This window comes from Enterococcus sp. DIV1537a (genome assembly GCF_051712085.1).
GTDB lineage: Bacteria > Bacillota > Bacilli > Lactobacillales > Enterococcaceae > Enterococcus > Enterococcus faecalis.
Window position 1 is genome coordinate 2,683,357 of record NZ_JBIOOE010000001.1, and the last position, 104,860, is coordinate 2,788,216.

Consider the following 104,860-nt stretch of genomic DNA (forward strand, 5'->3'; position numbering starts at 1 on the left):
TCTTGTTTCTTTTATTATTCCTAACAAAAAAAGATTTGTCTAGTCAAACGAAAAAGTTTAAAAAAAGCGTAGTTTATTTTTAAGGAGGTAACCTATGTTTTTCTTGAGTCTCTTTTTGATTGGTGCCTGTTTCGGTTCTTTTTTATGCTTAGTGGCGGAGCGCTTACCAGTAGGGCGTTCTTTGTGGTGGCCCCCTTCCCACTGTCAAGGTTGCTACCAGCCTCTACAACTCTATGAATTAATTCCAGTTGTTTCGATTTTGCTGCAGCGCTTTCGTTGTCGAAAGTGTCAACAGCCAGTAGCTAAGAGTTATCTTTTAGCAGAACTTGTCATGGGCGGCTTAACCGCAAGCTGTTTTTCAGCTGGCCTGACGATTGATGCTTTGATTCTCTGGTGGTGGCTGACGAGCGCTTTCACATTATCCTTGATTGATTACTGGTATTTAGTGGTTGAACCGAAGATTCTTTATCCGAGTTTTTTTGTGCTTTGCTTGCTGAAAATGGCGGGTCAGCATTCGTTTTACTTACTGACTGGTCTTTTTTGTTTTTGTTTTTTCCGAGCCGTCTTATATTATTTTCCGGAAGCCATGGGGCGAGGGGATCTTTTGTTACTGGGTTTGTGGGGCTGTTTTTTACAGGTACCTCAGTTGCTGATGCTGCTATTTTTTGCCAGTAGTTATGGCCTAATCTATGGCTACAGTTGTAAATTTTTGAGGTATCCAGTTGAACAGAAACTTCCCTTTGTCCCCTTTTTAAGTTTGGGCTTACTCACAATCAGTTGGTTATAGCAAATAAAAAAAGCCGCAAGGAGCATGCTCCTTGCGGCTTTTTAGGGTTTATTTATTGATGTTTTTCAACGCATCTTCAGCAGCCATTTGTGCTTCAATGTCTGAAATACTATAAACGTTTTCGCTAGCTACGCCAACTTCTTTTGGTTCCATGTTACGGTAACGAGCCATACCAGTACCAGCTGGGATGATTTTACCAATGATAACATTTTCTTTCAATCCAAGTAATGGATCTTTTTTGCCACGGATAGCAGCATCTGTTAACACGCGTGTTGTTTCTTGGAAGGATGCAGCAGATAAGAAGCTGTTTGTTTCCAATGACGCTTTGGTAATACCAAGTAAGACTGGACGACTAGTAGCAGGGACGCCACCAGCAACTAATGTGTCGTAGTTACGGTCTTTAAATTCTGCGATGTCCATTAATGTTCCTGGAAGGATTTCAGTGTCACCTGGATCCATTACGCGGATTTTACGTAACATTTGACGAACCATTACTTCGATATGTTTGTCGCCGATTTCTACCCCTTGCATACGGTAAACACGTTGTACTTCACGTAATAGGTAGTTTTCAACAGATAAAACATCACGAACTTGTAATAATTGTTTTGGATCAATTGAACCTTCTGTCAACGGTGCACCACGGTGGATAATGTCGCCTTCAGCAACTTTCATACGTGCAGTGTAAGGGACAGTATAGGTACGTGTATCTGTTTTTCCTTTGATGGTTACTTCTTTTTGACGTGTGGCAGGATCTTCAGAAATATCGATAACTTCACCGGTTACTTCTGTAATCACTGCTTGCCCTTTCGGATTACGTGCTTCAAAGATTTCTTGGATACGAGGTAAACCTTGAGTGATATCGTCACCGGCAACCCCACCGGTATGGAACGTACGCATGGTTAACTGTGTACCAGGTTCCCCGATTGATTGAGCGGCGATTGTACCAACTGCTTCTCCGACTTCAACGTCAGAACCAGTTGCCAAGTTACGTCCGTAACAGTGCTTACATACACCATGTTTTGTGTTACATGTAAAGACAGAACGGATGGTTACTTTTTCAATACCAGCGTCCACGATTTCTCTTGCAAGATCTTCAGTGATTAATTGATCCGCACCAATGATGATTGCACCAGTTTCTGGATGAACAACTGATTTACGTGTATAACGACCTAATAGACGTTCGTCTAATGGTTCGATAATTTCGTTACCTTCACGAATGGCTTCGATTTCAAGACCACGGTCAGTGCCACAGTCGTCTTCACGAATGATTACGTCTTGGGCAACGTCAACTAAACGACGTGTTAAGTAACCTGAATCGGCTGTCTTCAAGGCCGTATCGGTCATCCCTTTACGAGCCCCGTGAGTTGAGATAAACATTTCTAAGACAGAAAGTCCTTCACGGAAGTTTGAGATGATTGGTAATTCCATGATTCGTCCATTCGGAGCGGCCATCAAACCACGCATACCAGCTAACTGTGTAAAGTTGGAGATGTTACCACGGGCTCCAGAGTCAGACATCATGAAGATTGGGTTACGAGCTTCCATACTTTCGATCAGTTTTTGTTGGATTTCGTCTTTGGCACCGTTCCAAACGCCGATTACACGTTCATAACGTTCGTCATCAGTAATTAAACCACGACGGAATTGTTTAGTAATTGTTTCAACTTGTTTGTGGGCAGCGTCAATGATTGCTTGTTTTTCATGAAGAACCATGATATCGGCAATCCCTACCGTCATCCCAGCATAAGTTGAGTGTTTGTAACCTAAGTCTTTCATGCGGTCAAGCATTTTAGAGGTTTCCGTAATGTGGAATCTCTTGAAGACTTCAGCAATGATATTTCCAAGATTTTTCTTCTTGAATGGTAAAACTAATTCTTGCTCTTTAATATGTGCAGGAATGTCTGTACCAGCTTCTACGAAGTATTTATCTGGTGTTTGAACAGTTAAGTTATAGTCTGTTGGTTCGTTCAAGTAAGGGAACTCAACAGGCATGATTTCGTTAAAGATGATCTTACCAACTGTGGTGATTAAGATTCGTTCTTTTTGCCAATCAGTAAATGGTTTGTCACCTAAAAGTGTTGTTTGAACCCCAATCCGTGAGTGTAAATGCACGTAGCCATTTTGCCATGCTAAAACAGCTTCGTTCATGTCGCGGAAGATCATACCTTCCCCTTCACGGCCTTCTTCTTCCATTGTTAGATAGTAGTTACCTAAGACCATATCTTGAGATGGTGTAACAACTGGTTTACCATCTTTCGGGTTCAAGATATTTTGGGCAGCAAGCATTAACATACGAGCTTCTGCTTGTGCTTCTTCGTTTAGAGGCACGTGAACCGCCATTTGGTCTCCATCGAAATCGGCATTGTAGGCTTCACAAACTAATGGGTGAAGACGAATCGCACGACCTTCAACAAGAACAGGTTCGAAAGCTTGGATCCCTAATCTATGCAACGTAGGTGCCCGGTTAAGTAAAACTGGGTGTTCTTGGATAACTTCTTCTAAGATATCCCAAACTTCATCTTCGCCACGTTCGATTTTACGTTTCGCATTTTTAATGTTTGTCGCAATTTCACGTTGTACTAATTCACGCATTACAAATGGTTTGAATAATTCAATCGCCATTTCTTTTGGTAAACCACATTGGTACATTTTTAAGAACGGACCAACGACGATTACGGAACGACCAGAATAGTCAACACGTTTACCTAGTAAGTTTTGACGGAAACGACCTTGTTTCCCTTTCAACATGTGAGAAAGAGATTTCAATGGACGGTTACCTGGTCCAGTAACTGGACGGCCACGACGACCATTATCGATTAAAGCATCGACCGCTTCTTGTAACATCCGTTTTTCGTTTTGAACAATGATGCTTGGTGCATTTAAGTCTAATAAACGTTTTAGACGGTTGTTACGGTTGATAACACGGCGGTATAAGTCGTTTAAGTCACTTGTTGCAAAACGACCACCTTCCAATTGAACCATCGGACGTAAATCTGGTGGAATAACTGGGATAACATCCATTACCATCCAGCTTGGTTGGTTACCTGAAGCACGGAAGGCTTCTAAGATGTCTAAACGACGGATGGCACGTGTCCGTTTTTGACCAGAAGCTGTTTTCAATTCTTCTTTTAATTGCGCAACTTCGCCATCTAAATCGACGTTATCTAATAATTGTTTCACGGCTTCGGCACCCATAGCAGCTTTGAAGGCTTGGCCATATTGTTCACGTTTTTCACGATATTCGCGTTCCGTTAACAATTGTTTTTTCTCTAATGTTGTGTCACCTGGTTCGATGACAACGTATGAAGCAAAATAAATGACTTCTTCCAATGCACGAGGGCTCATGTCTAAAACAAGACCCATCCGAGATGGAATTCCTTTAAAGTACCAGATATGTGAAACTGGTGCGGCTAATTCAATATGTCCCATACGTTCACGACGTACTTTTGAACGAGTGACTTCAACGCCACAACGGTCACAGACAATACCTTTATAACGGATACGTTTATATTTACCACAAGCACATTCCCAGTCTTTGGTTGGACCAAAAATGCGTTCACAGAATAACCCTTCACGTTCGGGTTTTAATGTACGGTAGTTAATTGTTTCGGGTTTTTTAACTTCCCCATAAGACCAACTTCTGATCTTTTCTGGTGAAGCAAGCCCTATTTGCATACTTTCGAATTTATTTACATCGATCAAAAGGAATTCCCTCCATTTCCTTATTTAGAGAAGCTGAGTCAGCAACTTGTTAGCAAATGGCAAGCATCACTTGAAAGAAGGTCTGACGACACTTGGAACAAGTAATGGCTTGCGCAGTTGCAACAAAGTCGCAGTTGAATCAACTCATCAGAGTGGTAGCGACAAATTAGTCTCTGTCTTCGGCTGTTTCAATTTCTTGAACAACGTCTTGTGCTTCTTCTTTCACGACTGATTCTGCTTCTTTTTCCAGCTGTTTCGCTGATTGTTGTTCCGCAAATTTGGTTAGTGCGTCAACGGTGATTAAATCATCATCGTCATCGTCCATATCGCGTAACTCAATCTCAGCTTCCTCAATGTCCAAGACACGCATGTCTAAACCAAGTGATTGTAATTCTTTCACTAATACTCGGAATGATTCAGGCACACCTGGTTTTGGAATTGGTTCACCTTTAACGATGGCTTCGTATGTTTTCACACGTCCGACAACGTCATCAGATTTGTAAGTTAAGATTTCTTGTAATGTGTAAGCAGCACCGTAAGCTTCCAGTGCCCAAACTTCCATTTCCCCGAAACGTTGTCCACCGAATTGAGCTTTACCACCCAACGGTTGTTGCGTAACAAGAGAGTAAGGTCCGATTGAACGAGCATGCAATTTGTCATCAACCATGTGGGCTAATTTAATCATATACATGACACCAACGGAAATACGGTTATCAAATGGTTCACCTGTACGTCCATCGTAAAGAACTGTTTTAGCATCGCTAGCCATACCAGCTTCACGAACAGTTTCCCAAACGTCTTCATCGGTTGCCCCATCGAAAACAGGTGTTGCGACGTGAATACCTAATTGGCGAGCAGCCATACCTAAGTGTAATTCAAGTACTTGTCCGATATTCATACGAGAAGGTACCCCTAATGGGTTCAACATGATATCAACAGGTGTTCCGTCAGGTAAGAATGGCATATCTTCTTCCGGCATAATACGGGAAACAACCCCTTTATTTCCGTGACGTCCCGCCATTTTATCTCCTTCGTGAATTTTACGTTTTTGAACGATATAGACACGAACTAACATGTTGACACCTGGTGATAATTCATCGCCAGCTTCACGAGTAAAGATTTTCACATCATGAACGATACCGCCGCCACCGTGAGGTACACGGAGAGACGTATCACGAACTTCGCGGGCTTTTTCCCCGAAGATTGCGTGTAATAAACGTTCTTCTGCAGATAATTCTGTAACCCCTTTAGGTGTGACTTTCCCAACTAGTAAGTCGCCATCTTGAACTTCAGCACCAATGCGGATAATCCCCATTTCGTCTAAGTCTTTCAATGCGTCTTCCCCAACGTTTGGAATTTCACGGGTAATTTCTTCAGGTCCTAATTTTGTATCACGTGCTTCTGATTCATATTCTTCAATATGCACAGAAGTGTAAACATCGTCTTTAACTAAACGACGGCTCATGATAATGGCATCCTCGTAGTTGTAACCTTCCCATGTCATGAAGGCAACTAAGACGTTTTGCCCTAAAGCCATTTCGCCTTCTTCCATAGAAGGCCCATCCGCTAAAGTATCGCCTTTTTCAACTTTTTCACCTAAGTGAACAATTGGGCGTTGGTTGTAGCTTGTTCCTGAGTTAGAACGACGGAATTTAGTAACCATATATTTGTCTAATGCGCCATTGTCGCGACGAACGCGAATTTCTTTTGCATCGACGAATTCTACGACACCGTCATGTTTACATAGTAAAGCAGCACCTGAGTCATGGGCTGATTTATATTCCATACCTGTACCTACCCACGGAGAGCGTGGTTGAATTAACGGCACCGCTTGACGCTGCATGTTGGCACCCATCAAGGCACGGTTGGAGTCATCGTTTTCTAAGAAAGGAATACATGCTGTTGCGACTGCGACTACTTGTTTTGGTGAAACGTCCATGTAGTCAACTTTGTCTACGGCAACTTCTAAGTTTTCACTTTGTAGACGCGCCATAACAACATCATTGGCAAATGTGCCATCTTCATTTAAAAGTGAGTTCGCTTGCGCTACGATATAATGGTCTTCGATGTCTGCTGTTAAGTAATCTACTTGATCAGTAACACGGCCTGTCGCACGATCAACACGGCGATAAGGCGTTTCGATGAAACCAAATTTATTCACTTTCGCATAACTAGATAAGCTATTGATCAACCCGATATTTGGTCCCTCAGGCGTTTCAATTGGACACATACGACCATAGTGAGAGTAGTGAACGTCACGAACTTCATAACCGGCACGGTCACGAGTCAAACCACCAGGCCCTAAGGCTGATAGACGACGTTTATGGGTTAACTCACCTAATGGGTTTGTTTGGTCCATGAACTGTGATAACTGTGAAGAACCAAAGAATTCTTTGATACTTGCTACCACTGGACGGATGTTAATTAATTGTTGTGGTGTCAATGTTTCTGTGTCTTGAATAGACATTCTTTCACGAACCACACGTTCCATACGGGCTAAGCCAATACGGAATTGGTTTTGTAATAATTCGCCTACTGAACGGATACGACGATTACCTAAGTGGTCGATGTCATCGACATTGCCGATATCTTCCATTAAGTTGAAGAAGTAGCTCATTGAAGCAACGATATCTGCTGGACGAACTGTTTTTACGCTATCGTCTGGATAGCCGTTACCAATCACATTCACGATACGTTCAGGATCTTTTGGTGAAAGAACTTGAATCACTTGAATCGTCATTGGTTCAGTTACTACCGCATCTTCACTTGGATAGTAAGTTACACTGTTTAAGCCGTTGTCAATGTATTCGCCTAATGTTTCCATGATTTGGTGTGTTAAAACCGTGCCTTTTTCGACAATGATTTCACCAGTTTCTGGATCAACTAGCGTTTCAGCTAAGGTTAAGTTTAATAGACGTGTTTTTAAGTCTAATTTTTTGTTAACTTTGTAGCGACCAACGTTTGCCAAATCATAACGTTTTGGATCAAAGAAACGTGCAGTTAACAAGCTACGTGAGCTATCTGCTGTTTTTGGTTCGCCTGGGCGAAGACGTTCATAAATGTCTTTCAAGCCTTCTTCTGTACGAGAATCACTTGCGTTTTTGTGTAAATCTTTTTCAATTGTGTTGCGTAAGCTTTCGCTGTCGCCGAAAATTTCGAAGATGGTATCATCTGAACCGAAACCTAAAGCACGAACTAACACAGTTAAAGGAATTTTACGTGTGCGGTCAATCCGAACATAAGAAATGTCTTTCGCATCTGTTTCCATTTCTAACCATGCACCACGGTTAGGAATGACTGTTGAGCCAAAACCTTCTTTGCCGTTTTTGTCCACTTTTCCATGGAAATAAACACCTGGAGAACGAACTAATTGGGAAACGATAACACGTTCTGCCCCGTTGATGATGAAGGTACCCATTTCTGTCATTAATGGGAAATCGCCGAAGAAGACTTCTTGGGATTTAATTTCACCTGTTTCACGGTTGGTTAAACGTAATGTTACATGTAATGGCGCAGAATAGTTGGCATCATGTGCGCGGGCTTCTTCTACTGTGTACTTTGGTTCTTTTAATTCATAGTCAACAAATTCTAAGGATAAGTTTCCTTGGAAATCATCAATTGGTAAAATGTCTTCAAACATTTCACGAAGTCCCTCATCTAAAAACCATTGATAAGAGTCTGTTTGGATTTCAATTAAATTTGGTAATTCCAATACTTCACTGATACGTGCGAAACTTCTACGTTCGCGATGCTTTCCGTATTTTACTACGTGTCCAGCCAAGCTCTTCACCCCTCTAGTTATAAGTCTATCAAAACACCGATCCGAAAAATTACATTTACGTTACATATATTAAATATATGTAACAAAAAGCATTTTTTGCAGTTTTTAAGCAAAAAAAAACCAAAAATAGAACATGCTTCCGAAAAATTTTCTGGCGTTTCTACTTTTGTTTTCCTATAAAAAACCGGAACGGACAATATTTCGCTCCTGCTTCGTCACTTTCAGATAGTTTTTGCTCTATAGATTTTACTACCTTTGTCTAGAAAAGTCAAGGGTTTCTTTAAGGTTTTCTTTTTCATAAAAAGGAGTTTTTTTGTAAAGGGTTTTAATGAAAAAATGCGTAATAAATAATTACGCATTTTCCCCTATCTTCTATTCACACAAAAAAACGAATGCAAAGATGCATTCGTTTTTGACTAACCGCCACCTAATAAAAAGTCTAGGACATTCATGCCGCCGCTTGTTTGGCTGCGGTAAAGTTCGGTGTAGCCGCATTGGGTACAGCTAATTGTAATAAATTTTTTATTTTGAACATCAAAAATTTTCGCAAAGTTCCCACCTGTTGCTTGAAATTGGTCCGACACATAGTGCATGTTGCCACATTTCTCACAAACATATTGTTGCTTTTCCATTCCCCTCACTCCTTCTCAATAAAACAAGTATAGCAAACGCCTGCTTCATTTTCCTCCATCCTAAGATGGATTTTTTCACTAGTTGACCAAGCCTTTTCCTTTCCGCTACAATAAGCATAACGAATCGGAGGAAAAAATATGTCGACAAAAAGCCAAGTCCTAACTTTATTGATGAAACAAACGCCCGCATTCCTTTCAGGCGAAGAGATGGCACAACGTCTGTCCTTATCTCGCACAGCTATTTGGAAAGCGATTAATGAATTGAAAAAAGATGGCTATCAAATTACTAGCGTGCAAAATAAGGGGTATCGCCTTGAGAAATCAGATGTCCTTTCTGCAGAAGGCATTCAGTTGGCATTATGGCCCCAAACGCCGCCTTTAACAATTACCGTCCTAGAAACATCTGAATCTACCATGACCGATGCTAAGCGGGCGATTTTAGACCAGACGCCCGACAATACATTGATTGTTGCTGACATGCAAGAAATGCCGCGGGGCAGGTTCGGCCGACCATTTTTCGCTACGCCAGGTAAAGGGATTTACATGAGCATGGTGCTTCAACCGAACCAAAATTTTGAAGAAATCGCCCAATATACTGTGATTATGGCCGTAGCGGTCGCTCGAGCAATGGATGCTCTGGCAGGCGTTCACACAGAAATTAAATGGGTCAATGATCTTTATTTAAATGGCAAAAAAGTTTGCGGGATTTTGTCGGAAGCCATGAGCAATGTGGAAACAGGGCAGATTTCCAATGTTATCATCGGCATGGGGATTAATTTTTCAATTACAGAAACCGAATTTCCTGAGGACATTCGGCAGAAAGTGACTTCCCTTTTCCCAGATGGTGAACCGACGGCGACGCGAAATGAATTAGTCGCCAACATTTGGAATCATTTTTATCAAATTTTAGACGAACGTTCAACGAAAGACTTTTTAGAAGAATACCGACAACGCTCCTTTGTGATTGGCAAAGACGTCGCTTTTACCCAAAATGGGCAAGACTTCCGCGGCGTTGCGACAACCATTAATGGAAATGGAGAATTGATTGTCCAGTTGCCTGATGGCACGGCCAAAACGTTGTCTTCTGGGGAAATTAGTTTGGACCAGATTGGTGAATGGCGTCGAGGATAAGTAGGGAAATTTAGAAAAAAGAAAGCGGGACATCAGTCGTTTTGACTGATGTCCCACTTTCTACTTCTGAAAATAATCAGCTGAACAAAAGCAGCCCCTTCGAAAATAAGCCAAAATTGACTTTCTCACACAAGTGTTCGGCGTATCTTAATCCTTCCAAATGTTGAGAATCACGAAGAACGTAGTGATTTGATGATGAACAGGACCTACTTGGTTCTTGGCGCTTAACACTTTTGTCTCAGCCGCATTATCTTGATACCTGATTATTGAACATTAACATCTATCGCTTGATAAAATAAATTAATCGTGTCATTGATATCCCAAACGGCATAAATAACATGGTATCCTTTCCTATCAGCGGGAATATTTATTCTGTGTGTTTCTGTATCATTGACCATAAATTCTTGACCAGGAGGTAAATCTTGACCGATTGGTTGCCCTACTATGCCAATCAGTTCCATTTCGTCCATCGTTAATGGTGCATTAGGATTCCATCCAGGTTTCGTCATATAGTATCTAAAACGATTGGTCTTATGTTTTGCCGTCATCACCCATTTAAAATTATTCTCTCCTGTTGTTATATTACTTTTTACCCAACGAGTGGCTGTTTGTTCATCTAGTTTGGAATAGCTTGCTAATCCAGCTGAAGGCAACCTTCCATTTAATTGACCCGTGTCTAATAATTTAGTTGGCGCTTCAATTCCTTGGGGTGTCGTGATAATTTCTGGCTGTGAGCTGTCTTGACCAGGCCCCCATCCAAATCCGTTTGCTTCCGCATTTTTGACTCGACTGACTGGGCTATCAACATAGCCGTGTGCATAACTCTGCTGTGCATCTCCTAAAGCAAAAACACTGATCATCGTTGCGCCTACTGCAATTATGAATAACATCATTTTTTTCATGTATATCGCTCCCTTATAAGCAAAACCCTTCAAAAAACATGTAATCTTAATCAACTGAAACGTAAAATCTCCACAACATCATTTTTACTTTTTCGATAGCGACCATCAACTTTGTGCACAATTATTGTCGACATATTTATTTTAAATGAACTAGCAATTCAATAGCAACTGTCCGCCTTTTTTACTGAGAAAAACTTATAGCACTCTTATAAAAAATGTTTGTTTTTTAATTTATCATTATTGAACACCTACTATTTATAGCGATTAACCGAGAACAGCCTTGCCCACTCTTTTTTTAGAATGCTCAAGTACTGTTTTTTTTAACTGCTTCACTTCCCCACACCTTTAAATTTATTTAAAAAACAATAAATTTTCTTAAACTTCATTGTGAGAACCGCTGCATAAATTCTATACTTCTAGCGTTAGATAAAATAACCTTGTTAGGTGAGGCTCCTATCCAAACATAGGCTATTGCGCAGAAATGTCGAAAGACACCAATGTGTAAAACAGGAATGGTCGAATTAAGGCTCTTCTAAAAATAGCTAAGAGAAATCTTTACGTTGGATAGTGCTAAAGCTCAGACGATGAGAACCGATTGGCTTGCTGTGTCCTGTTTAGTCGCAAGCGCTTATTTACGATCGATGCTGGCTTAGTCTACTCTTTCAAGGGAAAAAGAAAGGGATTCTCATGCAAACATCGAATAAAAAATTTCCACTTTATGCCCTAACAACGCTTTGTTTTTCTTTCCTCACTTTGTTAGTGGCGGCTAGTCCAAATTGGTTTCAACAAATGGACGAAGCTATCTATCACATCAAATGGCAATTAAATGCCCCACTTTTAACAGCGGTCAATCTGTTAGCAAAAACAGCCACAATTGGACCAATGCTGCTATTCTTCTTATTATTGATGGTGTACCTTTTACGCAAAAAAGAAAAAATTCTAGCCTTTTGGGCTGTCAGTAACCTATTAGCTGTCGGCTTTTTAGGGAGCGTTTTTAAACATGTGGTGGGTCGGGCTCGACCAAACCTAGGCGCTTTAGCTGATCGAAGCTCTGCTAGCTTTCCCAGCGGACATTCATTATTAGCAATGGCGCTAGTCTGTACGATTTTGATCATTTTGGCCTATCTTCATGTCGAAAAAACCAAAGGAATCAAAATTTTCTTACTCACTTATTTAGTTTTGATTGTGTTAGGTCGCTTAATCTTACGCGTTCATTATCCTAGTGATGTCATCGCTGGGATGCTCCTAAGTTATAGCTGGATCAACTTTTCATTTCAAATTGTTCAACGTTATTTGCCGGCACCTGAACCAGAGGAAGCAGAAGTACCGACACAACGCCGGCGCCGCCATTCTCGTAAAAGAAAAAGTTTATTCGTGGTCTTTAGTTTAACCCTTTTATTTTTAGGCACACTTTCTGTTTCCGCTTACGGCGTCAGCATGTATCGTAATTTGCAAAAAACGGCGAACACCATGTATAAACCAAGAAAATCTTCCACGAAGAGTCCCGATTTAGCCAAAGGTGAGCCGGTTAGTTTCTTAATTATGGGAATTGCGAATGACTCAAAACGCAAAACCGATTACCGCTCCAACGCCTTAATGGTGGTTACAGTGAATAATCAATTACAAAAAACTACCATCACCAGCATCCCGCGTGACTACTATGTGGAAATGGCTGGCACCAATGGCGAATACAATAAAATCAATGCGGCCCACGTTTTCGGTGGTGCCGATATGCAAATTAAAACGGTTGAAAATGTCTTGCACATCCCAATCAATCATTACTTTTCAATTGATATGGATGCTATGAAGGACCTTGGCGATGCGGTGGGCGGCGTCACTGTCGACAATGCCTTTGCTTTTGACGCTGAAGGGATTCATTATCCGAAAGGCAAACAACATTTAGGTGGCTGGGAAGCTTTACAATACGCGCGCATGCGTTACGAAGACCCCGAAGGCGACTATGGTCGTCAACGCCGCCAACGAGAAGTTTTAATCGAATTAACCAACAAACTACTTTCTTTTAACAGCTTACTAAAATATCAAGAAATTCTGGACGTAATCGGCGAACATGGCGAAACCGACTTGTCCTTTGACCAAATGATGGCAATGCTAAAAAAATACACCCCCGCACTAAAAACGATTGAAACCGATCAATTAAAAGGCTACGATTACACTGGCGATGGCGTGACAGGGATTGAAGGTATTTCTTATCAACTTGTGGAAGAGAGTGAACGCCAACGTGTCGAAAATGCCATCAAAGAACAAATGAACCTCTCTACAAAAGACACTGAACAATCGCAATAACGACTATAAAGCAGTGCCCCTTAATGAAAGGGGCGCTGCTTAACTTTGCCTAGTTAGACGGTCATTTCAAAAATATTAATTTTTATCATCGTTAGTAACGGCTCTACATTAGAGAGGTATGTTACAGCATATCTCTCTTTTCATTACCGTTATAGCACAACGACCTTAAAAAGACCATCAATAAAAGATGCCCGAGCCTCCTATTTCAAGGCTCGGGCATCTTTTATTTTTACGGTCCAGTCACTAAATTCCAAGTGACGGCGGCTTGGTATTGTTGACCAGCCGTTCCTTGATTGGCTGGTACTTCTAGTTTGATATTATCAAACGTAAAGTCCAATTGATAGACATCACTACCAGTGAATTGTTGGTTGGCAATAATGCTGGTCGCCGCATTATTTGCCGTTAAGTGAATGGCATTCGTGGTACCAATGGCATTTTTCAACTCCGTTGGTTGATTGTAATTGGAGAAACTTGAAACAGGAGCCGCACCTAATAATAAGCGAGTTGCTGTTGGCAAGCTGTCTGTAACTGATTTTGGTTGGGACAGTTGTGCCGTTAAACTCCAATTCGGTTGCGTTTTCTTAATTCGTACATAGGGATTACGAGTACCGTTGCCATAGTAATCAGCGGCTTTCTTCAAACCATGTTGCTTCGTAGCGCTAGCAACGCCAACTTGACCAAAATCGAAAGTTGGTACACTGATAAATCCTTCCCCAGTTGGTTCCTTTGTTTCTTGATCTAAATCTTTGATCCGAACAGTATCTGAGGCCGTCAGTTTGTTAAAGTTTCCTGATACTTCCACAGCGGCTTTTAGCACCTGGTTTGGTTGTCCAGTAACTTTTGTTCCTATGAGATTAATTGTTAGTTGCCCACCAACAGGAAGACTTTTGTCTAAAGGAATCTCAAAACCTGCTTCCCACTGTTCCTTTGTAATTTTAGGCGATTTCGCATTTTGACCAGTACCTAAAATGAACAAGTTGGTTGGGGCACTGATGCCAGCTACCCATTCAGTAGTCGGCTTGATTTTGATTGAAGTTAATGGTGCTTCTCCAGTATTTTTTAAAAGCACTTCCCAATATTCCATCGTTGCGCCATTGTCAATGACATCGACTGCACCACGCATCGTTAAGTTAGCGCTGATGCTTGCTTCTTTGTAGACTGCTGTCATATCGTCATTGTCGTCAAAGGTTGTGTCATACGTTGGCGTAGTGCTGGTGGTCAACGTGTTCGGTTTCGTTTTGCCTTTGTACCAACCTTGGAACAGATACGTCTTACCATCTGCTGTGTAGCTAGTTGGTAAAGCTTTTGCACTCGTATACGTGAAGTTGTCACTATCAATCACGATTTGTTTGCCTTGCGTGAAGCCGGTTGGTGGCGTGATTTTGGCACCAGTGGCATCGACAAAACTTTCCGTTATTCGACGATTTTTTAACATATAAAAGACAGGACTCATAACTTCCATATAGGTTGTATTAACAGGAACTGTTCCACCAGCCCATTTCGTGTAGCGTCTAAAGGGAATGGGATATGGCGTATTCGGTACAAGACTATTAGTATATAGAGTTTTCATTCCGAAGGTTTGATCTGTCAATTTTTTTAAAGCAAAAGTATCTTTAGTGGCTACAACTGCCGACTCACGACCTGACGAATTTTGAATCATCTGAGGCAGGGGATAGTTAGTATCGCTACCTTCACTAGCTACAATCGTTTCGTAATATTTTGGCAAAGTAAACTGAATATTTATAGGACTATAAATAGTATCCTCACCTAGCGTTTCAACCGTTGGTTCTTTCACCACTTTATCAGCAATTTTCATTTCTTTTAAATCACCTGAATTAGTTGCTTTGACTGACTTTTCTAAAATCTTTTCTATCTTGTCTTCAAAAAACCACATATCATACGTCATGTTCACAAGTTCAGGATTAATTAGTTGACCTGCTTCGTCTACAAAGCCAAATTGATAGGTATAGCCTGGCAAAGTAACTTTCGCTTCGTCATAAACAACAGTTAAATCATCATTATCGTCGTAAGTAACTTTATAAGTTGGTGTGCCTGTACTTAACGTTGCCGGCTTGTCTTTTCCTTTGTACCAGCCTTTTAGTTGATAGGTTTTACCATCTGCTGTATAGCTAGCGGGTAAGGCTTTCGCACTAGTATACGTGAAGTCGTTATTCGTGATCAGCACTTGATTTCCTTGAGTAAAGCCGGTTGGCGGTGTAATTTTTTCACCAGTAGTATCAACAAAGCTTTCGGTAATCCGGCGTTGATTTAACGTATAATATACTGGGCCGCTAAAGGTTGAGTAGTTAGTATAAGGATCGACCCCTATTGGCGGAACTGCATACCGACGATAAAGGATTGGGAACTTAATATTAGGTGCTGACGAATTACTATTCGTATATGCTGTGGTATACGCTTGGTCTGCTACCTTTTGTAAAGCAAAACTAGCATCTGTTGTTGGGAATTCTTTTGGCGCTTCATTACTTCGATGTTCAGTAACCACAGGAATCAGATAACTGCTATTCAAGCCATTATTGATAGTCATACTTGAATAGTATTTTGGCAAGGAGAACGTCATGTTGATAGGACTAAACAGACTATTTCCGTCTTCAAAAACAGGCGATGGAATTTCTTTATCAGGAATACTCATTGACTTAACATTGCCAATATTGACTCCACTTAGATTTTTATTAGTAACGGTACTTACTTTTTTATCTAGCAGCCATAAATCATAGGTTAAACCAACTTTTGATGGGTCAACTATCTTACCAGAATCATCAATAAAACCAAATTGATAGGTTGCACCTGGCAAAGTAATTGATGTTTGTTCATCATAGACAACTGTTAAATCATCATTATCGTCATAAGTTACTTCATAAGTTGGTGTATCTGTTCTCAAGGTTGTCGGTTTGTCTTTTCCTTTATACCAGCCTTTTAGTTTGTATGTTTTGCCATCTGCTGTGTAAGTAGCTGGTAAGGTGCCACTTTGGGTAAAGGTATATGGATCACTATCAATCACCGTTTGTTTGCCTTGGGTAAAGCCCGTTGGTGGCGTGATTTTGGCGCCAGTGGCATCGACGAAATTTTCAGTGACGCGACGATTTTCCACATAATAGTTGACTAAACTAGTTGGATATACTTCAAACAATTTTATCGTATTCGTTGAAGCACTATCATAATTCATTTTATACAAGGATGAGAAAGTTGTTTTCGATTCATCATCTGTCCAGGATACTTCCATTATTTTATAGTCAGTTTGCGAACCAGTAACAGGTGTCAGATCTAAACGACTTGGCTCATAAGCAAAGGCTAAATCATCTGAGTAGGTTTTATAAACACCAGTGGCGACTGGATAAGGAGTACCAGTGTACGTATTTGGTGGCGTTACAGTTGGTGTTTTGTAATATCTAGGTGCAGTTACAATACTATTTTTCGATCCATATGAACCAGAACCAATCTCGATGCCATCTGCTGGTGCGTAAGAAGGGATGATTAATTGTAAATAATTACCATTAACGATACTGCTAACCGTTTGTTCTTTGACATAGGGAGTCTGATTAATCATTTTGCCTACATCAGTCTTGATTTGGAAATTGTTGGGCGCAATATAGTTGCCTTGTTCATTTACAAAGCCAAATTGAATGGTATTACCGCCTAGTTTTAGCTCATCGTAAACAACGGTGACATCATCTTGGTCATCATAGCTGACTGGATAAGAAATAGTACGTTTATCTTTGGTAATTTGATTCAGTTTTTCTGGTTTATTTTTTCCCTTGTACCAGCCTTTTAAGATATAAGGTTTATTGTTGATTTTGTAAATGTATGGTAAGGTTCCCTCTTGGGTATAGGTAAAGTTATCACTATCAATTACCGTTTGTTTGCCTTGGGTAAAGTCAGTTGGTGGTGTGATTTTCGTACCATTAGAATCAACAAAATTTTCAGTGACACGCCGATTTTCTAAGAAATAAAACATCGTATCATCTGTCGTATAGTAGGCAGGAGATGCTTGCGTTGTAAACCTCGTTAAAGCATCTGAAAAAATAGTGCCGGTTGTGTCATCACTCCAACTACGTCTATATATCGAATAAGAGTTCGCTGTATTCGTGGTATATAAACGATACGCTTGACCATCTGTTTGCACACGATCTTCTGTTGTTGAAGACACATACTTTAATTTTGTAGTCGCAATCGGATAGGCAGTCGTTGATCCACTATAGTGTGTTCCTGGCGTTACAGTTGGCGTCTGATAGTATTTCGGAATTGCTAAACGAAAATCAGTTGCTCCATAAAAGCTTGGATTTGTGTCTTTCGTATACGTAAGCTGTCTCCCAGGAATGGTTAATTGTTTTAAATTGCCAACATTTGTTCCTGTAGCAGTACCCACGTTCATTGCTGTTGCATTACTTACTTCTGTTAAATTAGTTGTCATTGCAAAATTAGTAGGAGCTACATATTCACCTTTTTCATTAATAAAGCCAAATTTATAAGTAATCGTAGGAACTGTTGTTATTTGTGCTTTTTCTTCATAGACCACAGTCAAATCATCATTATCATCATACGTTACTTTATACGTTGGCTTTCCGGTGTCCAAGGTAGTAGATGGGGTTTTCCCTTTGTACCAACCTTTCAATTGGTAAGTTTTGCCACCACTTGTGTAAGTGTCTGGTAATGTCCCACTTTGGGTAAAGGTATATGAATCATTATCAATCACCGTTTTTTTGCCTTGGGTAAAGCCGGTTGGTGGTGTGATTTTCGTGCCATTAGAATCAACAAAATTTTCAGTGACACGCCGGTTTTCTAAGAAATAAAACATTTTATCCTCTGTTGTAAAGAAGGATGGTGCATTTACGGTTGTAGTCATGCTTAAGGCTTTTGAAAAGGCTGTCTTAGTTGTATCATTTGCCCATGAATTGCTTACCAACAAATAATTGTTAGGCTTAGCTGACTCATTGGGGACAACATCAAAGCGTGAACCGTCTACAGAAGCGCTACTTTTTTGACCGTTGGCAATGTTTTGCAGAGCGATGATAGCCATCGGATAGCCGCCAAGAGGTCCAGTAAAATAACTGCCTGGCTTAACGGTTGGTTGTTTATAGTATTTTGGTACTTGCACATTCGCTTTAGTAACGCCATAATATGCGGGTGACGTTTCCGTATAGGTTAATGTTTTACTAGGAATTGTTAATTTTTGGAAAACACCTTCGGGTACACTAGTGATTGCACTACCGTTTTTGACTGTTCCACCACTGACCTCTGTGATAGTTGCAGTTAGTTTCGCATTATAGTCGTATACACCTTTCTCGTTGATAAAACCAAATAAATAATCAACTGCTGGTACCGTAACTGTTTTAGGTACGACTTCCTCATAGACCGCTGTCATGTCGTCATTGTCATCGTAAGTTACAGCGTAACTTGGTGTCTTCGTTGTTTTTAAAGTCGCTGGTTTGGTCTTGCCTTTGTACCAGCCTTTGAATTTGTAGGTTTTACCTCCTGCTGTGTACGTATCTGGCAAGGTTTTGGCACTTGTATAAGTAAATTTGTTACTTGTCATCGGTGTTTTCTTATTTTGCGTAAAACCAGTCGGTGGTGTAATTGCCACACCTGTTCCATCAACAAATTTTTCTGTGACTTGTTTTCGAGTAACTTTGTAAATCATTTTTGATTTAATTGTATTTGTACCATCAAAGCCAACTAATCTAATATTACTATATCCAGGAATCGTCCAACCAGCAAAGGCACCACTTGTCATCAAAAAAGCACTTGGGCTAATGATTTCAAAATAACCCAGCGTATTTTTTTCAAACTTTGCATCCGAGCCTAACGAGTCTAAAGGGTATATTAGTGGTTCCTCGATACTAGTGTCAAAAATGCCCGTGGTAGAATTCGCCCCTGCATACACGTACATGTTCCAAAAACTGTTCTCCTCATACTCAATACTATCCACAAATTTCAAGGGTGTCGTAATTTGCAATTTATCTAATCGAAATGCTGCCCTATACTTCGTGACAGGGGCTGTTCCACCACCCCCATACTTTTCTATCATTTGCGGAGTAAGCGGAAACCCCGCACCATTATTGATACTTAAAATATAGGAACCTACACCATTCGCCTGCGCAGACAGTTTATCGTAGGGTGCGGGTAAAGTAACTATTGGACTAGTACCAGTGAAACCTATATCTGCTTGATAATTCCCAAAAAAAGATAATGGTTCTACAAACGGTGCCCCCGTTTCATCTACAAAATCATATCGAATATCTGGATAAACAATCGTTTTTAAAGGAAGCCCTCTCGACTCAATTTTGAGTGGATTCCCCTCCAAGGATGTCGTTGTCGCCTCGGTTGGCGGAAAGTCTTTTGATTGATTATTTTCTGCGGAGGCATCTTGTGATGTATCAACAGTTCCTTGATTCTGCACCTCTACTGATTGCTCTGTCTTCTCTGCGACTTCCCGACTGGTGTCAGTCGTTGTTTCACTGGTTGTTTGCGTTTCACTACTTGCTTGTGTTTCTTCTTTCACGCTACTTTCGGCAGTGGGACTACTTTCAATCGTCACGGTTTCCGCAACTGCCGTCACGCCAGAAAAGGCATTTACTAGCAAAGAACCACATAAGCCAATAGCTGCAAGCCGTTGCCATTTATTTCGCTTCATGTCGTCCCCTCTTTCTATGTACCATTCCGACAAGTCCAATTAAGACCAAGCCGAGAATGCTAAGATTTGCCTGACTCTTGCTCCCTGTACGAGGGAGCGTTGAGCCAGTTGTGGTGGTCTGTGTCGAACCACCACTTCGTTGATCTCCTTGCGGAGGACCAGCTGGTTCCTTGGGATCAGTAGCTGGCGCATCTGTTTTCGGCGGGGCATCTTTAGGAGCGGGTGTTCTCGGATTTTGGTAAAATTCAATCCCCACCGAACTAGAACCACCATCAGACGCTTCAACATTTATAAAGAAACTAGGAGAAGATAGTAGACACACAATCATTAAATAACGCTTTTTTTTCATTTTAAAACCTCCTTTTAAATCAACAACAGATTTGAGCTTGTGTTTATCGAATGCTCAAACAACCTTTTTTCATACCTCTATGATAACAAAGAAACCCCCTGTAGAAGTTGACGATTTTTACGCACCCTATGCGAAATTTTTGAAATACATTGATAGAACAGCGTTTACAAGCTTGTTATTTAATTATCGACCAACAAAAACGTTGTTTTACGCCTACTTTTCCTCGAAACTACACGTTCAAAGTTTAAGTTTTTACTCTTTTTAACGAGAAAAGCTCAAAATGTTAGCATTAAAGACTAACATTTTGAGCTTTTCTTAATTATTCCGACGCCTTCTTTTTTAAAAAAACAAGATTTTTTTCGCATTCCTCTCACTTTTTTTGGTTCTAACCAAGCAACGCACTAATTAATAGCCCTAAAACATAGGTCCCATTGAAAACCAGTAAGTTTTTAATGGAATGGCGGAAACTTTTTGGCTGCGGCAATTCTTGTTTAAACGTTTGAATATTTTTCCAAATGACAGGTAAAGTGGCAAATGTAATTAACACTGGCCATTGATAAATACCACTAATGAAGCCGAATAAAATCACCAGATAACCAGTTAACGCTAACGCTTGAAACAGGACAATCCCTGCTGGGCGCCCGATGTAATAGACTAACGTATAACGATGGTTCTCAATATCCGTATCTAAGTCTCGTAAATTATTGGCGAGCATGATGTTAGCAATCGAACAGACCAAGGGCAAGGAAGCCACGACAATCGCAAGCACCGCCCAGAGATTGCCGTCTAAGCGAAAGGCGCCACTGGCGAAATCAACCGTTAAGTAAAACGGCGGCTTGGTGACGACGTTCAAGTAAACGGTTAAGACGAAGATGCCTAAGCCCATCGTGAAGCCACTGAAAATTTCTCCCAAAGGCATGCGAGATAACGGAATCGGTCCATACGTGTAGAAAATACCGATGAAGCAGCAAATCCCCCCTAATACGAGGAAGAGCCAGCCGGTTTGAACCGTTAAGTACGCACCCACAACGGCAGTGAAGGCAATCATGGCGAAAATCATGTTGCGGACCAGTTGTGGTGAAACGCCTGATTGTCCGATAATATTTTCTTCATATTTATAGACGTCTGATTTAGCTTTTTTGAAGTCCATGTAATTATTAATGGCAGTGGTGGCCATATCAAAGACCACCATGCCAATGAAGAAAACCAGCGTGTTGCCCCACTGGACTTCCCCAAAATAGGTCATTGAAAACAAGACCCCGATGATAAAGGGAAAGAGACTGGCAAGCTTCGTCTGAATTTCCACTACTTTTAAAAACACATTTAAAGACATTTTTAGTCGCTCCTTATTTCAAATCGGCCCGATTCCCCATCGTATAGCCAGAGTCTTTGCCGATTTCAAAGTTGCCTTCGATATCTTTGCTGATGTAGACTTTGTCGTCTTTTGTGACGAAAATGGCATCGGTTCCTTTCAGACTTTCGACATATTCTAGTCCTTTTTTGACGCCCATTGAGAAGACGGCTGTTGAGAGACCATCACCATCGATGGATTTGTCGGTGATAATGGTGACACCCGCGATGTCGTTATCAAACGGATAGCCAGTTTCACGATCGAAGAGATGGTGGTATGTTTTGCCATCGACTTTTAAGTAACGTTCATAAATTCCTGATGTGACTAAGGTTTTGTTGCTTTCTTTGACTTGACCTAAGACTGTGTTGCGGGCTTTATTCGGATCTTGAATGCCGACTGTCCAGTCCATGTCTTTGCCACGCGGGCTGTGCCCTAAGACGTAAACATTCCCACCTAAATCGACGATAGCGGTGGTGACGCCGTTGTCTTTCAGAACTTTCACGACTTCGTCGGTGATGAAGCCTTTGGCAATTGCGCCTAAATCCAATTGCATGCCTTTTTCTTCAAGGTAAACGGTTTGCTCTTTGTCGTTGAATTTGACTTTCGTGTAATCGACAAGTTTCAAGGCTTGATCAATTTCGGCTTGGCTTGGTTTGCGGGCATCATCGAAGCCAATGTGCCACATAGAGGTGATTGGGCCAATCGCCATGTCGAAACCACCGCGAGAGTCTTTGCTATATTCATAGGCTTTTTTCAACAAAGGATACAGGTCATCTGAGACTTTGACTGGTTTCACGCCTGCTTCTTGGTTGATTTCATCAATTTCTGAACCTGGTTGGTTGACCGTGATTTTATCGCCTAGTTCTTTGACACGGGCAAAGGCTTTCGGTAAGACGTCTTCTTTGCCATCATCGTAGATGCGAATTTGAACGTAGGTACCAAGCATTGTTTGACGGTCAGAGTATGGTTCTGTATTAATTTTCGCTTCTGGTTTTGAGGAACAAGCAGCTGCCACAAACAGCACTGCTAGAACACTCACCATGAGCAGAAGTTTCTTTTTCATAGGATTCCCTCTTCTTTCCTTCTTTAATTAAAAAAATAAGTTCTCTTGCATAGTAGCCTTTTTTTGAAAAAATGAAAAGTCTTTCTCTTGGAAATTCACAAATTTCTGTGAAAAAAATTTGTGAAATGATGGACAGAACTAGCGAAGAAAAAGGGGCGGGAAAGTCAGCCAACCGACTTTTTCCCAACCCCTCAATGGTGCTAAGTAATTGCTGAAAAGCATTTCAGGAACTACTTCACGATTCATTTATTTCTAATTATTTTGTTACGATGTTGTCAACAACGATTTCAGTTGTGTCGCCTTTTTCAGCAGCGTTCACTAATTGTTGTGCGTAGTTGATGAATGAATGTGTGCTGTGTGTTGCACCAGTTACCACTTCAACACCTGCAGGTGAGCCGTCTTCTTCGCCCATTGCTTTAACAAATTCTTTGTTTAATGTTTCGATATATTCTTTTGGTCCAACGCCAGTAACGTCTTTCATTTTGCTTTCGTATTCAGTGTCATCTTTTTTAGATTTGCCGTCAGCGTTCACATTATCGTAGTTAGATTCAGTCACTTTACCATCTTTCACAGTCATTGAGAATGTTGTGTGGTAGCCGTTTGAGTCATTTTTTTCTTTCAATGAGTACGTACCATCTTTCAATGTTGCCCCATTGTCGATTTCGATTGTGTCTGTGTTACCAGCTTGTGCTGCTTGGATTAATTGTTGTGCGTAGTTTTGGAATGATTCAGATGAATGAGTCGCGCCAGTTACTACTTCCACACCGCTTGCGCTTTGTGCTTTAACAAAAGAATCGTTTAATTGTTTGATGTATTCTTTTGGTCCAACACCAGATTTTGCTTTCATGCTTTCTTCATACTTAGTGTCTTCTGTTTTAGATTTGCCGTCAGCATTGATGTTGTCATATTTAGATTCAGTGATTTTGCCGTCTTTTACAGTCATTTCAAAGACTGCACGGTAACCATTTTTTTCATTTTTTTCTTCTAATTTATACGTACCATCTTTTAAATCGCCACCGGCAACTTTTTTCGCTGGTGCTGATGATTCAGTTGATTTTTTCGTTTCTGAAGATGCTGCGCTAGAAGAGTTCGTTGTGTTGTCTTTCTTGTCTGCGCCACAGCCTGCTAATACTAAACTAAATAATGCAATTGCCGCAAAACCTTTAACAAATTTATTCACTTTCATTGATAGTCACCTTTTCTTTCATGATTTTCACAAACATCAAAAGTTTGTGATACATTACACATTATAATGGTTTTAAAAACGTTGTCAAGACCATCCCCTAAAAATATTTACATTTCGGTCTTTTTTTCATCAAAAACTCATCGTTGGAGTAAATTTGTTGACAATTAAAATTTATATTAGACAAATTCGTGAAATACTTATATAATGTTAGTCGATTGTGTACTTATTAATCATTATCACTATTTTACTACTTACAATATTAAGGAGCGGATTGTCAATGACAAAGCAAAATATTGTCGTTGTAGGTGCTGGGTATGCTGGCGTTTCAGCTACTAAATTTCTAGCAAAGAAATTTAAAAAAGATACGGACGTAACAATCACATTGATTGATCGCCATTCTTACCACACTATGATGACCGAATTGCATGAAGTAGCAGGCGGACGTGTTGAACCAGAAGCAATTCAATACGACTTACAACGTTTGTTCTCACGCAAGAAAAACGTAAAATTGGTAACAGATACTGTTACTGGGATCGACAAAGAAAACAAAGTTGTGAAAACTTTAGCAGGTTCTTATCCATTTGACCAGTTAATTCTGGGTATGGGTGGCGAACCAAACGACTTTGGAACACCAGGCGTGAAAGAAAATGGTTTCACCTTATGGTCATTTGATGATGCAGTGAAAATTCGTCATCACATTGAAGCAACCGTTGCTAAAGCAGCCATCGAACCAGATGCTGAAGTACGCAAAGCAATGTTAACATTCGTTGTCTGTGGTTCTGGTTTTACTGGGATCGAAATGGTCGGCGAATTAATCGACTGGAAAGATCGTTTAGCGAAAGATGCCAAAATTGATCCAGACGAAATTACATTAATGGTTGTTGAAGCAATGCCAACCATCTTAAACATGTTATCTCGTAACGATGCTGCCAAAGCAGAACGTTATCTAGAAAAGAAAAATGTTCAATTATTATTGAACTCACTAATCGTTGAAGTTGCAGCAGATCACATTAAATTAAAAGATGGTTCTGAAGTACCAACGCATACGTTAATCTGGACAGCTGGTGTGAAAGCAACTTCTGATGCCGCTGACTTTGGTTTAGAAGCAGCACGTGGTAGTCGTTTAGTTGCGAATGAATACATGCAAGCAAAAGGTTACGAAGACAAAAACATTTATATCATTGGTGACTTGGTTTATTACGAAGAAACACCAAATACACCAACTCCTCAAATCGTTCAAGCAGCTGAACAAACAGGTCATACTGCGGCTGCCAACATCGTTGCAGATATTAAAGGCGGCGAAAAACACGCCTTTAAAGGAAACTACCAAGGATTCATGGTTTCCATCGGCGCGAAATGGGGCGTTGCCAACTTATTCGATAAAATTCATTTGAGTGGTTTCTTAGCCATCATTATGAAACATATCGTTAACTTGAAATACTTCTTTGATATTCGTTCTGGTTACTACATGTTCCAATACATTATGCACGAAATCTTCCATATTAAAGATGATCGTTCTGTTGCTCGCGGACATACGTCTCGTTACGGCAATGTCTTGTGGAGTGTTCCGCTACGTGTCTTCTATGGTATGGTTTGGTTAGTCGAATCAATGAAGAAAATTGTCGGCAACGGCGATTACTTGAAACCAAGCACTTGGTTTGGTGATGGTTCTTGGTTCACAGATAAAGTCGTGTTCCCATTCCCTTGGTTACAAGAACAAGTAACAACAGGTGCTTCTCAAGCAACTGAAACAGCAACAACTGCTGCAAGTGGTGCGGCGGATGCGGCGGCAAGCGGTGGTGCCGATGCGGCAACACAAGCAGCGCACTTTGGTTTAAGCTACGCTTACGGCGAAACACCAATGCAAGTGTTTGATCACATGCCTAAATGGTTCGAAAGCGTAATGAAATTTATGATGCCAAACCAAGAAGTTGCTTTGTTCATGCAAAAATTCATGACAATCGTTGAAGTATGTATTGCTTTAGCATTGATTGCTGGTTTATTCACTTGGTTATCAAGTGCTGCTACAATTGGTTTAACAATTGCCTTCTGTTTATCTGGCATGTTCTATTGGGTAAATATCTGGTTTATCTTTGTCGCTTTTGCTTTGATGAACGGTTCAGGCCGTGCTGTCGGTTTAGACCGCTGGGTAATTCCATGGATTCAACGCAAACTTGGTAAAGCGTGGTATGGTACCCCGAAAGCTAGATACGGCGGTAAGTAAGCAATCGATAATCGATTGACAACTACGAGCAAAAGCTGAGACACATGTCTCCAGCTGACTATCATAGGATTTAGTATGTGGGACAGCAGTCAAGCATGACTTTTGTCCCACATATTTTCTTTTATATAATATGGTGGCTCAACTGGAAAAGAATACTTCTTTTCCGTTCACTGTGTTATGATAGACAAGAAAAAAACACCAAAGGAGAGAGAAGAAAATGACGATCAAAGAATTCATTAAGAAAAGTCGCTTGAAAACATGGGACGTTATTATTATTGCTGTTTTAGTTCTTGGTTCTTTTCTGCCCCTTGTTGTTTTTGCCATGCAAAACCGTGGTCAAGAAGCGGCTACGTATCAAGCAGTCTTGAAAGTAGACAACAAAGTAATCAAAGTCTTTGACTTAAAAAAGGACGGCCCACATTATACATATAAATACGAAGCAAAAGACGGTGATTACAACCTGATTGAAGTAGATGGTGATCGTATCCGCGTGAAGGAAGCCAACTGTGCTGACTTAGTGGATGTTCGGCGAGGCTGGATTTCCAAACCTGGTGAAACCCCGATTGCCTGTCTACCCCACAATTTGTTTATCACCGTGGAAGCTTCTGATGGGAGTGAAGACGGTAGCTTAATTTATTAAGCACGACAACTATGAGCAAATTACACAAGAATATTTATATTGCTATGCTCGTTGCCCAAGGGGTCATTATTGGCTTAATCGAAAATATGATTCCTTACCCTTTCGCATTTGCTCCTGGGGCAAAGCTCGGTCTAGCAAATTTAATTACTATTATTGCGATTTTCACCATGCGTAAGCGTGATAGTTTTTTCCTAGTCTGTTTACGTTTGATTTTAACGACATTACTGGGCGGTACACTTTCGACCTTTTTCTATAGTGCCAGTGGTGCCTTATTAAGTTATTTCGGCATGTTGCTTGTCAAGCAGCTGGGGCCAAAACGGGTCAGCATTATCGGGATTAGTGCCGTTGGTGGTTTCTTACACAACGTTGGTCAGTTGCTAACGACCTCTTTCTTTGCTCATTCGTGGGCGCCGATGCTGTACTTACCATTTCTATCTCTGTTTGGGTTACTTTCGGGGATTGCCATTGGGATTGCCGCTAATTATTTACTACAACATGTCCAGACGTTACGAAAATTCCAACTGAATTATGAACAAACAACGAAACATAAGTGGAGTCAATTTTTCTAATTGAAAACCTGTCCGCCACAATTAAAGGAGTCATCTTATGAATATACATCCTATGTGGAATACCTATCCTACGTTATCAAAAGAATTAACAACTACTCTTCGCTTGATGGAACAAGCGGTTCAAATCGATAATCAAGAGATTCAAGCTGCTGTCCATGACATGATTCATTCTGGCGGCAAATTGCTACGTCCAGCCTACCAACTGTTGTTCTCTTATTTTGGTGAACAGCGGGACCCTAAAAAGGCGACAGCGTTAGCGGCTTCCATTGAATTACTGCATACCGCCACGTTAGTTCACGACGATATTGTCGACGAAGCCGATACGCGTCGTGGCTTGCCAACATTGCGTTCGCGCTTTGGAAATAGCACAGCCGTGTATACAGGCGATTATCTTTTTGTTTGCTGTTTCAAGCTCTTATCTGATTATTCTTCTTCATTAAAAAGCATTCAATTAAATTCGCGCAGTATGGAAAAAGTCCTGACTGGTGAGCTTGGTCAAATGGACAATCGCTATAATTTCGAGGTAACGATTGACCAATATTTAAAAAATATTTCCGGGAAAACTGCGGAACTGTTTGCGCTAAGTTGTTTTGTCGGTGCCTATGAAAGTGGCACCTCCCAACGCTTTGCCAAACGTTGTGGTGAAATCGGCGAAAATATCGGACTGGCTTTTCAAATTATTGATGATATTTTGGACTATACACAAACTGCCGATGCTATCGGCAAACCCGTCTTAGAAGACGTACGTCAAGGCGTGTATTCTTTGCCCTTGATTTATGCACTTGAAGCCAATTGTGAAGTCTTGTTGCCACTTTTAATGAAAAAAGAAGCCTTGACCGATGAAGAAACACAGGAAATTTATCGTCTTGTCCATGAACTAGGTGGCGTAGAAAAGGCCCAACAATTAGCCACTCATTACACGGAAAAAGCGTTGAAAGAAATCAGCAAACTTCCTGAAACAAAGGCTAAGGCGAAAGAACAATTGTATGAAATTACACAAACGATTTTGACAAGAGAAAATTAATTCTCTCTTGTCATCTAATAATAACGAATTTTCTTCTCAGTTTATCTTACGCTTACAAACAAGTGATAATCTTAACACTGAACATACTAAGATTAGAGGGTAAATTCATCGACGGATGAATTTACCCTCTATTGCTCTTTTAAGCGTATAGTTGTAAGTGAAGGGAAGATCGAACATGGCCTCTTGGACTTCGAGGTCGGGACAGAACTGTTTAGCTCCGAGAACCAAGTTGGTCTTGTCCATCACTTTCAAAGGACAAATTGCGACGAGTAACCGCAGGAGCACTTTCTTAGTTCTTCTTGATTCTCAACACTTGGAAGGATTAAGATACGCCTAACGCTTGTGTGAGAAAGTCAATTTTGGTTTATTGTTTTCTCCTCCAAAGGCTCGTCACAGTTTTATCCTTGTAAGTTCCGAAGGACCTTCACCAAGTAGGTACGTTAATTTTATTTGTTCTCATGCTTCACAGTGAAACATCGCAACTCTTAGAGCTGTAACTCTTTTGAAGGCTGGGCTGTGACGAGACGTATGTCGAGAAAGCACCTTAGAATTTATTGAGATTGAAGTAACGCATAATGTTGGTTCTGTTCCCGACGTTGATCAATTTTTAAGCGTGGGACAAAAATCACTTTGGATTTTTGTCCCACGCTCTTTTTTATGTTTATTTATTATATTTTGTTAGGATAATAAACGATAACATAGAAGCAACAATACCCACTATTATAAACATTTTATTTTCTACTTGACCTGTTTGAGGAAGGTGCTCTTTGAACGCTTTTTTAGATTTCGCGTTTTGTTTAGAATCTTTTGCTGTCTTAGTAAGTTTACGATTCATCTGACTATTCTGTTCTCTGTTGGATTCAAATGGGTTGGAGAAGTCACTGGTAATTGTTGCAGATGAATCAGAAATTTCTGTGTCATTTGTTTCTATATTTTTATTGTCTGTGGTCGTCAGTGTAGTCGAATCTCCTGTTAGGCTATCCGTTGATTCTATTGAAATATTTGACTCTTTTTCCAAAGTACTATCCGAAGAAGTAGAAGAGGCATTGTGTTCATTCGAATCTAAAGTCGAGTTTGACATGCTTTCAGAGGTTTCTATTACTGAATTATCTGTCACTTCAGGTTGACTTGAAATAGTATCACTCGAAGATACATTATTTTTCGTTTCTTCCGTTTGGGATTCAGAGTTACTAGAAGTTTCTGTAGTTGAATCAGAACTATTTGTAGTTGGGGTAGTACTTCCACCAATTCCAGTATCATTATTTTTTATAGTTAACAATGACTGTACACTTTCTGATTGGCTTTCACCATTTTCATCTCCCCACTTAAGAGTCGCATTGTTCGAAAAAGTACTACCTTTAGTATTTAGAAGTTGAGGGTTAGAAACACTCGTAAACATATCTACTACATACATTGTTTCAGAAGAAGGAATAAGGAGAGTTATCCCATTTTCTACCTCAGAAACTGTGTATTCAACGTCAGGAGTCATAGTTCGAACACGTTTATAAGACGTCTTAACATCATCTATCCAGATTCCTTCAGATACTTTAAGTGTCCCAGGCACATATTTTAATGCAGGATCAGTAATAATATCCTCTAGCTGTATATTGTTCATAAAAAGGCTATTTCTATTTATAATTATTGTCCAACGAATGCCGTTTTCTCCATTCGGCATTTTCTGGACAGTACCTTTTTTACTTATATTTTTTATCGAGTCGACAAGTTCAACTTCAATTGGGATAATCCCATTTTTAGAGTCAAATGTTAATGTATTTTTACCTAAGGACATTTTATTTGGTGTTGGCTTAAATTGGGCATTCAAATAACCTTTGATATCTGTTTTATTTTCCACAGTATCAATAAAAGTTATTATTATTTTCCTATCTTTATTCACGCCTGTCCCATATAGATTACCTTCTTCGTCATAAAAATTAAAATTAGGATCTCCCCAATATTCAATAGATTCAGGATAGTCAATTTCGAAAGTATCCCCAGACTTAATAGATACTCCAGATAAGTCAAAATCAAACTTAAATTTCATGCTATTGGCAGGTGTAAATTTCGGGCCATTTTGTAATGTCACATTGATTACTCCATCGTTATTAGTATAACTTGCTGCCTCCACACTGGGACTATTTATGAATAAAAAAGAAACGGCTAAGAATGTCATTGCAAAAAATATACGAAATTTTTTCATCTCTTTCTCCTTGTTAAGTTATTTAAAACCAATTTAACATTCTATATGAAAGTATTATTCAAAAAAAGATATTTGCTTACATCTTTTTTTAATTATGATTGATTAAAATAAAGTGTGCTCACTATTAAATATTTATACCAATTCTCAAGAATCATAAAAATAATATATTTATATTCATTTTATTAATATATAATAAAACTTCAAATGATATAGAAAGAAGGATTCTACACGATGAAATACAAATTTTTTACTTTACCCATACTATCCTTGATGTGTGTGATTACTTTTTGGGGAGTAACAGCCCAAGCGAATGAAGAAAGTAACGAGCCAAATATTATAAAGATAATTGGGGATGATGACCGATTGAAAGTGGAGGATACGACTAAAACACCTTTTTCTAGTATTGCCTATACACAAATGTATATTGAAAATAATATGGTTTCTAGAGGTACATCTTTCGTGGTTGGAAAAAACACTTTATTAACAGCTGCTCATGTCGCAGAAAACTTCTTGACAGATTACGAAAAGCGCACACAGTCTTTTGTTGCACCAGGAAGAACTGGTTCAACATATCCTTATGGAAAATTTTTAATTGATTCAGTAATCATTCATCCGCAATACTTTTCAAGTGGTAAAATGGATAAATATGATATCGCCATTATTAAAACGAAACCAAATAACTCTGGCTTAAATATTAGCGACTTCGTACCTACTTTTTCTATCACGGACGCAACAGAAGTTGGAAAAACTGCTTTCATCAGTGGTTATGGTGCAGATAAAGCAAGAGAACAATGGTATCATACAGGAACCATTCTTGATATTGATGATTTAGATATATCTTATGATACAGATGCTGTTGGCGGTAATTCAGGAAGCCCGATTTTTAATAGTAATGGCCAAATTATTGGGGTCCATGTTTCTGGTAAATCAAAGAATGGTATAGGCATTAAAAATATTGGTGCCAGAGTAACAGGAGAAAATTATTTGTTTATAAAAGCTAACATCTATTAAACAAAAATATCAAAATACTTAGCCACTCAGCTATGTTCTCGACATAAGAAAGCTGAAATTTGTATTAAATTACACAAAATGATTTTGACAAGAGAGAATTAAAAAAGCCGCTGGATCCTATCGAAGATTTAGCGGCTAGCTTTTTAGGTGATACCTTGGTATAATAAACACGAAGAGAGCGTACTAGATATACGCTCTCGGGTAGACCGTTTAAGACGGTAGCTTGATTTTGATACGGAAATAAACCCGTTAATCCTGGCTAAAGATTATGACGGGTTTATTTTTTGTTGTTTTTATTACTGATTTTAACAATTAATGTTGCGAAAGCGATCGCAAGCATCAATGCTTCAAAGACAGTCACTGCTATTCCTTTCTAGGGAAAGAGCAAACAAGCAAAAACATTGGCAGTCCTCCTTTTTTTGAGAAATTGCCACCGTCATAAACTTCCTACTTGTGTAGTATAACACATTTTTACCTTCCTAGAATACGCTTACTTTCCTGATTATCCAATAGCCGCTTTCTTTTATGATAAAAAATCACAAGCCGTTTACTGGGATAAAACGATTCAGCCAACCAAAATTTTTTAGACTAAACAGACCGACCATCAAAAACCGATAAACGGCGGGAACAGAAGCTACACTACGCGTTGCTCCAATCTCAACAACTTCTAAGGTGTTTTCTCGACATGCGTCTCGTCACAGTACAGCCTTCAAAAGAGCTACAGCTCTAAGAGTTGCGATGTTTCACTGCGAAGCATGAACAGATGAAATCATCGTAACTACATGGTGAAGGTCCTTCGGAACTTACAAGGATAAAACTGTGACGAGCCTTTGGCGAGAAAACAATAAGCCGAAATTGACTTTCTCACACAAGTGTTCGGCGTATCTTAATCCTTCCAAGTGTTGAGAATCACGAAGAACTAAGAAAGTGCTCCTGCGGTTACTCGTCGCAGTTCATTCCTTACAATTGCTCCTGCGGTTACTCGTCGCAATTTGTTCTTTGAAAGTGATGAACAATACCTACTTCGCAGAGCTCCGATCTCATCAATCTCTAAGTGATAAATCACTAAGAATTGAAGGACTTGGTCTCCAAAAATTATAGAACAATTTTCGGAAATTCCTTCTTATTGGCTTTCTCATGTGAGCATTCGTCGCAGTTTAGCCTTCTTAAGTGCTGAGAAACACTATTTGCAAAGCAAATAGATGTTAAACAGTACCTACTTGGTTCTCGGAGTTAAACACTTCTGTCCCGACCTCTGTTTAGTCTATTGGTCTACCTTTACTCTTTCTCCGACAATGCTCGCCAGACATCAAATGTTTGTTTTAAGCCTTGGACATTATGAACACGTAAAATTTCTACGCCTTGTTGTGCTGCATACAAGGAAGCAGCGGCTGAGCCAAAATCACGGTTGGCTGGTTCTGGTTCGTTCGTTAAAGCGCCAATAGTTCGTTTGCGAGAAACGCCGTACAGTAACGGATAATCTTGGTAGCGAAAGGCGTTAGGATCTTTTAACAGTTGAAGGTTTTCTGCGACAGTTTTATGAAAGCCAATCCCTGGATCGAAACAAATTTTTTCTAAGGAAAGCCCATATTTTTGGCATTGTTCAATTTTTTCTGTATAAAATTGGTGCAACTCTTCTTTTAAAGAAAGCGATTGGCGTTTTCTAGAATGCATAATCACAACTTGGACTTCAGGATATTGTGCGAGGACTTCTGCCATCCCCGGAGTGTCTAATCCTTTGATGTCATTAATCATTGTGGCGCCAGCTTGGATCGCGGCTTCTGCTACTTCGGGATAGTAGGTATCCACAGAAATCGGCGCTAGAGAAGTCTCACGTATTTTTTTTATTAATGGTAATACTCGGTCTACCTCAACTTGTGGAGAAACTTCTTCGTAGCCAGGACGTGTGGATTGGCCGCCAATGTCTAAAATATCGGCCCCCGCTTCTAGTAGATGAAGCGCATGTTGATAGGCCACGTCGACCGTTGTGTAGCTACCGCCATCAGAAAAAGAGTCGGGGGTCGTGTTGACAATCCCCATAATTTGGTAATTCTTTTTTAAATCAATCATTGTCACATTGCTCCTTTATCTGCTGAATCATCTTTCGTAAAGCCCGCATTCTAGGACTTATCTTCATTCGTTCACTCGTGGACAACTCCGCTAAGGTTTTGCCTCGATCTGGTAAATAAATAATCGGATCAAAGCCATAACCACCTGTACCGCGCGGTTCAACTAATTCACCAGTCAAAGTGGCTTCCGTTTGCAACAGTTTGTCGTCGTCGAGTACATAGACCAACGTGGCTGATAAGGTTAACTCTCGGGTCGACTGTTGCCCTTCAAATAAGTGCAACAGTTCGCGGTTCTGTTCTTCCGGATTGGCTGAATGGAAAAAGCGGCTTGTATGAATACCTAATAAATCAGGAAAAGCAGTTAACGTTAAGCCGCCATCATCACCTAACACTGGGCGGCCAATTAATTGTTGGAAAAAGCGAGCTTTTAGATAAGCATTTTCAGCATACGTAGTGCCAGTTTCTGCAGGTTGTTCTTGACTGGTTGTATACTTTCGATAAGAGACAAGTTGAATAGCGGGGTCCTTAAGTCCTGATTGCATTTCTTTTAACTTACCTTGGTTATTCGTGCCAACAATGATTTCCATTTTCTAACGTATCTCCATTAAAAATTGATTTTTCCACTCTTGTTCTTTAAATAGTCCGGTAAATTGAAATGTTTTGGTGCTACTTTGTGGTGTTTTCACGCCGCGCATCGTCATACACATATGTTCCGCTTCAATGGCTACTGCAATGCCTTTGACGGGAATATTTTCTTGGAGTTTGCGGGCAATTGTCACTGTTAAATCTTCTTGAACTGTGGGACGTTTGGCACAATGTTCTACTAATCTTGGTAACTTGCTTAGTCCCAATACTTTGCCACTTTCTGGCAGATAAGCGACATGTACTTTTCCATAAAATGGCAATAAATGGTGTTCACACATTGAATAAAAGGCAATATCTTTTACTAGAACCATTTCGCCTTCATTTAAGCTATCAAATAATTTATAATCGTCAAATTCAGGTTCGGTTAATCCACTAAAAACTTCTGCATACATTTTAGCTACACGTTTGGGTGTATCAATGAGTCCTGACCGTTGAGTATCTTCCCCCACTGCTTCTAAGATTGTGGTAACTGCCTGCTCAATTTGCGCTTGTTTTTCCTGCTCCATCTCTACCATTCCTTTTCGCTTACTCGCACTTCTTCTTGATTGCCACTGCGCTGAATCCATGTAGCTATTGGCGCGCCCAATAGTTGTTCCTCTGCGTAAACATCACTTAAGGGAATCAAAACAAATGACCGTTTTGTTAATTCTTGATGAGGAACTTGTAAGTGGGGCAACGTGACTGACTGCTCCCCTAATAATAAAATATCAATATCAATAATCCGCGGACCCCAGTGAATTAATTTTTTACGTTTCATTGCTTGCTCAATCCCTTGGGTAACAGCCAATAACTCTTCAGCGGTATAGCTAGTATCAATTTTCAATACGGCGTTCAAAAAATCATCTTGGTCTGTATAGCCGTAAGGATCCGTTTCATAAAGTTTTGAAGAAGCCACGACCTGAATCTGCGGGTCTTCGTTTAAATAATTGCGGGCTTTCACTAAATTTGCGTACGGATCACCGATGTTACTACCTAATGCTACATAGCCAATCATCTATACTTCTCGCTCCATTTCAATTTCAATATTGTCAAAAAGGCCGGGCATCGGCACACTATATTTTCTAATTTTAATGATAATTTTGTTCAATTGTTCTTGATAATCTGCGGAAATATCATCTAAAATAGCACTCGCTAAACCTTCGATTAAATCGTACGAGTGATTGTTTACTCGTTGGGCAATCAATTCATTCACTTCGGCATAATTGACGGTTTGGGTGACATCATCTGTTCGCCCTGCCTCGGCTAGCGACAACTGCATTTCAAGGTCGATTTCTACTTGCTGTCCTAGACGTTTTTCTTCTGCCAAAACACCATTTTTTGTGAAAAATTTCAAGTTGTTGATTCTAATTTTATCCATCCTCTAACTCCCTACCCTCTGTTTTGCTGATTTTTTTAATCATAGCATATTTCTTGGAAAAGTCAGTAGTTAAAAGATGTTATTGTTTATTTAATAGCAATTATTTGCTTATCAACCACTAGTTGATTGAAACATATAGCGGAATAGACTACTCTAAAATCAAGGAGGTAACGAATAATGTTAATCCAAACTATTTTAAAAACACGGAGAATAAATAATCACTATACGCAAGAACAAATTGCCCAAAAATTACATGTCACTACACAAGCTGTTTCCAAATGGGAAACTGGACAATCCATCCCTTCAATTGATAATTTACTGATGCTTTCTGATTTATACAATATTTCTATTGATGAGCTAATCCAAGGTAGTCCTTATTTTAAAAAGCCCCAAGTTGTTGGAAAAATTTATAATCTAAAAAAAGGAATTTTATTTTGTATTGTTTGGACTTGTTTCTCTTTGCTACTTACTGGTTTTGGTTATCAACCTTTTTGGTTGTTTAGTGCAATCATATTTATCGGTCTACTTTTAGTTTTTCCAATCATCTTTTCAGATTATTGGATAATTAACCAACAAGATATTATGGTCCATCAATTCTCCAGAAACCCGATTCTGAAAATCATTGAATGCATAAAAAACAGTTCTACACAAATAAAAATTCCTTATTCTGAAATTGAATCCATAGAAATCATTTATACCAAAAAGATAAGAGCGTCCGCTTTTGATAGTAGTCCCGACTATTTTTACTTACTAGTCACCTATAATAATCAAACCACAAAGTTATATTTAGATATCTATGCCAAAAGATTTTTACCACAATTTATTGCGTTTTTGTCTCGACAAAGAATTACTATTATAGATAAATCTGAAATCATTGAATTACTCGTTTCTGATACTTCCTTATATCAACATTTTAATGAAAAAAATGTTGCAACTGATAATAGAAAATAGCTAATTTCATCACGTTTGTCAGCACCCAATTGGTTATAAATTGAATGAAATAACTCGTGTATTCAAAAAAGAGCGTTGCTAATGCAACGCTCTTTTTCGGGGTTTATTCTCCTTTTATCGCATTGTTACAAATTCTTCTGAGCCTGTTGGATGAATCGCAACAGTATTATCAAAATCAGCTTTGGTCGCGCCCATTTTAATAGCGACTGCAAAGCCTTGTAGCATTTCGTCAACACCGATGCCGATGCCATGCAAACCGACAATTTTTTCTTCTTTACCGACACAGATTAATTTCATGTCGCATTTTTGACGGTATTCTCCTAAAGCGAAGTACATTGGCGTAAAGCTAGAGCGATAGATTTTCACTTGGTCTTCACCATATTCTTCAAGCGCTGCTTTTTCCGTCAAGCCAATTGTCGCAACTGGTGGATGGGTAAAGACCACCGTTGGTACCAAGTTATAATCCAAATATAAATCGGTTTGTCCGTTAAATAAGCGTTCAGACAGGCGCCGACCAGCGGCAATCGCGACTGGCGTTAAGTCGATTTTCCCAATGACATCGCCGACTGCGTAGATGCCATTTTGCGTGGTATTTTGGAATTTATCTACTTTGACGTAGCCTTTTTCATCAAGAGCTACTTTCGTATTTTCTAAGCCTAATTGATCCGTGTTCGGCTGACGGCCTGTCCCGAAAATCACGGCATCTGTCGTAATTGATTCACCATTTTCAAATGTAATAACGTACTCATTCTGCGCCGTTTTTTCAATTTTAGCTGGTGTTGCATTCGGATGAATTTGCATGCCCATTTCTTGATAGCGTTCTACGACTTTTTCAGAAAGCATGTCATCAAAGCTTCGTAATGGTCGTTCATGACGGAAGGCCCAATGTGTTTCTGCGCCTAAGCCATGTAAGGTTCCTGCTAATTCGGCTGCGATGTAACCTGCACCGACAAAGACCACACGTTTTGGCATTTCTTCTAATGCAAAGAAGCCGTTTGAATCTAAGGCATATTCTTCTCCTGGAATACCTAGTTTTTTCGGACGACCACCTGTCGCGATTAAAATGTGCGGCGCCGTATATTCTGTCCCATTGACTTCAATTGTTTGCTCCCCAGTAAACGTAGCGTAACCATGGATACGTTCAATGTTGTTACTGTCTAAACCACGATTATACGCACCATGTAAGAAGTCGATATATTTTTCACGATTTTCAACTAATTGTTTAAAGCTAAAATTTTTGATTTCAACATCAAACCCGTAGCCTGCTGTATCTCTTTCCATCATTTCCATCATGCTGCTGGCTTGCCACATGACTTTTTTAGGCACACAACCAACGTTGACACAGGTCCCACCAATTTCGTTGCCTTCAATTAAAAGGACGTTAGCTCCGTGCATTCCTGCGCGGTTAGCAGAAGCAATCCCGCCACTACCGCCACCAATAACAATATAATCATAGGTTTTCATTTATTCTGGCTCCCTTTCAATTTGAACTTTCTCCTTTATTATCGCAAAAAATAGCAAAAAAAGACAGTCGTATTACTTACTTTTGTTTAGTTTTCTGCTGCTTCTGTTTCATGGATTCGTTCCGTAAAAGCACTGGGGGAAAGGAATTCAATCGTAGCATTGTCGAAGGGAATTCCTAAATCTTCTTTCGTTACGTTTGGATTCATTGTAATGACATAAAGTGTTTTGCCTAAGGAAAGTGCAATCCCAATTTCTAAGTAACTTAGTCGGTCAAAGTCACCATTAATAAAAACGTAGGTTGCTTCGTGAAGATACCGTTTTATCACTTCAATATCTGTAAACATTCCAGTTTGAACACAATCTGCTAACCCGAAGCCCACACCCCCCCCACTGCAGCACCAATTAGCCATGAAAAAACACCTAATTTATTCACGCCAGGCGTTGGCTGCCATTTGGTTCGATCGCCTTTGTTAATCAACCAATAGGCAGCAATCATTACACCAGCCACTGGTGGAACCATCGCAGAAAGGACGGACATAATCGGCGTAAAGTAATTTAAAATCCCCACAACTGCTAATAAGGTCCCAATGGCGCCGGCCGCACCGACAGCGACTTTTTCTTTTTCTTTTGGAATATCAAAGACATTAATCAAGGCCAGTCCGCCAGAAAAAGCATTCACGGCATTCGTGGTCCAAGTTGCTAAAATCAGCGCAATAATTCCTAAAACTGGAAAACCGAGATTCATAAAAACTTCCGTGATATCTGCGGTGTTCGAAGCAATGGTCAAGACCGCACCAACGCCAATCATCAACAAGCCTGTCGGTAAAATCCCTAAGGTGGCCGCTTTGACCACATCTTTACGAGAAGAAACATATTGAGAGTAATCTCCAGCAATTACTGCGCCTAATGCAAAAGAACCGACAGTCATTGAAAGACCCGACATAAAGCTTCCTGCTGTTTGAGGGGTATATTGACTAACAGCCGCCCAACCGTTGTTTCTTAACGAAGCCACCAAGCCATAAAGACAAACCAGAACTAACACAGGAACCGCAAAATAATTCAGAATTTTCAATATTTTTATGCCATAAAGAGCCGAAATAAGCATAATAATTCCCCAGATTAAGGAAGAAAGCGACACAGGTAAATCAATGCCGTAAATTTTTAAAAAGTTCGTGAAGGCGCCGCCGCTGACATTGGCTTGCAAACCAAACCAACCTAAGCAAGCAATCGCTAGAATAATGGAAATAATCTTTTGCGAACCTTGAATGCCAAACACTTGAGAAGCGACTTTGACAGAAGGTTCTTGTAAGTCGGAACTTTGAATTCCTTGTAAAATCATTAAAATAACAATAATACCATAACCAATAAATCCTGTTAACAAAGCTTCCCATAAAGGCATGCCTGCAACTAACGTTCCTCCAATAATTAATCCTGGCACGCTAATCATTGCGCCCGCCCAAACAAATGCTAAGCTAAGCCACGATTGTTGTTGCTCGTTTTTTAATTTCATTCTCATTCCTCCTTAATTATTTTTTCAATTATAACGAAAAATCAGTCATAGGTCTTTTTCAAATTGAAAAAAATATCGAGGAAGTTTTGACTTAAAATAAAAAAGCAGACAAATCGGCTACTGCCGATTGTCTGCTTTTTTCATTCATTCGTGACCAAGCGATATAAGATCATCGCCAAATAGACTTCATAGGCTTCGGCGGCGTTGGTCATATCATAGCCGAGCGCTTCATTAATTTTACTGATACGATATTTGACCGTATTTTTATGAACAAATAGGCGTTCGCCGCATTCTTTAAAATCACTACTTGCATCTAGTAAAAACGTTCCTAATGTCATTAACTGCTCTGATTCTTTTAAGAGAGGTTGGATAACTGCTAAGCGTTGTTGGATTGCTTCTTCTCCTGCTTGGAGACACGTCATCATTTGTTGAACTGTACGAATTTCCGCGATTGATAACACTTTTCTTTGTGGATAGACGCGCTTTAAAAACGGCGCGACTTGATTAGCGGTTTGGTAGCTGACACGCACTTCAGTCGTGTTACGAACTTTCGGACAAAGGATGATTTCACCTAAATAGTCCTGATAGTCTGTGGCTTGCAAGTATTCTTTACTAATCGTGGCTTCAGGCTGTTTGTGTAAATAATTACCTAAGAGAACAATCAGATAATTTTCTGTTTGCTGGACAATCGTTGTTTGGTAATAGTAACGTAGGAAATCTTTCAAATCTTGCTGAATAGCGTGGATTTCTTGTCCTTGTTGCCAAATGGGCAAAAGCCACATCGTTTCGACAGAAGAAATATCAATCATTAATTTTTTGGCTAATTGGTACATCTTATCACTTTCATCGTTAATGATTGCTTGGACTAAGGCATACTCACTGACTTCGTCATAGTTTTTCCCCCATAAATTCAGAGCCATCTGAACGACTTCCACCGCTTGATTCATCTCAAAAGAGGTTAACTGCTCTTCTTCTCGAATGAAGTAAAGCTTCAATGTTTGTCCATCTTTCTGGGGAAGTTTTTGCGAGGTAATGAAGTAGGTCGTTTCTCCCAGCGCTACTTTCTCTTGTGATTGATAAAGTAACTTGGTTAAGGGCAATTTCGTGCTTCGCGGCCAATTGATGGTGCTGATGATTTCATTGGTATAGGTGGTTAACGCAATGTTGACTTTTAAAAAATCGGATAGGATTTTCAAGGTCATTTCCACACTGCGGTTTTGTTCAGGCAAAAGGGAAACTTTTTCCAAGAGGTCCGTTGCAAAAGAAGTCATTTTATTTTTATTGACTAACAATTTCATGACTTCATAAATGACTTCGTTATAGCGTAATGTGGGATCGTTTTTAGGCATTTGGATTAAAATAAAACCTAAAGAATCCGCTAATTGAATCACTTCCTCTGCAACTTTCGGTACGATAATCCCGACGTAGTACAAGATTAGGCCTACCTCGCCTAATTCATGTAGATGCCGAATCGTTTCGCATTGCTTCACCACATCATGACGAATGGCACAAAATGAACCAATCAAAATTTCACCAGCATGGTATTCATTTGTTTTGTGAAGTTTTTCCGAAAACAAAGACATATCAGAGACTTCTAAAAAAGAAAGAGAAGCAACAGATGTGTCCAATTGGTTTTTACCAGAAAGTACCGTTGCTTCTCGCAAAGACGGTAATTTTAATAAATCATTCACACGGACACTCATATTTACTCCTCCTTTTGGCTGGTTTATTTTTTCTTACGAATCATATCGCCGACTGCAACAGGTTGCGTCACTTCCATTGTTAATAACATCATGGGATTAGGTGCCCGATCGATCGCTTCACCGTCTTCATTATACATCTCTTTGACGGTTTGGTGGAAATGGGTAAACCCGGGACCATAAAATTCAATTTCATCGCCGACACTGAAAAGGTTCCGTTGACGAATTGTCGCGACTTGCGTCTTTTCGTTGTACGCAATCACTTCGCCAACAAATTTATATTGTGGAATTTTACGACGTTCGCCGAATAATTGTTCATTTTCACTTGGTGTATTGTAATAAAAACCAGTTGCTAATTCACGTTGTGCTACTTTCCATAATTCATCAATCCACTCTTGTTGGCAGACATAGTTTTCAGGGTCTTCCATGTAAGAATCGACGGCTTTTTTATACACATTAGCGACTGTCGAAACATAGTGAATGGATTTCATGCGGCCTTCAATTTTAAAACTATCGACACCATTTTCAATTAATTCTGGAATATGTTCAATCATAGACATATCTACGGCGCTCATTGAAAACTCTTCTTCAACTTCCCCTTCACTGGTTTTGCTCCGACGTTCTGTCCCAAAAGGCATATCAAATAACTCATATTTCCAGCGACAAGATTGAGAACAACCGCCACGATTGGCATCCCGCATCGACATATGATTGGACAAAGTACAACGTCCTGAATATGAAATACACATTGCTCCATGAATAAAGGCTTCAATCTCAATGTCCGTATTTTCACGAATCGCTGCAACTTCCTCCATTGAAACTTCGCGCGCTAAAACCACACGTTCTAAGCCTTCATTTTTCCAAAATTCTAATGTTTCATAGTTAGTTGCTGAAGCTTGTGTCGATAAATGGATAGGTAAACCTGGTGCTTCTGTCGCACAAATTTCGATTAAAGCTGGATCGGAAACAATCACAGCTGAAATTCCGATGTCTCGCAATTCTCTGAAAAACGCTCCTGCCCCTTCCTGGTTTCCTTCATGAGTGACCATATTGGCAGCGACATAAACTTTCGCATTATGTTCGCGGGCAAAGGCTACGCCTTCCGCCATTTCTTCTGGCGTGAAATTTCCTGCGCGGCTACGCAGACCGTAGGCATTCCCTCCGATATAAACGGCATCGGCACCGTAACGAATTGCGACTTTTAGTTTTTCTAGCGTCCCGGCTGGAGCCAACACCTCGGGACGCTTCAATGTTCGTTCTGTCATTACTTTCATGTTCTTCTTCCCCTTAAATGAATCAATTTATTTTATTGCGTCGGCACTTAAATCAAAGAAACCATTATCTAAGCCACGACCTGTTGGATGTAATTTTTCAATTTCAGCTGTTGCATGAGCTGCTTGATCTTCTGACCAAGTTCCCGCTTCAAGTGCTGCTTTCGCTTCAGCAAATAAGCGAGCAATCGCGACAAAATTTTCACCTGGTGTGTAAAGGCCATCGAGCTTCCATGTGCGATAGTGATGGTCATACAAGTTTGTTAACTCATTCATCAAGTTCACATCGTTATTGGCAAAAATATGCGTACCATGACTATCTTCATAAATGGAATAGTGGGTTTCTGGTTTTTTGGGTTCAGAAATAAACAGCCCTTCGTCTTTCGTAACCCCTTTGTCGTTCTTTGTGTAATTGTAGTAATTTTGAATTAATGGGCGTTTCGATTGATGAATACACGTCGCCCCATAGACAAGAATTTCAGCTGGAACTGCTAAGTTTTCTTCCATTGCTACCATTTCTTCAAAAGGTACTTCCCGAGCTAGGACAGCTCCGATGGCTCCTCGTTTACTCCAAAAATTGATTTGACGTGAGCTCGTTACTAAGGTTTCGCCATCATAAACGTAAGGAATTTCTAATCCATCTCGTTGCATAATAAACACAATCCCTGGATCACCCAAAGTAATTTTATCGACGTTGATTTCTTTTAAAAATGTCAGATACTCTGGGACTAATTTCATTTTTTCAGGGTGCATAATGCCATTTACTGCAACTAGCACTTGTTTGCCCATTTCATGTGCACGTTTCACAATCTCGCGTTGTTCATCTCGTGTAAAAGATACGGGCAAACGCAACCCGAATGTTTCTTCTCCAATATATAATGTATCCACACCTGTTGCGAGTAATTCTACAGCCTGCTCAACAGATTCTGCAGTTGCAATCAGTTCAATCATAAATATAGCCTCCTTCTTTATGACCGTTTAATAGTATCATACGTTCACAAACTTTAAAAGAGCCTATCTGTATTAAACGTACATTTTTCACAATGTTTCCGAAAAAAATTTTGGTAGAGAAGCGCCATCCGCTTACCTACCAAATGCTCTTTTTTTTAATTACTGGTCATCTGTTCTTTGGTCACTCGTTCAAGTGGTATTTTCGTTCATAAAACGTTACTACAATGGTGAATAGCCACGCTGCTGCTAAGCCTAGCAAGCTACCCAAAACAATCCCCAAAAAGCGGAATTGAATCAACGTTATCACGTACTGCTGACGAACGAGCAATGAAAGCATCAGAGCCATAGGCGTTGTGAAAAATTGCGCCAATCCATAATTACGACGAATAAAATACTCAACGGTCACAAATAAGATCGTAATCACGACAATCGATTCAAAAGTTGTCAAAGCTAAATTAAGCAGAAAAGCGGAAATAACCAAACCAATCGTTGTGCCAAAAATTCGCTGAATATTTCGCTGCTTAATCGCACGTAAATTGTCTCCTTGTAAAATGGATGCACAGGAAACGACTAACCAATACGGATTCTGTAAATGTAAACTTTCGCTGATATATACAGCAAAAAATAAGACAAAGCTATAATATATGCTATCTAATGGCGCTTCTGGATGCCGATAAATTCGTTCCCGTAATGATCGCTTAGCTAGCGGGGCACTGATTTCCTTCTCTGTAAAATGCAACACTAGTGCAAACAAAATGGAAAAGCCAATGCCTAATAACATACAACCACTCATGAACGGAATTTTTGCTAACGGAATGCTCGTACTGGCACCCATCGCTGTCACCATCACACCAAAGAAGGCCCCTGGTTTTGAAATATCGTAGACTTCAAAGAAAAAGCGGCCACCAAAACCGACCAGTGCAACAACAATGGGAATGAGCCATGCAATATGGGTCGATAACATGCCTAACAAATTTCCTAAAAAAAGGTAACTACCGACCACAGATAAACGAGTCATTAACTGTTTTAATGGTAACGGCTGATAATATAAAAAAGTAAAAATACCTAACGAGCCAAAGCTTGAAATCAATAATTGATGATTGATATAGCCCAAAAAAAGAATGCTGAACATAACCAAGCCAGCAAACACTAGTCGAAAAGGATTATCCTTTGGACGTTGATAATGTAGTAATTCTCGAAAAAAAGATTGTTCCATTCCATCACCCCTCCTTATTAACGTAGCACAGAAAAATCAATCTGGCAATTCTCAAAAAGAAATCGCCACTGGAAAATAGAAAAAGGAGCGTGGGACAAAAATCACTTTGGATTTTTGCTCCACGCTCAAAAACTGATACACGGCGAGAACAGAAGCAACCCCTTCGGCTTATTTCTCGGAGTTAAACACTTCTGTCCCGACCTCCTTTGCATCTTATCTATACAGTTTGTAATTCTTTCGCTTCTGTCTTTGGTGCTTTTGGTGCCCGCACATTTAACGTAATTTTGCCTTTGCTAGCGCCTAAAGTTACTTTATCCCCTAACTGAATTTGACCGGAAAGAAGGGCTTCACTTAAACGATCTTCCACTTCTTTTTGCAAGGCCCGACGAATTGGACGTGCGCCATATTCTGGATCAAACCCAACTTTACCAATAACTTCAATTGCAGCTGGTGTGATTTTCACTTTAACCTCTTGTTCGGCCATCCGTTTCACGACAGATTGACTCATAATTTTCACGATTTCATGAATTTCCTCTTGTTTCAAGGAATGGAAGACAACCGTTTCATCAATTCGATTTAAGAATTCTGGACGGAAGGCTTTTTTCAATTCTTCCATGATTCGTTTTTGCATTAATTCATGATTTTTAGAAATGTCTTTCACATTGAAGCCGACATGTTTTTCTTCACGAATCGCTGTTGCCCCTAAATTGGAGGTCATGATTAAAATCGTGTTACGGAAATCGACTTTTCGTCCTTTGGCATCCGTTAAATGGCCATCATCTAAGACTTGTAATAAAATATTAAAGACATCTGGATGGGCTTTTTCTACTTCATCTAGCAAAATAACGGAATAAGGACGTTGACGAATTTTTTCAGTTAGTTGGCCGCCTTCTTCGTAGCCGACATAACCTGGAGGAGAACCGATTAAACGGCTAGTACTGTATTTTTCCATAAACTCAGACATGTCCACGCGAATCAACGCTTCTTCGCTGCCAAACATCGCTTCGGCTAAGGCTTTGGCAAGTTCTGTTTTCCCAACCCCTGTTGGTCCTAAGAACATGAAGGAACCAATCGGTCTTGCTGGGTCTTTCAAGCCACTACGCGCACGACGGATAGCGCGTGAAACAGCTTCAACTGCTTCATTTTGGCCAACGACCCGTTGATGTAAAATGGTTTCTAATTCCATCAATCGTTCGCTTTCTTTCTTCTCTAGCTGCTGCAAGGGAACGCCTGTCCATTGTGAAACAACCCCAGCCACGTCTTCTTCTGTTACTTGTGTACTGTAACCAGACAGACTTTTTTCTTTCACTGCAATCAATTCTTCTAATTTTTCCATCACTTGTTTTTCTTTTTGACGAATCCGAGCAGCACTTTCAAATGATTGGTTTTGAATGGCCTCTTCTTTTTCCGTAATTAATTGAGAAATTTCGGTACGCAATTCATTAATTTCTGAAGGTTGATCTGCCTTATCTAAACGAACTTTCGCTGCAGATTCATCCATTAAATCAATTGCTTTATCTGGTAATTGGCGGTCATTTAAATAGCGAATCGATAATTGAACCGCCGCATGTAGAGCTTCATCTGTAATTTCTACGCCATGATGTTTTTCATAGCGTGAACGCAAGCCTTTTAGAATTTCTTCTGCTTCTTCTGGCGTTGGTTCTGCTACTTGAATACGGGCAAAACGACGTTCCAAAGCGGCATCTTTTTCAATATATTTTTGGTATTCATCCAGAGTTGTCGCACCAATGGTTTGCAACTCACCACGTGCTAAAGCAGGTTTTAAAATATTTGAAGCATCAATCGCCCCTTCTGCACCGCCAGCACCGATCAAGGTATGCAATTCGTCGATAAATAAAATGACTTGTCCATCTTGATAGATTTCATCGACAACTTTTTTCAAGCGATCTTCGAACTCACCTCGATATTTGGTTCCAGCAACCAAGGCACCCATGTCTAGCATCATTAAACGTTTGCCTTGCATATCTTCAGGGACTTCCCGGTTGACAATTTTCTGGGCTAAGCCTTCTGCTATCGCTGTTTTCCCAACACCTGGTTCACCGACTAAGACAGGATTGTTTTTGGTACGGCGACTCAAAATTTGAATCAAACGACGAACTTCGGTCCCGCGACCAACTACTGGATCCAAGCTTTGTTCTCGTGCTAACTTGGTTAAATCTCTTGCTAAAGAATCCAATGTTGGCGTCCCTTGTGGCGCATTTTTATTTTGACCATTCCGACGACGTTGTGCGCCATTGGGTTCGGAAACGCCCATTTTTTTCAATAATAATTGACGCATTTTGGATAAGCTTAATCCTAAATTCACTAAAATTCTAGACGCTAAAATTTCTTCGTCTCTTAACAAGCCTAATAATAAATGCTCGGTACCAATCTTTTGAGCCCCTAAGCGCTTCGCTTCATCTCCAGCATAGGCAAAGATTTGTTTGGCTCTTGGTGAATAAGGTAAGTATAAGTTGTTATTCCCCATTGGACTTTGCATGGTGCCATAGCCACTTAAATGCTCAATTTCTTCACGGATGTCTTCTGTGTCAGTATTCAATTGTCGTAATGTTTTTCCGGCAATCCCATTCGGTTCTAAAACGAGTGCTAATAATAAATGCTCAGAACCGACGGATTGATGACGAAAATACTTCGCTTCTTCTTGGGCAATCGCCAGTACGGCTTTCGCACTTTCTGTAAATAGTTCATCCATAGTTATTCCTCCTCATAGCTCAAGCGCTCTAAAAATGAACGCATTATTTGAGCTCTTAGAAAATCTTCGTGATTCCCCAGGCCATTCAATGTGCTTTTACTTAAAGCAGCTAGCATTAAATTGCCTTCCTTTTTCGTAATCACTTCTTCTTCATACAATGTTTGAATAAATGTTAGCGCATCTTTTTCTGTTAAGGTTGCGCCAATCAATTGATCCATTTGTTTTAGTAATTGATCGTTATCTGAAATTTGTACTTTGACAATGCGAATATAGCCGCCTCCACCACGTTTACTTTCAACTGCGTAGCCTCGTTGGATGGTAAAACGTGTATTAATTACATAGTTAATTTGTGAAGGAACGCAATTAAATAAATTAGCCATTTCCGCCCGACGGATTTCAATTTTATTACTTTCTTCTAAAATCTTTTTTAAATAAGCCTCGATTAAATCTGACGTATTTTGATTACTCATAGTCTTCCATCCTTCTTCTCTCTTGACTAATATTGACCATTATTATATCGAACTTTGCCTATTAAATAAAGAGGAACGCTTTGACTTTAATAAAAAAATGCAAAACAGGAGGAGCAACCTCAGTCAAACTGACTTAAGTTCCCCTCCTAAAATTGAAAATATGTTATTGAATCACAGGCAGACAATGGCTCCGCCTTAATGTCTCACAAAAACGATTCTTCGCCATAGGCTTGATCCAAGGCTTGTTGAATATCATCGATAATAGATGTTGGCTCTTCCAAACCAACGTACATGCGAATGTGCGCTGGCGACAAACCTCTTTTCTGAACAGCCGCCAAGTTATTGCCTTTGAATACAGGCAAGGCCAAACTTTCAAAACCACCCCAACTGACCCCAATTGTGACCAACGTCAATGCATTCACAAATGTTTTCAAACGTTCAAAATCGGTATCTTTTAAATCAATCGCAAACAATGAGCCATAACCTGTTAAATATTTTTCTGCTAACGCTTGTTGTTGTTGATTTCCTACAAAAGGATGATATAAGCGGCTGATTCGCGAATCCTTTTGCAAAGCCGACAGCACCGTTTGGATGGCTTGAGACTGATGCGCCAACCGAACGGGCATGGTACGAATACCACGTAACGCTAACCAAGAATTGAAGGGACTATTGACTGCTCCTAAAGCTTGATGACCATGTTCAAAAATTTGATCTACAAGCGCTGCTTTGCCAATGACAGCCCCCGCTACAATATCCGAATGACCACCAATATATTTGGAACAAGAATGAATCACTAGGTCCACATTATGGCATAAAGGATGCTGAAATAACGGTGACGCCCACGTATTATCAATGACAGTGTATGCGCCGATTTTTTGTGCTAACGCAGTTATTTTTTCTAAATCTAGCAGTTCAAACTTTTGTGAGGACGGACTTTCAAAGTAAATGACTTTAGTGTTTTCCTGAACAAATTGAAAAAGTTCTTCTGTTTCTGCAACGTCTACTTTGGTCAAGGATACGCCAAATTTCTCTAAATATTGCACAAACGAAACAGATTCTCCATAAATTGTATTGACCATTAAAACATGATCACCTTGTTGGAGCAACGTAAACAGCGTTGCCGAAATAGCGCCCATTCCTGAGGCAAAAACTTTACATTTTTCTCCACGTTCCAAACGAGCAATTTTTTTCTCTAAAATTTCTGTTGTGGGGTTGGTGCCACGTGTGTAAACATAATTATTTTTTTCATCCATACTCGCTGCCATAAATTCTTCGTAAGTTGGAAAATAAAAGGAAGAGGTTTGAACCAACTCGGGCACCATCGGATGATACATTTTTTCTATTCCTTTTTCCACTTCACAGCAAATATTTTCATCATTCTCAACATGCATTTCCTTCACTCCTCTTTCTCTACAATGTTTCTGGTACTTCATGGGCTTCTTCTTTTTGATATTGTTGATCTAAGGCTTTTACAAATGGATAATAAATAACGACACTAGCGGCAACAGCTAAAACTTGCGTCACTGCACCTTGCCATTTTCCCACTAAAAAGCCCGAAAACAGAAAGGGCGTAGCCCATGGTGCTTGAATGTTTGTAAACATTGGCATGAACCCAATTTTCATTGACAGAAAGGCAATCAAGACCGATACAATCGGCGCGACCGCAATCGGAATCAATAATAAAGGGTTAAAAATAACTGGGAGTCCAAAAATCAAGGGTTCATTAATGTTGAAAAATGCTGGAACAAACGAAATTTTCGACATGGCTTTCATTCTAGACGAATGTCCGACGATGGCCATTGCAATAGCCAAGCCAATCGTGCAACCAGCGCCTCCAATTGTGGCAAATTGATCGAGCATTTGGACCGTGCCAAAGTTGCCATTTTGAGCAGTTAATTGTCCTAATTCCGCTAAGCTTTGGTTTTTGTCTGCATTCGCATATAAAATAGGATACAGCATGGAATTGATGACAGTTGGATGAATTCCAAACCACCAGAACAGTCCATTTAAGCCAGCCACAATAATAATTGCAAAAGGGGTTCCGATTAAACCTTGCAGTGGCGCTTGAATCACCGCATAAATTAATTGCGGGAAGGAATCCGCAAATGAAAGCCCAATCCCATTAATCAATAAAGCCACCGCTACCACAAAAATCCCAGGAATCAATGCACTAAAAGCTTGGCTCACCATAGCAGGTACGCTGTCAGGCATTTTGATGACTAATTTTTTCTTAATACAGAAACGAGTCAACTCAACCGAAAGAATTGACATAATAATGGCCGTAATCACCCCTTGCGTTCCTAACCAATCAAACGATAAAACTTTCGTCACAACTTCGCCTGATTCAGTAGTCACCGTTTTCGGTAAAACGACTACGTAAGCAACAATTCCTAAAATTAATGAAGTTAAACGATCCATTTCGTAACTTTCCGCCAATTTATAGGACATCGTCCCAGCAAAAATAATTCCCATCATGTTGAAAGTTGCTCGATAAGCTGGTGAAATCATATCCGCCCAACCTGCACCGAAAATTCCAGCCATAAAATCGCCATACCCTGCTACTGGAAAATCTGTAATCAACATAAAAATCGATCCAATAATTGTTAACGGCATAATTGCAAAAAAACCATTTCTTAAGGCTTGAAAATAACGTAAACTTGTAATCCTTGAAACTTTAGGCACTACGGCTTGCTCCACCCAGTTTGTTAACTTATCCATTTCACTTCTCTCCTTAATCCTTTGTGATATCCTCATCATAAAGAAACCGCTTTCTGATGTAAATACGACTAACTGATTCTGTAACTATGTTTCATAATTCATACGCTTAAGGTATACTGAAAGCGAAACAAAGTACCACAGAGAGGTGAACCCATTGAATCTAATCGAATGTTTAGAACAAAAAGAACGCTATACATATAACGAAGGGCTAATTATTGATTTTATTTTATCTCATACTGAACGAGTCCTGCATATGTCGATTTATGAACTAGCAGAAGCCACCAACTCTTCAACTTCCACGATTGTTCGTTTGTGTAAAAAAACAGAAACTAGCGGTTTCAAAGAATTTAAAATCCGCTTGTCCCGCGACTTAGAAATTCACTACCAAGCAATCCGGAATGTTGATGCGAATATGCCTTTTTTAGCGCAAGATTCTGATTTACTAATTGCCAAGAAAATTGCGCAGTTAACGACTGAAACCGTTCAATCCACTCAACAGTTATTAACCGAGGCCATGTTAAATAAAAGCATTGATTTACTTTTAACCGCTGAAAATATTTTAGCAGTAGGCGTCAGTAACTCCTACATTCGCTTAACGGATTTTCAAACAAAGTTATTACGCATTCAGCTATTTATCCATTTAATCCCTTATCAAGCTGAACAATTTTATTTAGCCATCAATGCCACCAAAAATGACGTAGCCATCCTCGTCTCTTACAGTGGTAACACTGCAGAAATCGTAAATGAAGCACGGATTTTTGCAGAAGGAGGCACCCCGATTATTGCCATTACTTCAGACTTGAACAGCCAATTAGCTAAATACGCCACAGTGATTTTGCCCATTCCTAACGTTGAACATGCCGATTTCAAAGTCTCGACCTTTTCCTCTCAACTAGCCATCGAATATATTCTCAATGTCCTTTATTCCTGTATTTTTAGTCGCAATTTCGATAAGAATTACACATCACAAAAAAATACACCTACTTCGATACTTAAATTTTAAACAAAACAAAAAAACAGTACTGATGATCAGTACTGTTTTTCACAATCGGGAAGACAGGATTCGAACCTGCGACCCCTTGGTCCCAAACCAAGTGCTCTACCAAGCTGAGCTACTTCCCGGGCTATGAAGTTAAAGTAATAAAAAAAGACTATCGAATTAAAAAGAAACTCACGTGCACCTTTTTAAAACTTAGTCAATCACTCAACTATGCACCCAAAGGGAGTCGAACCCCTAACCTTTTGATTCGTAGTCAAACACTCTATCCAGTTGAGCTATGGGTGCTAAATATAAAACAATGCCGAGGACCGGAATCGAACCGGTACGGTGATCACTCACCGCAGGATTTTAAGTCCTGTGCGTCTGCCAGTTCCGCCACCCCGGCGTAATGAATTGGCTAAGCGGAAAACGGGGTTCGAACCCGCGACCCCCACCTTGGCAAGGTGGTGCTCTACCACTGAGCTATTTCCGCAAAATGGTGCCGGCTAAAGGACTTGAACCCTCGACCCTCTGATTACAAATCAGATGCTCTACCAACTGAGCTAAGCCGGCTAAATATGCGGGTGAAGGGACTTGAACCCCCACGCCTTGCGGCGCTAGATCCTAAATCTAGTGCGTCTGCCAATTCCGCCACACCCGCAAATGAAATATGAATATGAGCCGTACAGGGCTCGAACCTGTGACCCTCTGATTAAAAGTCAGATGCTCTACCAACTGAGCTAACGGCTCAAAAAATGGAGGTTAACGGGATCGAACCGCTGACCCCCTGCTTGTAAGGCAGGTGCTCTCCCAGCTGAGCTAAACCTCCAAAAACAACAATTCGCGTGGCGACGTCCTACTCTCACAAAGGGAAACCCTTCACTACAATCGGCGCTAAGAAGCTTAACTTCTGTGTTCGGCATGGGAACAGGTGTATCCTTCTCGCTATCGCCACCACACTGGGTGTTGTTTCTTATTGAGTTGAATCTTCATTCACTCAAAACTGGATTGAAGTTTGAATCAAAATAACCAAGTTGCTTTTACTTATCCATTCTTTGGTTAAGTCCTCGACCGATTAGTATTGGTCCGCTCCAACTATCACTAGCCTTCCACTTCCAACCTATCTACCTGATCATCTCTCAGGGGTCTTACTTTCTTAAAGAAATGGGAAATCTCATCTTGAGGTGGGCTTCACACTTAGATGCTTTCAGCGTTTATCCCTTCCCTACATAGCTACCCAGCAATGCCCTTGGCAGAACAACTGGTACACCAGCGGTAAGTCCATCCCGGTCCTCTCGTACTAAGGACAGCTCCTCTCAAATTTCCAACGCCCGCGACGGATAGGGACCGAACTGTCTCACGACGTTCTGAACCCAGCTCGCGTGCCGCTTTAATGGGCGAACAGCCCAACCCTTGGGACCGACTACAGCCCCAGGATGCGACGAGCCGACATCGAGGTGCCAAACCTCCCCGTCGATGTGGACTCTTGGGGGAGATAAGCCTGTTATCCCCAGGGTAGCTTTTATCCGTTGAGCGATGGCCCTTCCATGCGGAACCACCGGATCACTAAGCCCGACTTTCGTCCCTGCTCGACTTGTAGGTCTCGCAGTCAAGCTCCCTTCTGCCTTTACACTCTTCGAATGATTTCCAACCATTCTGAGGGAACCTTTGGGCGCCTCCGTTACCTTTTAGGAGGCGACCGCCCCAGTCAAACTGCCCATCTGACACTGTCTCCCACCACGATTAGTGGTGCGGGTTAGAGGGTTCATAACACAAGGGTAGTATCCCACCAGCGCCTCCTCCGAAACTAGCGTTCCGGTCTCATCGGCTCCTACCTATCCTGTACATGTGGTACAAACACTCAATATCAAACTACAGTAAAGCTCCATGGGGTCTTTCCGTCCTGTCGCGGGTAACCTGCATCTTCACAGGTACTAAAATTTCACCGAGTCTCTCGTTGAGACAGTGCCCAAATCGTTACGCCTTTCGTGCGGGTCGGAACTTACCCGACAAGGAATTTCGCTACCTTAGGACCGTTATAGTTACGGCCGCCGTTTACTGGGGCTTCAATTCTGAGCTTCGCCGAAGCTAACCCATCCTCTTAACCTTCCAGCACCGGGCAGGCGTCAGCCCCTATACTTCATCTTACGATTTTGCAGAGACCTGTGTTTTTGATAAACAGTCGCTTGGGCCTATTCACTGCGGCTGACGGTCGTCAGCACCCCTTCTCCCGAAGTTACGGGGTCATTTTGCCGAGTTCCTTAACGAGAGTTCGCTCGCTCACCTTAGGATACTCTCCTCGACTACCTGTGTCGGTTTACGGTACGGGCAGTTGTTTTCTCACTAGAAGCTTTTCTTGGCAGTGTGACATCAGGAACTTCGCTACTATTATTTCGCTCCCCGTCACAACTTGTCCTTAAAGAGTAAAGCATTTAACTCTACTCAAGACTCATTGCTTGGACATGCACTTCCAATCGCATGCATTCCTTAGCCTACTGCGTCCCTCCATTGCTCAAACAAAAACAACTGGTACAGGAATATCAACCTGTTGTCCATCGCCTACGCCTATCGGCCTCGGCTTAGGTCCCGACTAACCCTGGGCGGACGAGCCTTCCCCAGGAAACCTTAGTCATACGGTGGACAGGATTCTCACCTGTCTTTCGCTACTCATACCGGCATTCTCACTTCTAAGCGCTCCAGCCGTCCTCACGATCGACCTTCAACGCCCTTAGAACGCTCTCCTACCACTACACCTAATGGTGTAGTCCACAGCTTCGGTAATATGTTTAGCCCCGGTACATTTTCGGCGCAGGGTCACTCGACTAGTGAGCTATTACGCACTCTTTAAATGGTGGCTGCTTCTAAGCCAACATCCTAGTTGTCTGTGCAACCCCACATCCTTTTCCACTTAACATATATTTTGGGACCTTAGCTGGTGGTCTGGGCTGTTTCCCTTTCGACTACGGATCTTATCACTCGCAGTCTGACTCCCGGATATAAATGAATGGCATTCGGAGTTTATCTGAATTCGGTAACCCGAGATGGGCCCCTAGTCCAAACAGTGCTCTACCTCCATCATTCTCAATTCCGAGGCTAGCCCTAAAGCTATTTCGGAGAGAACCAGCTATCTCCAAGTTCGTTTGGAATTTCTCCGCTACCCACACCTCATCCCCGCACTTTTCAACGTACGTGGGTTCGGTCCTCCAGTGCGTTTTACCGCACCTTCAACCTGGACATGGGTAGATCACATGGTTTCGGGTCTACGACTACATACTCATTCGCCCTATTCAGACTCGCTTTCGCTGCGGCTCCGTCTCTTCGACTTAACCTCGCATGCAATCGTAACTCGCCGGTTCATTCTACAAAAGGCACGCCATCACTCATTAACGAGCTTTGACTTGTTGTAGGCACACGGTTTCAGGATCTATTTCACTCCCCTTCCGGGGTGCTTTTCACCTTTCCCTCACGGTACTGGTTCACTATCGGTCACTAGGGAGTATTTAGCCTTGCGGGATGGTCCCCGCGGATTCCGACGGAATTTCTCGTGTTCCGCCGTACTCAGGATCCTCCTAGGTGTTGTCAGCATTTCGTCTACGGGGCTTTCACCCTCTTTAGCGGAATTTTCCAAATCCTTCAACTATACTAACAGACTACCATATCGGAGTCCTACAACCCCAACAAGCAAGCTTGTTGGTTTGGGCTCTTCCCGTTTCGCTCGCCGCTACTCAGGGAATCGAATTTTCTTTCTCTTCCTGCAGGTACTAAGATGTTTCAGTTCTCTGCGTCTACCTCTAATCAGCTATGTATTCACTGAAAAGTAATATCCTATAAAAGATATTGGGTTCCCCCATTCGGAAATCTCTGGATCATAGCTTACTTACAGCTCCCCAAAGCATATCGGTGTTAGTCCCGTCCTTCATCGGCTCCTAGTGCCAAGGCATCCACCGTGCGCCCTTATTCACTTAACCTTATCAACCTTACGGTTGGGTCTTGATCACTTCTTCTAGCGATAGAAGGTTAATCAATAAATAAGCAATTGAACTTATTAAAAAACTCATTCAACGCGGTGTTCTCGGTTTGTTTTGATTTTTTTTACTTCAATATCCAGTTTTCAATGAACGAATGTTTTGAGAGTAGACCTCTCAAAACTGAACAAAGTAAAGACGAAATGTGTATTTCCGTAATATTCCTTAGAAAGGAGGTGATCCAGCCGCACCTTCCGATACGGCTACCTTGTTACGACTTCACCCCAATCATCTATCCCACCTTAGGCGGCTGGCTCCAAAAAGGTTACCTCACCGACTTCGGGTGTTACAAACTCTCGTGGTGTGACGGGCGGTGTGTACAAGGCCCGGGAACGTATTCACCGCGGCGTGCTGATCCGCGATTACTAGCGATTCCGGCTTCATGCAGGCGAGTTGCAGCCTGCAATCCGAACTGAGAGAAGCTTTAAGAGATTTGCATGACCTCGCGGTCTAGCGACTCGTTGTACTTCCCATTGTAGCACGTGTGTAGCCCAGGTCATAAGGGGCATGATGATTTGACGTCATCCCCACCTTCCTCCGGTTTGTCACCGGCAGTCTCGCTAGAGTGCCCAACTAAATGATGGCAACTAACAATAAGGGTTGCGCTCGTTGCGGGACTTAACCCAACATCTCACGACACGAGCTGACGACAACCATGCACCACCTGTCACTTTGTCCCCGAAGGGAAAGCTCTATCTCTAGAGTGGTCAAAGGATGTCAAGACCTGGTAAGGTTCTTCGCGTTGCTTCGAATTAAACCACATGCTCCACCGCTTGTGCGGGCCCCCGTCAATTCCTTTGAGTTTCAACCTTGCGGTCGTACTCCCCAGGCGGAGTGCTTAATGCGTTTGCTGCAGCACTGAAGGGCGGAAACCCTCCAACACTTAGCACTCATCGTTTACGGCGTGGACTACCAGGGTATCTAATCCTGTTTGCTCCCCACGCTTTCGAGCCTCAGCGTCAGTTACAGACCAGAGAGCCGCCTTCGCCACTGGTGTTCCTCCATATATCTACGCATTTCACCGCTACACATGGAATTCCACTCTCCTCTTCTGCACTCAAGTCTCCCAGTTTCCAATGACCCTCCCCGGTTGAGCCGGGGGCTTTCACATCAGACTTAAGAAACCGCCTGCGCTCGCTTTACGCCCAATAAATCCGGACAACGCTTGCCACCTACGTATTACCGCGGCTGCTGGCACGTAGTTAGCCGTGGCTTTCTGGTTAGATACCGTCAGGGGACGTTCAGTTACTAACGTCCTTGTTCTTCTCTAACAACAGAGTTTTACGATCCGAAAACCTTCTTCACTCACGCGGCGTTGCTCGGTCAGACTTTCGTCCATTGCCGAAGATTCCCTACTGCTGCCTCCCGTAGGAGTCTGGGCCGTGTCTCAGTCCCAGTGTGGCCGATCACCCTCTCAGGTCGGCTATGCATCGTGGCCTTGGTGAGCCGTTACCTCACCAACTAGCTAATGCACCGCGGGTCCATCCATCAGCGACACCCGAAAGCGCCTTTCACTCTTATGCCATGCGGCATAAACTGTTATGCGGTATTAGCACCTGTTTCCAAGTGTTATCCCCCTCTGATGGGTAGGTTACCCACGTGTTACTCACCCGTCCGCCACTCCTCTTTCCAATTGAGTGCAAGCACTCGGGAGGAAAGAAGCGTTCGACTTGCATGTATTAGGCACGCCGCCAGCGTTCGTCCTGAGCCAGGATCAAACTCTCATAATAAAAGTTAGAACAATCTTGCGATTGTTAAGCTCAATTTGTTTGCTAGCATATTGCTTGCTTGTTAAAAATGTTTGTTGTCTTGAATTGAATCAAGACGCCCTACACATTTGGTTCGTCTATTCTTTGTTCAGTTTTCAAAGGTCTACGTTACCTCGCAGCAACTTTTATATCATAACAAACTTTCGTTTGAATGTCAAGAACTTTTTTTAAAAAAGTTCTTTAAGTTGTTTCGCTCGGTTGTTGTTGCCTGTTGTGACAACTTCTATATCTTATCATCTCGCTTGTTATTTGTCAACAACTTTTTTTGTTGTTTTTTCAAACTTTTTTCGAGAGATTTGAAATCAAGAATTGTTATTTAATTGTTGATTTCTGAATCGCTCAGCTGTGTAACTCGCCTTGCGACATGTAATAATATACCAAGATTTCAAGCATTGGTCAATCATTATTTTCACTTTTTTTAAACTTTTTTTCAATACCGATTATTATGATTGGTATAGGTATTTTCGTTCGCTTTTTACCCCCTTTCATCCTTTTTTGGCTATAATTTATTAACTTTTAGCAAAATCTTCTAAATTTATCGTAATATATCAAGGATTTTGTCCTTTTTAGCAATTATTTGTTAAAATATGGAAAAGAGATTTTTTATATATGGAGGAAATGAACGCTTATGAAAATTTTAGTTGCAGATGATGATAAAGAAATTGTAGAACTGTTGAGTATTTATATTCATAATGAAGGATACGAAGTCGTGAAAGCTTATGATGGAAAAGAAGCATTATCCAAATTGCACACAACACCAGATATTGATTTATTAATCTTGGACATTATGATGCCAATCATGGATGGAATGGAAGTAGTAAAAGAACTTCGAAAAGAATCGCAAATTCCAATTATTATGTTAACAGCAAAAACAACCGATATGGATAAAATAAAAGGCTTAGTTGCTGGTGCAGACGATTATGTCACCAAGCCTTTTAATCCTTTAGAAGTAATGGCTCGGGTGAAGTCTATTTTACGTAGAAGCCAAATGCAATTAACCAAAGAGGAACCCGATGAATTAGAAGTCGGCCCGTTAATGATTAATAAGGACTCTCACGAAGTCAAAACAATAGAAGGAAAAGAAATTCAATTAACCGCTCTTGAGTTTGGTATCCTCTATCTATTAGCTAGTCATCCAAATCGTGTGTTTAGTGCGGATGAAATTTTTGAGCGTGTGTGGCAACAAGAAAGTATTGTTTCTGCTAAAACCGTGATGGTTCACGTCAGTCATTTAAGAGATAAGATTGAAGAAGCAACTGGTGGAGAAAAAGTCATTCAAACAGTGTGGGGAGTTGGATATAAGATCGATGCTCGTTAAACCTAAAAAGATTGAAAAACAAAAACGAATTACCTTAACTTCTAAAGAAATCAGCGAGTTATTAGCAGAAGCAATTGTGACAATTGTTTTATTACTACTATTAAATGTCTCAATTATGTTCCTTTTAGGACAACTACTTAGTGAAAACTCGCCCTTAGCTGGTGTCATCTGGGCCACTAAGGATGCGGTCGCTAAAGAATTAAATACTGATTTGTTTTGGAGCTGGAATAAATTTGTCTTACCCATTTTCTTTTTAGTAGATGCAGCTGTTCTCTATTGGCGCTTAATTCGTCGCTACCACCAAATGCAATTGCGTCATATTATCAGTGAGTTACATTACATCGCTGATGGTAATTACAATCACCGCATTCCGTTTGAATTAAGTGGTGATTTAGCAAAAGTCGTGACGAGTATTAACGGTCTGGTGGATAGTACTGTCGCAGCCATTGAAGATGAACGGCGAATTGAAAAATCAAAAGATGAATTAATTACGAATGTCAGTCATGATATTCGGACACCGTTAACTTCTATTATTGGTTATCTGGGATTGATTGAAGATCGTCAATTTCATAGCCAAGAAGATTTACTGAAATATACGCATACCGCTTACGTCAAAGCGAAACAAATGAAATTATTAGTTGATGATCTTTTTGAATATACAAAAGTCCGTCAACCAAGTGTACCGATTCATACGACGACTTTTGATATGGCACAATTAATTGAACAGCTTGCTGCCGATTTTGAATTGGAAGCGAAAAAGATTAATATGCAAATCCAAGTAAAAGCCAATCCAGCTTCTTTAATGATGGAAGGCGATACGGAAAAACTAGTCAGAGTCTTTAACAACCTTCTTTCAAACGCTTTGAAATATGGCAAAGGGGGCCATCATATTGTGATGGAAGTAGACAAAGTCGGCACCGAAGCAATTATCGCTGTTCGCAATGATGGACCAGCTATTCCTAAACATTCTTTAGATCAGTTATTTGATCGCTTCTATCGTGTCGAAGAATCCCGATCACAAGAAACGGGTGGAACTGGTTTAGGTCTGGCTATTGCACAAAGTATTGTCGCTTTACATGGTGGATATATTTATGCGAAGTCTGATCAAAAGTGGACTTCCTTTATTATTCATCTACCCTTACAGCGTACCAACAAGAAATCAGAGAGTTAATTGACATCCCTGAACTTTTTCGGTATTCTATAGAAAAGAGAAAACTAAGAGAAAAAGTATTTATGGCACTGAATTCCAGAGAGTTTGCGGGGGTGCGAGCAAACATTCATCTATAAAGAAGTCCGTCTCTTCCAGGTGTCCAGCGAAATAAGTTGGAACGGTCTGCAGCCGTTATCTGCAAATCAAGGGCAGTAACATTACTGAACTTGGGTGGTACCGCGAGATTTCCAGTCATTTCGTCCCAAGAATATTTATTTTTGGGGTGAGATGGCTTTTTTGTTGTTTTCTACAACAGTTATTATTGATTATGTACTAATTTTAAGGAGGAAAAAATATGTTAGATGTAAAAATGATGCGTCAAAATTTTGACGAAGTAAAAGCAAAGCTACAAACCCGTGGCGTGAAAGAAGAAATCTTAGTGGAATTTCTGCGTTTAGATGAAAGTCGCCGTGATTTATTAGTCAAAGTCGAAGAAATGAAAAAATACCGGAATGATGTGTCTGCTGAAATTGCTCAATTAAAACGGAACAAAGAAGATGCAACGGCCAAAATCGCGGAAATGAAAGAAGTCGGCGGCAATATTAAAGCGTTAGATGCAGAAATTAACGCTATTGACGAAGAGCTACGTGGGATCACAACTACTTTACCGAACTTGCCAGATGATTCTGTGCCTGTTGGTGCTGGTGAAGAAGAAAATGTAGAAGTACGTCGTTGGAGTGAACCAAGAACTTTTGCTTTTGAACCAAAACCACACTGGGAAGTCGCTGAAAACTTAGGCATTCTAGATTTTGAACGTGGTGCCAAAGTAGCTGGTAGCCGTTTTGTTTATTACAAAGGCTTAGGTGCTCGCTTAGAACGTGCGTTATACAACTTCATGTTAGATTTACATGTTTATGAACATGGGTATACAGAAATGATTACGCCTTACATCGTTAATGACACCGCCATGTTCGGAACTGGCCAATTTCCTAAGTTTAAAGAAGATGTCTTCCAATTACAAGATACGGATTTAACGTTAATTCCAACTGCGGAAGTCCCTCTAACCAATTACTACAACAATGAAATTTTAGATGGCAAGGATTTACCGATTTACTTTACGGCCTTGAGCCCTTCTTTCCGTTCTGAAGCTGGTAGCGCTGGTCGTGACACACGTGGGTTAATTCGTTTACACCAATTTAATAAAGTCGAAATGGTTAAATTTAGTGATGCAGAGCATTCTTATGAGGAATTAGAAAAAATGACGAATAATGCCGAAGAAATTCTGCAAAAACTGGGATTACCTTACCGTGTCATGGCTCTTTCAACAGGTGACATGGGCTTCTCAGCTGCGAAAACTTATGACTTGGAAGTTTGGATTCCCGCTCAAGAGACATACCGTGAAATCAGTTCATGCTCAAACTGTGAAGATTTCCAAGCGCGCCGTGCGATGATTCGTTACCGTGATGAAAACGATAAAGTCCAATATGCGCATACACTCAATGGTTCTGGTTTAGCCGTGGGACGGACAGTCGCTGCTATTTTAGAAAACTACCAAAACGAAGATGGCTCTGTGACTGTACCAGAAGTCCTAGTACCTTACATGGGTAACCTAACAGTTATTAAATAAAGGGAAGATGAAGGTCGTTGTCTGATATCAGATAACGGCTTTTATTCTACAGAAAAAGGAGCCTGATAAACGGTGGAAACAGAAGCAACTCCTTCATTCTACAGAAAAAGAGGCAGACGTCGAAATGACGTCTGCCTCTTTTAAATTTCAAAAAAATCAGCTTTTATTTTATTGAACAGAATAGTTTGGTGCTTCTTTTGTGATTTGAACGTCATGTGGATGTGATTCTTTCAATCCGTTACCACTCATTTGAACAAATTGTGCTTCTTCACGCAACGCTTTCAGGTCTGCTGCACCGACGTAACCCATCCCTGATTTCAAGCCACCGATTAATTGGAAGACAATATCAGAAACGCTTCCTTTGTAAGCGACACGTCCTTCGATTCCTTCTGGCACTAATTTGTTTGCTTCATTGACACTTCCTTGGAAGTAACGATCACTTGATCCTTTTTCCATTGCGCCCAATGAGCCCATGCCACGGTAAGTTTTGAAACGACGGCCTTGATAAATTTCAAATTCGCCTGGAGATTCATCTGTACCAGCTAACATACTTCCTAGCATTACAGCATGGCCGCCAGCAGCTAAGGCTTTCACGATATCACCAGAATATTTAATACCGCCATCAGCGATAATTGCTTTACCATATTCTCTAGCTACAGAAGCAGCATCATAAATCGCTGTTAATTGAGGAACACCAACACCAGCAACGACACGTGTTGTACAAATTGAACCAGGTCCAATACCAACTTTGACAACGTCAACGCCGACATCATACAATGCTTTGGTTGCTTCAGCAGTGGCAACATTACCAGCAATTAATGTTGCTTCAGGGAACGTTTCACGAATTTCTTTAATTTTGCGAATAACGCCGGCACTATGGCCATGTGCAGTATCGATAACAATCGCATCGGCACCTGCTTCTAATAATGCTTCCGCACGTTCGAACGTATCACTAGTGACGCCGACTGCTGCCGCCACAAGTAAACGACCGTGTTCGTCTTTGGCAGCATTTGGGAATTCAATCACTTTTTCAATGTCTTTAATTGTAATTAAGCCACTTAAGCGACCTGCTTCATCAACGATTGGTAATTTTTCGATTTTATGTTTTTGTAAGATTTTTTCTGCATCTTTTAAAGATGTGCCAACTGGCGCAGTGACTAAATGATCTTTTGTCATGACTTCTTCGATTTTGATTTGGTAGTCCGTTACAAAACGCATATCACGGTTTGTAATAATTCCGACTAATTTACGGTTTTCCATTGTTTCTACAATTGGCACACCGCTAATACGGTAACGACTCATTAATTCTTCTGCATCCGCTACTAAGTTTGTTGGTGTTAGAAAGAATGGATCAATGATAACGCCGCTTTCAGAACGTTTGACTTTACGTACTTCGTCTGCTTGTTGGGCGACAGTCATATTTTTATGTACGACACCTAGTCCACCTTGACGAGCCATCGCAATTGCCATATTACTATCTGTAACAGTATCCATACTGGCACTCATCAATGGAATATTTAACTTGATATTTTTAGCTAATTGTACACTCATGTCTACATCATTTGGTAAGACATGGCTTTCTGCAGGGATTAATAGCACATCATCAAATGTAAGACCTTTTTTCGCAAATTTTGTTTCCCAATTTGACATTTTTTTGTCCACTCCTCGACTTAATTTTATATATGAAAATAACAGATAATACTAAGGAAGTCAACTAGATTTGTTTAAATAATCAATGAGGAATAAAGGACAAAACGCCAAAATCGGTTTGTCCTTTATTCAACTCTTCCTAATTAAGGTCCTACTTTCATCGTTGTTCTTTTATCTTGTGTTTCTTTTTTTGTTGTAAAAATCGGCTAAATCCAAAACCGCCGACAGAAAGCAAGGTCATCATTGTCCCTATTTTTTGCACTTTTGTTCTTTGGTAACGGATGTCGACATGTCCTGTACCAGATAAAGAAAGAGCGGCTAAGCCTCCTTGATTGGTTAGGCTCATTTTTTTAGCGCCCGTTTGGTTTTTCATTTGAATCGTGGCTTGATAGCCTAAGTAATAAATAAAAGGAACGGTCACCTTCGCTGATTGCTTCACCACTTGGTAGTCAAATGAAATTTTCCCATAAGGCATTCTAACGTTTGTAATGGTTACTTGTTCTGCCGAATAATCAAGTTGTCGTTTTTTCTGTTTCAATAATTCCTGATAATTGATTTCATCTGGTAAATATTCATGGCCCGCACCGATATAAAAAGGCGTTGGCTGCTCATACTCAGCTTTTGTTAACAGGCGGCCTTGTTGTGACTGAATACTTTGATATTGATAAATGCCCAAATTACTGATGGCAAGGAAAACCAACAAAGCCACGGTCCAAGATTTACGGAAAACGCCCCATTCGTCTTGTGCAATGAAAAAAGCGAGCATTACAGAAAGAATCCCTAAAAACCGCCAAGGAAACTGAATCGTATTTAAAGGCGTGTGGTTCAGCCAGTGCCAAGGAAAAAGCGTGGTAACCATCAATAAGAGTACCAGCGTCAAACCAATAAACCGTTTGTTCTGAATTTTTTTGCTGGCAAGCGAAACCACTGCTACAACAAGTCCCACAAACAAAAGGGTTCCTAGATTCGCTGTTTTCGCGTGAAAAACACTGCTCTTTAAACTATTAATGAAAAGAGAATCAATGGGATAACTTCTTTCGGAAATATAAGTGAGTGGATTGGATGTAACTTTAAACACTTGATTTTTCATTTGTTCAGCAACTGGTAAAAGATAAAAGGCCAGCCAAAGCAGTGTCAGACCTGCAGCCTTCGCTAATGCCCACAGGACCTCCTTTTTAAAAAACTGCTGCCAATAAAACAGAATGTATAACCCAATCCAAATAGAAACCATTTCAATAGAAATAAAGTGAGCCAACCCAATGCCAGTCATCGCCAGCGTTAACAACGGCCAACATTTCGTGGTTCCCTTTCGTAATAAAAACAGGCTCGCTAAGACCAACGGAAAAAAGCTTAGCGCCAAAAATTCTCCTAACGCTTGGCGATTAAACAAGTCTTGCATGCGGTAAATAGATAAGCCATACAAAATGGCAAAGAGATAGCTTCTTTTTTTAGAGAGCGCCATTAATCGGCCTGCATAATAAGTAAGATTAAATGTTGCCAAGTTTACTGCAAACACAAAAATCGCCATACTAGCGACAAAGGAAAGCCCCAGAACACGCAAAAGCGCAGGTAAATAAAGATACACATCTGGATAAAACAAACTAGAGGCATAGCCATAGCCTCCCAAGAAAAAATAATTGATTTTAGGAAACCAGTCGTTGTTTTTAATTGCTAATGCGAGACCTTCCACCCGATTTTGATGAAAGCGGAAATCACTTGCTCGTAAAAAATTCTCTTGAAAATAGACAAAATAAAGAGAAAGTCCACTTAATAAGAGAAAACTAATAAAAATGAGTAGCCGCTCGTGTTGACGGCACCAAGACTTCACTTGTTGTCCCATAAGAGGCTCCTTTCTTTAGCAAACTTCTGAAAACAGAAGCCTGGGACACTAGTTTTTTCGACTAATCCCCCAGGCTTTAACTGTTAAAACGCTCTATTGAGAGAGCGACTTTGCTTGTTGCAGTTTCTGCGTCAGCCGAGCGCCTTCACAATTGAGCGCGCACCGTTTATTGACGTGTCATGAAACTACCTTGAATATTGTATTTTTTCTTGAAGAAATAGCGTGCTACAAAGGCTAACGCACCGATTACTAAAGCAATCATCGGATCTAAAATGGGATTGATCACTGGTGGCAGCATCGCTGAACCGGCGAAAACTGCAATCCACAAGAACATCCCACCAAATAGAATGGCGGTCGTTTTTAACCAACCAGGACGTTTGCTTTTGTCGCCACCTTGACGATCAAAACGGTAAACATATTTGTGCATTAGATAGAAAACATAACCCCCAGCCATCGCACCTAAGATATATGTGGTTAATCCGAGAGGCTGTGCGGTTCCTTTTGAAAATAGAGACATCGCCGCTAACATGATTGTTAATAAACCAAGTAATAGTAAGGTATTGTCGAGCCAAATCATCCAGCCCGCTGGTTCTTTGACTTCTGCTGGTTTATTTAAAATTGCTTCCGTCCGTTCTGAAACAGTGCCAAATAACTGACGGGCTGTTTTGCCTGTTTTTTGACCGGCTACTAATTCTGGCAAAATACCGTGTAGAGCCAATGCTAGCTCTTCTTCAGATAAATTAGCCGCTTTTAATGATTTTTTTAAGTCAAAAATGTATTGTTCATTTCTTTTAGTCAAATTCTGTTCTAATTGACGATTCTCAGCCACGATTGCTCGTAATGCTTCTGCTTCCATAGTTGTATCCTCCTCACCCTCATGTAGAGGGAACCTCTTTCTAAACGGCTGAATGGCCTTAAATATGTGGGCTTACCCCAAAACAAATTGCTTGTTGGGCATGGGTCTTTTCTTAAACGTTAAAACGGAACAACATAACATCGCCATCTTGAACGACGTAGTCTTTTCCTTCTAAACGAACACGGCCCGCTTCTTTGGCAGCTTGCATATTGCCATATTTATCTAGGTCTTCATAAGAAACAGTTTCCGCACGAATGAAGCCTCGTTCAAAATCACTGTGGATAATCCCAGCTGCTTGAGGTGCCTTGATTCCCTTACGGAACGTCCACGCACGAACTTCTTGTTCACCAGCTGTAAAGTAGGTAGCTAAGCCTAACAAATCGTAAGCCGCACGAATCAATTGATCTAAGCCAGATTGTTCAATACCCATTGCTTCTAAAAATTCAGCCTTGTCTTCTTCAGAATCCAATTCAGCAATTTCTTCTTCTGCTCGCGCACTAACCACGATTACTTCCGCATTTTCACTGGTTGCAAAATTACGAACTTGTTGTACATACTCATTGTTGTCTGGATCCGCCACTTCATCTTCTGAAACATTTGCTACATAAAGGACCGGCTTTGTGGTTAATAAGAAAAGAGATTTAACAATTTTCTCTTCTTCTGGCGTAAATTCAATCGTACGAGCAGATAAACCTTCTTCTAAAACTGGTTTAATTTTGTCTAAAACAGCTAATTCTTCCACCGCTTCTTTATCTTTTGCTTTCGCCATTTTAGCCACGCGAGTATAGCGCTTATTGATTGAATCTAAATCTGCTAAAATTAGCTCTAAATTAATTGTATCAATGTCTGCTAAAGGATCAACGAAATCCGCATCCCGATTTTGTTCACGCATGATATTTTCGTCATCAAAACAACGAACCACGTGACAGATTGCATCTACTTGACGAATGTGACTTAAAAACTGATTTCCCAGCCCTTCTCCTTTGCTGGCACCTTTAACAATTCCGGCGATGTCTGTAAATTCAAACGTTGTGGGAACTGTTTTTTTCGGTTTTACTAGTTCTGTCAAGCGTTGTAAACGGGCATCTGGTACTTCAACCATGCCGACGTTCGGATCAATCGTTGCAAAGGGATAATTTGCAGCTTCTGCTCCTGCTTTTGTAATTGCGTTAAATAAGGTCGATTTACCAACGTTTGGTAAGCCGACAATTCCAGCTGTTAGTGCCATTTGTTTTCCACTCTTTCTCTCAGTCTATTCTCTTTTCTATTAGAGGCATCAAAGCATTAGTCTGCTTTTTTCTCGATTACTTTTTTTAATTTTTTAGTAAAATCACGACGCGGCATCATGACAATATGCCCGCAATTCGTGCACTTGATTTTGATATCAGCGCCCATGCGAATGATTTGCCAACGATTTGCTTGGCAAGCATGCGGCTTTTTCATTTCGACAATATCGCCTAAATCATACATGTTCCAAGCCTTCTTTCTTCTCTTACTTATATAAAAATACCATGATTACAATACCATTTTTTAACGAAACTAGCAAAAGGATTTGTGACTTTCTATCTTACTTTCTCACCTTGCTTCTTATTCCTCGTCAAAATGAATATCTAAAATATCTAAAATTCTAGCCAAATCCGAAGAGGACAAGTACTCAATTTCAATTTTTCCTTTGCCTTCTTTTTCTTGAATCGCTACGGTTGTCCCAAATTTATCCATTAAGCGGTCTTCACTTTCTCGAATATAAATGGGTTTTTCTTTGATGGCTTTTTTCGCTTTTTTGCCCTTTTTGCCTTGTGTTTCGTTTAATTCAGCGACAAGTTGTTCTAATTGTCGAACCGTTAAATTGTCTTTAATACAACGATTAGCTAATGGCAATAGCTGTTCTTTGTTCTTCAAGCCTAATAACGTCCGTGCTTGACCCATTGACATGCTTTGTTTTTGAACCATTGCTTTGACCGCATCTGGTAAGGTTAGCAACCGTAAATAATTGGCAATATACGGACGACTTTTGCCCAAACGTTCTGCGACTTCCGCTTGTGTTAATTTCAAATTTTTCATTAGCATTTCATAGGCTTCTGCTTCTTCTAGCGGATTTAAATCTTCCCTTTGTAAGTTTTCCAAAACAGCAACTTGCATCATGGATTCTTCATCAAATTCGCGAATAATTGCGGGAATTTTTTCTTTGCCGGCTAATTTAGAAGCCCGGAACCGACGCTCACCTGCAATAATTTCATAGCCTTTAACTGCCGATTTACGGACAATAATTGGTTGAAATACACCGGAATGTAGAATCGAGTTTGCAAGTTCTTGTAAAGAGGTTTCATCAAATGTTTTCCGCGGTTGGTAAGGATTGGGACGAAGTTCGTTTAATAGAATTTCTGTCACTTGTTCGTTCTTAACGTCGACATCTTCTAGCTTTGCGATATCTTGAAACAAGGCATCGATGCCTCTGCCTAAACCTTTGCCTTTATTCATTCTCCAACACTTCCTTTGCTAGTGCTTGATACACTTCGGCACCTTTTGAGCGAATATCATAGTCAATGATTGGTAAACCATGACTTGGTGCTTCGGATAAACGGACATTTCTTGGAATAATCGTGTCATAGACTTTTTCACGGAAATATTTACGGACTTCTTCAACGACTTCGGCACCTAAATTGGTCCGAGCATCGTACATGGTTAACAAGACCCCTTCAATTTTCAATTCAGGGTTAAAATGTTTTTGAACCAAGCGAATCGTATTTAGCAATTGACTCAAGCCTTCTAATGCGTAATATTCACATTGAACAGGAATTAGAATCGAATCACTTGCTGTAAAAGCATTGATTGTTAAATGCCCTAGAGAAGGCGGGCAATCAATTAAAACGAAATCATACATGTCTCTTACTTCATCAATTGCTAATTTCAAGCGCGATTCTCGAGCCATCATTGAAGTTAATTCAATTTCAGCGCCTGCTAATTGAATAGTTGCAGGGACAATATCTAAATTTTCACGGCTGGTATGTTGAACCACGCTAGTGATTGGTTCTTCATTTACAAGGACATCATACACATCGTGTGCGACATCTGGTTTAGGGACACCCATGCCACTGGTAGCATTTCCTTGTGCATCAATGTCGATCAGTAAGACTTTTTTGCCTAAGTTTGCTAAACATGCGCCTAAATTTACAGTGGTCGTTGTTTTACCAACGCCGCCTTTTTGGTTCGCTACAGAAATAATTCGTGTCATGTGTGTGCCTCCATCTTATTTAATCGGTTGTTTATTTGGTAATCCAGGTTTTCTGGGATATTTTTTAGGGGTTTCTTTTTTCTTTTGAATCACGACAATGTGGCGTTCGTCTGCCGTAATCGGCAAAGTAAAATCAACTTCTTTTTGAAATTGACCGCCTAATGTAGCGATTGCAGGTTTTGCTTCATTAATTTCTTCTTCACTTTTCGATGCTTTTAAGGCTAAAAAATAGCCTTCTTTTTTAACTAAGGGTAAACACAGTTCACTTAAAACATTCAACCGTGCAACTGCTCGCGCTGTAACGTAATCAAACGCGCCACGAAATTCTGCTTTTTGACCAAATGTTTCTGCACGATCATGATACAAAGAAACATTAGCCAAACCTAGTCGATTCACCAACTCTGTTAGGAAAGTAATTCGTTTATTTAAAGAGTCAACAATTGTGACATTTAATGAAGGAAAAACAATTTTCAAAGGAATACTTGGAAATCCTGCGCCTGCGCCAACATCACAAATGGCTTTGTCACTGGCAAAATCTTCAAAGAATGCCAACGAAACAGAATCATAGAAATGTTTCAAATAAACTTCTTTTTCTTCTGTAATGGCTGTTAAATTCATTTTTTCATTCCATTCTACTAATAAATGGAAATATTGGTCAAATTGTGTCATCTGTTGGTCTGTCAATTCAATGCCTTTTACGGCTAATAGTTGTCTAAATTCTTCGGGTAGCATAAGGACTCCTTCCTTTTTTGTGAAACAGAAAAATGTTTCACAATCATCTTTTCCTACTTTAACGCAAATAGCAATTTCTTGCAATGCTTTTCGGAAGATTTTTGCCTGAATGATAAAAGAAAAAACCGCCTTTTTATGTGGTAAAAAGTCTCTAGCCATGGGCCAAAATGTTCAATTGGCGGCAACGAAAACCGCCTTTCTCTAAGAGTAAAACAAGCCAATGTTTCATGTGAAACATTGGCTTGTTTTACTTACTATAATCATCGCACTTTATTTGTCGTTCTCTGCGGTAGTCGTATTCTTGGATACGGGGACTTAACCAACCTTTTTTGGCTGTTTTTCGTAATTGATGATCAAATCTCCCTGGTGGTGAACTATCTAGTAATTCATGGGTACGATTATTCCGATTTGCATAATTAAACGATTCACCATTCAAGACTTTTTCCTGGTATTCACTGTTTTTGGCCGCTTGATAATAGGCTGGATTACTAATTAATCTGCCTCGCCAGTCCTCAACTAACACATCCCACTGGGTTACAAAGGTCCCTTCTTCATTCAAAATAAACTCACTGTGAAAATTAGGTGTCAATCGTTTCTTATTAATTAAAGAATAAGATGCCCCCTCAGGGTATTTGTTATGCAAACGAGCAGAGCTTTTTTTCAGTTTCCGCCCGCCCATTCCTTGCGGCTTGGCCGCAAAAACATAACGTTTTAATGCCTGTTCATCGGTGTCCCCTTCTTGTTTAAAAAAATCGCGGATATACGTGATATTTTGACGATCAATATACATTCTCAATTGATGTATCTTTTTCGCTTTCTCTTGATTAAAGCTCCCAAGAAGACCTAACGGATAGGCTTTTTGAACTGTTTTTGCCAGTAAGTGCCAAAACGTCGCATGCGGTGCAATCGTCTTCGAGAAACGATAAGGTCCTACTAATTGCAACATGCCATGCTGATCCAACACTGCACCTAATTGCCATAAAAGTAACGAGAGCTTTTCTTGCGGACGATAAGCCGAAAAGCGAAATAATCGCTCATACGCTGAAGAGCCCACTTCTTCCACTTCAGAAAACAGTTCCGCGACTGCTGTTTTCGCTTGCTTAAGTGGCAAGAAACGCGTGTCTTTTATGGCGCTTTCCACTAATCCATAAACAGCTTGGCGGTCCCAGCCAGCGTCAATCGCCGCCTCTACACCAGCACTCATTGCTTGTTGTAATTCTTGCCAACGTCCCATCTTCTCGCCGCCTTTTTCTATATACTTCTTCTATAATGATAATCCTTTCCCCGCAAAATGCCAACTGCTTTAACGCAAAAAAAACAACCCGCCCTTTGGGGAAGGGCGGGCGGAGGAGTTAAAAAATGAAAAAGTGTTTTGTTAGGGTTTTGTTTATCGGGTATGTTTAAATAATAGCCGTTAAATGTGAAGAAACTATGGTAAAAATGCGCCTTCTTTTCAACAAAATTTTGAAAAAGTCTCTTCAGAAATTAAGATTTTTTTGCGAAGTTGTATACTTTCTACCTCCATTCGATATATTATATATTTAATATCCATAAAATCACAAAAGAAATATACATAATAATGAATATTTATTCAACAATTGATAATCTAACAAAAAAAGCGAGTGATTTACACTCGCTTTTTCAACTAAATTAAATGATTTTCTCTTAAAATATCACCAATATACGTATCCTCAAATTTCTTCACAAAGTGTTCAACCATTTTGCGTTCCACGAACGGCATATCCATTTCTGTTAATTTTTTCTTGTCAGATAAATAATAAACAGAGTTTGCTAAGACGCGCAAGTCGTATGCAGAAGCAAACACTTCTGGTACTCCGCGTTCAACCTCTAGCAATTGATAAACAGCTTCCATCGCTGTCCGTACAGAATACTCTGTTGTAAACACCGTATCTCGTTCAGTATCTGCGAAGTTCCCAATGAAAGCAAGATTTTTAGAGCCGTTTGGTACAACTAATGGTCGATCGCCTGGTTCTCTTAACATAAAGTAAGAAGTGATAAACGGCATATACACCGGAATAGTGGTAGCCGATTCTTCTGAAATACGTTCAATTTCCCCTTCTGGGACCCCTAAATGATAAAGTAACTCTTGCGTAATTTCTTGGCCTGTACATTGTTCGATTGGTTTTTTAATATAATTTCCTGGTTTATTAGAAAGTAATCCATATACCCAAGTTATAGATTGTTGATCATTTTGTTCTTTGAAATGCGGTTGTCTATGCATAGCAAAACTCATCATCCAATTAGAGTCTTTGATAGTAATAATACCACCTGTGACAATTTTTCCTGTGCGTAATTTACGATGTGTTAACCGAGAAAGATACGGTTCAATATCGAAATTTTCCCACGTAATCGTTGCTGAGACAAACCAACTTTCATCTGGTAAATTTTCACAGAAAACTTCTGGGTGCCCAAATTCTGGGGATTGTTTTGCTAAGTTTTTCCAGAGATTCCAACTTCCCCCTAGTTCATGAGTAATTGGTGCTGGTGTATGATGATCTCCTTGCGTCGAACTTTCAGTAATTGAGCCATTCGTTACGAAGACTAAATCATTTTCAGTTAAAGGAATTTCTTTGGTTTTGCCCGCTTGTGTCAACAATAATCGCCGAGCAACTTTAGTAGCTCCTTTGATGTCGACTTGGATATCATTGATCGTTGTTTCATATTGAAAGTCTACCCCTTGATTGGTTAAAAAGCTTAATAATGGTTTCACTAACGATTCGTATTGATTGTATTTGGTAAACTTCAAGGCTGTAAAGTCAGGCAAACCTTTGATGTGGTGGATAAAGCGCATGATGTAACGGCGCATTTCAATGGCAGAGTGCCATTTTTCAAAAGCAAACATTGAACACCAATAGATCCAAAAGTTGGATTCAAAAAATTCTTCGCCGAAAACATCTTCAATTTTTTTGCCAATTAATTGATCTTCAGAAGTCATAAATAAATCAACGATTTCTTTTTGTGCTTTTTTGGATAAAGTAAATTGTCCATCATCTGGGACACGCTCGCCACGGTTATGAATAATGCGGCAATTTGAAGAATTCGGATCATCTAAATCTAACCGGTAAAACTCATCTAGGACAGAGGCATCTTCTACTTCTAATGATGGTACCGAACGAAATAGATCCCACAAACACTCGAAATGGTTTTCCATTTCGCGTCCGCCGCGAGTGACAAAGCCATCATGAGGAATAAATTTACCATCTAAAGAACCGCCAGACAGCGTAAGTTCTTCAAAAATGTGAATATTTTCGCCCTTCATTTGACCGTCACGAATTAAGAAAACAGCCGTTGCTAAACCTGCTAGGCCACCACCAACGATATAGGCACTCTTGTCATCTACACCTTTTGGTTTTCTTGGTCGAGCAAATGCTTCATAATTTCCATTTGTGTATCTCATTCTCGTTTCCTCCTATCATTTGATACCCTCATCATACTGCTACCAAAAAAAATACCCAAAAGATAACCCTTTTTTTTAAGAAATTCTTTGACAAATAAAGAAAATTGTCTAATTTTTAAGCAAGTGAATAATCGTAGATGTTTCATGTGAAACAAAAAAAGAACGAGAAGAAAAATGGCCGCTTTTTCTTCTCGTTCTTTTTATGCTAATTCGTTTACCGTTTCTACTCCAAAAACAGCAACCCAATCTTCCTGAAAATCAGTTACTGCTTTTTGAATGGCGGGCATTGCCAAGCCTTGTGTCACGAGTTCTGGTGCGATAGTGACCGCTTGCGCCCCCATTTGACAGGCTTGATTAATTTGTGCCACGTTTTTAAAACTAGCAGCTAAGATCTTACTCTTTGCGTTCGTCCGTTTAATTTCTGCAGCTAAATGCTCAATAACCTTTTGAGAATCAATTGTTAAATTCTCCATCCTATTATAATACGGCGCTAAATAATCTGCACCTGCCGCAATCGCTAGATAACCTTGAAATTCTGTATAAATAGCGGTTGCTGTTATCCGATAATTTGCCTGCTTTAGTTGTTTGATGGCTGCCAAGCCTGCTTCATTGACTGGGATTTTAATGAATGTTTCTTGGCCTAATTGTTGTACAATGGTTTGGGCATCTTCTAGCATCTCTTCTGTCGTTTGACCGACCACTTGGACGTGCAAACTCGCTTGTCCAATCGTTTTTTTGATTTCTTTCATCTGCGCAAAGAAGTCAATTTTTCCTGCTTGCTTAACAATACTAGGATTAGACGTTACGCCTGCCAGTGGTAAAATTTTCTGATACTTTCGAATAGCCTCAAGATTAATTGTATCTAGCATAAATTCCATCTTTTACGTTCCTCCCTTAAACGATAATTATAGAATAGTGATTGTTGTACCAACAGTTATTTCAGGAATAGTTTTTTCTTCAACATATAATGTACCTGGTAATTCAGGTGTTGTTGCGCCATCAAATTTAATAGTAATGTGACCCAATGTGTCTAAATTAGTTAATACTACCTCGCCTACAGCGGTAATCTGGTAAGTTTGTTCATCAATCACTAACGTTTGCTTGTCCGTAATCGCTTCTGTGACTGGCTGAACCTCAATGTTATAACAATAATCTGCTAAAGCATCTGGTGCATCTTTTCCAAATAAGATGACCATTTTTTCTTCTTTAAATAATTCGGCTTCTGGTCCAATAGACTGAACCTTTGTTGTAAATACTGACATTTCCCATCCTCCAAAAAAATTTTTTAACTATACAATCCAAAACTTGCTAACCAAGCAACTAGTACTCGAGGGGCACCATTTAAGAAACGAGAATATAAAACAGAAGGGACCCCGACTTCAACGGTTTCAGCTTCAGCTTCTTCCAAGCCTAAACCCACGGGAATAAAGTCGCATGCGTTTTGTGTATTAATAGCAAACAATGCTGGTAAAGCTAGTTGTGGCGGAATGTTGCCTTTCCCAATTTCCACACCAATTAACGTACCAATTACTTGGCTGATTACTGCTCCAGGACCTAATAAAGGAGAAAGAAACGGCAGAGAACAAATAAAACCAATAATTGTTAACCCCACAATGTTTCCTGCCAATGGCGCCATGATATTGGCAAAAAATTCACCAATTCCTGAACCTTGAATCACACCAATTAATAAAGAAACAAATGCCATAAACGGAATCACTGTATTGATCATCGTTTGTACGCCTTCACGGGCTGATTGGTTGAATGTCGCTACAACTTTTCCTGCACCCATACCAATTTTCGCAACAAAACTTTGTTGTTCCGCTTTTTGTTCAGTAATTTTTTTACTTGTATCATATTTAAATTCTGTTTTTTTCGAGGTGGGCTTTTCTGTATCAGCAGAAGCTTCTTCTGATGTCAATGTAATCTGTTTCGGGCCTACAGCGGAAACATAAATTGTCTCATTAATGTATTGTGCTAAGGGACCACTTTTGCCAGTTGGAACAACGTTAATAGTAGGAATTCCTTTTTTAGGATAAATCCCGCAACGAAGAGTGCCTCCACAATCAATAATGGCTAATGCGATTTCATCATCTGGAATCGATGTCTTAAAACCATTGACCGCTTCCATTCCTGTCAATTCTACGATTTTATCAACGATTGCGGGTTTCTCGCCGCCACCTGTAATGTAAATAAATTTATGTTTTTCTTCTGTCGGTGTAATTACTAAGGGCCCACCATAACCGCCATTTCCTTTAACTACCTTAATACTATTGTACGTCATCGCACCTTGCTCCTTTCTAATCCACAGCAATCTCTACTGTTTTACTAAGGGTAATTCCTTGTTGTTTGCAAACATAGGCGGTAGTGAAATCGGTAACCCAACCGCCAATAAAATTCATTAATATCCCTACAAACATATAGCGAATCGCTAGGTCCATCGAATTTAGTCCTAACGTATCAATCCCTTGCGCAATCCCTAACCAAACGAACAATTCACCAGGATTAATATGAGGGAAAACTCCATTACTGGTATGACAAAATTGCGCTTGTGCAGCATAATAGCTAGGTTTATAGTATTCTGGTAAAAATCGAGCCATCGTAAAGGACATTGGATTGCCTAACATAAAAGCGGATAAAAAAGGCAGCACTAAATATCGCGTAACAGGATTTTTAGCAGAAAGTTTGGCTACTTTGGTTACTCTTTCTTCTCCTAGAAAAGCAATTAAAGTATTCATAGCTACCATTAACATCAAAACAACAGGTACGATGCCTGTCATCCAAGAAATAAATGTTTCTGCTCCTGTTTGGAAAAGGTGCATAAATCCTTCCGCAAATTTTGTAATATAAGACATTACTCGACACTTCCTTTCAATTTTGTTTGTACTTTATTTTTCCATAATTGCCATTGAATTTTGGCTCCATTAAGCGGCGTTAATGGTTGTGTTTCTTGATAATTGCCAAGCTCAACACGTAAGTAAATTTCTCGTGCATTTTCCATCGCTTGTTGGGTTAATTTATTTTCCTTTTGTACGAGTGGATGGTAATGATCCATATAATGAATATCCTCGTTCACGTACTGAGGTAAGGAATGAAATTTAGCTAGAACGGTGACACCTTGCATCTTTCTAGCGGCTAAGATTTTCCCTTGTGAATCCACAGCAAACAAGATAATCGTGCCTGCTTTTAACTTCCCTGCACGTCGACCAATCGCGACTTTTCCTAATTGTCGCAATTCTTGGTAGTTTTGATTAAAGTGTTTAATCTGTTTCATTCCCATAGCTATCTGAACGAAGTAAGCTGTTAAAAAAAGCGCCCCGAATACGTAGATAAAACTCATATGATAATCCCCTTCCTTTGCATCCACTCTTTAACCGCTAAAAGATCTCGTTGCTTCCGTAATTCATTACGTAAACGTTCGTCTCCTGCGATTGTAAACAAGCGGTCATATAGTTGTAGTAACTCTGCTTCAACAGTGGCAGTCAGCTCTTCTGGAATACCCAACAGCAAAATAACATCAACTTTACCTTCTGGTGTAACCAGTGATTCTTCAAAAACCCCAATCGATAAAATAATCGTTGGTAAGGCTTGATTAATTGTATGGGGAAAGGCAATCCCCGATTCAAAAATAGTTGTTTGTTGATTTTCTCTAGTAAAAATTCGTTCGATAAATTGGGGATCTACTAATTTTTCTGCTTCTAAATCAGCAACCATTTTCTGAATATTCGCTCGGTAACCTTGAGTATTCTCTAATAATTGATAGGTCATATGAATATTTTGAGATTCCACGGAACGAATTTCTTTTGCTCTCTGCCACTCATTTCTGAGCCAAGTATCGTTAAATAAATTAGTTAAATGGATCATCGGTGTTTGTGGTCGAATATTTTTTAAGAGAATGGTTGTAAAAATAGCAAAATATTGATTCAATTCTCTTCTCTCTGCCTCTTCTTCAGAAAAATGGGCAATCTGGACGTCTGGACCCAAAACTTTTTCCAATTGCCGCTGAATGATCAAGGCCGTTCCATGACCTGTACTGCAGATTACAGCGATTTCTTTTTTGGCTCCCGCTTCATAGTTCCCTCTCAATGCTAGTTCAAAATACAAAGCGAGATACCCAAATTCAACCGTCGGCACACAACGATTCAACAAACGGCCCAATTCTTGCAAGCCAATTTTGGCTAATTCATAGGCCAAAGGATATTGTCGTTCAATTTCTCCATAAAATAAATCGTGACATTCCACATGAAAAACGAGTCGATTCATCACGTTTCTTAAATGATCTTTCATTTCTGAAAACAAGAAGTCCTCATCAAATTCAACGACAACTGAATGATGAATTTTTTTCATCATTTTTTGAAAATAGTCAGCTAAGAGTCCTTCATCAGCCAATAAAGAATTACGAATATGGTTTGTGTTGATGTTAAAAGGAAAGCTGATAAAGGAACGTTCCCATTGGCTTAACGTTACATTATAGGTTATTTCCAAGTGATACATCAGTTCTTCAATCTGCTCGTTATGACGAACATAATCAACATATTCTGGTGGTAGTTCCGTAATGAGTTTTCCAGCTAAAACACGCTGCAAAACAATTGAAACCACTCTTCGTAAAAGAAAACTATCTTGTTTTGCTAGTCTTGTTTCTTTGATTATTTTTTGTATCATTTGTTTGGTAGTTTCATGAAGAAACTGTTCTTCAAAATATTCTTGGACGTAATTCACATGAAGTAAGCGTAAATCAAACTCTTTTCCTTCTAAATGAATGCCACGGTTTGGCGTGCCTACAACCGCAACCTGCCAAGGAGCAATCAGCTCTTTCATGCGCTTAATGTCTTTATTAACTGTGCCGCGACTAACGGCGAGTTCTTCGGATAAATCATAAGTTGAAAAAAATTGATCTTCTTCTATTAATCGTTTGATAATGTAGGAAACACGCTTGCTTGAAGAATTAAAATCAGATTCCCTTTTTAGCCGTCCAGACAAAACCTCTTCAAAACCTTCAAAGTTATTGATTTCTAACTGAAAGAGATTTTCCTTCTGAATAATTTGGGCGATACCGATTAATTCATCATTCAATGTATCAATGTTTTTACGAACTGTTTGAGGACTTGCGGCTAATTTTTCTTGCAATTCCTGTAAGCTCATTCCTTTGTGATCAACTAGTAATTTTATTACTTGGTACCATCTATTTACTAGCGTCATTTAGTTTTCCCACCTCTATCCTCTTGTTTTACCTCCAGCTACGTTTGTGGTGATGCCTGTAATATAGCTTGAACGGTCTGATAAATAATAGCATACTAAGTCAGCGACTTCATGGAGTTTTCCGCTACGACCTAATGGAATCGTACTTGTTTTTGAATAACCTGCTCGCAATTGCTCAACAGAAATGTTTCGTGTATAAGCCAATGCTTCTTCGTATGCTAAAGTGCGCAAACCAGTTTCTTCCATAATGCCTGGCGCAATCCCCACGACACGGACGTTTGATTTTCCTAACTCTTTAGCCCATGAACGTGTATAACTGCTGACCGCTGCTTTCGTTGCAGCGTAGGCGCTTTGCCCTTCGGAGCCTTCTAATCCAGCTTCTGAAGACATATTAATAATGACACCTGTTTGTTTTTGTACAAGAATTCGGCCCACTGCTCGGCTCATTAGGTAGAGCCCTTTTTGATTGATGGCTACAATTTTATCGAATACCTCATCCGATAATTCATAAGGCCCATGAGGATGATTTTTATCCACCAATAGACGAGGAATATTGATGCCGGCATTGTTTACTAGGCCATCTACGGTTCCAAATTTTTCCACCACTTGAGCGACACCCGCTTCTACTTCTGCTCGAGAAGTTACATCGACTTTCACAAAGAGTAAATGCTCATGTTGCGTTTCTGATGCTGAAATATCAAAATTAGCGACATAGACCTCTTGTGCTAACAAGCTTTCAACAATGCTGCGACCAATACCAGATGAGCCTCCTGTAACAATCACTACTTTTCCTTTAATTCTTAACCAATCTGTCATTTGTTCCACTCCTATCATTTGTTTGCGCTTTCAGTATAGGTCAGTTTGTGAAATTATTTAAGACAGTCTTTTTTTGCAGTTTAGAAAAAAAAGTAGACTAATTCAAAACAAAAAAGCAGTTGCTTCTTCACAATCAATCATCCGTGAAGAAGCAACTGCTTCAAATTTTTATTATCTTTGCACTTTCGCGATTTTTCCTTGTTCGATGTAAACCATCAAAATGCTAATGTCAGCGGGGTTCACACCGCTGATACGGCTTGCTTGGGCAATCGTTTCTGGTTGGATTTTTTGTAGTTTTTGTTTTGCTTCTGTCGCCAAACCGTTAATCGCTTGGTAATCAATGTTTTCTGGAATGCGTTTTGCTTCCATGCGTTTTAGTTTCTCAACTTTTTCCATGGCTTTTTTAATGTAGCCTTCGTACTTGATTTGAATTTCTACTTGTTCAATCACTTTTGGATTGAGCGCCTCTTCAGGTGCGGGAATAAATTGAGCGACTTCTTGATAACTGATTTCTGGGCGTTTCAGAAAATCTCTAGCTAAAATACCATCTTTTAAGCCAGCAGCGCCTTTGGTTTCCAAAAATGCTTGCACTTCTTTGGTTGGTTTAATCCGATGTTTGCCTAAGCGGGCAATTTCCGCTTCAACAGCCGCTTTTTTGACTAGATAGGCGGCATATTGTTCTTCTTTGACTAAGCCAATTTCATGACCCATTTCTGTTAAACGTAAGTCCGCATTGTCATGTCGTAAAATCAAACGATACTCCGCACGTGACGTTAATAAGCGATAAGGTTCGTTGGTACCTTTTGTAACTAAATCGTCAATCATGACGCCAATATAGCCGTCACTACGTTTTAAAACAAGAGGCTCTTTGCCTTGAATTTTCAATGCAGCATTAATTCCTGCCATCAAGCCTTGACCAGCAGCTTCTTCGTAGCCACTAGTTCCGTTCGTTTGACCTGCTGTATAAAGATTCTCAATGACCTTTGTTTCTAATGTTGGGCGTAATTGGTGAGGGACTACCACATCGTATTCAATGGCGTAACCTGTACGCATCATTTCTACTTTTTCTAATCCTTCAATAGAATGAAGCATTTCTGTTTGGACATCTTCTGGTAAAGAAGTAGATAAGCCTTGGACGTAAACTTCTTCGGTATTCAACCCTTCTGGTTCCAAGAACAATTGGTGTCTTGGTTTGTCTGCAAAACGAACAATTTTGTCCTCGATGGATGGGCAATACCGAGCGCCCACACCTTCCACAATCCCAGTAAACATTGGGGCGCGGTGTAGATTTTTTTGAATAATTTCATGGGTTGTTTCATTCGTATAAGTTAACCAACAAGGTTCTTGGTTTTGATTGTAGGCACTATCTGGCGTGCTGTAACTAAAATGGTTGGGTTCTTTATCGCCTGGTTGTTCCTCTGTCACAGAATAATCAATCGTACTTGATTTTACTCGCGGCGGCGTTCCTGTTTTAAAGCGATCGATTTCTAAACCTAATTCTTTTAAATGATTGGCTAAACCAACGGAAGGTTGTGAATTGTTTGGTCCTGATGAATATTTTAATTCACCAATAATAATTTCGCCACGCAAGGCAGTACCGGCAGTAATCACCACTGCTTGACTACGGTATGCGGCACCTGTTGAAGTTACAACACCACGACAAACGCCATCTTCCACGATTAATTCTTCAACAATCCCTTGACGAAGGGTTAAATTTTCTTCTTTTTCAATGGTATGTTTCATTTCTGTCGCATAGGCATGTTTGTCGGCTTGCGCGCGCAACGCACGCACTGCTGGACCTTTACCAGTATTTAGCATCCGCATTTGGATGTAGGTTTTATCAATGTTTTTACCCATTTCGCCGCCTAATGCATCGATTTCTCGGACAACGACTCCTTTGGCAGGTCCACCAACAGAAGGGTTACATGGCATAAAAGCAACCATATCTAAATTAATCGTTAAAAGTAACGTTTTAACGCCCATTCGTGCGGCTGCTAAGGCTGCTTCAGAGCCAGCATGTCCAGCACCGACGACAATAACATCATATGATTCTGCTTGATATTGATTCATAAAAAATTCCTCTCTTGTCTTATTTTCCTAAACAAAATTGACTAAATAACTGTGTAATTAATTCATCTTGGACACTATCGCCGACGATTTCCCCTAAATAATCCCAACAACGGGTCATATCAATTTGAACTAAATCGACTGGCATACCTGCTTCGATGCCGTTAATCACTTCTTGTAACGAAAGCGCTGCTTGATCCAGCAAAGCAATATGACGTGTATTAGAAATATAGGTAGCATCTTTTTCGCCTGTTTGGCCGCCAAAGAAAAGATCAGCAATTTTCGCTTCTAACTGGTCTAAGCCTGTGTTTGACAACACCGAAACGGATAAAATTTCTTCTGCAGGGACTAATTCTTGTAATTCGTTAGGATCCAGTTTTGTCGGTAAGTCCATTTTATTTAAAAGAATAACGCGTTTTAAGCCTTTCGTTGCTTCCAACAGTTGACGATCTTCCTCTGTCAATTTTTCGCTTTGATTTAAGACTAACAAAATTAAATCCGAATCTGCTAACGCTTTGCGGCTACGTTCGACACCAATTCGTTCCACAATGTCTTCTGTTTCGCGAATCCCCGCTGTATCAATTAATTTTAAAGGAACGCCGCGAACGTTAACGTATTCTTCAATGACATCACGTGTCGTTCCAGCAATATCTGTAACGATAGCTTTTTCTTCTCGTAACAGATGGTTTAACAAACTGGATTTCCCGACATTTGGTCGGCCAATAATTGCTGTACTTAGACCTTCTCGCAAAATTTTTCCTTGTTTAGCGGTCGTTAATAATTGTTGAATCTGTGCTTTCACAAATTCGGCTTTTTCTAAAAGTAATTTCGTGGTTAATTCTTCGACATCATCATACTCTGGATAATCGATATTAACTTCTACTTGCGCTAAAGTATTTAAAATTTCTTGTCTTAATGAACGAATTAACGCCGACAAGTTACCATCCAATTGGTTCAATGCAACATTCATCGCTTTATCCGTTTTAGCACGGATTAAGTCCATCACTGCTTCTGCTTGTGAAAGATCCATTCGGCCATTTAGAAAAGCACGTTTTGTAAATTCCCCAGGTTCGGCCATTCGTGCGCCTTCACGTAACAGTAATTGCAGTAGTTGGTTCACCACGACAATGCCGCCATGACAGTTAATTTCTACCACGTCTTCTCGTGTAAATGTTTTCGGTGCCCGCATCACAGAAAGCATGACTTCATCAATCAATTGATCGTTTTGCGGATCAACAATATGACCATAATGAATCGTGTGCGTGGGGACTTTAGCTAAATCTTTAGTGCCTGACCGATAAACTTTGTTTGCAATAGCAACTGCTTGCTCGCCACTTAAGCGAACAATACTAATCGCACCTTCACCTGGCGGCGTAGAAATCGCCGCAATTGTATCAAATTCCATTGTAGCTGATTGCATAATTAGCTTCCTTTCTTCATAACAACAAAAAAAGCGCCCACTCCTCCTGCATTAAAAAATTCAGGTTGGATTTAGCACTTTCACTGCTTGTTCCTTCGATTTTCTGAAAATAGAATAGCACATTTTATTCTATTTGGCAATTTTTCTTCATTAAATGGAACGAGAAAACGTATCATTGAGTGGGGAATTCTCAACAATACGTTTTCTCATCTATAGGAATTAAAGGAGAGAGCTAGTTTTTACGTTTGCGTTTGATGATTCCCATGCTCGCAAGGAATGCGACAAAGGCGCCAAACAAACTTGTTGTCACGGCTGAGGACTCTTTTTCACCTGTACTAGGTAAGTAGCCTGTTTTCCCGTGATTTCCAGTGCCATAACTGATGGTACTTAGTTTCGGATTGTAGGCACTACCATTTGTACCGAGGCCATTGCCTAGTGAACCTAAGCCAGAACCTGTTGTCCCTAAACCAGAACCTCCATTTGGATTTGAACCTGTGTTTGAACCATTCCCATTATTCCCACCAGTTGCGCCATTGTTTCCTGTGTTGCCGCCTGTATTGCCGTTATTTCCACCAGTGTTACCATTGCCTCCTCCAGGATTCGTTGGGTCGGCTGGTGTCATGAAGGTTGTAGCCGTACTGTAATGTCCTGCGCCATCGGTAGCTGTCGCAAGTAAACTTTGTTGAGCAGTCGCTTGTCCCGCAGTTAATTGGATAGCGAAGTTGCCCTCAGCATCGGTGGCACCTACAGCAATCACACTTCTTAATAGTCGGTTACTAATTTGAATGATTCGGTTTGGTTCAGCTGTTCCTTTGATGAGGTAGCCGGCTTTAGACGTTCCTAAAACTGAAGAAACAGTTGGTGCCGCAATTTTAATTTCTGGTTCTCCCGTAATATCGGCTGGCGTCATAAATGTGGTTTTAGGACTCACATTTCCTTGTGTATCTGTGGTTAGTGCGGTTAACGTTTCTTTTTCTGTTGCTAACCCTGCTGCAATATGAACGGAGAAGGTGCCTCCAGTAGTTGTATTGCCACTTGCCAATAATTTTTCACTGCTATTGTAAAATTGAACCGTGACATTTGGATCAGCAGTTCCAGTGACTGTATAGCCATTGGCTTTGTTTCCTTCAACCTTCGTAATAGTTGGCGCCGCTAAAACAACATCCGCTGGAATAACGGCTGTAGCTGGTTGACTTTCATTACCAGCGCTATCTTTGCTAATAATCGTAATCGTTTCTCCTGGTGTCACTACGCCAGCTGGTAGAGTCACCGTATATTGGCCGGTTTCGTTAGCAGTTGTAGCAGCAATGATGGTTCCGTCTGCGTCACGGACATCAATAGTAGTTTTGGGCTCCGCCGTTCCAGTGATTTCGTAACCTTTACTAGAATTTCCGGTAATAGAATCAATGGTTGGTGTGGCTAAGTCGGCTGGTGTAGTTGCTGTAGCTGGCTGACTTTCTTTTCCTGTTGCATTTTTCGCTACGACAGTTATTGTTTCGTTAGCTGAGGCCTTCCCTGGCTCTAAAGTCACTGTGTATTTGCCATCAGTTCCAGTAGTTGCCATGCCAAGGACTGTGCCATCGGCGTCACGCACCTCAACTGTTGTACCAACTTCTGCTGCTCCTACTACTTGATAGCCTTTTGTCGTGCTACCAGTAATTTTGTCAACAGTAGGTGTCGCGACTGGTGCATCTGGATCAGCAGGTGTTTTGAAAGCAGTCGGATTACTTTCTTTCCCAGCAGCATCTTTCGCAATGGCAGTTAAGGCTTCGTTAGCTGTTGCTGTGCCCGTCGGAAGAGTGATTGTAAAGGCGCCAGCACCATCAGTTGTTCCCGTAGCAATAACTAAACCTGCTTCATTGTGAATCTCAATGGTGACATTTGGCTCTGCCGTGCCGGTTACTTGATACCCAGTGGCGGTTGTTCCTGTAACAGTCGTCACAGTTGGTGCTGCTACGGTTGCATCTTCAGGGACCGTCACTTCCGTTGGTTGACTTTCATTGCCGTCACCGTCTTTTCCAACAACTGTTAATGTATCACCAGGATTAGCGGCTCCCGCTGGAAGGTCCACAGTAAAGTTTCCTTGATCATCCGTTGTCGTTGTACCAATAATTGTTCCATCTGGGTTCCGTACTTCAATGGTGGTATTAGGGTCCGCCGTCCCAGTGATTTCATAACCAGTTGTTGAATCTCCAGTAATGTCACCAATTGTTGGTGTGGTAACATCAGCGGGTGTCATAGCTGTAGTTGGTTGACTCTCAAGTCCAGTATCATTTTTAGCAACTACATTCACTGTTTGTTTCGCTGTTGCTTTTCCTGAAGCTAACGTCACAGTATATTGGCCAGTCGGTCCAGTTGTTGCGGTGCCTAAAACTGTTCCGTCTGTTGCACGAACTTCAATGGTAGTGCCAAGTTCAGCAGTACCTGTCACTTGATATCCTTGTGTTGTATTCCCAGTAACTTTGTCGACACTTGGCGGTGCCACTACTTCATCTGCTGGTGTTTGGAAGGTTGTCGGTGTACTTGGATTGCCAGCAGGATCTTTGGCTAACGCTGTCAATGTTTCATTCGCATTTGCCGTCCCAGCTGGAAGGTTCACGGCAAAGGAACCAGTCCCATCGGCAGTCCCTGTTGCAATCACATTCCCATCTACATCACGAATTTCGATGGTAGCATTCGGATCAGCGGTACCTGTCACCTGATAGCCAGCAACTGAATTACCTGTGACTCCTGTTACAGTTGGTGCTGTAACCGTAGCATCAGCAGGAACAAGGACTTCAGTCGGTTGACTTTCATTTCCCGCGTTATCCTTTCCAATCACTGTTAACGTATCCCCAGGATCGGTCGTTCCCGTTGGTAGCGTTACAGTAAAATCACCATTCGCATCAGAGGTACCTGTACCAATGACTGCCCCAGCTGGATCACGAACTTCGATTGTTGTGTTAGGGTCTGCTGTTCCTGTAATTTCATAACCCGAACCAGAGTTACCTGTGATGTTATCAACTGTTGGTGCAGTGACATCAGCTGGTGTTGTCGCCGTTGCTGGTTGACTTTCCGTGCCACTAGCGTTTTTCGCTACAACGCTCAGCGTTTGATTTGCTGTTGCTTTTCCTGGAGCTAAAGTCACTGTATATTTTCCATCAGTTCCAGTTGTTGCAGTACCAAGGACCGTGCCAGCTGCATCGCGAACCTCAATGGTGGTGCCAACTTCAGCAGTCCCTTTGACCTCATAGCCTTTTGTTGTACTACCTGTTACAGTCTCAACAATTGGCGTCGCCACGGGCGTATTAGGATCCGCTGGCGTTTGGAACGTTGTTGGCGTACTTTCTGTACCGCTGGCGTTTTTCGCTACAGCCGTTAATGTTTCATTGGCACCTGCTTCACCTGCGGGAATGGTAACTGTAAACGCTCCTGTCCCATCGGCGCTCCCTGTGCCTATCACGGCACCTCCTGCATTTCGGATTTCAACCGTGGCATTGGCATCGGCAGTTCCTTTAACTTCGTAACCTGCCGTTGAATTACCTGTCACTCCTGTGATTGTTGGTGCGGTTACGGTTGTCTCATCCGCTGGCGTTTGGAACGTTGTTGGCGTACTTTCTGTACCGCTGGCGTTTTTCGCTACGGCGGTTAACGTTTCATTGGCGCCTGCTTCACCTGCGGGAATGGTAACTGTAAATGCCCCTGTCCCATCGGCGGTCCCTGTGCCTATCACGGTGCCTCCTGCATTTCGGATTTCAACCGTGGCATTGGCATCGGCAATTCCTTTAACTTCGTAACCTGCCGTTGAATTGCCTGTTACTCCTGTGATTGTTGGTGCGGTTACGGTTGCCTCATCCGCTGGTGTTTGGAACGTTGTTGGCGTACTTTCTGTGCCGCTAGCGTTTTTCGCTACGGCGGTTAACGTTTCATTGGCGCCTGCTTCACCTGCGGGAATGGTAACTGTAAATGCCCCTGTCCCATCAGCAGTACCTGTGCCTATCACGGTGCCTCCTGCATTTCGGATTTCAACCGTGGTATTGGCATCGGCAGTTCCTTTAACTTCGTAACCTGCTGTTGAATTGCCTGTTACTCCTGTTACGGTAGGTGCGGTTACTTCACTAGTAGTACCTGCAGCAAAATAAATGTTGGATACACCGTCTGCTGTTGCTAATAAATTAACGTCTAAAAGATCTGTTTGAACGACTGTTCCTACAAAACGAGCATCTAAATTATTGGATAAATTTTGAGGTGTTGAAACGGTAGTTGGTAAAGTAACCGTAGTTGCGCCTAGTAAAGAAGCATCCACTAACTCATTCACACCTGAACCACCAACCGCTAATAAAGGCAAAGCACCTGAAACAGCCACGTTTACCGTGCCTTTGACAGGAAGCAAGGCTGCATTTATGGCTGCGGCGACAAGATTACTTGGGATACTGGTTCCTTTTGCCTCCAAAGCTTGAACGGCCGCATTCAAATCTTGTAAGATGTTTGAAACATTTTGGGCTAAAACTAACCCTAAACCATCACTAATTGGTGCGCTAATGTATGAGCCGTCAGCTGCTAATGTTTCCGGAGCTGTAAATGAAGCAGCACCTAAGTTTTCAATGTTATTCACTAATTCCAACTGACGATTCACTTCCGTCAAATCAATATCAACACCAGTTAAATTCCCTAACGCCCCACTGGTAATTTGAGTAATGACATTGGTTAAATCATTGGCTGCATTCAAAACGGCAGTCAAAAAAGTAACTTTTGAAAGATCAATCGTAACGTTGGTATTGATTGCTGCGCTGCCTGCTGCAGCTACATTTCCTCTTAACTCAGGAGGAACCACTAACACCGCTTGTTTTTGTCCACTAAACACAGCGGAAGCATCTGCTAAAGCGCCACCAGAAACCGTGAAATTAACTGGTTGATTTTGGTTTGCGACTGTCCAACGATTACTCGTTGAAGTACCACTGTCATTATTTGACGTAACATTTGATAATAGTTCGATATCCAAGACCGCTGCTAATGCACTGATTGTGCCAGAGGTAACAGCTATACTTACAGGGATTGCTAATGACGTAAATAATAAACCACTTGATATTGCTAAATTAAGCATCTTGCGTTTTGTCCATTTTTTATGCTGACTTTTCCGATTAAAATCCTCAACAATTTTCTTTTTCATCTGATCGTCCCTCTTTTCTTTAAAATAAACGATAAATACCAAGATCATTAGCTTCCCCTAGTTGTTCATCTCCCCCTTTAGCGATTTAAATGGATTTAACACCTGCAGTTTAGTACATTTCTTCAGCTTTTCAAAATATAATGCTGTGAATTTTTATATAAAAATTCATTTGATAACAAACATCCTGGATATGTTAAAAAACTCACTAATTCATTAGTGAGTTATTATACAATGAGAGGAAAATGAGGAAGTTTATACGTTTCTTCCCAATTATTAAAGATAAATAAATTATTTTATTATAACTTATCGTTTGATAAATCGATAATTAAATAACGGAAAATTTTTTTATTTTTTTGAGAAATTCCACTATTATTTTTTCTGCTTCTTTGACTGTTTTTATCAATTTTATGGCTGTAAGTCATAAAAACTTTACATCAAAAAAATGACTCTAATCTATAACAATTTTTTCTGTTTTTAAGATTTTTTTATGAAATTTTTTATATTAAAAAAATTTCATAAAAAAAGGCGACAGCCGTTTTTGAACGAATGCCGCCTTTTAGATAAACAAAAACCTGATTCTAAAAGAATCAGGTTTAGGAAAAGCAAATCAAGATTCGCTTCAACTGTTTATCATCGTATTTGTATACTCTGATAAGAATGATTTCGTAATAAAATATACTGTGTTTCGTGGTATTTGTCAATCGCTTTCTTGAATTCTCTTGAGACCTTTCCATAGGCATATAAGGTCAAAATAACTGACCAAATCAGCGTTGTAACTATCTTTTTAATTAAGGCGTCAGCCAATTTAATTTCATTAGTTTATCTAAAAACACCACCAAAATTAAAGCATCTGCACTGCCACCAATACTCCAATTTTTTTCTTTGAATAAGTGATTCAATCTTTCTAAGCAAAGGGTTCCCCGTAACGTTTGTATCCCCCCTAAAGCAAAATATTCCTGGATTAACGGTTGATATATTTCAAAAATTTGGACATTTTGACTTCGTTTAATCAAATTCGTATCCTCAACATAGAGCGATAAATAAAGGAGCGTATCAATGAGTTTTTGTTGTTGTGTGCCTTGATGTTTTTGATAATAAGGCACTCCCTGTTCAAAGACAGCGGGATAGCCTTGTTGCGCCTCACCACGGATTCCAGTCAAGCCATGCTGAACAAATAGTCGTTCACCCCAAGTTAGTTTTTCTAGCTCATTCGTAGCGAGGTTTTCAAAGTCGGCCAATAAGTCTTGCGTCATTGTTTGAAGCGTTTGTTGAAACAATTGTAAGGTGCAAGGGGTCTCCCAAATCATTAGACGACCACAGATAGCTAAAAAAATACCTAGAGAAAAAATTGCTCCTTTATGTGTATTGATACCTTCTGTTGCCTCAAACATCGCTCGTTCTGCTTCTAAACCAACTTGTCGAATCGTGCGAAATGTTGCCTCAATCGGCAAATGACGTAGCTCTGTCCCAGCTTGAACGAAGGTTTCAAAATAAGGAGTCAAAACCACACTACTTTCTAAAAAAGTGAAAACATCCATATCTTGATGGGCGCCTGCATCGACTGGATCCACCAAGCCTGGTTTATTTAAACAGGTCACTTCATAGAGTAGTGCCAATTGTGCTTGCTGCGCTAATTTACTCCTTGCTTGCTTTGTCATTGCCTTTTACGTCCCTTCTTCTGCCGTGGCCTTTTCTTGTTTTATATAGTCTAGTACAGCATTAAAAACCGTGTCAACTACGCCGCCATCAAATACATTAGGTATGAATTTTTCTGCTGTGGGTTCTGAAATCATAGCGGCCAAGCTTCGTGCTACTGTCATTTGCAAACCGACATCGACTTTTCTGCCTTTCGCTGCCAATAACCCTTTAAAAAGACCTGGAAAAGCTAAAATGTTGTTCACTTGATTCGGATATTTGGAAGAACCAGTTGCTAATAAACGGACACCATTGGCTTGGGCGAGGGCTGGTTCAATTTCTGGTTTAGGATTTGCTAAAGCAAAGATAATTGGGTCTTGGTTCATTGATTTAATCAGGGCTGGCGTTAGCACATCCGCTTCTGATAAGCCTAAAAAAACATCCTGATTGACGACAGCGGTGGCTAAATCTTTGTTTTCTACTGATGGTTTTATTACCTGTCGAAGCAAAGCACGTTGGTAAGGATTCAATGTCGGGTCTTCTTCTCTTAAAACACCTTGGCGATCTACTAAGGTGAGATGCGTAATCCCCGCTTGAATACATAACTTAGCGGTCGCTACACCAGAAGCACCAACTCCGTTAATCACCACACGTAATTCATTTAAAGGTTTTCCTTTAATTTTAGCTGCGTTAATTAGCCCAGCTAAAACGACGATGGCTGTTCCTTCTTGGTCATCATGATACACAGGAATGTTCAAACGTTGTTGAAGTTTTTCTTCAATTTCAAAACATTTTGGTGCAGAAATATCTTCTAAATGGATTCCTGCAAAACTATTTTGTAAATTTTCAATTGTTTGAACCATCTCGTCCACTGATTTTTGTTCCAGTGCTAAAGGAATAGCATCGACCCCCGCCAAATTTTTATAAAGTAAAGCTTTGCCTTCAACAATTGGCAAGCCCGCTTGCGTGCCCATATTGCCGAGACCCAGAACAGCTGATCCATCTGTAATAACCGCAATTAACTTACCACTAATGGTCCACTCGCGCGCTAATTCATGATTTTGGGCAATCATTAAACTCAATTCTGCGACACCAGGTGTATACATTTTGGCTAAATCATGATGGTTTAATACCGCTTCTGTTGCTTCAAGACTTAGCACACCAATATTTTTTTGATGAATTGCTAGAACTTCTTCTAACACATTGTCACTTCCTTTCACGGGCTGCCTTTTTTCTATTTGATGAAGCAAGGGTTTGAACAACCGTTATCGTCGCTCAAACCCTTGCTTCTTTATACATTTGCGGAGCACTTGCCCGTTCTATTCTGGCAAGTCAAGTTTGACTGTCACTTTCTGTAACGGTACATCGTAAAAAGGATCTTCGCGACGTCCTAAAAAGTCTTTTCCTTGTTGTGGGAACATCGCATATAATAGGACATCCTCTTCAGATTTTGCATATTGTTGGATTTCATTTTCTAAACTATGCAACTCTGGTTTCAATAAATCCGCTGGTCGACAAGTGATTACCTCTTCATCCCCAATGATTTTTTGTTTAATCTCTTCTGCGATAGGTGCTGGTGATTTGCCATATTCTCCGCGCACATAATCTTTGATTTCATTCGGTATTAAGGAATATCTTTCCCCAGAAATCACATTCATTAAGGCTTGTGTTCCAACCATTTGTGAAAGCGGCGTAACTAGTGGTGGGTACCCTAAATCCGCTCTTACTTTAGGTACTTCAGCTAAAACTTCTTCATATTTGTCTTGTAAACCTTGCTCCGTTAATTGACTTAATAAGTTTGATAACATACCACCAGGCACTTGATAAATCAAGGTTTTCGGTTCCGTATCTTTAACTTTAGGGTTTAAAATGCCTTCACTTCTAAAGCGATCACGAATCGGATTGAAATAGTCAGCAATCTCTGTTACTTTTTCCATATTTAAACCTGTTTCAAAGCCTAAATCTTCTAACGCAATGGCTACAGATTCTGTGGCTGGTTGACTCGTACCGCCAGCGAAAGAAGAAATAGCTGTATCGATGATATCCGCACCTGCTTCAGCAACTTTTAAATAGGTCATCTCAGAAATACCACTAGTCGCATGCGTATGCACCTCTAAAGGTAAATCAATGGCATCTTTCATTTTGCTCACTAATTCAAAACCAGTTTGTGGCGTCAAAACGCCTGCCATGTCCTTAATACAAATGGAATCCGCTCCTGTTTGACTTAATTCTTTGGCTAATTTTACAAAGTAATCGATGGTATGAATTTCACTCGTGGTATAAGAGATCGCTGCTTGACAGTGTCCGCCAGCTTCTTTTGTTGTTTGAATTGCTGTTTGTAAATTACGGACATCATTCAAGGCATCGAAAATACGAATAATATCAATCCCGTTTTCAACTGATTTTTCGACAAAGGCCCGCACCACATCATCAGCGTAATGACGATATCCTAGTAAATTTTGTCCTCGTAATAACATTTGAAGTTTGGTATTTTTAACTTCTTTGCGAATTTGGCGAAGACGTTCCCAAGGATCCTCGTTTAAATAGCGGACACAGGAATCAAACGTTGCCCCGCCCCACATTTCTAATGCATGAAATCCTGCCTCGTCCATTGTTTTAATAATCGGCAGCATATCTGAGGTTGGCATCCGTGTTGCAATTAAACTTTGTTGTCCATCCCGTAGCACCGTTTCTGTAAAACGAATTTTTTTACTCACTTGGCTGCTCCTTTCGTGTCAAAATTATTTCTGTTATTTTTTCTTGCATTGCTTCAAGACTGTGACGTCGATTTCGTCCACAGACTTTCGCCTCTTCTTGGCAAATAAAACAGCGCCGTGGTGGCAAGCCTAAATCTCCTCGATGAAGGCTTTTTAGTTCCTCGTTTCCCCATAAAACATCTAGGTCCACTAAACGACCATAAGGATGTGTTTCTTCAATTTTGACCATTCTTTGTTTTAACTCTTGCGGGGCTAACGAAACCGCCAAATAATATTCAGGCCCTGTCTTTTCATTCCGGTAAAAATTAACAATCGGTACTTGATCCAGCAATTGTTGCTCGACTTCGTCAATTACTTCTAAAAAAACAGCCGTTAAGGTGGGCGAATTTTTTACTTCTCCAGGAATATTCATTGTGGCAGATAAGAGACTAGCTTCTGGTGCTGTTTCTAACAACTCCTTCTGTGTGGCAGCTCTTTGTTCGCGAGCATCCAACATCTCTAAAAGTGTTACTTTTTCCCCATTAAACATTGCGTACCACATCAATTAGACTACCATCTCGGTATTCAATTAACGCAACAACTTTGTCTCCATATTTAATTGGTGCCGGGGTGCCAACAATGTTGTAGGCTTTGTCTTTCAACTCTTCTAACGTAAACTGAGGAACATCTAAGGTTTTAAAACAATCAATTAAGTCTGTTCTTTTTGGATTGATTGCAATGCCGACTTCCGTTACTACGACATCGACACTCGTACCTGGTGTAACGACTGTATTTACTTGCTCAACGATTGTTGGAATCCGTCCACGAACAAGTGGTGCAATCACTAGACTCATTTTACAAGCCATACTTGTATCGGAATGTCCGCCAGAAGCACCACGGATGACACCATCTGAACCAGTAATGACATTTACATTAAAATCTGTGTCCACTTCTAAAGCAGATAAAATAGCTGTGTCTAATTGATTAATAACCGCCCCTTTGCTAAGCGGTGAAGCATACATATTGGCATCAATTTCATAATGATTGGCATTTTCTCCTAAAGAAATAGCTGATGGATGATCAAAATCTTGGACGTCAATAATTTTTTCTACTAAGCCTTCTTCCAAAAGTTCCACCATTGCATTCGTAATTCCGCCTAAAGCGAAACTTGCTTTAATGCCATCTTTAAGCATTTGTTCTCTCATGAACCGCGTAACTGCTAGTGAAGAGCCACCTGTTCCTGTTTGGAATGAGAAGCCTTCTTTGTAGTAAGGAGAATGTGTAATTATTTTTGCAGCATATTCAGCAATCAATAATTCTTTAGGATTCTTTGTAAAACGTGTTGCGCCTTTGGCAATTCCATCTGGATCACCAATTGCATCAATTTCTACCACATAATCAACATCTGTTTGTGGAATACTGATAGGGGTATTAGGATATGGTACTAATGTGTCAGTAATGATGACCACTTGATCCGCATATTTTGCATCGACCATCGCATATCCAAGAGAACCACAGGTAGCTTTTCCTTTGGTTCCATTCGCATTTCCATAAGCGTCTGAACTTGGTGCACCTAAGAAAGCTACATCAATATGGATATCGCCTGCTGCTACTGCCCGTGCCCGGCCACCATGTGAACGAATCACCACAGGATTTTCCATGATACCTGCTGAAATAGCGGCGCCTACTTTATCTCTCAAACCTGAAGAAGTAATGTTGGTGACTACTCCATTTTTAATGTGTTCGATCAAAGGTTCATGAACATTTGCAATTGAACTAGGTGCAATCGAAATGTTTTTCAGCCCCATGGCGGCAATCTCGGCTAAAACTAAATTCATCACATAGTCTCCTTCACGGAAATGGTGATGGAAAGAGATGGTCATGCCATCTTTCAACCCTGTTTTTTCAATTGCTTCACGAATACTTCCTAAAAGTTTTGTCTCCCGAGGTTTCACTGGTTTAATTGCTCGGCTCGCTTCTTGATAAGCACCAATGTGTGCTAATTCTCCTTCATAAATGCCGTATTGCTCTGCATAAGATTGAGGAATGTCTTTGCCTACTTTATTTACTACCATGTCTATATTTCCTCCTCGGTAATTAATTTAGCCGCCAATGCTAACGCAATGACCCGTTCAGCTCGTTCAACAATTGGTTTATCAACCATTTTTCCATTTACGGAGATAACACCGGAACCTTTTGCTTCGGCTTCCCGAATGCCCCAGATTACTTCCTTAGCATTCTGGATTTCTTTTTCTGTTGGCGCATAAATAGTATTAACTAATGGGATTTGACGAGGGTTAATCACCGATTTCCCATCGAAACCTAGCTGTTTAATCAAACGAACTTCGGCTTCAAAGCCTTCCGTATTGTCTACATCTGAATAGACCGTATCAATAGCTGCAATCCCAGCTGCTCGAGCGGCATGTAAAATCATGCTACGAGCAAAGAATAGTTCTTGGCCATCTGGATGGCGCCGTGTTTTCATATTGGTAACATAGTCTTCGGCGCCTAACGCGATGCCAATCAAGCGAGTTGAACTTTTGGCAATCGCGGGCGCATTTAGAACACCTTCAGCCGATTCGATAGCAGCCATCATTTTCGTTGTTCCTACGGGAATGTCATTTTGCTGTTCTACTTCTGTAATGACTGCCTCGACATCAATGATATCTTGGGCTGTTTCTGTTTTTGGTAAACGAATCACATCGACACCAGCTAAGACCATTGCTTCAATATCTTCTGCGCCACCGGCATCTAAAGCATTGATCCGAACAACAATTTCAATATTGCCATAATCGAAAGTTTTCAAAGCAGAATGGACTAAAACACGGGCAGAGTCTTTTTCTTTTAATGAAACTGCATCTTCTAAATCAAACATGATTGAATCTGCCCCATACAAAGGTGCATCTCTTAGCATTGCTGCGTTCGCTCCAGGGACAAACATCATTGTTCTTCTTAAACGTTCCATGAGTCCAACTCCTTCCAATCATACGTTTCTTTTTCAGCGCCTCGATGTAAAACTGTAATCATCCGAGCTTTGATTGTACAATCTAATGCCCCTTTATCAATCGCCTTGACCGCAACGCCTTGGACATCTAAATGTTCCAAAGTTGTCGTAATCACCTGACGAATTTGATTGCCAAATTGTTTTTCGACACTACTTTCTAATTCAATGGTATTTTCTGTTGATTCAATGGGTTGGACGGTAATCATAATATCACTTGATTCTACTGTTCCTGCAGTAGCATTTTTGATAATCTTCACTTTCTTCACCTCATTAGTTTCTTGTGTTCTACTAAGTATTGATAACTTGTTGCTGGTAAAAACTTCTTGAGTGTCTCTTTGTCGCCTTCAGCCATCGCTTTGCGAACTTTCGTCGCACTAATCAGCTCTCCACCAATCGCTAATCGCGGGACAATGGTTAGCGTTATCGTTTGTCCGAAAACTTGTTGCATTGCTTGATTGTAGACATCGGTCACTTCTGAATAAGGCTCTTCTCCCACATAACGTTGCTGAATTTCAAGTATTGGCGCAATTCTTTCTTTAAATAACGTTGCATCAAGCGTTGCTTGAATTGCAGCTACCTCTAATGGCGCTTTTTCTTTCAAAAAATAGGTAGGAAAAGTCGCAGACGAAACTAAGTAATCTTCTGTAGATAGGACTGTCACATTGGGTAAATGGGCGACCCCTTTTTGCACCATTGCGAAACGTGCTTCTTTTGAAAACAGCGATTTATCTTCAGATAAAACAAACACATAAACGTGCGGACTTTCTTTGGCTGCTTTTTCGACTAAGTACTGATGGCCTTTCGTAAAAGGATTTGCATTCATGACAATGCTACTGGCTGGTCCTGCTTTTTTATGCTGTGTCAGGTAACCAAGATAATCGGCAAAATCTGGTTTGCCTTGCTCCATAAATAGCACCTCTTGATTCGCAACCACTTTTTGAAAGCCTAGCGACTGAAAAATTTGTTCATTTTTTGGTTTTGTATACAAAAAACTGTGTAATTGGTTTTCTTCTCTCAGTTTTTCAAGTAGATGAACTACCAATTGGGTTAACAAATTTTCAGATTGATATTTTTTACAAACGGCCACGCACTTAATCGTTTTGCCTGAAAGCGAGCCAGAGGCGATTAATGCTGTGTCATCATATATGCCAACGGTGTAATCAAGTGCTTCTGTCGTTTGCAATGCGGCGTTTTCCATTAATTCGCGCCAAGCTTGATAAGCTTTTTTATCTTTTTGCAACCAGATTCTTTTCATTGTATATACGCTGCTCACAGCAATAACCTCCTTTATTTTTTAATTGGAAATAATTTTGTTAGTAATTTAGACGCTAGATAAATGATAAATAAAACAACGAAAACGCCGCCCCAACCAAAACCTAACAGTTCAAAAGCAATTTTTAAATCTTCCATGTTAACAGACATGTATTCGTTCTCCTTTCCGTCCTATGTTAAAAAGGCTAATAGTAAGCCACCAGCAATTACAGAAGCGATTTGTCCTGAAACGTTGGCACCAGCAGCATGCATTAAAATAAAGTTTTGTGGGTCTTCATCCGTAGCCATTTTTTGAATAACCCGACTAGACATTGGGAAAGCGGAAATACCCGCAGCACCAATCATTGGATTAATTTTTTCTTTTCTAAATAAATTCAAGAATTTAGCAAAAAGTACGCCGCCGACTGAGTCCATAATAAAGGCGACTAACCCTAAGCCAATAACCATCAACGTATCGACTTTTAAGAACTCTGCATAGTTCATGCTAACGGAAATAGATAGTCCTAGCAAGATACTAATAATATTCACCAATTCATTTTGAGCTGTAATGGATAAGCGATCCAAAACGCCACATTCTCTTAATAAGTTCCCAAACATTAAGAAACCAACTAATGGTAATGACACCGGCGCAATTAACCCTGCGACAATCGTAATAACAACCGGGAAAAGAATTTTCGCTGTTTGAGAAACTTCACCGGCCCGATAAGTCATACGGATCCGACGTTCGGCTTTCGTCGTCACTGCTTTAATCGCTACTGGTTGAATAATCGGAACTAACGCCATGTAGGAGTAAGCGGCAACCATTATGGCCCCCATGTATTTTGAATGTAAGGTATTTGCTACGAAAATAGACGTTGGACCATCAGCGGCACCAATAATCCCAATCGAAGCAGCATCGTTTAAATCAAAACCTAATAAAACAGCCATAATAACTGTAAAGAAAATCCCAAACTGTGCAGCGGCACCAAACATCAACATAAACGGATTTTGTAACAATGGCCCGAAATCAATCATTGCCCCAATCCCAATAAATAATAATAACGGGAATAACTCTGTTTTTATTCCAAAATCAAAAAGAACATTAAACGGACCTGGCTCGCCGCCAGCGCTCAATACGCCGGAATTAGGAAAGTTCACTAAAATCGTTCCTAAACCCATCGGCACTAAAAGTGTTGGTTCATACTCTTTTTTTATTCCTAAATACATTAATAGTCCACCAATCAGCATCATCACAATGCGTCCTGGTTCTTGGCCCATTCCTATAACACCTTGAATCAGTGTCTCCACACAAATCACTTCCTCTTCTTAAATTAATTCTAGTTAATTGTTATTAATGGTTCCCCTGGATTCACAATTTGGCCTTGGGTAACATGAATTCCTGTTACCGTACCTGCTTTTCCTGCAACGATTTCATTTTCCATCTTCATTGCTTCTAAAATTAACAATGGTTGGTTCTCAGACACCGTATCACCAACATTGACTAATACTTTTAACACAGTTCCTGGCATTGGCGCAAGCATTGCATCTGCTCCTGCTGGGGCGGCTGGCTGTGCTGCTGGCGCTGGGGCTTCTTCAACAGCAGGGGCTGGTGTTTCTGTCGTAGCAACTGGCGCTGTTGGTTGTGGCGCAACAGGTGCTGGTTGTGGGACGCCACCGATTTCTTCCATCTCGACTAAATATTCTTTCCCATCAATTGAAATTTTAAATTTGCGTAACATAATGATCCTCCTCAAGGTTTTGTTTTGAAATTCTTTTGACAACTAGCTGAGACTCTTCTGAAAGCTCTGCAGCTATACTGGCTGCAATAATGGCAACTTCTTTTGCTTCTGGATTTCGTTTTGCGATTTTTTTGATAACAAAACGACTTTCTGGAAACTCTCCTGCTGCGATGGCAGTGGCCACAATACTTACCAATTGATATTCTTTTGGCTCAGCAGGAATATATGCTGGTATATCTATCCATCGCTTTTCCAAGTTATCCGCTTCACGTTGGATAACGCTTTCATTAATCTCGGTATCCTGTGTGTGTTGCTCTTTCTTGAATAAGGACTTAAATAGGCCCATATTGTCTCTCCTTTCACTAATTCTTGGTATACGTTCATTATAGAAAAAACCGTTAAAAAACCTAGTGAAAACACTAGCTCAGATTGTTCTTTTATTGTTTATTTTGTGAAAAAAACTCTGTAAACATTGGTATATAAGCATTTATCAGCCGTTAAGATTCTATTAATATTATATTAAGTTATTAATAAGAATTTGATTGTTGAATTGTTTTTTTGATGTTCTTTTTGTTTTAGGCTATTTATTCTCTGCGAAAGTTTGTATATTCTCACACTATAGACAAACACAAAAAATATTTTTTGTTGTAAACCAGAATACTGTGAAACATTTCTCATGGCTATTCTTTTTTATTAACACCGGTTGTTAACGCTTACAAAAAAGTTCTAAAAAAAGAAAGGAAGAAAAACATGTTACTCACTATTTTAGCTTATGGTATGATTATCATCTTTATGTATGTAATCATGAAAAAGAAATTGTCACCGTTTACATCTTTAGTAATTATTCCTCTTATTTTTACTTTGATTGCAATTGCAACTGGAGTAGCGAGTCCGCCACCTGGTGCTGACGGTGTTGTCCCTGAAGTCAACATTGGGAATTTCGTCTTAGATGGGATTTCAACTACTTCAAAAACTGGTATTATGTTATTATTTGCCATTCTTTACTTCTCTATTATGTTGGATGCTGGTTTGTTTGACCCAATCACTAAAAAAATGATTTACTTTGCTAAAGGCGATCCAATGAAAGTCTTGATGGCTACTGCGGTAGTTGCTGCTGCTGTTTCCTTAAACGGAGATGGAACAACCACTACCTTGATTTGCTGTTCTGCGTTTATTCCCATCTACAAAAAACTTAATATGAAATTGATGAATTTAGGTGTGCTTGTTATCTTACAAAACACCATTATGAACTTATTACCTTGGGGCGGTCCAACAGCTCGTGCCATGGCCGTACTAGAAGTTGATGCCGACATTCTTTCTTATTTAGCACCTGGTATGATTTTATCTGTATTGTATGTTATCTTCTTTGTTGCTTATCGCATGGGGAAAAAAGAACGTGCTCGCTTAGGCGTGACAACGCTTACTGATAAAGAATTGGAAGAAATGACTATTGTTAACGATCCTGAGTTATTAGAAATTCGTCGTCCAAAGAATTTTGCGTTCAATGGTATTTTAACGATTGTCTTAATCGGTTGGTTAGTCCTAAGTTCATTCGTTGGTCAATTAGGTTTGCCTTCGTGGATTGAAATGCCACCGTTATTATTATTCCTAGTTGGTACTTGTATCGCTTTAATGATCAACTATCCAAAATTAAAAGATCAAAGCAGCCGCATCAGTGCAAATGCTGGTGATGCTGTGCAAGTAGTTATCTTAGTTTTTGCTGCTGGCGTCTTCATGGGCTTATTCCAAGGTTCTGGTATGGCCAATGCCTTAGCAAATAGCTTTGTTAATATTATTCCAAAACAATTAGCCGGCGCTTGGGGCTTAGTGATTGCGTTCATTTCAGCACCAGGAACATTCTTTATTTCAAACGATGGTTTCTATTTCGGTGTCTTACCAGTCCTAGCAGAAGCTGGACGTTCTTATGGATTTGACAATATGTCTATGGCTTTAGCTTCCTTAATGGGGCAAGCGTTCCACTTATTAAGTCCATTAGTGGCATTTATTTACTTGCTATTACGTTTAACTGGTTTAGATATGGGTCAATGGCAAAAAGAATCGGCAAAATATGCCTTAGGAATTTTCGTTATTTTCGTTGTAACAATTGTTGCTTTAGGTCACATGCCTTTATTTATTCCACAAAATTAAACGTCGTCGCTGAAACCGTAGGAGTACCTTTTCTCCTCGGTTTTCTTTTCATTTTGTCTTTTCTTGCGTTATATTTTCATTTTTAATATTATATTTATTATCTATAAAAATAACCTATAGGGAGGTGCCTCATATGAATCCAACGGTTGAAGCAGTAAAACGGAACTTAGATTTAACCAGCAGTAAACCTCTAAAAATTTGTACCTACGAAGCCTTTAAAAAAACCATTATTTTAGGGGATATTCCTGCAGGTGAACGGATTAACGAAAAAGAATTTTCCGAGCAATTAAACATTAGTCGGACGCCCATTCGCTTTGCTTTACAAGAATTGGTCAAAGAACAATTGGTGGAACATATACCTATGGTGGGTATCGTGGTTAAAGGGATTAGTATGAAAGATGCTTATGAAATTTATGATATTCGTAAATCTTTGGACACTTTAGCAACCATTAAAGCCATGGAACTCATGACACCAGAAGATTTTGATGAATTGGAAGCCTTACTTCTCGAAGGAGAACAATACAATAAAAATAACCAAGTAGATGACTTACTACAGAACTTTTCAGATTTTAATTCCTTTATTTATACTAAGAGTCAGATGCTACGTTTAAAAAAAATTGTGACTGATCTCCATGCTTACTTAATCTATTTCAGAGATATTGCGATTCGTGCCTCAGAACGTCGTAGTATTGCCCTAGAAGAACATTGGTTAATTTTCCGCGGAATGAAAACAAAGAATATTGACCAGATCACACTTTTAACCCATGAACATCTAAATCGTTCGCTTCAATTTATTTTGAAAGAAATGGAACGTCGGCAAATTGAATAAGCAAAAAAGACCCGCAGTCGCTCGTGCAACTGCGGGCCTTTTTTCATTTTTTTTGTACGCAACCATCTGGCGTAAAGGTATAACCAATGCCCCAAACGGTCCGAAGGTAACAAGGTTCTTTCGGGTTTTCTTCTAATTTACTTCGTAAACGATTAATAAAAACCATAATCGTATTCGCATCGACATCCCCAGTACCCCAAACACTGCTGTAAATTTGTTCTTTAGAGAATACTTGCTCGGGATTCTCCAGAAAAAATTGAATTAATTGAACTTCTTTCGAAGACAATGAAATAGGTAAATCCTTTTTAAATAGTTGATAACGACCATAATCAAAACGGAAATCGCCTACCTGTAGTTCTTCTTTTTTATAAACATTCAATTGTTTTCGAATCATTCGAGCTCGATTCAACGAAGCAATCACCTGAGCCTTAAAAACATTCAAGGAAAAAGGTTTCGTTATATAACTATCCACGCCCATTTCCAAGGCTGCAATGATATCCTCTTCTTCTTTTTTGCTACTAAAAAAGATAATTGGCACTAGTGGATATTTCTCTCTAATCATTTGGACTAAGTAGTAACCATCGCTGTCATGTTCCAAGTTATCATCTAAAATGAACAAATCAAAGGTAACTCTGGACACGATATCTTTTGTTTTTTCAATTGATTCACTTTGGTAAATAAGAATACCTGTTGATTGTAATGCTTTCCAAATCAAGCGACGAACTGCTGCATCATCATCTACAACCAGTATTTTCTCCGTACGCATACCTGTTGCTCCCCCTACGTCTCTTTACAAAACTTTTTCATTTGAATTTACTACTGGAGTAATTACTGATTATCATAACATAAAAAAGAAACGGAGACGGCTAAAAAATCATTTAACAAAGAAACGTTGGCAACTATTCAGTCCCTGCTGAGAGTTGCCAACGTTTCTTTGTTTGTTTAAAAATACTTCTTAACTGGTTCAACCACTAAATACCGATAAGGTTCATCCCCTTCAGAATGGGTTTTGATTTGCTCATCTTTACTTAGCGTGTGATGAATTTGTTTTCTTTCAAAAGCCGGCATTGGTTCCAAGAAGACTGGCCGCCCAGTGCGTTTGGCTTTTTCCGCGGTGCGTTTCGCTAAACGTTCCAAAATTTCATGACGTTTTTCACGATAATTTCCGACATTCACAACAATCGATAGCTTATTGCTTGCAATGCGGTGAATAAAGACTTGCGCTAAATACTGTAACGCATTTAACACTTTTCCGTGTTTTCCAATTAAGATACCTTGTTTTTCTGTTTCTAAATGGAAGATAATATTGCCATTCTCGCGCGCTATGCGAACCATGGCAGGGGCGTTCAGTTCATTTGAAATATTCGTTAAATACATCGCTAATTCAGTAATAGCAGCTTCATCTTCCAGATTTTCTAAAGAATGTGTTGATTCCTCTGAGAGACTAGGAATTGCTTCGGTTAATTCCTCAACTGCTTCTTCCACTGCTGTTGCTTCATCGGCAACAACAATATCTTCCACTGTTTCTTCGACCGCTTCTGTGACTTGCTCACTAATCGTTGGTTCCATTGAAATTTGGGCAAGTTTTTTTCCTAGACCTAAAAATCCTTTTTTTCCTTCGTCTAACACATCAATTGTAACATCCTCTTTGGTTAAACCAAGTGCTTGTAAGCCTTTCTGCGTTGCTTCTTCGATTGTATTTCCTTCATAAATCGGCATCTGAACGACCTCCTTTATTTTTTCTTCCCTTTTTTCTTAGGACTTTTTGCTCGTTCAAGCGCTCGCTCCCGTGCTTTGGCTTGACGTGCTGCTTCCTCCCGCTCTTTACGGATTTTGAATGGATTGTTTAATAACAATGTTTGCCCTGTTTGGAAGGCATTTGAGACCACCCAGTAAAGAGATAAACTGCTGGCTAATGAAATCCCCATAAAGAAGATCATCGCTGGCATAACGTAATTCATAATTTTCAGTGAGGCATTTGTTTCTAGTTGGCTCATACTTGAAAGATACGTACTAGCAAACGTAAAGACAGCTGCTAAAATCGGTAAAATTAAATACGGATCCGGCTTATCGAGGTTTAACCACAAGAACGTTCCTTCTTTTAACTCAGGCACGCGTGAAATGGCTTGATACAAAGCCATCATGATTGGTAGTTGAACCAACAATGGTAAACAGCCAATGTAAGGATTCACATTATTCTCTGCATACAAACGTTGCTGTTCTTCTCGGAATAAGCGTTGTGTTTCAGGATCTTTTGAAGAATATTTTTGTTGCAAGGCCTTTAATTGCGGTTGCAACTCTTGTGTTTTACGCATACTCTTCGTTTGGAAATGCATCAACGGCAATAAAATAATCCGGATGACTAACGTAAATAGGATAATCCCAATTCCGACACTGCCGCCTAATGATAGGAACTTAATCGCTTGGGCAAAATAATAAACAATGTATCGATCCCAAATTCCTGTACTACTTTCACTTACGGGCGCGGTTCCGCAGGCGGATAAAACAAAGACTAAGGTCACTAACCCAGCCATTAATAATAAGCGCTTATACTTCTTCACTACTCAATTCCCTCTCTTACATCTAATATTTTAGCTAAATTTAACACATGTGTTAAATTAGCTTTCACTTCTTCAGACGATAATTTTTCCAATCCTGGACGTGCAATCACGATAAAATCAATTTCTGGAGAGATACGGTCTTTTAATTGAAATAAACTCGCGCGGATTTTCCGCTTCACAGCATTTCTTGTGACCGCGTTTCCAATTTTTTTCCCAACAGAAATCCCCACTCGAAAATGGGCTTGTTGTGGTTTCTCTAAAACGTACACCACGAAACGACGATTTGCACAAGATTGTTTTTTATTAAACACCTGTTGAAATTCTTTTTCTTTCTTGACACGGTAGGACTTTTTCATCGGCATCCCTTTGTTTCTATATTTTTTTACTTCTTAATAATAATAGCATATTTCCGCTCTTTTTTAGTAGCCTTTTCTATAGAATCCTGCTTTCTTTTATTGAAAACAGAAAAAGAACCCTTAGTTATCTTCACATCTTCCAAAAAATTATGGAGATAACTAAGGGTTCTTAGAAATTGACTGTTTAAAAGACCAGACCATCATTAAGCAGAAATAACTTTTCTACCTTTACGACGACGGCTTGCTAATACGCGACGGCCATTTTTAGTGCTCATACGTTTACGGAATCCGTGAACTTTTTGGCGTTTACGTTTGTTTGGTTGATACGTTCTTTTCATGCAATTACACCTCCTGAAATTGTAACTATCCATCAATATATAGACATACTTTGATAGTATAACGAGTAATAGGGTCTTTTGTCAATAAAATTTAAGAAATATTTCCTGAGAAAGATTCGTTTCAATTATCCACAAATTAAATTTTCCTGTGAGTAGCTTGTGGATAGTTTCCCACATTTTTTTCTGTTCACAGCCATTTTTCCACTAGTTTTACACAAAAAAACAGCCTGTTAAAAAGTTTTGCACAGGTGTTTTTTTAGCTGTTGATAAGTTCTTGAAACATGATTGTGTCAAGCTTAATTATTCTCAACTTTTTGTGGATAACTCATTCAAAAACCACTTTCTTCCGCAAGTGTCGACACCCTGTGGAAAACTTTTTTCACCCTTGTGTACTTTTTTTCCACATTGAACAATTGCTTGTGGAAAAAGTTTTAAAAAAATGCTAAAATCGACTATGCTCATTCTTTTAAGTTATCCACATTTTTTAGATAACCAAAATTTAAACATATAGGAGGTCACTGT

General features: G+C 40.2%; 76 protein-coding genes, 8 tRNA genes, 3 rRNA genes, 2 pseudogenes, 1 riboswitch and 1 other annotated feature. Of the genes and pseudogenes, 15 read left to right on the forward strand and 74 right to left on the reverse strand.

The features are described from left to right. The first annotated feature begins 94 nt into the window (after nucleotides 1-94). Complete coding sequence (locus IGJ41_RS13175; RefSeq protein ID WP_108120349.1) at nucleotides 95-787, forward strand: prepilin peptidase; 693 nt, start codon at nucleotides 95-97, stop codon at nucleotides 785-787. 48 nt (nucleotides 788-835) lie between these two features. Here IGJ41_RS13175 and rpoC read toward each other — a convergent pair whose 3' ends face one another. The 3 genes from rpoC to IGJ41_RS13190 form a co-directional block, all read right to left on the reverse strand. Then, a complete protein-coding gene (gene rpoC / locus IGJ41_RS13180; protein ID WP_104854374.1) occupies nucleotides 836-4,489 on the reverse strand; it encodes a DNA-directed RNA polymerase subunit beta' in 3,654 nt (1,217 codons plus the stop codon). 166 nt (nucleotides 4,490-4,655) lie between these two features. Then, entirely contained in the window at nucleotides 4,656-8,270 is a 3,615-nt protein-coding gene (rpoB, locus tag IGJ41_RS13185) for a DNA-directed RNA polymerase subunit beta (RefSeq protein WP_002389470.1), read from the reverse strand. 416 nt (nucleotides 8,271-8,686) lie between these two features. Beyond that, nucleotides 8,687-8,902, reverse strand: coding sequence for a zinc ribbon domain-containing protein (locus IGJ41_RS13190; RefSeq protein ID WP_002354768.1), 216 nt, complete (start codon nucleotides 8,900-8,902; stop codon nucleotides 8,687-8,689). 138 nt (nucleotides 8,903-9,040) lie between these two features. Here IGJ41_RS13190 and IGJ41_RS13195 point away from each other — a divergent pair, with 138 nt between their 5' ends. Beyond that, nucleotides 9,041-10,033 carry a biotin--[acetyl-CoA-carboxylase] ligase gene (locus tag IGJ41_RS13195; protein WP_002358973.1) on the forward strand — a complete coding sequence of 331 codons (993 nt, stop codon included), beginning with the start codon at nucleotides 9,041-9,043 and terminating at the stop codon, nucleotides 10,031-10,033. Between the two features lie 263 nt (nucleotides 10,034-10,296). Here IGJ41_RS13195 and IGJ41_RS13200 read toward each other — a convergent pair whose 3' ends face one another. Continuing rightward, complete coding sequence (locus IGJ41_RS13200; protein WP_438714579.1) at nucleotides 10,297-10,935, reverse strand: lytic polysaccharide monooxygenase; 639 nt, start codon at nucleotides 10,933-10,935, stop codon at nucleotides 10,297-10,299. Between the two features lie 429 nt (nucleotides 10,936-11,364). Further along, a riboswitch (M-box (ykoK) riboswitch) is annotated at nucleotides 11,365-11,531 on the forward strand. 91 nt (nucleotides 11,532-11,622) lie between these two features. On the opposite strand from IGJ41_RS13200, the gene IGJ41_RS13205 reads away from it, so the two are divergent. Beyond that, nucleotides 11,623-13,239, forward strand: coding sequence for a phosphatase PAP2/LCP family protein (locus IGJ41_RS13205; protein WP_002408396.1), 1,617 nt, complete (start codon nucleotides 11,623-11,625; stop codon nucleotides 13,237-13,239). Nucleotides 13,240-13,468: 229 nt separating this feature from the next. On the opposite strand, the gene IGJ41_RS13210 is transcribed toward IGJ41_RS13205, so the two are convergent. The 5 genes from IGJ41_RS13210 to pplA all read right to left on the reverse strand — a co-directional run bounded on the left by IGJ41_RS13210 (nucleotide 13,469) and on the right by pplA (nucleotide 23,837). Then, a complete protein-coding gene (locus tag IGJ41_RS13210) occupies nucleotides 13,469-19,888 on the reverse strand; it encodes a WxL domain-containing protein (protein WP_438714582.1) in 6,420 nt (2,139 codons plus the stop codon). Beyond that, nucleotides 19,875-20,237, reverse strand: coding sequence for an LPXTG cell wall anchor domain-containing protein (locus IGJ41_RS13215; RefSeq protein WP_176944751.1), 363 nt, complete (start codon nucleotides 20,235-20,237; stop codon nucleotides 19,875-19,877). Before IGJ41_RS13215 ends, IGJ41_RS13210 begins: the two co-directional genes overlap by 14 nt. Before the next feature lie 385 nt (nucleotides 20,238-20,622). Next, nucleotides 20,623-21,570, reverse strand: a complete 948-nt coding sequence (gene menA, locus IGJ41_RS13220) for a 1,4-dihydroxy-2-naphthoate polyprenyltransferase (protein WP_438714584.1) — start codon at nucleotides 21,568-21,570, stop codon at nucleotides 20,623-20,625. A 13-nt stretch (nucleotides 21,571-21,583) separates the two neighbouring features. Next, a complete protein-coding gene (locus IGJ41_RS13225; RefSeq protein ID WP_002354751.1) occupies nucleotides 21,584-22,651 on the reverse strand; it encodes an FAD:protein FMN transferase in 1,068 nt (355 codons plus the stop codon). A gap of 256 nt (nucleotides 22,652-22,907) precedes the next feature. Further along, on the reverse strand, nucleotides 22,908-23,837 hold the full coding sequence (pplA, locus tag IGJ41_RS13230) for an extracellular electron transfer flavoprotein PplA (RefSeq protein ID WP_002367507.1): 930 nt from the start codon (nucleotides 23,835-23,837) through the stop codon (nucleotides 22,908-22,910). Nucleotides 23,838-24,114: 277 nt separating this feature from the next. Between pplA and IGJ41_RS13235 the strand changes: the two genes are divergently transcribed. The 4 genes from IGJ41_RS13235 to IGJ41_RS13250 all read left to right on the forward strand — a co-directional run bounded on the left by IGJ41_RS13235 (nucleotide 24,115) and on the right by IGJ41_RS13250 (nucleotide 28,294). After that, on the forward strand, nucleotides 24,115-26,061 hold the full coding sequence (locus tag IGJ41_RS13235; protein WP_438714587.1) for an FAD-dependent oxidoreductase: 1,947 nt from the start codon (nucleotides 24,115-24,117) through the stop codon (nucleotides 26,059-26,061). A gap of 217 nt (nucleotides 26,062-26,278) precedes the next feature. Beyond that, nucleotides 26,279-26,701, forward strand: coding sequence for a NusG domain II-containing protein (locus IGJ41_RS13240; RefSeq protein ID WP_002358956.1), 423 nt, complete (start codon nucleotides 26,279-26,281; stop codon nucleotides 26,699-26,701). Between the two features lie 11 nt (nucleotides 26,702-26,712). Further along, on the forward strand, nucleotides 26,713-27,270 hold the full coding sequence (locus IGJ41_RS13245) for a Gx transporter family protein (RefSeq protein WP_002354743.1): 558 nt from the start codon (nucleotides 26,713-26,715) through the stop codon (nucleotides 27,268-27,270). A gap of 37 nt (nucleotides 27,271-27,307) precedes the next feature. Then, a complete protein-coding gene (locus tag IGJ41_RS13250) occupies nucleotides 27,308-28,294 on the forward strand; it encodes a polyprenyl synthetase family protein (RefSeq protein ID WP_153854162.1) in 987 nt (328 codons plus the stop codon). A gap of 661 nt (nucleotides 28,295-28,955) precedes the next feature. Here the strand turns inward: IGJ41_RS13250 and IGJ41_RS13255 are convergent. Continuing rightward, the gene (locus IGJ41_RS13255) at nucleotides 28,956-30,491 is read right to left on the reverse strand and encodes an Ig-like domain-containing protein (protein WP_438714589.1); all 1,536 of its coding nucleotides are present in this window, start codon (nucleotides 30,489-30,491) and stop codon (nucleotides 28,956-28,958) included. Between the two features lie 231 nt (nucleotides 30,492-30,722). Here IGJ41_RS13255 and IGJ41_RS13260 point away from each other — a divergent pair, with 231 nt between their 5' ends. Then, nucleotides 30,723-31,502 (forward strand): trypsin-like serine peptidase, encoded by a 780-nt coding sequence (locus tag IGJ41_RS13260; RefSeq protein ID WP_104845826.1) that lies wholly within the window; start codon nucleotides 30,723-30,725, stop codon nucleotides 31,500-31,502. 1,278 nt (nucleotides 31,503-32,780) lie between these two features. On the opposite strand, the gene folP is transcribed toward IGJ41_RS13260, so the two are convergent. The 5 genes from folP to folB are packed head-to-tail and all read right to left on the reverse strand — an operon-like array spanning nucleotide 32,781 to nucleotide 35,573. After that, the gene (folP, locus tag IGJ41_RS13265; protein ID WP_049095924.1) at nucleotides 32,781-33,572 is read right to left on the reverse strand and encodes a dihydropteroate synthase; all 792 of its coding nucleotides are present in this window, start codon (nucleotides 33,570-33,572) and stop codon (nucleotides 32,781-32,783) included. Beyond that, nucleotides 33,565-34,158, reverse strand: a complete 594-nt coding sequence (locus IGJ41_RS13270) for a non-canonical purine NTP pyrophosphatase (protein WP_002354736.1) — start codon at nucleotides 34,156-34,158, stop codon at nucleotides 33,565-33,567. The genes folP and IGJ41_RS13270 overlap by 8 nt, the downstream gene beginning before the upstream one ends. Nucleotides 34,159-34,161: 3 nt before the next feature. Further along, nucleotides 34,162-34,731 carry a GTP cyclohydrolase I FolE gene (gene folE / locus IGJ41_RS13275; protein WP_368023308.1) on the reverse strand — a complete coding sequence of 190 codons (570 nt, stop codon included), beginning with the start codon at nucleotides 34,729-34,731 and terminating at the stop codon, nucleotides 34,162-34,164. Continuing rightward, the gene (gene folK, locus IGJ41_RS13280; protein ID WP_129194868.1) at nucleotides 34,725-35,210 is read right to left on the reverse strand and encodes a 2-amino-4-hydroxy-6-hydroxymethyldihydropteridine diphosphokinase; all 486 of its coding nucleotides are present in this window, start codon (nucleotides 35,208-35,210) and stop codon (nucleotides 34,725-34,727) included. Before folK ends, folE begins: the two co-directional genes overlap by 7 nt. Further along, nucleotides 35,211-35,573, reverse strand: coding sequence for a dihydroneopterin aldolase (gene folB, locus IGJ41_RS13285; protein ID WP_002354733.1), 363 nt, complete (start codon nucleotides 35,571-35,573; stop codon nucleotides 35,211-35,213). It abuts the gene before it with no gap. A 177-nt stretch (nucleotides 35,574-35,750) separates the two neighbouring features. Here folB and IGJ41_RS13290 point away from each other — a divergent pair, with 177 nt between their 5' ends. Beyond that, nucleotides 35,751-36,524 carry a helix-turn-helix domain-containing protein gene (locus tag IGJ41_RS13290; RefSeq protein ID WP_016617644.1) on the forward strand — a complete coding sequence of 258 codons (774 nt, stop codon included), beginning with the start codon at nucleotides 35,751-35,753 and terminating at the stop codon, nucleotides 36,522-36,524. Between the two features lie 114 nt (nucleotides 36,525-36,638). Here IGJ41_RS13290 and gor read toward each other — a convergent pair whose 3' ends face one another. The 11 genes and pseudogenes from gor to IGJ41_RS13345 all read right to left on the reverse strand — a co-directional run bounded on the left by gor (nucleotide 36,639) and on the right by IGJ41_RS13345 (nucleotide 50,537). Further along, a complete protein-coding gene (gene gor, locus IGJ41_RS13295) occupies nucleotides 36,639-37,988 on the reverse strand; it encodes a glutathione-disulfide reductase (protein WP_002354732.1) in 1,350 nt (449 codons plus the stop codon). An 86-nt stretch (nucleotides 37,989-38,074) separates the two neighbouring features. Then, a pseudogene (locus tag IGJ41_RS13300) lies at nucleotides 38,075-38,374 on the reverse strand (hypothetical protein); the annotation flags it as partial. Further along, nucleotides 38,368-39,504, reverse strand: a pseudogene (locus IGJ41_RS13305) (cytosine permease); the annotation flags it as partial. The pseudogenes IGJ41_RS13300 and IGJ41_RS13305, both read right to left, overlap by 7 nt. Before the next feature lie 134 nt (nucleotides 39,505-39,638). Further along, entirely contained in the window at nucleotides 39,639-41,201 is a 1,563-nt protein-coding gene (locus tag IGJ41_RS13310) for a PucR family transcriptional regulator (protein WP_002367516.1), read from the reverse strand. 23 nt (nucleotides 41,202-41,224) lie between these two features. Next, nucleotides 41,225-42,472 carry a peptidase U32 family protein gene (locus IGJ41_RS13315; protein WP_002368523.1) on the reverse strand — a complete coding sequence of 416 codons (1,248 nt, stop codon included), beginning with the start codon at nucleotides 42,470-42,472 and terminating at the stop codon, nucleotides 41,225-41,227. A 27-nt stretch (nucleotides 42,473-42,499) separates the two neighbouring features. Beyond that, entirely contained in the window at nucleotides 42,500-43,420 is a 921-nt protein-coding gene (locus IGJ41_RS13320; protein WP_002354722.1) for a peptidase U32 family protein, read from the reverse strand. Between the two features lie 181 nt (nucleotides 43,421-43,601). Beyond that, nucleotides 43,602-44,636 carry an FUSC family protein gene (locus IGJ41_RS13325; protein ID WP_002389464.1) on the reverse strand — a complete coding sequence of 345 codons (1,035 nt, stop codon included), beginning with the start codon at nucleotides 44,634-44,636 and terminating at the stop codon, nucleotides 43,602-43,604. Between the two features lie 217 nt (nucleotides 44,637-44,853). Then, nucleotides 44,854-47,349 carry an ATP-dependent Clp protease ATP-binding subunit gene (locus IGJ41_RS13330; protein ID WP_002378875.1) on the reverse strand — a complete coding sequence of 832 codons (2,496 nt, stop codon included), beginning with the start codon at nucleotides 47,347-47,349 and terminating at the stop codon, nucleotides 44,854-44,856. Nucleotides 47,350-47,351: 2 nt separating this feature from the next. Next, complete coding sequence (locus tag IGJ41_RS13335; protein WP_002354715.1) at nucleotides 47,352-47,819, reverse strand: CtsR family transcriptional regulator; 468 nt, start codon at nucleotides 47,817-47,819, stop codon at nucleotides 47,352-47,354. A 203-nt stretch (nucleotides 47,820-48,022) separates the two neighbouring features. Further along, on the reverse strand, nucleotides 48,023-49,252 hold the full coding sequence (locus IGJ41_RS13340) for an aminotransferase class I/II-fold pyridoxal phosphate-dependent enzyme (RefSeq protein ID WP_438714594.1): 1,230 nt from the start codon (nucleotides 49,250-49,252) through the stop codon (nucleotides 48,023-48,025). Further along, a complete protein-coding gene (locus IGJ41_RS13345) occupies nucleotides 49,230-50,537 on the reverse strand; it encodes a PTS sugar transporter subunit IIC (protein ID WP_438714596.1) in 1,308 nt (435 codons plus the stop codon). The genes IGJ41_RS13340 and IGJ41_RS13345 overlap by 23 nt, the downstream gene beginning before the upstream one ends. A gap of 145 nt (nucleotides 50,538-50,682) precedes the next feature. On the opposite strand from IGJ41_RS13345, the gene IGJ41_RS13350 reads away from it, so the two are divergent. Beyond that, nucleotides 50,683-51,540 (forward strand): MurR/RpiR family transcriptional regulator, encoded by an 858-nt coding sequence (locus tag IGJ41_RS13350; protein WP_002354705.1) that lies wholly within the window; start codon nucleotides 50,683-50,685, stop codon nucleotides 51,538-51,540. Between the two features lie 45 nt (nucleotides 51,541-51,585). Here IGJ41_RS13350 and IGJ41_RS13355 read toward each other — a convergent pair. The 11 genes from IGJ41_RS13355 to IGJ41_RS13405 all read right to left on the reverse strand — a co-directional run bounded on the left by IGJ41_RS13355 (nucleotide 51,586) and on the right by IGJ41_RS13405 (nucleotide 57,271). Further along, a tRNA-Pro gene (locus IGJ41_RS13355) sits at nucleotides 51,586-51,659 on the reverse strand. An 89-nt stretch (nucleotides 51,660-51,748) separates the two neighbouring features. Then, a tRNA-Arg gene (locus IGJ41_RS13360) sits at nucleotides 51,749-51,822 on the reverse strand. Between the two features lie 14 nt (nucleotides 51,823-51,836). Further along, nucleotides 51,837-51,922, reverse strand: a tRNA-Leu gene (locus tag IGJ41_RS13365). 15 nt (nucleotides 51,923-51,937) lie between these two features. After that, nucleotides 51,938-52,009 (reverse strand) — tRNA-Gly (locus IGJ41_RS13370). A 4-nt stretch (nucleotides 52,010-52,013) separates the two neighbouring features. After that, nucleotides 52,014-52,089: transfer RNA gene (locus IGJ41_RS13375), tRNA-Thr, on the reverse strand. Nucleotides 52,090-52,095: 6 nt separating this feature from the next. After that, a tRNA-Leu gene (locus tag IGJ41_RS13380) sits at nucleotides 52,096-52,177 on the reverse strand. A gap of 16 nt (nucleotides 52,178-52,193) precedes the next feature. Next, nucleotides 52,194-52,266, reverse strand: a tRNA-Lys gene (locus tag IGJ41_RS13385). A gap of 6 nt (nucleotides 52,267-52,272) precedes the next feature. Further along, nucleotides 52,273-52,345 (reverse strand) — tRNA-Val (locus tag IGJ41_RS13390). A gap of 14 nt (nucleotides 52,346-52,359) precedes the next feature. Further along, a 5S ribosomal RNA gene (gene rrf / locus IGJ41_RS13395) occupies nucleotides 52,360-52,475 on the reverse strand. Nucleotides 52,476-52,571: 96 nt separating this feature from the next. Further along, nucleotides 52,572-55,484, reverse strand: a 23S ribosomal RNA gene (locus IGJ41_RS13400). Nucleotides 55,485-55,710: 226 nt separating this feature from the next. Further along, nucleotides 55,711-57,271 (reverse strand): 16S ribosomal RNA (locus IGJ41_RS13405). Together the 16S, 23S and 5S rRNA genes with 8 tRNA genes alongside form the textbook arrangement of a ribosomal RNA operon. Before the next feature lie 667 nt (nucleotides 57,272-57,938). Between IGJ41_RS13405 and IGJ41_RS13410 the strand changes: the two genes are divergently transcribed. The 3 genes from IGJ41_RS13410 (at nucleotide 57,939) to serS (ending at nucleotide 61,405) form a co-directional block, all read left to right on the forward strand. Beyond that, complete coding sequence (locus IGJ41_RS13410; protein WP_002355963.1) at nucleotides 57,939-58,628, forward strand: response regulator transcription factor; 690 nt, start codon at nucleotides 57,939-57,941, stop codon at nucleotides 58,626-58,628. After that, the gene (locus IGJ41_RS13415; RefSeq protein ID WP_002363566.1) at nucleotides 58,618-59,799 is read left to right on the forward strand and encodes a sensor histidine kinase; all 1,182 of its coding nucleotides are present in this window, start codon (nucleotides 58,618-58,620) and stop codon (nucleotides 59,797-59,799) included. Before IGJ41_RS13410 ends, IGJ41_RS13415 begins: the two co-directional genes overlap by 11 nt. A 40-nt stretch (nucleotides 59,800-59,839) precedes the next feature. Next, nucleotides 59,840-60,046: a binding site (T-box leader), on the forward strand. A gap of 87 nt (nucleotides 60,047-60,133) precedes the next feature. Next, nucleotides 60,134-61,405 carry a serine--tRNA ligase gene (gene serS / locus IGJ41_RS13420; RefSeq protein WP_002355965.1) on the forward strand — a complete coding sequence of 424 codons (1,272 nt, stop codon included), beginning with the start codon at nucleotides 60,134-60,136 and terminating at the stop codon, nucleotides 61,403-61,405. 168 nt (nucleotides 61,406-61,573) lie between these two features. Here serS and guaB read toward each other — a convergent pair whose 3' ends face one another. From guaB to IGJ41_RS13580, 32 genes are all read right to left on the reverse strand, one after another. Beyond that, a complete protein-coding gene (gene guaB / locus IGJ41_RS13425) occupies nucleotides 61,574-63,055 on the reverse strand; it encodes an IMP dehydrogenase (RefSeq protein WP_002355966.1) in 1,482 nt (493 codons plus the stop codon). Nucleotides 63,056-63,212: 157 nt separating this feature from the next. Continuing rightward, the gene (locus IGJ41_RS13430; RefSeq protein WP_010827040.1) at nucleotides 63,213-64,895 is read right to left on the reverse strand and encodes a 6-pyruvoyl-tetrahydropterin synthase-related protein; all 1,683 of its coding nucleotides are present in this window, start codon (nucleotides 64,893-64,895) and stop codon (nucleotides 63,213-63,215) included. Nucleotides 64,896-65,061: 166 nt separating this feature from the next. Next, a complete protein-coding gene (locus tag IGJ41_RS13435) occupies nucleotides 65,062-65,751 on the reverse strand; it encodes a DUF1129 domain-containing protein (RefSeq protein ID WP_002363563.1) in 690 nt (229 codons plus the stop codon). 112 nt (nucleotides 65,752-65,863) lie between these two features. Next, the gene (ychF, locus tag IGJ41_RS13440) at nucleotides 65,864-66,979 is read right to left on the reverse strand and encodes a redox-regulated ATPase YchF (protein WP_002355971.1); all 1,116 of its coding nucleotides are present in this window, start codon (nucleotides 66,977-66,979) and stop codon (nucleotides 65,864-65,866) included. Between the two features lie 56 nt (nucleotides 66,980-67,035). Further along, nucleotides 67,036-67,221 (reverse strand): DUF951 domain-containing protein, encoded by a 186-nt coding sequence (locus tag IGJ41_RS13445; RefSeq protein ID WP_002355974.1) that lies wholly within the window; start codon nucleotides 67,219-67,221, stop codon nucleotides 67,036-67,038. Nucleotides 67,222-67,338: 117 nt separating this feature from the next. Next, complete coding sequence (locus IGJ41_RS13450) at nucleotides 67,339-68,229, reverse strand: ParB/RepB/Spo0J family partition protein (protein ID WP_002355975.1); 891 nt, start codon at nucleotides 68,227-68,229, stop codon at nucleotides 67,339-67,341. Continuing rightward, nucleotides 68,222-68,983, reverse strand: coding sequence for a ParA family protein (locus tag IGJ41_RS13455; RefSeq protein WP_002355976.1), 762 nt, complete (start codon nucleotides 68,981-68,983; stop codon nucleotides 68,222-68,224). The genes IGJ41_RS13450 and IGJ41_RS13455 overlap by 8 nt, the downstream gene beginning before the upstream one ends. 15 nt (nucleotides 68,984-68,998) lie before the next feature. After that, the gene (gene rsmG / locus IGJ41_RS13460) at nucleotides 68,999-69,715 is read right to left on the reverse strand and encodes a 16S rRNA (guanine(527)-N(7))-methyltransferase RsmG (RefSeq protein WP_153853753.1); all 717 of its coding nucleotides are present in this window, start codon (nucleotides 69,713-69,715) and stop codon (nucleotides 68,999-69,001) included. A gap of 247 nt (nucleotides 69,716-69,962) precedes the next feature. Then, on the reverse strand, nucleotides 69,963-70,949 hold the full coding sequence (locus tag IGJ41_RS13465; protein ID WP_016614337.1) for a DUF3114 domain-containing protein: 987 nt from the start codon (nucleotides 70,947-70,949) through the stop codon (nucleotides 69,963-69,965). 411 nt (nucleotides 70,950-71,360) lie between these two features. Continuing rightward, nucleotides 71,361-73,133, reverse strand: coding sequence for an oleate hydratase (locus tag IGJ41_RS13470; protein WP_002361446.1), 1,773 nt, complete (start codon nucleotides 73,131-73,133; stop codon nucleotides 71,361-71,363). A gap of 200 nt (nucleotides 73,134-73,333) precedes the next feature. After that, a complete protein-coding gene (locus IGJ41_RS13475) occupies nucleotides 73,334-74,011 on the reverse strand; it encodes a fructose-6-phosphate aldolase (protein ID WP_002355980.1) in 678 nt (225 codons plus the stop codon). 27 nt (nucleotides 74,012-74,038) lie between these two features. Further along, complete coding sequence (locus IGJ41_RS13480) at nucleotides 74,039-74,395, reverse strand: PTS glucitol/sorbitol transporter subunit IIA (protein WP_192211659.1); 357 nt, start codon at nucleotides 74,393-74,395, stop codon at nucleotides 74,039-74,041. Nucleotides 74,396-74,418: 23 nt separating this feature from the next. Beyond that, on the reverse strand, nucleotides 74,419-75,414 hold the full coding sequence (srlE, locus tag IGJ41_RS13485; protein WP_002379286.1) for a PTS glucitol/sorbitol transporter subunit IIB: 996 nt from the start codon (nucleotides 75,412-75,414) through the stop codon (nucleotides 74,419-74,421). A 16-nt stretch (nucleotides 75,415-75,430) separates the two neighbouring features. Beyond that, nucleotides 75,431-75,985 (reverse strand): PTS glucitol/sorbitol transporter subunit IIC, encoded by a 555-nt coding sequence (gene srlA, locus IGJ41_RS13490; protein ID WP_002355983.1) that lies wholly within the window; start codon nucleotides 75,983-75,985, stop codon nucleotides 75,431-75,433. After that, a complete protein-coding gene (locus tag IGJ41_RS13495; RefSeq protein ID WP_002368739.1) occupies nucleotides 75,985-76,470 on the reverse strand; it encodes a transcriptional regulator GutM in 486 nt (161 codons plus the stop codon). Before IGJ41_RS13495 ends, srlA begins: the two co-directional genes overlap by 1 nt. Continuing rightward, nucleotides 76,467-78,329, reverse strand: coding sequence for a BglG family transcription antiterminator (locus IGJ41_RS13500; protein WP_438714600.1), 1,863 nt, complete (start codon nucleotides 78,327-78,329; stop codon nucleotides 76,467-76,469). Before IGJ41_RS13500 ends, IGJ41_RS13495 begins: the two co-directional genes overlap by 4 nt. A gap of 15 nt (nucleotides 78,330-78,344) precedes the next feature. Continuing rightward, nucleotides 78,345-79,145, reverse strand: a complete 801-nt coding sequence (locus IGJ41_RS13505; protein WP_438714602.1) for an SDR family oxidoreductase — start codon at nucleotides 79,143-79,145, stop codon at nucleotides 78,345-78,347. A gap of 171 nt (nucleotides 79,146-79,316) precedes the next feature. Beyond that, on the reverse strand, nucleotides 79,317-81,215 hold the full coding sequence (gene mnmG, locus IGJ41_RS13510; protein ID WP_153853750.1) for a tRNA uridine-5-carboxymethylaminomethyl(34) synthesis enzyme MnmG: 1,899 nt from the start codon (nucleotides 81,213-81,215) through the stop codon (nucleotides 79,317-79,319). A 19-nt stretch (nucleotides 81,216-81,234) separates the two neighbouring features. Further along, entirely contained in the window at nucleotides 81,235-82,632 is a 1,398-nt protein-coding gene (gene mnmE, locus IGJ41_RS13515; protein ID WP_002367535.1) for a tRNA uridine-5-carboxymethylaminomethyl(34) synthesis GTPase MnmE, read from the reverse strand. Nucleotides 82,633-82,864: 232 nt separating this feature from the next. After that, complete coding sequence (locus tag IGJ41_RS13520; RefSeq protein ID WP_373966843.1) at nucleotides 82,865-87,829, reverse strand: Ig-like domain-containing protein; 4,965 nt, start codon at nucleotides 87,827-87,829, stop codon at nucleotides 82,865-82,867. Nucleotides 87,830-88,569: 740 nt separating this feature from the next. Continuing rightward, nucleotides 88,570-89,439, reverse strand: a complete 870-nt coding sequence (gene citG / locus IGJ41_RS13525; protein WP_153853748.1) for a triphosphoribosyl-dephospho-CoA synthase CitG — start codon at nucleotides 89,437-89,439, stop codon at nucleotides 88,570-88,572. 6 nt (nucleotides 89,440-89,445) lie between these two features. Beyond that, nucleotides 89,446-90,618 (reverse strand): NAD(P)-dependent malic enzyme, encoded by a 1,173-nt coding sequence (locus IGJ41_RS13530; RefSeq protein WP_002363552.1) that lies wholly within the window; start codon nucleotides 90,616-90,618, stop codon nucleotides 89,446-89,448. A gap of 117 nt (nucleotides 90,619-90,735) precedes the next feature. After that, nucleotides 90,736-92,133 (reverse strand): oxaloacetate decarboxylase subunit alpha, encoded by a 1,398-nt coding sequence (locus tag IGJ41_RS13535; protein WP_002359205.1) that lies wholly within the window; start codon nucleotides 92,131-92,133, stop codon nucleotides 90,736-90,738. Beyond that, nucleotides 92,126-92,662: a citrate lyase holo-[acyl-carrier protein] synthase gene (gene citX / locus IGJ41_RS13540; RefSeq protein ID WP_002390266.1), complete on the reverse strand. Its 537-nt coding sequence runs from the start codon at nucleotides 92,660-92,662 to the stop codon at nucleotides 92,126-92,128. The genes IGJ41_RS13535 and citX overlap by 8 nt, the downstream gene beginning before the upstream one ends. After that, nucleotides 92,655-94,187: a citrate lyase subunit alpha gene (gene citF / locus IGJ41_RS13545; protein ID WP_438714606.1), complete on the reverse strand. Its 1,533-nt coding sequence runs from the start codon at nucleotides 94,185-94,187 to the stop codon at nucleotides 92,655-92,657. Before citF ends, citX begins: the two co-directional genes overlap by 8 nt. A 2-nt stretch (nucleotides 94,188-94,189) precedes the next feature. Beyond that, on the reverse strand, nucleotides 94,190-95,077 hold the full coding sequence (gene citE / locus IGJ41_RS13550; protein WP_002355998.1) for a citrate (pro-3S)-lyase subunit beta: 888 nt from the start codon (nucleotides 95,075-95,077) through the stop codon (nucleotides 94,190-94,192). Then, nucleotides 95,065-95,373, reverse strand: coding sequence for a citrate lyase acyl carrier protein (gene citD, locus IGJ41_RS13555; RefSeq protein WP_002355999.1), 309 nt, complete (start codon nucleotides 95,371-95,373; stop codon nucleotides 95,065-95,067). Before citD ends, citE begins: the two co-directional genes overlap by 13 nt. A 5-nt stretch (nucleotides 95,374-95,378) precedes the next feature. Then, nucleotides 95,379-96,371: a [citrate (pro-3S)-lyase] ligase gene (gene citC / locus IGJ41_RS13560; RefSeq protein ID WP_002376285.1), complete on the reverse strand. Its 993-nt coding sequence runs from the start codon at nucleotides 96,369-96,371 to the stop codon at nucleotides 95,379-95,381. 32 nt (nucleotides 96,372-96,403) lie between these two features. Beyond that, complete coding sequence (locus tag IGJ41_RS13565) at nucleotides 96,404-96,538, reverse strand: OadG-related small transporter subunit (protein ID WP_002356001.1); 135 nt, start codon at nucleotides 96,536-96,538, stop codon at nucleotides 96,404-96,406. A gap of 21 nt (nucleotides 96,539-96,559) precedes the next feature. Then, nucleotides 96,560-97,675 (reverse strand): sodium ion-translocating decarboxylase subunit beta, encoded by a 1,116-nt coding sequence (locus IGJ41_RS13570; protein ID WP_002383526.1) that lies wholly within the window; start codon nucleotides 97,673-97,675, stop codon nucleotides 96,560-96,562. Between the two features lie 29 nt (nucleotides 97,676-97,704). Beyond that, nucleotides 97,705-98,106, reverse strand: a complete 402-nt coding sequence (locus IGJ41_RS13575; RefSeq protein ID WP_438714608.1) for an acetyl-CoA carboxylase biotin carboxyl carrier protein subunit — start codon at nucleotides 98,104-98,106, stop codon at nucleotides 97,705-97,707. Next, nucleotides 98,090-98,452 carry a hypothetical protein gene (locus IGJ41_RS13580; protein WP_002356004.1) on the reverse strand — a complete coding sequence of 121 codons (363 nt, stop codon included), beginning with the start codon at nucleotides 98,450-98,452 and terminating at the stop codon, nucleotides 98,090-98,092. Before IGJ41_RS13580 ends, IGJ41_RS13575 begins: the two co-directional genes overlap by 17 nt. A 404-nt stretch (nucleotides 98,453-98,856) precedes the next feature. On the opposite strand from IGJ41_RS13580, the gene IGJ41_RS13585 reads away from it, so the two are divergent. Beyond that, entirely contained in the window at nucleotides 98,857-100,254 is a 1,398-nt protein-coding gene (locus IGJ41_RS13585; protein ID WP_002356005.1) for a CitMHS family transporter, read from the forward strand. 133 nt (nucleotides 100,255-100,387) lie between these two features. Continuing rightward, a complete protein-coding gene (locus tag IGJ41_RS13590; RefSeq protein WP_002356006.1) occupies nucleotides 100,388-101,083 on the forward strand; it encodes a GntR family transcriptional regulator in 696 nt (231 codons plus the stop codon). Nucleotides 101,084-101,126: 43 nt separating this feature from the next. Here the strand turns inward: IGJ41_RS13590 and IGJ41_RS13595 are convergent, their stop codons facing one another. From IGJ41_RS13595 to rpmH, 5 genes are all read right to left on the reverse strand, one after another. Continuing rightward, nucleotides 101,127-101,849, reverse strand: a complete 723-nt coding sequence (locus IGJ41_RS13595; protein WP_002363545.1) for a response regulator transcription factor — start codon at nucleotides 101,847-101,849, stop codon at nucleotides 101,127-101,129. Between the two features lie 176 nt (nucleotides 101,850-102,025). Further along, entirely contained in the window at nucleotides 102,026-102,802 is a 777-nt protein-coding gene (gene jag, locus IGJ41_RS13600) for an RNA-binding cell elongation regulator Jag/EloR (RefSeq protein WP_002361456.1), read from the reverse strand. Nucleotides 102,803-102,816: 14 nt separating this feature from the next. Then, entirely contained in the window at nucleotides 102,817-103,644 is an 828-nt protein-coding gene (locus tag IGJ41_RS13605; RefSeq protein WP_438714610.1) for a YidC/Oxa1 family membrane protein insertase, read from the reverse strand. Further along, complete coding sequence (gene rnpA, locus IGJ41_RS13610) at nucleotides 103,644-104,000, reverse strand: ribonuclease P protein component (protein WP_002356011.1); 357 nt, start codon at nucleotides 103,998-104,000, stop codon at nucleotides 103,644-103,646. The genes IGJ41_RS13605 and rnpA overlap by 1 nt, the downstream gene beginning before the upstream one ends. Before the next feature lie 203 nt (nucleotides 104,001-104,203). After that, complete coding sequence (gene rpmH / locus IGJ41_RS13615) at nucleotides 104,204-104,338, reverse strand: 50S ribosomal protein L34 (RefSeq protein ID WP_002356012.1); 135 nt, start codon at nucleotides 104,336-104,338, stop codon at nucleotides 104,204-104,206. Nucleotides 104,339-104,860 lie beyond the last annotated feature (522 nt).

Bases quoted from the DNA above. Each gene is read 5' to 3' on its own strand.
- citG (WP_153853748.1), bottom strand. From the start codon at position 89,439: ATGACAAAGCAAGCAAGGAGTAAATTAGCGCAGCAAGCACAATTGGCA.
- IGJ41_RS13480 (WP_192211659.1), bottom strand. From the start codon at position 74,395: ATGTCAGTATTTACAACAAAGGTTCAGTCTATTGGACCAGAAGCCGAA.
- folP (WP_049095924.1), bottom strand. From the start codon at position 33,572: ATGATTGATTTAAAAAAGAATTACCAAATTATGGGGATTGTCAACACG.
- IGJ41_RS13455 (WP_002355976.1), bottom strand. From the start codon at position 68,983: ATGACACGAATTATTTCTGTAGCGAACCAAAAAGGCGGCGTTGGTAAA.
- IGJ41_RS13255 (WP_438714589.1), bottom strand. From the start codon at position 30,491: ATGAAAAAATTTCGTATATTTTTTGCAATGACATTCTTAGCCGTTTCT.
- IGJ41_RS13245 (WP_002354743.1), top strand. From the start codon at position 26,713: ATGAGCAAATTACACAAGAATATTTATATTGCTATGCTCGTTGCCCAA.
- IGJ41_RS13175 (WP_108120349.1), top strand. From the start codon at position 95: ATGTTTTTCTTGAGTCTCTTTTTGATTGGTGCCTGTTTCGGTTCTTTT.
- IGJ41_RS13500 (WP_438714600.1), bottom strand. From the start codon at position 78,329: ATGACGCTAGTAAATAGATGGTACCAAGTAATAAAATTACTAGTTGAT.
- IGJ41_RS13565 (WP_002356001.1), bottom strand. From the start codon at position 96,538: ATGTCTGTTAACATGGAAGATTTAAAAATTGCTTTTGAACTGTTAGGT.
- IGJ41_RS13590 (WP_002356006.1), top strand. From the start codon at position 100,388: ATGAATCCAACGGTTGAAGCAGTAAAACGGAACTTAGATTTAACCAGC.
- folB (WP_002354733.1), bottom strand. From the start codon at position 35,573: ATGGATAAAATTAGAATCAACAACTTGAAATTTTTCACAAAAAATGGT.
- IGJ41_RS13290 (WP_016617644.1), top strand. From the start codon at position 35,751: ATGTTAATCCAAACTATTTTAAAAACACGGAGAATAAATAATCACTAT.
- IGJ41_RS13430 (WP_010827040.1), bottom strand. From the start codon at position 64,895: ATGGGACAACAAGTGAAGTCTTGGTGCCGTCAACACGAGCGGCTACTC.
- IGJ41_RS13450 (WP_002355975.1), bottom strand. From the start codon at position 68,229: ATGAATAAAGGCAAAGGTTTAGGCAGAGGCATCGATGCCTTGTTTCAA.
- IGJ41_RS13235 (WP_438714587.1), top strand. From the start codon at position 24,115: ATGACAAAGCAAAATATTGTCGTTGTAGGTGCTGGGTATGCTGGCGTT.
- IGJ41_RS13475 (WP_002355980.1), bottom strand. From the start codon at position 74,011: ATGGAATTTATGCTAGATACAATTAATCTTGAGGCTATTCGAAAGTAT.
- guaB (WP_002355966.1), bottom strand. From the start codon at position 63,055: ATGTCAAATTGGGAAACAAAATTTGCGAAAAAAGGTCTTACATTTGAT.
- rnpA (WP_002356011.1), bottom strand. From the start codon at position 104,000: ATGAAAAAGTCCTACCGTGTCAAGAAAGAAAAAGAATTTCAACAGGTG.
- srlE (WP_002379286.1), bottom strand. From the start codon at position 75,414: ATGACGTACAATAGTATTAAGGTAGTTAAAGGAAATGGCGGTTATGGT.
- IGJ41_RS13520 (WP_373966843.1), bottom strand. From the start codon at position 87,829: ATGATCTTGGTATTTATCGTTTATTTTAAAGAAAAGAGGGACGATCAG.
- IGJ41_RS13315 (WP_002368523.1), bottom strand. From the start codon at position 42,472: ATGAAAGTAATGACAGAACGAACATTGAAGCGTCCCGAGGTGTTGGCT.
- IGJ41_RS13250 (WP_153854162.1), top strand. From the start codon at position 27,308: ATGAATATACATCCTATGTGGAATACCTATCCTACGTTATCAAAAGAA.
- IGJ41_RS13410 (WP_002355963.1), top strand. From the start codon at position 57,939: ATGAAAATTTTAGTTGCAGATGATGATAAAGAAATTGTAGAACTGTTG.
- IGJ41_RS13415 (WP_002363566.1), top strand. From the start codon at position 58,618: ATGCTCGTTAAACCTAAAAAGATTGAAAAACAAAAACGAATTACCTTA.
- IGJ41_RS13470 (WP_002361446.1), bottom strand. From the start codon at position 73,133: ATGAGATACACAAATGGAAATTATGAAGCATTTGCTCGACCAAGAAAA.
- rpmH (WP_002356012.1), bottom strand. From the start codon at position 104,338: ATGAAAAGAACGTATCAACCAAACAAACGTAAACGCCAAAAAGTTCAC.
- IGJ41_RS13320 (WP_002354722.1), bottom strand. From the start codon at position 43,420: ATGATTGAACTGATTGCAACTGCAGAATCTGTTGAGCAGGCTGTAGAA.
- citE (WP_002355998.1), bottom strand. From the start codon at position 95,077: ATGGAACGTTTAAGAAGAACAATGATGTTTGTCCCTGGAGCGAACGCA.
- IGJ41_RS13225 (WP_002354751.1), bottom strand. From the start codon at position 22,651: ATGAAAAAGAAACTTCTGCTCATGGTGAGTGTTCTAGCAGTGCTGTTT.
- folK (WP_129194868.1), bottom strand. From the start codon at position 35,210: ATGATTGGCTATGTAGCATTAGGTAGTAACATCGGTGATCCGTACGCA.
- citX (WP_002390266.1), bottom strand. From the start codon at position 92,662: ATGTTTAATGGGGAAAAAGTAACACTTTTAGAGATGTTGGATGCTCGC.
- mnmG (WP_153853750.1), bottom strand. From the start codon at position 81,215: ATGAATCAATATCAAGCAGAATCATATGATGTTATTGTCGTCGGTGCT.
- menA (WP_438714584.1), bottom strand. From the start codon at position 21,570: ATGTCTTTAAATGTGTTTTTAAAAGTAGTGGAAATTCAGACGAAGCTT.
- IGJ41_RS13595 (WP_002363545.1), bottom strand. From the start codon at position 101,849: ATGCGTACGGAGAAAATACTGGTTGTAGATGATGATGCAGCAGTTCGT.
- gor (WP_002354732.1), bottom strand. From the start codon at position 37,988: ATGAAAACCTATGATTATATTGTTATTGGTGGCGGTAGTGGCGGGATT.
- IGJ41_RS13435 (WP_002363563.1), bottom strand. From the start codon at position 65,751: ATGGAAGCAGAAGCATTACGAGCAATCGTGGCTGAGAATCGTCAATTA.
- pplA (WP_002367507.1), bottom strand. From the start codon at position 23,837: ATGAAAGTGAATAAATTTGTTAAAGGTTTTGCGGCAATTGCATTATTT.
- IGJ41_RS13195 (WP_002358973.1), top strand. From the start codon at position 9,041: ATGTCGACAAAAAGCCAAGTCCTAACTTTATTGATGAAACAAACGCCC.
- IGJ41_RS13260 (WP_104845826.1), top strand. From the start codon at position 30,723: ATGAAATACAAATTTTTTACTTTACCCATACTATCCTTGATGTGTGTG.
- folE (WP_368023308.1), bottom strand. From the start codon at position 34,731: ATGGTAGAGATGGAGCAGGAAAAACAAGCGCAAATTGAGCAGGCAGTT.
- IGJ41_RS13445 (WP_002355974.1), bottom strand. From the start codon at position 67,221: ATGTATGATTTAGGCGATATTGTCGAAATGAAAAAGCCGCATGCTTGC.
- mnmE (WP_002367535.1), bottom strand. From the start codon at position 82,632: ATGCAATCAGCTACAATGGAATTTGATACAATTGCGGCGATTTCTACG.
- IGJ41_RS13210 (WP_438714582.1), bottom strand. From the start codon at position 19,888: ATGAAGCGAAATAAATGGCAACGGCTTGCAGCTATTGGCTTATGTGGT.
- IGJ41_RS13190 (WP_002354768.1), bottom strand. From the start codon at position 8,902: ATGGAAAAGCAACAATATGTTTGTGAGAAATGTGGCAACATGCACTAT.
- IGJ41_RS13465 (WP_016614337.1), bottom strand. From the start codon at position 70,949: ATGGGACGTTGGCAAGAATTACAACAAGCAATGAGTGCTGGTGTAGAG.
- IGJ41_RS13205 (WP_002408396.1), top strand. From the start codon at position 11,623: ATGCAAACATCGAATAAAAAATTTCCACTTTATGCCCTAACAACGCTT.
- citC (WP_002376285.1), bottom strand. From the start codon at position 96,371: ATGAAAAGAATCTGGTTGCAAAAAGATAAAAAAGCTTATCAAGCTTGG.
- IGJ41_RS13330 (WP_002378875.1), bottom strand. From the start codon at position 47,349: ATGGATGAACTATTTACAGAAAGTGCGAAAGCCGTACTGGCGATTGCC.
- ychF (WP_002355971.1), bottom strand. From the start codon at position 66,979: ATGGCACTAACAGCTGGAATTGTCGGCTTACCAAACGTTGGTAAATCG.
- IGJ41_RS13575 (WP_438714608.1), bottom strand. From the start codon at position 98,106: ATGTTACGCAAATTTAAAATTTCAATTGATGGGAAAGAATATTTAGTC.
- IGJ41_RS13340 (WP_438714594.1), bottom strand. From the start codon at position 49,252: ATGAAGTACCAGAAACATTGTAGAGAAAGAGGAGTGAAGGAAATGCAT.
- rsmG (WP_153853753.1), bottom strand. From the start codon at position 69,715: ATGCTACCCGAAGAATTTAGACAACTATTAGCCGTAAAAGGCATTGAA.
- citF (WP_438714606.1), bottom strand. From the start codon at position 94,187: ATGGTAGTAAATAAAGTAGGCAAAGACATTCCTCAATCTTATGCAGAG.
- IGJ41_RS13215 (WP_176944751.1), bottom strand. From the start codon at position 20,237: ATGAAAAAAAAGCGTTATTTAATGATTGTGTGTCTACTATCTTCTCCT.
- IGJ41_RS13345 (WP_438714596.1), bottom strand. From the start codon at position 50,537: ATGGATAAGTTAACAAACTGGGTGGAGCAAGCCGTAGTGCCTAAAGTT.
- IGJ41_RS13325 (WP_002389464.1), bottom strand. From the start codon at position 44,636: ATGGAACAATCTTTTTTTCGAGAATTACTACATTATCAACGTCCAAAG.
- IGJ41_RS13200 (WP_438714579.1), bottom strand. From the start codon at position 10,935: ATGAAAAAAATGATGTTATTCATAATTGCAGTAGGCGCAACGATGATC.
- IGJ41_RS13495 (WP_002368739.1), bottom strand. From the start codon at position 76,470: ATGAGTTTTATCTACGTATTCGGGGCGCTTTTTTTAACAGCTTACTTC.
- jag (WP_002361456.1), bottom strand. From the start codon at position 102,802: ATGCCGATTTATGAAGGAAATACAATCGAAGAAGCAACGCAGAAAGGC.
- IGJ41_RS13310 (WP_002367516.1), bottom strand. From the start codon at position 41,201: ATGAGTGTCCGTGTGAATGATTTATTAAAATTACCGTCTTTGCGAGAA.
- IGJ41_RS13240 (WP_002358956.1), top strand. From the start codon at position 26,279: ATGACGATCAAAGAATTCATTAAGAAAAGTCGCTTGAAAACATGGGAC.
- srlA (WP_002355983.1), bottom strand. From the start codon at position 75,985: ATGTCTTATATTACAAAATTTGCGGAAGGATTTATGCACCTTTTCCAA.
- IGJ41_RS13580 (WP_002356004.1), bottom strand. From the start codon at position 98,452: ATGGGCCTATTTAAGTCCTTATTCAAGAAAGAGCAACACACACAGGAT.
- IGJ41_RS13505 (WP_438714602.1), bottom strand. From the start codon at position 79,145: ATGACAGATTGGTTAAGAATTAAAGGAAAAGTAGTGATTGTTACAGGA.
- IGJ41_RS13270 (WP_002354736.1), bottom strand. From the start codon at position 34,158: ATGGAAATCATTGTTGGCACGAATAACCAAGGTAAGTTAAAAGAAATG.
- IGJ41_RS13585 (WP_002356005.1), top strand. From the start codon at position 98,857: ATGTTACTCACTATTTTAGCTTATGGTATGATTATCATCTTTATGTAT.
- IGJ41_RS13335 (WP_002354715.1), bottom strand. From the start codon at position 47,819: ATGAGTAATCAAAATACGTCAGATTTAATCGAGGCTTATTTAAAAAAG.
- serS (WP_002355965.1), top strand. From the start codon at position 60,134: ATGTTAGATGTAAAAATGATGCGTCAAAATTTTGACGAAGTAAAAGCA.